The 114938-nt window shown below is 56.8% G+C and carries 104 protein-coding genes, 3 tRNA genes and 1 pseudogene (2 of these 108 running past the window's edge); 57 read left to right on the forward strand and 51 right to left on the reverse strand.

Annotated elements, in window-relative coordinates:
• From RVM24_RS05605 to glgP, 5 genes are all read left to right on the forward strand, one after another.
• A protein-coding gene (locus RVM24_RS05605; protein ID WP_431475080.1) for a glycoside hydrolase crosses the window boundary here: on the forward strand, nt 1-829 show its 3' portion. 899 nt of this gene lie to the left of the window's left edge; 829 of the gene's 1728 nt are visible here — the last part of the coding sequence; its start codon lies beyond the left edge, outside the window; the stop codon is at nt 827-829.
• Nucleotides 826-2301: a 4-alpha-glucanotransferase gene (gene malQ / locus RVM24_RS05610; RefSeq protein ID WP_342632480.1), complete on the forward strand. Its 1476-nt coding sequence runs from the start codon at nt 826-828 to the stop codon at nt 2299-2301. The genes RVM24_RS05605 and malQ overlap by 4 nt, the downstream gene beginning before the upstream one ends.
• A 122-nt stretch (nt 2302-2423) precedes the next feature.
• Nucleotides 2424-2765, forward strand: a complete 342-nt coding sequence (locus RVM24_RS05615; RefSeq protein ID WP_061332924.1) for a PilZ domain-containing protein — start codon at nt 2424-2426, stop codon at nt 2763-2765.
• A gap of 49 nt (nt 2766-2814) precedes the next feature.
• A complete protein-coding gene (locus RVM24_RS05620) occupies nt 2815-3585 on the forward strand; it encodes an SDR family NAD(P)-dependent oxidoreductase (RefSeq protein ID WP_431475081.1) in 771 nt (256 codons plus the stop codon).
• Nucleotides 3586-3600: 15 nt separating this feature from the next.
• The gene (gene glgP, locus RVM24_RS05625; RefSeq protein WP_431475082.1) at nt 3601-6105 is read left to right on the forward strand and encodes an alpha-glucan family phosphorylase; all 2505 of its coding nucleotides are present in this window, start codon (nt 3601-3603) and stop codon (nt 6103-6105) included.
• Between the two features lie 6 nt (nt 6106-6111).
• Here glgP and RVM24_RS05630 read toward each other — a convergent pair whose 3' ends face one another.
• A complete protein-coding gene (locus RVM24_RS05630; protein WP_431475083.1) occupies nt 6112-7530 on the reverse strand; it encodes a TrkH family potassium uptake protein in 1419 nt (472 codons plus the stop codon).
• Nucleotides 7531-7790: 260 nt separating this feature from the next.
• Between RVM24_RS05630 and RVM24_RS05635 the strand changes: the two genes are divergently transcribed.
• The 6 genes from RVM24_RS05635 to RVM24_RS05660 all read left to right on the forward strand — a co-directional run bounded on the left by RVM24_RS05635 (nt 7791) and on the right by RVM24_RS05660 (nt 14013).
• Entirely contained in the window at nt 7791-8330 is a 540-nt protein-coding gene (locus tag RVM24_RS05635; protein ID WP_431475084.1) for a porin family protein, read from the forward strand.
• 152 nt (nt 8331-8482) lie between these two features.
• Nucleotides 8483-9307 (forward strand): MipA/OmpV family protein, encoded by an 825-nt coding sequence (locus tag RVM24_RS05640; RefSeq protein WP_286921508.1) that lies wholly within the window; start codon nt 8483-8485, stop codon nt 9305-9307.
• A gap of 406 nt (nt 9308-9713) precedes the next feature.
• A complete protein-coding gene (gene istA, locus RVM24_RS05645; protein ID WP_431474019.1) occupies nt 9714-11258 on the forward strand; it encodes an IS21 family transposase in 1545 nt (514 codons plus the stop codon).
• 14 nt (nt 11259-11272) lie between these two features.
• Nucleotides 11273-12028, forward strand: a complete 756-nt coding sequence (istB, locus tag RVM24_RS05650) for an IS21-like element helper ATPase IstB (protein WP_011783959.1) — start codon at nt 11273-11275, stop codon at nt 12026-12028.
• A 316-nt stretch (nt 12029-12344) separates the two neighbouring features.
• On the forward strand, nt 12345-12962 hold the full coding sequence (locus RVM24_RS05655; RefSeq protein ID WP_273203386.1) for a DUF6088 family protein: 618 nt from the start codon (nt 12345-12347) through the stop codon (nt 12960-12962).
• A 4-nt stretch (nt 12963-12966) separates the two neighbouring features.
• A complete protein-coding gene (locus RVM24_RS05660; RefSeq protein WP_431475085.1) occupies nt 12967-14013 on the forward strand; it encodes a nucleotidyl transferase AbiEii/AbiGii toxin family protein in 1047 nt (348 codons plus the stop codon).
• A gap of 271 nt (nt 14014-14284) precedes the next feature.
• Here the strand turns inward: RVM24_RS05660 and RVM24_RS05665 are convergent, their stop codons facing one another.
• Nucleotides 14285-14512 carry a hypothetical protein gene (locus RVM24_RS05665; protein ID WP_431475086.1) on the reverse strand — a complete coding sequence of 76 codons (228 nt, stop codon included), beginning with the start codon at nt 14510-14512 and terminating at the stop codon, nt 14285-14287.
• 252 nt (nt 14513-14764) lie between these two features.
• Nucleotides 14765-15634 (reverse strand): LysR family transcriptional regulator, encoded by an 870-nt coding sequence (locus RVM24_RS05670; RefSeq protein WP_374786607.1) that lies wholly within the window; start codon nt 15632-15634, stop codon nt 14765-14767.
• A 159-nt stretch (nt 15635-15793) separates the two neighbouring features.
• On the opposite strand from RVM24_RS05670, the gene RVM24_RS05675 reads away from it, so the two are divergent.
• Nucleotides 15794-16912 (forward strand): S-(hydroxymethyl)glutathione dehydrogenase/class III alcohol dehydrogenase, encoded by a 1119-nt coding sequence (locus RVM24_RS05675; protein WP_374786630.1) that lies wholly within the window; start codon nt 15794-15796, stop codon nt 16910-16912.
• Between the two features lie 47 nt (nt 16913-16959).
• The gene (fghA, locus tag RVM24_RS05680; protein ID WP_374786606.1) at nt 16960-17805 is read left to right on the forward strand and encodes an S-formylglutathione hydrolase; all 846 of its coding nucleotides are present in this window, start codon (nt 16960-16962) and stop codon (nt 17803-17805) included.
• Nucleotides 17806-17907: 102 nt separating this feature from the next.
• Here fghA and RVM24_RS05685 read toward each other — a convergent pair whose 3' ends face one another.
• Nucleotides 17908-18948 (reverse strand): zinc-binding alcohol dehydrogenase family protein, encoded by a 1041-nt coding sequence (locus RVM24_RS05685; protein ID WP_374786605.1) that lies wholly within the window; start codon nt 18946-18948, stop codon nt 17908-17910.
• Nucleotides 18949-19225: 277 nt separating this feature from the next.
• Between RVM24_RS05685 and RVM24_RS05690 the strand changes: the two genes are divergently transcribed.
• A complete protein-coding gene (locus tag RVM24_RS05690) occupies nt 19226-20302 on the forward strand; it encodes an alkene reductase (protein WP_374786604.1) in 1077 nt (358 codons plus the stop codon).
• 201 nt (nt 20303-20503) lie between these two features.
• Here the strand turns inward: RVM24_RS05690 and RVM24_RS05695 are convergent, their stop codons facing one another.
• The 3 genes from RVM24_RS05695 to RVM24_RS05705 form a co-directional block, all read right to left on the reverse strand.
• Entirely contained in the window at nt 20504-21451 is a 948-nt protein-coding gene (locus tag RVM24_RS05695) for a LysR family transcriptional regulator (protein WP_303760310.1), read from the reverse strand.
• A gap of 120 nt (nt 21452-21571) precedes the next feature.
• Nucleotides 21572-21895 (reverse strand): thioredoxin, encoded by a 324-nt coding sequence (trxA, locus tag RVM24_RS05700; protein ID WP_224848255.1) that lies wholly within the window; start codon nt 21893-21895, stop codon nt 21572-21574.
• Nucleotides 21896-22007: 112 nt separating this feature from the next.
• On the reverse strand, nt 22008-23042 hold the full coding sequence (locus RVM24_RS05705) for a lipid A deacylase LpxR family protein (RefSeq protein WP_374786603.1): 1035 nt from the start codon (nt 23040-23042) through the stop codon (nt 22008-22010).
• A 416-nt stretch (nt 23043-23458) separates the two neighbouring features.
• On the opposite strand from RVM24_RS05705, the gene RVM24_RS05710 reads away from it, so the two are divergent.
• The gene (locus RVM24_RS05710) at nt 23459-23635 is read left to right on the forward strand and encodes a hypothetical protein (RefSeq protein WP_374786602.1); all 177 of its coding nucleotides are present in this window, start codon (nt 23459-23461) and stop codon (nt 23633-23635) included.
• A gap of 530 nt (nt 23636-24165) precedes the next feature.
• On the opposite strand, the gene RVM24_RS05715 is transcribed toward RVM24_RS05710, so the two are convergent.
• Both RVM24_RS05715 and RVM24_RS05720 read right to left on the reverse strand, forming a co-directional pair.
• Complete coding sequence (locus RVM24_RS05715) at nt 24166-24924, reverse strand: hypothetical protein (protein ID WP_374786601.1); 759 nt, start codon at nt 24922-24924, stop codon at nt 24166-24168.
• A gap of 191 nt (nt 24925-25115) precedes the next feature.
• Nucleotides 25116-25283, reverse strand: a pseudogene (locus RVM24_RS05720) (LysR family transcriptional regulator); the annotation flags it as partial.
• 386 nt (nt 25284-25669) lie between these two features.
• Here RVM24_RS05720 and RVM24_RS05725 point away from each other — a divergent pair.
• Nucleotides 25670-26584 carry a pirin family protein gene (locus tag RVM24_RS05725; RefSeq protein WP_374786600.1) on the forward strand — a complete coding sequence of 305 codons (915 nt, stop codon included), beginning with the start codon at nt 25670-25672 and terminating at the stop codon, nt 26582-26584.
• Here the strand turns inward: RVM24_RS05725 and RVM24_RS05730 are convergent.
• The 3 genes from RVM24_RS05730 to RVM24_RS05740 all read right to left on the reverse strand — a co-directional run bounded on the left by RVM24_RS05730 (nt 26581) and on the right by RVM24_RS05740 (nt 29896).
• Complete coding sequence (locus tag RVM24_RS05730; RefSeq protein WP_374786599.1) at nt 26581-27042, reverse strand: methyltransferase family protein; 462 nt, start codon at nt 27040-27042, stop codon at nt 26581-26583. The two genes, RVM24_RS05725 and RVM24_RS05730, sit on opposite strands and share 4 nt — an antisense overlap.
• A 29-nt stretch (nt 27043-27071) precedes the next feature.
• Nucleotides 27072-28535: a malate:quinone oxidoreductase gene (locus tag RVM24_RS05735; RefSeq protein ID WP_374786598.1), complete on the reverse strand. Its 1464-nt coding sequence runs from the start codon at nt 28533-28535 to the stop codon at nt 27072-27074.
• Nucleotides 28536-28666: 131 nt separating this feature from the next.
• Complete coding sequence (locus RVM24_RS05740) at nt 28667-29896, reverse strand: ISL3 family transposase (RefSeq protein WP_036220386.1); 1230 nt, start codon at nt 29894-29896, stop codon at nt 28667-28669.
• A 136-nt stretch (nt 29897-30032) separates the two neighbouring features.
• Here RVM24_RS05740 and RVM24_RS05745 point away from each other — a divergent pair, with 136 nt between their 5' ends.
• From RVM24_RS05745 to RVM24_RS05775, 7 genes are all read left to right on the forward strand, one after another.
• Entirely contained in the window at nt 30033-30314 is a 282-nt protein-coding gene (locus tag RVM24_RS05745; protein WP_374786597.1) for a YebG family protein, read from the forward strand.
• 136 nt (nt 30315-30450) lie between these two features.
• A complete protein-coding gene (locus RVM24_RS05750; RefSeq protein ID WP_431475087.1) occupies nt 30451-31506 on the forward strand; it encodes an NAD(P)-dependent alcohol dehydrogenase in 1056 nt (351 codons plus the stop codon).
• A 131-nt stretch (nt 31507-31637) separates the two neighbouring features.
• Nucleotides 31638-32606: a beta-ketoacyl-ACP synthase III gene (locus RVM24_RS05755; RefSeq protein ID WP_431475088.1), complete on the forward strand. Its 969-nt coding sequence runs from the start codon at nt 31638-31640 to the stop codon at nt 32604-32606.
• 121 nt (nt 32607-32727) lie between these two features.
• Complete coding sequence (gene cysP, locus RVM24_RS05760) at nt 32728-33732, forward strand: thiosulfate ABC transporter substrate-binding protein CysP (RefSeq protein WP_431475089.1); 1005 nt, start codon at nt 32728-32730, stop codon at nt 33730-33732.
• Nucleotides 33733-33741: 9 nt separating this feature from the next.
• Nucleotides 33742-34614: a sulfate/thiosulfate ABC transporter permease CysT gene (cysT, locus tag RVM24_RS05765; RefSeq protein WP_431475090.1), complete on the forward strand. Its 873-nt coding sequence runs from the start codon at nt 33742-33744 to the stop codon at nt 34612-34614.
• Complete coding sequence (gene cysW / locus RVM24_RS05770) at nt 34615-35472, forward strand: sulfate ABC transporter permease subunit CysW (RefSeq protein ID WP_431475091.1); 858 nt, start codon at nt 34615-34617, stop codon at nt 35470-35472.
• Between the two features lies 1 nt (nt 35473).
• Nucleotides 35474-36595: a sulfate/molybdate ABC transporter ATP-binding protein gene (locus tag RVM24_RS05775; RefSeq protein ID WP_058091042.1), complete on the forward strand. Its 1122-nt coding sequence runs from the start codon at nt 35474-35476 to the stop codon at nt 36593-36595.
• Nucleotides 36596-36598: 3 nt separating this feature from the next.
• Here RVM24_RS05775 and RVM24_RS05780 read toward each other — a convergent pair whose 3' ends face one another.
• Together RVM24_RS05780 and RVM24_RS05785 are read right to left on the reverse strand one after the other, a co-directional pair.
• Nucleotides 36599-38992: a YbcC family protein gene (locus tag RVM24_RS05780; RefSeq protein ID WP_431475092.1), complete on the reverse strand. Its 2394-nt coding sequence runs from the start codon at nt 38990-38992 to the stop codon at nt 36599-36601.
• Nucleotides 38989-40599: an NADH-quinone oxidoreductase subunit L gene (locus RVM24_RS05785; RefSeq protein WP_431475093.1), complete on the reverse strand. Its 1611-nt coding sequence runs from the start codon at nt 40597-40599 to the stop codon at nt 38989-38991. Before RVM24_RS05785 ends, RVM24_RS05780 begins: the two co-directional genes overlap by 4 nt.
• A 116-nt stretch (nt 40600-40715) precedes the next feature.
• Between RVM24_RS05785 and RVM24_RS05790 the strand changes: the two genes are divergently transcribed.
• The 3 genes from RVM24_RS05790 (at nt 40716) to RVM24_RS05800 (ending at nt 43284) form a co-directional block, all read left to right on the forward strand.
• Entirely contained in the window at nt 40716-41624 is a 909-nt protein-coding gene (locus RVM24_RS05790; protein WP_431475094.1) for a LysR family transcriptional regulator, read from the forward strand.
• 74 nt (nt 41625-41698) lie between these two features.
• Complete coding sequence (locus tag RVM24_RS05795; protein ID WP_431475095.1) at nt 41699-42289, forward strand: flavin-containing monooxygenase; 591 nt, start codon at nt 41699-41701, stop codon at nt 42287-42289.
• Entirely contained in the window at nt 42286-43284 is a 999-nt protein-coding gene (locus RVM24_RS05800) for a bile acid:sodium symporter family protein (RefSeq protein ID WP_431475096.1), read from the forward strand. The genes RVM24_RS05795 and RVM24_RS05800 overlap by 4 nt, the downstream gene beginning before the upstream one ends.
• Here RVM24_RS05800 and RVM24_RS05805 read toward each other — a convergent pair.
• Nucleotides 43261-43935, reverse strand: coding sequence for a J domain-containing protein (locus RVM24_RS05805; protein ID WP_431475097.1), 675 nt, complete (start codon nt 43933-43935; stop codon nt 43261-43263). The two genes, RVM24_RS05800 and RVM24_RS05805, sit on opposite strands and share 24 nt — an antisense overlap.
• Before the next feature lie 123 nt (nt 43936-44058).
• Between RVM24_RS05805 and RVM24_RS05810 the strand changes: the two genes are divergently transcribed.
• The 3 genes from RVM24_RS05810 (at nt 44059) to RVM24_RS05820 (ending at nt 49237) form a co-directional block, all read left to right on the forward strand.
• Nucleotides 44059-46278: a TonB-dependent receptor plug domain-containing protein gene (locus RVM24_RS05810; RefSeq protein ID WP_431475098.1), complete on the forward strand. Its 2220-nt coding sequence runs from the start codon at nt 44059-44061 to the stop codon at nt 46276-46278.
• Between the two features lie 131 nt (nt 46279-46409).
• Nucleotides 46410-47309, forward strand: a complete 900-nt coding sequence (locus RVM24_RS05815) for an ABC transporter substrate-binding protein (protein ID WP_431475099.1) — start codon at nt 46410-46412, stop codon at nt 47307-47309.
• Nucleotides 47306-49237, forward strand: coding sequence for a HAMP domain-containing hybrid sensor histidine kinase/response regulator (locus tag RVM24_RS05820; protein WP_106695824.1), 1932 nt, complete (start codon nt 47306-47308; stop codon nt 49235-49237). The genes RVM24_RS05815 and RVM24_RS05820 overlap by 4 nt, the downstream gene beginning before the upstream one ends.
• A gap of 13 nt (nt 49238-49250) precedes the next feature.
• On the opposite strand, the gene gorA is transcribed toward RVM24_RS05820, so the two are convergent.
• From gorA to gspE, 11 genes are read right to left on the reverse strand one after another with little or no spacing between them, the layout of a single operon-like run.
• Nucleotides 49251-50612 carry a glutathione-disulfide reductase gene (gene gorA, locus RVM24_RS05825; RefSeq protein WP_431475100.1) on the reverse strand — a complete coding sequence of 454 codons (1362 nt, stop codon included), beginning with the start codon at nt 50610-50612 and terminating at the stop codon, nt 49251-49253.
• A gap of 26 nt (nt 50613-50638) precedes the next feature.
• Nucleotides 50639-51316 (reverse strand): GNAT family N-acetyltransferase, encoded by a 678-nt coding sequence (locus RVM24_RS05830; protein WP_061333398.1) that lies wholly within the window; start codon nt 51314-51316, stop codon nt 50639-50641.
• Nucleotides 51317-51364: 48 nt separating this feature from the next.
• Entirely contained in the window at nt 51365-51898 is a 534-nt protein-coding gene (gene gspM, locus RVM24_RS05835) for a type II secretion system protein GspM (protein ID WP_058091055.1), read from the reverse strand.
• A gap of 4 nt (nt 51899-51902) precedes the next feature.
• On the reverse strand, nt 51903-53210 hold the full coding sequence (gene gspL, locus RVM24_RS05840) for a type II secretion system protein GspL (RefSeq protein ID WP_061333399.1): 1308 nt from the start codon (nt 53208-53210) through the stop codon (nt 51903-51905).
• Nucleotides 53211-53212: 2 nt separating this feature from the next.
• Nucleotides 53213-54223, reverse strand: coding sequence for a type II secretion system minor pseudopilin GspK (gspK, locus tag RVM24_RS05845; protein WP_431475101.1), 1011 nt, complete (start codon nt 54221-54223; stop codon nt 53213-53215).
• Nucleotides 54220-54981 (reverse strand): type II secretion system minor pseudopilin GspJ, encoded by a 762-nt coding sequence (gene gspJ / locus RVM24_RS05850; RefSeq protein WP_106695828.1) that lies wholly within the window; start codon nt 54979-54981, stop codon nt 54220-54222. The genes gspK and gspJ overlap by 4 nt, the downstream gene beginning before the upstream one ends.
• The gene (gene gspI / locus RVM24_RS05855; RefSeq protein ID WP_431475102.1) at nt 54981-55358 is read right to left on the reverse strand and encodes a type II secretion system minor pseudopilin GspI; all 378 of its coding nucleotides are present in this window, start codon (nt 55356-55358) and stop codon (nt 54981-54983) included. Before gspI ends, gspJ begins: the two co-directional genes overlap by 1 nt.
• On the reverse strand, nt 55352-55882 hold the full coding sequence (gene gspH / locus RVM24_RS05860) for a type II secretion system minor pseudopilin GspH (RefSeq protein WP_431475103.1): 531 nt from the start codon (nt 55880-55882) through the stop codon (nt 55352-55354). Before gspH ends, gspI begins: the two co-directional genes overlap by 7 nt.
• 6 nt (nt 55883-55888) lie before the next feature.
• On the reverse strand, nt 55889-56341 hold the full coding sequence (gene gspG / locus RVM24_RS05865) for a type II secretion system major pseudopilin GspG (RefSeq protein ID WP_061333402.1): 453 nt from the start codon (nt 56339-56341) through the stop codon (nt 55889-55891).
• A 54-nt stretch (nt 56342-56395) separates the two neighbouring features.
• Entirely contained in the window at nt 56396-57610 is a 1215-nt protein-coding gene (gene gspF / locus RVM24_RS05870) for a type II secretion system inner membrane protein GspF (protein WP_058091060.1), read from the reverse strand.
• 3 nt (nt 57611-57613) lie between these two features.
• Nucleotides 57614-59104, reverse strand: a complete 1491-nt coding sequence (gene gspE / locus RVM24_RS05875; protein WP_230714764.1) for a type II secretion system ATPase GspE — start codon at nt 59102-59104, stop codon at nt 57614-57616.
• 237 nt (nt 59105-59341) lie between these two features.
• Here gspE and RVM24_RS05880 point away from each other — a divergent pair, with 237 nt between their 5' ends.
• The 7 genes from RVM24_RS05880 (at nt 59342) to RVM24_RS05910 (ending at nt 66782) form a co-directional block, all read left to right on the forward strand.
• A complete protein-coding gene (locus RVM24_RS05880) occupies nt 59342-60007 on the forward strand; it encodes a type II secretion system protein N (protein WP_061333403.1) in 666 nt (221 codons plus the stop codon).
• 8 nt (nt 60008-60015) lie between these two features.
• The gene (locus RVM24_RS05885; protein WP_106695831.1) at nt 60016-60675 is read left to right on the forward strand and encodes a transglutaminase-like cysteine peptidase; all 660 of its coding nucleotides are present in this window, start codon (nt 60016-60018) and stop codon (nt 60673-60675) included.
• Between the two features lie 109 nt (nt 60676-60784).
• Nucleotides 60785-62389, forward strand: a complete 1605-nt coding sequence (locus RVM24_RS05890) for an FAD-binding oxidoreductase (RefSeq protein WP_431475104.1) — start codon at nt 60785-60787, stop codon at nt 62387-62389.
• A 7-nt stretch (nt 62390-62396) separates the two neighbouring features.
• Complete coding sequence (locus tag RVM24_RS05895) at nt 62397-63983, forward strand: glycerol-3-phosphate dehydrogenase/oxidase (protein ID WP_431475105.1); 1587 nt, start codon at nt 62397-62399, stop codon at nt 63981-63983.
• A 5-nt stretch (nt 63984-63988) separates the two neighbouring features.
• Complete coding sequence (locus tag RVM24_RS05900; RefSeq protein WP_431475106.1) at nt 63989-65548, forward strand: FGGY-family carbohydrate kinase; 1560 nt, start codon at nt 63989-63991, stop codon at nt 65546-65548.
• A 77-nt stretch (nt 65549-65625) separates the two neighbouring features.
• Nucleotides 65626-65991 (forward strand): MbcA/ParS/Xre antitoxin family protein, encoded by a 366-nt coding sequence (locus RVM24_RS05905; protein ID WP_072677259.1) that lies wholly within the window; start codon nt 65626-65628, stop codon nt 65989-65991.
• Complete coding sequence (locus tag RVM24_RS05910) at nt 65988-66782, forward strand: RES family NAD+ phosphorylase (protein WP_431475107.1); 795 nt, start codon at nt 65988-65990, stop codon at nt 66780-66782. The genes RVM24_RS05905 and RVM24_RS05910 overlap by 4 nt, the downstream gene beginning before the upstream one ends.
• Here RVM24_RS05910 and RVM24_RS05915 read toward each other — a convergent pair.
• The 4 genes from RVM24_RS05915 to RVM24_RS05930 all read right to left on the reverse strand — a co-directional run bounded on the left by RVM24_RS05915 (nt 66760) and on the right by RVM24_RS05930 (nt 73742).
• On the reverse strand, nt 66760-68172 hold the full coding sequence (locus RVM24_RS05915; RefSeq protein ID WP_431475108.1) for an efflux transporter outer membrane subunit: 1413 nt from the start codon (nt 68170-68172) through the stop codon (nt 66760-66762). The two genes, RVM24_RS05910 and RVM24_RS05915, sit on opposite strands and share 23 nt — an antisense overlap.
• Before the next feature lie 4 nt (nt 68173-68176).
• Complete coding sequence (locus RVM24_RS05920) at nt 68177-70117, reverse strand: MacB family efflux pump subunit (RefSeq protein ID WP_431475109.1); 1941 nt, start codon at nt 70115-70117, stop codon at nt 68177-68179.
• Entirely contained in the window at nt 70114-71265 is a 1152-nt protein-coding gene (locus tag RVM24_RS05925; RefSeq protein WP_431475110.1) for an efflux RND transporter periplasmic adaptor subunit, read from the reverse strand. Before RVM24_RS05925 ends, RVM24_RS05920 begins: the two co-directional genes overlap by 4 nt.
• A 104-nt stretch (nt 71266-71369) precedes the next feature.
• Entirely contained in the window at nt 71370-73742 is a 2373-nt protein-coding gene (locus RVM24_RS05930; protein ID WP_431475111.1) for a sensor domain-containing phosphodiesterase, read from the reverse strand.
• Nucleotides 73743-74187: 445 nt separating this feature from the next.
• Between RVM24_RS05930 and RVM24_RS05935 the strand changes: the two genes are divergently transcribed.
• The 6 genes from RVM24_RS05935 to RVM24_RS05960 all read left to right on the forward strand — a co-directional run bounded on the left by RVM24_RS05935 (nt 74188) and on the right by RVM24_RS05960 (nt 81190).
• Nucleotides 74188-74394 carry a cold-shock protein gene (locus tag RVM24_RS05935; protein ID WP_058091071.1) on the forward strand — a complete coding sequence of 69 codons (207 nt, stop codon included), beginning with the start codon at nt 74188-74190 and terminating at the stop codon, nt 74392-74394.
• A 780-nt stretch (nt 74395-75174) separates the two neighbouring features.
• Complete coding sequence (gene ltrA / locus RVM24_RS05940; RefSeq protein ID WP_431475112.1) at nt 75175-76452, forward strand: group II intron reverse transcriptase/maturase; 1278 nt, start codon at nt 75175-75177, stop codon at nt 76450-76452.
• Nucleotides 76453-76790: 338 nt separating this feature from the next.
• Nucleotides 76791-78395 carry a putative bifunctional diguanylate cyclase/phosphodiesterase gene (locus tag RVM24_RS05945; protein WP_431475113.1) on the forward strand — a complete coding sequence of 535 codons (1605 nt, stop codon included), beginning with the start codon at nt 76791-76793 and terminating at the stop codon, nt 78393-78395.
• A gap of 164 nt (nt 78396-78559) precedes the next feature.
• Nucleotides 78560-80104 (forward strand): IS21 family transposase, encoded by a 1545-nt coding sequence (istA, locus tag RVM24_RS05950; protein ID WP_431475114.1) that lies wholly within the window; start codon nt 78560-78562, stop codon nt 80102-80104.
• Between the two features lie 14 nt (nt 80105-80118).
• Nucleotides 80119-80874 (forward strand): IS21-like element helper ATPase IstB, encoded by a 756-nt coding sequence (gene istB, locus RVM24_RS05955; RefSeq protein WP_431475115.1) that lies wholly within the window; start codon nt 80119-80121, stop codon nt 80872-80874.
• The gene (locus RVM24_RS05960; protein WP_431475116.1) at nt 80861-81190 is read left to right on the forward strand and encodes an EAL domain-containing protein; all 330 of its coding nucleotides are present in this window, start codon (nt 80861-80863) and stop codon (nt 81188-81190) included. The genes istB (RVM24_RS05955) and RVM24_RS05960 overlap by 14 nt, the downstream gene beginning before the upstream one ends.
• A gap of 19 nt (nt 81191-81209) precedes the next feature.
• On the opposite strand, the gene RVM24_RS05965 is transcribed toward RVM24_RS05960, so the two are convergent.
• Entirely contained in the window at nt 81210-82010 is an 801-nt protein-coding gene (locus RVM24_RS05965; RefSeq protein ID WP_431475117.1) for an SDR family NAD(P)-dependent oxidoreductase, read from the reverse strand.
• Nucleotides 82011-82111: 101 nt separating this feature from the next.
• On the opposite strand from RVM24_RS05965, the gene RVM24_RS05970 reads away from it, so the two are divergent.
• Entirely contained in the window at nt 82112-83359 is a 1248-nt protein-coding gene (locus tag RVM24_RS05970) for an NAD(P)/FAD-dependent oxidoreductase (RefSeq protein WP_431475118.1), read from the forward strand.
• 303 nt (nt 83360-83662) lie between these two features.
• On the opposite strand, the gene RVM24_RS05975 is transcribed toward RVM24_RS05970, so the two are convergent.
• Together RVM24_RS05975 and RVM24_RS05980 are read right to left on the reverse strand one after the other, a co-directional pair.
• A tRNA-Cys gene (locus RVM24_RS05975) sits at nt 83663-83736 on the reverse strand.
• Nucleotides 83737-83790: 54 nt separating this feature from the next.
• Nucleotides 83791-83866: transfer RNA gene (locus tag RVM24_RS05980), tRNA-Gly, on the reverse strand.
• A 239-nt stretch (nt 83867-84105) separates the two neighbouring features.
• Between RVM24_RS05980 and RVM24_RS05985 the strand changes: the two genes are divergently transcribed.
• Nucleotides 84106-84810 carry an START domain-containing protein gene (locus RVM24_RS05985; protein WP_431475119.1) on the forward strand — a complete coding sequence of 235 codons (705 nt, stop codon included), beginning with the start codon at nt 84106-84108 and terminating at the stop codon, nt 84808-84810.
• 6 nt (nt 84811-84816) lie between these two features.
• Here RVM24_RS05985 and RVM24_RS05990 read toward each other — a convergent pair whose 3' ends face one another.
• Nucleotides 84817-85548 (reverse strand): murein L,D-transpeptidase catalytic domain family protein, encoded by a 732-nt coding sequence (locus RVM24_RS05990; protein WP_431475120.1) that lies wholly within the window; start codon nt 85546-85548, stop codon nt 84817-84819.
• Nucleotides 85549-85829: 281 nt separating this feature from the next.
• On the opposite strand from RVM24_RS05990, the gene RVM24_RS05995 reads away from it, so the two are divergent.
• The 4 genes from RVM24_RS05995 to RVM24_RS06010 are packed head-to-tail and all read left to right on the forward strand — an operon-like array spanning nt 85830 to nt 89367.
• Nucleotides 85830-86981, forward strand: coding sequence for an MlaE family lipid ABC transporter permease subunit (locus tag RVM24_RS05995; RefSeq protein ID WP_431475121.1), 1152 nt, complete (start codon nt 85830-85832; stop codon nt 86979-86981).
• A gap of 12 nt (nt 86982-86993) precedes the next feature.
• Nucleotides 86994-87809, forward strand: coding sequence for an ABC transporter ATP-binding protein (locus RVM24_RS06000; protein WP_431475122.1), 816 nt, complete (start codon nt 86994-86996; stop codon nt 87807-87809).
• The gene (locus tag RVM24_RS06005; RefSeq protein WP_431475123.1) at nt 87809-88747 is read left to right on the forward strand and encodes an MlaD family protein; all 939 of its coding nucleotides are present in this window, start codon (nt 87809-87811) and stop codon (nt 88745-88747) included. Before RVM24_RS06000 ends, RVM24_RS06005 begins: the two co-directional genes overlap by 1 nt.
• The gene (locus RVM24_RS06010; RefSeq protein ID WP_431475124.1) at nt 88744-89367 is read left to right on the forward strand and encodes an ABC-type transport auxiliary lipoprotein family protein; all 624 of its coding nucleotides are present in this window, start codon (nt 88744-88746) and stop codon (nt 89365-89367) included. The genes RVM24_RS06005 and RVM24_RS06010 overlap by 4 nt, the downstream gene beginning before the upstream one ends.
• 11 nt (nt 89368-89378) lie before the next feature.
• Here RVM24_RS06010 and pgsA read toward each other — a convergent pair whose 3' ends face one another.
• The 5 genes from pgsA to RVM24_RS06035 form a co-directional block, all read right to left on the reverse strand.
• The gene (gene pgsA, locus RVM24_RS06015; protein WP_152438251.1) at nt 89379-89933 is read right to left on the reverse strand and encodes a CDP-diacylglycerol--glycerol-3-phosphate 3-phosphatidyltransferase; all 555 of its coding nucleotides are present in this window, start codon (nt 89931-89933) and stop codon (nt 89379-89381) included.
• 7 nt (nt 89934-89940) lie between these two features.
• Nucleotides 89941-91800, reverse strand: coding sequence for an excinuclease ABC subunit UvrC (gene uvrC, locus RVM24_RS06020; protein WP_138437503.1), 1860 nt, complete (start codon nt 91798-91800; stop codon nt 89941-89943).
• Nucleotides 91784-92443 carry a UvrY/SirA/GacA family response regulator transcription factor gene (gene uvrY / locus RVM24_RS06025; protein ID WP_058091151.1) on the reverse strand — a complete coding sequence of 220 codons (660 nt, stop codon included), beginning with the start codon at nt 92441-92443 and terminating at the stop codon, nt 91784-91786. The genes uvrC and uvrY overlap by 17 nt, the downstream gene beginning before the upstream one ends.
• 108 nt (nt 92444-92551) lie before the next feature.
• Entirely contained in the window at nt 92552-92812 is a 261-nt protein-coding gene (locus tag RVM24_RS06030; protein WP_319634996.1) for a hypothetical protein, read from the reverse strand.
• A 76-nt stretch (nt 92813-92888) separates the two neighbouring features.
• Nucleotides 92889-94505 (reverse strand): methyl-accepting chemotaxis protein, encoded by a 1617-nt coding sequence (locus tag RVM24_RS06035; protein ID WP_431475125.1) that lies wholly within the window; start codon nt 94503-94505, stop codon nt 92889-92891.
• Between the two features lie 157 nt (nt 94506-94662).
• On the opposite strand from RVM24_RS06035, the gene RVM24_RS06040 reads away from it, so the two are divergent.
• A complete protein-coding gene (locus tag RVM24_RS06040) occupies nt 94663-95367 on the forward strand; it encodes an AzlC family ABC transporter permease (RefSeq protein WP_431475126.1) in 705 nt (234 codons plus the stop codon).
• The gene (locus RVM24_RS06045) at nt 95360-95695 is read left to right on the forward strand and encodes a branched-chain amino acid transporter permease (RefSeq protein WP_058091155.1); all 336 of its coding nucleotides are present in this window, start codon (nt 95360-95362) and stop codon (nt 95693-95695) included. Before RVM24_RS06040 ends, RVM24_RS06045 begins: the two co-directional genes overlap by 8 nt.
• A 41-nt stretch (nt 95696-95736) precedes the next feature.
• Here RVM24_RS06045 and RVM24_RS06050 read toward each other — a convergent pair whose 3' ends face one another.
• Both RVM24_RS06050 and RVM24_RS06055 read right to left on the reverse strand, forming a co-directional pair.
• Nucleotides 95737-96141, reverse strand: a complete 405-nt coding sequence (locus tag RVM24_RS06050; RefSeq protein ID WP_058091156.1) for a DUF1330 domain-containing protein — start codon at nt 96139-96141, stop codon at nt 95737-95739.
• 163 nt (nt 96142-96304) lie between these two features.
• Nucleotides 96305-96395: transfer RNA gene (locus RVM24_RS06055), tRNA-Ser, on the reverse strand.
• Nucleotides 96396-96563: 168 nt separating this feature from the next.
• Here RVM24_RS06055 and RVM24_RS06060 point away from each other — a divergent pair.
• Entirely contained in the window at nt 96564-97094 is a 531-nt protein-coding gene (locus RVM24_RS06060) for an isochorismatase family protein (RefSeq protein WP_058091157.1), read from the forward strand.
• A gap of 94 nt (nt 97095-97188) precedes the next feature.
• On the opposite strand, the gene RVM24_RS06065 is transcribed toward RVM24_RS06060, so the two are convergent.
• The 5 genes from RVM24_RS06065 to RVM24_RS06085 all read right to left on the reverse strand — a co-directional run bounded on the left by RVM24_RS06065 (nt 97189) and on the right by RVM24_RS06085 (nt 100529).
• Nucleotides 97189-97554, reverse strand: a complete 366-nt coding sequence (locus RVM24_RS06065) for a DUF7352 domain-containing protein (RefSeq protein WP_431475127.1) — start codon at nt 97552-97554, stop codon at nt 97189-97191.
• 94 nt (nt 97555-97648) lie between these two features.
• Nucleotides 97649-98545: a LysR family transcriptional regulator gene (locus RVM24_RS06070; RefSeq protein WP_152438259.1), complete on the reverse strand. Its 897-nt coding sequence runs from the start codon at nt 98543-98545 to the stop codon at nt 97649-97651.
• 9 nt (nt 98546-98554) lie between these two features.
• Nucleotides 98555-98731 carry a hypothetical protein gene (locus tag RVM24_RS06075; RefSeq protein ID WP_431475128.1) on the reverse strand — a complete coding sequence of 59 codons (177 nt, stop codon included), beginning with the start codon at nt 98729-98731 and terminating at the stop codon, nt 98555-98557.
• Nucleotides 98732-98734: 3 nt separating this feature from the next.
• Nucleotides 98735-99562 (reverse strand): CheR family methyltransferase, encoded by an 828-nt coding sequence (locus tag RVM24_RS06080; RefSeq protein ID WP_152438261.1) that lies wholly within the window; start codon nt 99560-99562, stop codon nt 98735-98737.
• A gap of 37 nt (nt 99563-99599) precedes the next feature.
• Nucleotides 99600-100529 carry a chemotaxis protein CheV gene (locus tag RVM24_RS06085; protein WP_431475129.1) on the reverse strand — a complete coding sequence of 310 codons (930 nt, stop codon included), beginning with the start codon at nt 100527-100529 and terminating at the stop codon, nt 99600-99602.
• A 191-nt stretch (nt 100530-100720) separates the two neighbouring features.
• On the opposite strand from RVM24_RS06085, the gene flgA reads away from it, so the two are divergent.
• The 3 genes from flgA to RVM24_RS06100 all read left to right on the forward strand — a co-directional run bounded on the left by flgA (nt 100721) and on the right by RVM24_RS06100 (nt 102355).
• Complete coding sequence (flgA, locus tag RVM24_RS06090) at nt 100721-101422, forward strand: flagellar basal body P-ring formation chaperone FlgA (RefSeq protein WP_431475130.1); 702 nt, start codon at nt 100721-100723, stop codon at nt 101420-101422.
• Nucleotides 101423-101550: 128 nt separating this feature from the next.
• The gene (gene flgM / locus RVM24_RS06095; protein ID WP_058091164.1) at nt 101551-101877 is read left to right on the forward strand and encodes a flagellar biosynthesis anti-sigma factor FlgM; all 327 of its coding nucleotides are present in this window, start codon (nt 101551-101553) and stop codon (nt 101875-101877) included.
• 7 nt (nt 101878-101884) lie between these two features.
• Complete coding sequence (locus RVM24_RS06100; protein ID WP_061332195.1) at nt 101885-102355, forward strand: flagella synthesis protein FlgN; 471 nt, start codon at nt 101885-101887, stop codon at nt 102353-102355.
• A gap of 71 nt (nt 102356-102426) precedes the next feature.
• Here RVM24_RS06100 and RVM24_RS06105 read toward each other — a convergent pair whose 3' ends face one another.
• Nucleotides 102427-103173, reverse strand: coding sequence for a pilus assembly protein PilB (locus RVM24_RS06105; RefSeq protein ID WP_431475131.1), 747 nt, complete (start codon nt 103171-103173; stop codon nt 102427-102429).
• A gap of 202 nt (nt 103174-103375) precedes the next feature.
• Here RVM24_RS06105 and RVM24_RS06110 point away from each other — a divergent pair, with 202 nt between their 5' ends.
• The 3 genes from RVM24_RS06110 (at nt 103376) to RVM24_RS06120 (ending at nt 106596) form a co-directional block, all read left to right on the forward strand.
• On the forward strand, nt 103376-103972 hold the full coding sequence (locus RVM24_RS06110; RefSeq protein ID WP_431475132.1) for a peptidylprolyl isomerase: 597 nt from the start codon (nt 103376-103378) through the stop codon (nt 103970-103972).
• Nucleotides 103973-103977: 5 nt separating this feature from the next.
• A complete protein-coding gene (gene mnmC / locus RVM24_RS06115) occupies nt 103978-105849 on the forward strand; it encodes a bifunctional tRNA (5-methylaminomethyl-2-thiouridine)(34)-methyltransferase MnmD/FAD-dependent 5-carboxymethylaminomethyl-2-thiouridine(34) oxidoreductase MnmC (RefSeq protein ID WP_431475133.1) in 1872 nt (623 codons plus the stop codon).
• 114 nt (nt 105850-105963) lie between these two features.
• On the forward strand, nt 105964-106596 hold the full coding sequence (locus tag RVM24_RS06120; RefSeq protein WP_061332191.1) for a CBS domain-containing protein: 633 nt from the start codon (nt 105964-105966) through the stop codon (nt 106594-106596).
• A gap of 26 nt (nt 106597-106622) precedes the next feature.
• Here the strand turns inward: RVM24_RS06120 and RVM24_RS06125 are convergent, their stop codons facing one another.
• The 4 genes from RVM24_RS06125 to smc all read right to left on the reverse strand — a co-directional run.
• The gene (locus tag RVM24_RS06125) at nt 106623-109310 is read right to left on the reverse strand and encodes a hypothetical protein (RefSeq protein ID WP_431475134.1); all 2688 of its coding nucleotides are present in this window, start codon (nt 109308-109310) and stop codon (nt 106623-106625) included.
• Between the two features lie 151 nt (nt 109311-109461).
• Nucleotides 109462-111498, reverse strand: coding sequence for an NAD-dependent DNA ligase LigA (gene ligA / locus RVM24_RS06130; protein ID WP_431475135.1), 2037 nt, complete (start codon nt 111496-111498; stop codon nt 109462-109464).
• Nucleotides 111499-111522: 24 nt separating this feature from the next.
• Nucleotides 111523-112590, reverse strand: a complete 1068-nt coding sequence (zipA, locus tag RVM24_RS06135) for a cell division protein ZipA (protein WP_431475136.1) — start codon at nt 112588-112590, stop codon at nt 111523-111525.
• A 121-nt stretch (nt 112591-112711) separates the two neighbouring features.
• Nucleotides 112712-114938, reverse strand: the 3' portion of a protein-coding gene (gene smc / locus RVM24_RS06140; RefSeq protein WP_431475137.1) for a chromosome segregation protein SMC. It continues 1265 nt past the right edge of the window; 2227 of the gene's 3492 nt are visible here — the last part of the coding sequence; the start codon falls outside the window, past its right edge; the stop codon is at nt 112712-112714.

Below are 114938 nucleotides of genomic sequence, written 5' to 3' on the forward strand. Positions count from 1 at the left end.
ACACGGCTTTCAGTGGACCGCGAGCGGCGATTCCGTGGGTCACAACAGCTTTCGCCTGGCTAGAGAACAGGGGGCGCTGAGCAAGGAGCCTCCCATTCACCGTCCTTTCCTGTTCGGGGAACAGCCGGTAACCGTGTTTTTCCGCGATGACGGTTTGTCGGATCTGATTGGCTTCAATTACGCAGATTGGCACGCGGAAGACGCCGTTGGCGACCTGGTCCATCACATGGAGAATATTGCCAGTAATAGCAAGGCAGGGGATTGCCCGGTTATTTCTGTGATTCTCGATGGTGAGAACGCCTGGGAGTACTACCCGGAGAACGGCTACTACTTTCTGGATGAGCTATATCGTGTATTGGAAAACCATAAGACCCTGCGGCTGACTACCTATCGGAACCTGCTGAGCGAGCCGGTGTGCGATCCCGTGAAACTGCCGCACCTTGTGGCCGGAAGCTGGATTTACGGCACTTTCTCAACCTGGATTGGTGACCCGGACAAGAACAGAGCGTGGGACCTACTTTGCGAAGCCAAACAACACTATGACCGTGTTATGGACAATGACAGCCTGACCACCGAACAGAAAGAAAAGGCCAGCTACCAACTCGGCCTTTGTGAGGGGTCGGATTGGTTCTGGTGGTTTGGTGACTACAACCCGGCTCCGGTGGTTCGGGATTTTGAACATCTTTATCGCCGGCATTTGGCCAACCTCTACGACAACATTGGCTACCCGGCGCCTGCCCGCCTGTTCCAGCCCATCAGCCAGGGTGGGGGAGAGCCTGCGCGGGGCGGGGCCATGCGCCCGGGGCATGAGGCCGGGGGGCTGGAATGAGTGGAGCACTGACTCCCGCACCGGTATTTTCCCGTCGTCGTGCAGGTGTGTTGCTACATCCAACTGCCTTGCCAGGAAATGACGGCAAGCTTGGGCAACAGGCCCGGCGATTTGTCGACTATCTGGCAGACGCAGGCATAACGGTTTGGCAAACCCTGCCAACAGGACCTACCCATTCCGATTTATCCCCTTATCAGTCGTTATCCGCCCACGCCGGCAACCCTGAGTTTATTGACCTGTCGGAGCTTGTTTATCTGGACTTGCTCAGTACCGATGAGCTAGCGCGGGAGACCAGAGGCCGCGCCCTTGAAATCGCAGCAGGGCGTTTTTTAGCGACCACCGGCCAACAACCCGTAACCACCAACCAGGATACCTGGCGACAGTTCCTGTCCGACCACAAGGCGTGGCTGGATGACTTTGCTTTGTTCATCGCCATCCGGGATGCCCATGGCGGCATTCCCTGGTATGAATGGCCAATGCCTCTGCGGCGCAGGGAACCACTGGCTCTTGAAGCATTCCGAGCCCGGCACGGTAACGCCATTGAACAGGTCTGTTTCGAACAGTTTGTTTTTCATCTGCAATGGCAGGCAATGCGCCGATATGCCCGGGAGCGGGGCGTGCTGATGTTCGGGGATATCCCCATTTTTGTTGCCCACGACAGCGCCGATGTCTGGGCCCACCCCGACATGTTCAAGCTGGATGCTCAGGGCCAGCCCCTGGTCGTCGCCGGCGTGCCTCCGGACTATTTTTCTCCTGATGGTCAGCACTGGGGTAATCCACTCTATGACTGGCAAGCTATGGCCGCCGATGGTTATCGATGGTGGATAGATCGGCTGGCCAGCCAGCAGGAAAAATTCGACCTGCTCAGGATTGATCACTTTCGGGGCCTGCAGGCGTTCTGGGAAATTCCTGCGGCAGATGCCCGCCCGGTGAACGGACACTGGGTGGCGGGCCCCGCCGATGCCTTCCTGTCAGCGTGTTTTGAGCAACTCCCGGAACTGCCGCTGGTTGCGGAGAATCTGGGCATCATCGGGGCCGATGTCGAGGCACTTCGGCAGCGGTTTAACTTGCCCGGCATGACGGTCATGCAGTTTGGTTTTGATGGCAGCGCAACCAACCCTCACTTACTTCATAACCATAAAGAGCATGACCTGGTGTACACCGGTACCCACGACAATGACACCACCCTGGGCTGGTACCAGAGCCTGGATGAACGTACCCGGGATCACGTAAACCAGTACCTTCGGCTCACCGACGACAGCATTCCAAGGCAGATTATCCAGGCGGCGCTGGGGTCTGTCTCGGGGCTGGTGATGATTCCCATGCAGGACCTTCTTGGTCTGGACTCCAGTGCCCGCTTCAACACACCCGGCACAACCTCCAATAACTGGATCTGGCAGTTGCCAGAGAACTATGAATCGCTGGCGCGGTCTGATTCCCTGCGGTCTATGGTCAACCTCTACGGACGTTAAAACTGACGATTGGTTATTAATTGACCAGCGTCAAGATGGTTAAACCTTGACCAGTTTTAAATACAAGGAGCGGGTGTGTTTATCGAAGGGTATTTTACGTTGAGTAAATGCAGGGGGATATCATGGAGCATCGGCTTAGCCAGCGCATTGAGGGCGAATTACCTATACTGGTGTACAAACGGGGAATGCCCGTAGCCACCGGGCAAATCCAGGACGCCTCCCGGCGAGGATTGTTTGTGGCGACTGATTACGCCGACATCCGGTTGAACCAGCCCATTCAGCTGGCCTTCAAGCTTCCGGATCAGGGACAGGATTGCCACCGGGTGCTGAATGCGCACGTTATTCGCCGCTCTTCCGGCGGGCTTGGTTTGGGGTTTGATGGAACGGATAACGAGGTGGACGTGATTGCAGAGTTGGTCCAGTGGCTTCAAAGCCAATCTTTGCTCACTGGATTCAGGGTTTAGGGCGGCACAGACCGCACCAACAGAATAGCCGCAAGAAGGAATGGATAACATGGCACGATTGGCAGGCAAGGTTGCAGCAGTGACTGGCGGAGCCGTTGGAATTGGCAAGGCCGCCGTTCAACGTATGGTGGAAGAGGGCGCAGCGGTTGGCATACTGGATGTTCTTGACCAGGCCGGTAAAGCGCTCGCCACGGAACTGGCCGCCAAGGGTTACAAAGTGGCCTATTGGCATTGTGATGTGGCAGACGAGGCCCAGGTAAAAGAGGCTATCGATAGCGTTGCGGAAAAATTCGGCAAGCTCGACGTATTGGTTAACAATGCCGGCATATCCGGCACCAACAAACCGACCCATGAACTGACGGAGGAGGAGTGGGACAGGGTCCAGGCGGTTAATGTAAAAGGTGTTTTCTTCTGCACGAAGCACGCGATACCGCACATGAAAAAAGCGGGCAGCGGCAGCCTGATCAATCTTTCATCCATCTACGGCCTGGTAAGCGCTCCAGATGTTCCGCCTTACCACGCGTCGAAAGGCGCGGTGAGATTGATGACCAAGACCGACGCGATGATATACGCACCAGACCGCATTCGCGCCAATTCGATTCACCCGGGATTCATCTGGACGCCTATGGTTGAGAATCACCTGAAAACCACTGGCATGGACCCGGAAGAAGCCAAACAGGCGACTGCGGCCTTGCATCCGTTGGGCCACATGGGGGAGCCCGATGACATTGCCTGGGGCATCGTTTACCTGGCGTCTGATGAGTCCAAGTTTATCACTGGCAGCGAACTGGTTATCGACGGCGGCTATACAGCGCACTAACACCGAGCCACGGCCATGACGCTTGCCGCTTACACCATGCGGGCCCTGCCAGCTCAGCTGTCGGGGCTTATGCCACTGGCGCTGGATTTGCGCTGGAGCTGGCATCATGGCAGTGATCAGCTATGGCGATTGCTGGATGAAGATGTCTGGGAGTCGACACAAAACGCTTGGCTGGTACTCAATAGTGTGTCCTCTGAACATCTGCTGGCGCTGGCAGAGAGCCCGGAATTTCTCAACGTATACCAGGCCCAGACCAGTCACCTCCAGGCATTGAACGAGGCGGATACCTGGTATTCCGATACCTGCGATGGCCAACTTGGTGAGGGCGTTGCCTGGTTCTGTATGGAATACGGTGTGTCTGAGTCTTTGCCGTTGTACAGCGGTGGCCTTGGCGTATTGGCGGGCGATTACCTCAAAGCCGCCAGTGATCTCGGCGTGCCGGTGATGGCGGTCGGCCTGCTGTTCCAGCAGGGTTATTTTCGCCAGGCCCTGAGTGCGGACGGCGAACAACTGGAGTTTTACCCCTACAACGACCCAACCATGCTGCCGGTGGCACCTGTGAGAGACCCAAGCGGAGAGTGGGCAAGGGTAACGGTTCCGTTCCCGGGACGGGATGTTCGGTTGAGGGCCTGGAAAGGCCAGGTTGGCCGATGCGAATTACTGCTGCTGGATGCAAACGACCCCCGTAATGAACCCGGTGACCGGGGCATCACCAGTGAACTTTATAGTGGTGACCCCGAAAAACGCATTCAGCAGGAAATGGTACTGGGTATTGGTGGTTGGCGATTGCTGGAGCTGCTGCAGCGCAAGCCTGCCGTATGCCATATCAACGAGGGGCACAGTGCACTGGCGCTGATCGAACGCGCCCATTGCTGGCAGAAGGCCAATCAATCGGATTTCGCAACGGCCCGACTAGCAACCCGTGCCACCAATTTGTTTACCACCCATACCTCGGTGGCCGCCGGCTTTGATCGATTTGCGCCGGAATTGGCAGAACTCTACCTCTCACCCTGGCTTTCCGAAAACAACAACTGCCTGCACAACCTCATTGAAATCGCCAACGGTGGCAGCCGCGATCTGAACATGGCCGGCGTTGCGCTTGGGATGAGCGGCCGCTTTAACGGTGTAAGCCAGATCCACCGCAAGGTTACCCAGGCAATTTTCCAGCCCTGGTTTGGGCGCTGGCCTGCTGACGACATCCCGGCCGAGTTCGTGACCAACGGCGTGCACACTCCCAGCTGGGACTCACCGGAATCCGATGCTTTGTGGACCAGGGCTTGCGGCCAGGAGCGGTGGCGCCGGCCGCTAACCCAATCCTGCCCGCTGCAGTCCATCACTGACGACGAGCTATGGCAAATGCGCAGGAGCCAGCGCAAACGGCTGATCAGCTATCTCCGCAAGCGCCTGCGAAGCCAACACTGCGAGCACAAGGTTGGCTCCAGTGTCGAGGCCGCGTGCGGATTGTTGTTAGACCCGGAAACCCTCACGCTTGGATTTGCCCGACGTTTTACCAGCTATAAACGCCCGGATCTCCTGCTAAATGACCCGGAAAGGCTGCTGGCGTTACTATGCTGTCGCGACCGACCACTTCAGATCGTCTTAGCGGGTAAAGCTCACCCCCACGATGCCGCAGGCAAGGCGTTGATCAAGCGCTGGAAGGATTTTTCCAGGCGCCCCGAGGCCGAGGGCCGGGTAGTGTTCATTGAGGACTATGACCTTGCTGTGGCCAACCAGCTTATTCAGGGGGTTGATGTGTGGCTCAATTGCCCGAGGCACCCGTGGGAAGCTTGTGGCACCAGCGGCATGAAAGTGCTGGTAAATGGTGGCCTGAACCTGTCCCAATACGATGGTTGGTGGGCAGAAGCTTGGAACGAGAACGTGGGCTGGGCCATTCGGCCTGGTGCCACTTTTGAAGAACTCAGCCATTCCGACCAGCACGATGACGCCGACGCAAACGAACTCTTCGAATTGCTGGAGGAACAAGTGGTTCCCGAGTTCTACCAGCTCAACAGCGAGGGCCTGCCGGCCAGCTGGTTACAACGGGTGCGAGCCAGCATGGACCAGTTAACCGCCAGTTATTCCGCCAATCGCATGGTTCGGGAATACGTTGATGCTTTCTACCTACCGATGATTGCCAAGGGCAACCAGAGGAACCCCGAAACCGCCAGACAATTGCTCCAATGGCAGCAACAAATTGCCCAGCATTGGCCAAGATTGCGCTTTGGAAGACTCACTAGCCAGCAGGAAGATTGCACGCGGGTGTTCACCCTGGATGTGTACCTCGACGGACTAAGCCCAGATCAGGTGATGTTCGAGCTGGTGGCTGAGGCTTCGGAATACGGTGGGCGCATTGTTCAGCCCATGACGCTTGAACGAAGCCTGCCCGGTGCGGAAGACAGCTACCTGTTTTCGGTATCGGTACCATACCGACCGGAGGATCATTACACCCCAAGGATTCGCCCACACCACCTGCTGCTTCATATCCCGTTAGAGGATCAGCACGTGCTCTGGTATCGCTAATCGGTGTTAGCCGCGCCAGAACCCGGGTGACAGCACGATCACCACACTGAGAATTTCCAGCCGGCCCATCAGCATACCCACCGACAGGATCCACTTGGCGGCATCTGGCAGGGGAGAGAAGTTACCCGACGGACCAATAATGTCACCCAGCCCCGGGCCAACGTTGGTCAAAGAGGTGAGGGCGCCAGACAGGGCTGTCACGAAATCGAGCTGAAGTGACGCCAGCAGCACCGTGATAATCAGCAGGCACAGCAGGAAGATGAACGTGTAGGCAATCATCGATGAAATAATCTCGTCGCTGACCGCCCGCCCGTTGTAGTTTCTGGTAAAGACCGCCCGCGGGTGCAGCAGCCGCATCAGCTGCTCCCGAAGAATGATCAACGACAGTTGGAAACGGAAAATCTTCATGCCGCCAGAGGTCGAGCCGGAACAGCCGCCTACAAACATCAGAAAGAAGAACACCACAAAGGCCAGCGGCCCCCAGGCGGCGTAGTCTTCTGAGGCATAGCCGGTAGTGGTCACCACAGACGTTACGTTGAACAACGTCGCCACGTAATTGTGTAAGGGATCAAATGGAATCGGCGAAACCCACCAGCGGTAGAGTGTCAGCAGCGCGGGCACCGTGAAAAGAATGGTCAGGAACAGTCGGACCTGCTGGTCTTTAAACAGAACACCGTGCTGCCCGTGCAATTCCCGCACGAACAGAAAAAACGGCAAACTGCCGATGATCATAAACAACGTGGCTTCCATCAGGATCAGATCGCTGAACTTGCCCATCGACAGATCAGAGGTGGAGAAACCACCCGTAGCAATACTGGTCAGGCCATGGTTGAAGGCATCGAACAGACTCATGCCTGACAGCCAGTAGGTGACCACCGCAATCACCGAGAAGATCAGATAAACGAACAGAAGGCCACGACTGAGTGTTTTCATTCGAGGCAAGGCTTTGTCTGTCCATTCTGAAGATTCTGTTGCGAACAGCCGCATACCACCAACACGCAGGAACGGAAGCACCGCAACGAACATACCGATGATACCGATGCCGCCAATCCACTGCAGGATGGACCGCCACAGCAGCAGATCCCGATCCATATCATCAAGACCACTCAGCACCGTGGCACCCGTTGTGGTTATGCCGGAGGTACCCTCAAAAAAAGCATCTGCCGCGGAAATGCCGTTATCACTGAGATAGAAGGGTATTGAGGAGAGCAGGGCGATGATAAACCAGCTGGAAACGGTAAGAACGAACATGTAGCGGGGCTTGAGATCCCTGGGTTGCCGGTACATCGACAACACGCCTACAGCACCAAGCGCAAATACGATACCGGCCGATTCGGCGAAGGCCACCGCGTTTGGTACGTCTTCCCCCGCAAGAGCGAGAAGTACAACCGGTAAGGTCATGAAAACACTAAGAAGTATAAACATGACGCTGATAATAAATATGACAGGGTAAAGGTTTCTCAAGGTGCGCCCGCGCCAGCTGACAAAGAGACGGCGTCAGGATACCCGCGGTACCGGGCTTCCGCAAGGAAACAGGCGGACGCACGGGCCATTAACACCAAATTAAATCCCTGTAAAAGCAACGTAAATTCGGAACCTGGCTATGGCAAACATCGTCTGTGTGGTGCAAGTTGTAAAAAAGGAGCGTTACTCAGCTCCCCAATAAGGAACAAGGAGAACCGGTTATGAACGTAAAAAAGAATCTGTTACTCGCATCGGTTGCGTCTGCAGGCATCGCTTTGGCTGGGACGGCATCTGCACAGGATATGTATAAGAGCGGTGTGGGTGGCCTTTATGCCGGGTTGAACTATACGTTTATGGATCTGGATTATGACGGCGTTTCAAGCGCTGACGTTGGAACGCTGTCCGGCAAAGTTGGTGTAATGGCCAACCAATTCCTGGGCATTGAAGCCCGCGCCGGTTTCGGTGTGGATGATGATCGGGTGTTTGGCCAAAAGGTTAAACTTGATAACTTCTTTGGCGGGTATGCCACCATTAACATGGCGAACCAGAGCCCGGTAACGCCTTACGCAGTTGTTGGTTTCACTCGAATCGAGGCAGAGTTTGGCACTGCATCTGACGATGAATCGGACTTCTCATACGGCGCCGGCGTTAACTTCAAGTTCGCCCCGAATCTGTCGGGGAACCTCGAGTACATGCGCTACTACGATGACAGCGACCTGACGGTCGACGGCATTGGTCTTGGTGTTCAGATGAACTTCTGATTCCAGAACAAAGACCTGAAACGGACCCCGCTGGCGCTAGAAGCGCGGGTGGGGGCCGTGGCTTTGATAGAGTGGTAAATTGGACCAAAACCAGTAATCCAGAATAATGTTTAAGTCGTAATATCACCATCTCCTTGAGAGGTGAGAAAACGATGAAAAAATCCCCCCTGCAAATCGCCACATTGGTTGGCGCTCTTTCCTGTTTTGGATCAGTAAATGCGGCTGAGTCGAGAACCGCTCTCGTTCCACTTCCTTCCATCGACGATTTTACAAATGGCGATGGTTGGGGAATTGGGCTTGGGTTGGGCGTTGAGTATGAGACTGCCTACGAGGGGTCCGACGAATTTGAATTTGAGGTCGACCCAGCGGGCGGTGTTCAGTACCGGACCGGCGATCACCTGTTTTTCTGGGCAGGTGAAGCAATTGGCTGGAGGACACTGGTAAATGATACCTGGTTGTTTCAATCATCCATCGGCTACGAAGAAGGCCGTGAAGAAAGTGACTCAGACGATGGCAGACTGGACGGTTTAGGCGATTCACGTTCCGGAGTCACAGTGCTGTTGGAAGTGCGCCATGCGCTCACGGAAGACTGGCGTTACTTTCTGGATGGCCGGGTATTAACAGGTGAGGTCGGTACACTGGGAATTTTCGGGGCAGGAACCTGCCTGGCCTGCAAGCCCGACGGTACTGGCTGGGAAGTGGGTGCGGTGGTTACGTTCCACGATGGCAAGCTTGCCAATCGTGACTTTGGTGTGACCACACAACAGTCCATAGATTCAGGCCTTCCGGCAACCGATGTTGATAGCGGGTACAGATCAACAGGGTTCAATGTTAGCTACCGTAATTACTTGCACAAGAACTGGCAGATCTTCGGTGAGGCTCTTTACGAAGCTTTTGGGAGTGAGGTTTCAGATAGCCCAATCACTCGAAACAATTACGAGGCGGAGATTGGTGTTGGCTTCATTTATGTTTTCTAGTTTTGGATGAGGGTGACGTAAACGATTGTGTGTCTCCAATAAAAGCGTGATGGGGGTTCATACTGTATTTAACTTATGCGCGGTGTTGTTGTTCATCGAACAAGCCAGCCTCCAATAAATGCAGCTGACACAATGGCCTACCCGGTCGGCGCCTTTATCTGGTACGCAAGTTACTGCATATTCCGGCCCATCGTGACCGCCCATTCCGTTTGAACGTGACCGCCTGTTCCGGGTGATCGTGACCGCTCATTCCGTTTTATCGTGACCGATTTCGGGTGTTTTTCCGGAATCGCCGGTCACGATGCCGGAATCACCGGTCACGTTCCTCCGGAATCACTGCCAACACGCTGGAATTCTTCAACTTTATCCGGCATACCCGTTTCTTTTTCATCACGAGGAAGGGCGGATGCCGGCAGCGAGGATTTCCATGCGACAGATCATCGAGGTCTTGCGCCTCAAGTACGAAGCGGGCCTGAGCCATGAGCGCATTGCCCGTGCCTGCGGACTCTCCAAAGGCGTGGTCGGCAAGTACGTCAGCCTGGCCACCGCGCAGGGCATCACCTGGCCGTTGCCGGAGGGCACGGATGAAGTACGGTTAGAGGCCCAGCTGTTCCCGGCCAAGACACCCCCATCTCGATTTGCTGAACCCGACTACTTCCAGGTCCACCAGGAACTCAAGACCAAGGGCGTGACCCTGCAACTGCTGTGGGCCGAGTACGTGGAACGTCATGGCGACAAAGCCCGCCGGTACAGCCAATTCTGCCATCATTACCGGCTCTGGCGAGGCCGGCAGCGGCGCAGCATGCGCCAGGTCCACCGGGCCGGTGAGAAGATCTTTATCGACTACTGCGGTCCCACCGTGCCGGTGGTGGACCGCAGCACCGGCGAGATGCGCAAGGCCCAAGTCTTTGTGGCCGTGCTGGGCGCGTCCAGTTATACCTTCGCCGAGGCCACCTGGAGCCAGAGCCTGCCGGACTGGATCGCCTCTCACCAGCGGATGCTGGCGTTCTACGGCGGGGTAGCTGAGCTGTTGGTGCCCGACAATCTGAAGGCAGCGGTCACCAAAGCGGACCGATACACCCCGAAGATCAACGAGACCTACGCAGAACTGGCGACCCATTACCAGACGACGGTATTACCGGCACGCCCCTACAAGCCTAAGGACAAGGCAAAGGCCGAAGCCGCTGTGCTGCTAGTTGAACGCTGGATCCTGGCCCGGTTGCGGCACCGAACGTTCTTCTCACTGGCCGAACTGAACTCGGCGATTGCAGACCTGCTACCGGCACTGAACCAGCGCCCGTTCCAAGGGCGCTCCGAGAGCCGCCAGAGCCTGTTCGAAACACTGGATCGACCCGCGCTGAAGCCACTGCCGGCAACGCCCTACGTCTACGCCGAGTGGCGCAAGGCGCGGCCAGGCATCGACTACCACATCGAGATCGACAAACGGCTGTACAGCGTGCCTCACGCTCTGGTGGGTGTGAAGCTGGATGTTCGGGTTACCGATACGTCCGTAGAGGTCATGCACAAAGGCCAGCGGGTGGCTCTGCACCCTCGGCATGGCAAGGGCCGCTTCGTCACCTTGACCGAGCACATGCCCAAGTCCCATCAGGCCCATCAGAACTGGTCGCCGGGGCGGTTCCTTAACTGGGCCACTGACATCGGTCCCGCCACGCTGGACGTGGTGCAGCGACAGCTCAAGGATCGCCCTCATCCAGAGCATGGTTACCGGTCATGCCTGGGTCTACTGAACCTGAGTCGACGTTACAGCCGTGACCGGTTGGAGCAGGCCTGTAGTCGAGCACTGGCTATCAACTCGGCCAGCTACCAGAGCATCAGCTCGATCCTGAAACAGGGGCTGGATCAGCTCCCGTTACCCCTGGCCGAGGAAGAACCGGAACTGGCCGATCTGCCTGTTCACACCAACGTTCGCGGTCCCCACTACTACCACTGATCCCGGAGAAACTGATGCTGACTCAAAACACCCTCGATACCTTGCGACAGCTCAAGCTGACCGGCATGTGCGATGCCCTGGAACAGCAGCGGGCACAGCCCGACACCCACGACCTGGCGTTCGAGGAACGCCTGGCCTTGCTGATCGACCGGGAGGTGCTACATCGTGAAAATCGCCGTCTGGATCGGCTGCTGAAGGCGGCCCGGTTGCGGGTCCCTGCCTGCGTGGAAGACGTCGATTACCGCCATCCACGGGGGCTGGAGCGCTCCCGTATGGCGGGGCTGGCCAGCTGTGACTGGATCCGCCAATCCCTGAACCTGTGCATCACCGGCCCGACCGGTTGCGGCAAGACCTGGCTGGCCTGCGCCCTGGGCAACCAGGCCTGCCGGCAGGGGCTCTCGGTTCGCTACTTGCGCGTGCCGCGGCTGTTCGAGCAGGTGCGCATCGCCCACGGCGATGGCAGCTACGCACGGCTGATGAACCAGTTGCTGAAAACCGACCTGCTGATCCTGGACGACTGGGGGATGCAGAAGGTCACGGCGCAACAGCGTCAGGATCTGATGGAGGTGATCGAAGACCGGCACGGGCGAGGCTCAACGCTCATCGCCAGCCAGTTACCAACCGAACACTGGCATGACTACATCGGCTCCGCCACGCTGGCTGACGCCATCCTGGACCGGCTCCTGCACGGTGCTCACCGACTCAATCTGAAGGGGGAATCACTGCGAAAAGCCAAAGCACAAAATACGGAATCAGTTGACCCATCGTGACCGCTCAGAGTACAAAACTGACTCCAGCGTGAGGGCCGTGTGCAAATCGGTCACGATCCCCGGAATGACCGGTCACGTTCGCCGGAATACGCAAGTTACTTCATACAACGTGAAATTCGTGCTTTTCATGAACTTATTCGCCCGCCTGAGCGCTGTTTGCTGTTGTCTGCTTTCAAACAAGAAACGAACATTCGTAGTTCCTCAAATCCGTAGCTTTTCTGCACTCGCTGATGGTTGGTGAAAAATTCGTCAGCATGGTATACAATCTGTTTAGTGATTTGGCTCGTTATTCGAGTATTTTTAGAGAGTTAAGTTGATGACCATTAGCGAAAAAATTGCGGAGTATGTAAAGAGACAGCCTTACGGGGGCGTTTTTACGCATAAGCAGCTAGTGAAGCGCTTCGGAGGCCATGGTCCCCTCATTTCTCAGAGCTTGAAGAAATTGAAGGAGGCGGAGCTTATTGCACCCCTCGAACGAGGCCTGTGGCAACGGCCCAAGCCGACCCGATTCGGGCCTGCCTTTGCTACTCCGGAGAAGATTGTTTCTGTTCTCGCAAAGGAACGGAAAGCTTTTGTCGTGCCTTCAGGCGCCAAGGCCCTAAATGAATTCGGGGCATCGACCCAAATGCCAATGAAGCCTGTATTTATCTCGACGAAACGTATCCAGCCGATCAAGCTGGGAAAGGCCCAGATAGAGTTCAAATACAGCCAGGCCTTTGAACACGCGGTGAAACATCTGAGTGGACTGTCAAAGGATGAAAAGGAAACGGCCGCACGCTTGTGGGTAGCACTTGAGTATGCCGGCAAGGAGCATGCAGAGCGGGAGGGAAATGTGTTCAAGAAGGTTTATCTCTCGCTGTCAGAGAAGGGTCAAAAAAAACTGATCTCAGCGCTCGAGGGCAAGCTGAAGTGGGCGCAACCGATTCTGGAGTAAGCCAATGGATAAACCGTACCTGTTTACACTGGCCGAGGCCGAGAAGAAGGACCTGTTCGCGGCGGGTGCATCGAGAACGGGATTGCCCAGCTATGTATTGGAGAAAGACTATTATGTGACCCTGGTCTTGAAGCTTTTGTTCGAGAAACTTAAGCCAAAACATACCGGCAAGAGTTCCACCCCGTTCATGTTCAAAGGTGGTACTACGCTCAGCAAGGTCTTTCACTGCATCGATCGCATGTCTGAAGACATCGACCTTTCGCTTGATATGAAATTCCTTGGGCACCCCGAGCCTGAGGGTGGGGAAAAGAACACTCCTCGAAAAAAGAGAGTCGAGAAGCTGAATTCGGCCGCTGCCGATACCGTATCCAACGTTTTGGCTCCCTTCCTAGTTGATGAACTGAGGCAAATCCACTCTGAGTTCACTGTTAAAGTGGCGCCGAACGGTCTGGACATCGAGATTTTCTACCCTCAGCTTTGCCAGGCGCCAGTTGGCGGATACATAAGGCCGAGGGTGCTGCTTGAATGTGGTGGGAAAGCCGGGCTGGAGCCGTCAGATACCCACACGGTAATTCCAATGGTGCTGGAAGGTCTGAGAGTTCAGCACGATGACAGTTGCATCGTCGATGTGTTGGGATGTGATCGCACGTTCTTTGAAAAACTCACCGCCCTTCATGAAATCAATCACCGGGGAGTGGCAGGTCTGGGTGAACGTCAGTCGCGGCATATCTATGACGTTATCGCGATTCACGAGCAAAACCCCGGCTTCATTGATAACCAGGAATTGCTAGCCAAGGTCGTGGACCACAAACAGAAATACTTCAAACGAGCGGCGGCAAAATGGAATGAAGCGGTGCCGGGCTCCATCAAGATTGTACCCGAAGGAGAGATCGCCGAAGCGCTGGAAGCGGATTGGGAGAAAATGGGTGTTATGTTTCCCGGTGATCTCCCATGGTCATTTGCTGACATGATGCAGAAGCTCAAGGAAATTAGCGATCAAATAAATGGGCCGAAGACTCTGGGAGAAGATATCGAATCGAAATCGACCTAGGGCGCTGACTGCAGTAGTATGATGAATTCGGGCACCTCTGGGTTGGTAAGATCGCCTTTTTAAACGAAGTGTCTTGCTGCCTTTTATTTTGGCCTTCTGAAGCGGCTCGTCCGCTTGCGGGCGCCGGTGACGTTTATTCTCATCGTGATCAGTTGTTCGCTGGCCGAGTAGAGCTTACTCGCATCGCTCATGGACATCTTGTTACGTACAATCTGAATAGCTCTCCCTCTGTCAGCCTGGTTGTCCTGTAGGCGGTTTCGCCTGAATTTAATCAATCAGGGGCGGCATGGGAGCATTCATGCCACGCTATTCCGATTGCAGCGCCATGGCTTTCCTCCTGAGACTGATTCGAGTCGGGCAGGGCAGCCGCAAAGCGGTCTGCCAGGGTTTCCGGGCGAGATACGTTATGGAGCAATCCCGACGGGAATACCTGCAAGACGAGGTTCTTGTCGCGGGCTTCCCGGGCATGCTCGACGGTAACTCTCATTTGGTTCGTCATCCCACGACTTTCCTGAAGTGCCTCTTCGTAAGCGGGGTCGTTTGCTTGGTGCCGTTCAAGCAGCTCCAGATGCGCTGCCATGTTCGTGTAGTTGCGCTTCAGCCCCTCCAGTTCGCCCGGGCGGCCCGTTATCAGGAGATTGCCACAACCGCCGCCCTGAATGAACACCGCACCTGGTTTAACATAATATACATTATGCGCAGTTGTGCATGAGTTGGAATCGCATAAAGAATACCCCGCTGCTGTCCGGCGCTATGCGAGCGATTCTGCAAAAAAATCCAACAGCATGCGCACCTTCGGCGACAGATGACGGTTATGAGGATACACCGCCCAGATACCGTCATCGTCTTCCTGATAATGGGTCAGCACCGGAACCAACAGCCTGGAATCCAGAGCGTTCTGAACGTAGTAATCCGGTAGTTGAACAATACCAATGCCCTTGAGGGCGGCATCAAGCAGTGCCCTGCCACTGTCGCAGCGGATGTTTCCCGTTACCCGCACGTTGCGCGGCTGGCCCGCTTCCTGGAAGCGCCAGTAATCCAGGTTTCCCAGCAAGCAGTTGTGGTTCGCCAGTTCGGACAACGAGTGGGGCGTGCCTTGCGTGGCGAGATAATCCGGCGAGGCACACACGTATAGGGTTCGCGATGCCAGGCGTCGGGCCATCAGGGTCGAATCCTCCAGCTTACCCATGCGAACAGCCAGATCGTATCCTTCAGCCACCAGGTCCAGCGTCTGGTTGGTAAGCTTCATGTCCACGTCGAGTTCGGGGTATCGCAAAACAAAGTCGTTAACCAACGGAGCAATGGATTTCTCTCCATAGGTCACCGGCGCAGTCAGCCTCAGCCTGCCTCGCGGGACCAGCTGCATGTTGGTAATAGAGCGCTCGGCCTGCTCCAGGGCGTCGAGTACCTGCCGGCAGTGCTGGTAAAAGATCTGTCCGGCCTCGGTTACCGACACCCGGCGTGTGGTGCGGTAGAACAACCGGGTCGATAGGCGGGCCTCCAGGGCACTGACCTGGCGGCTGACCTGTGCCGTCGACACATCCAGTCGCTTCGCGGCACGCGTGAAACTCTCGGTTTCGGCAACCGCCACAAACTCGTTTATCCCTTCCCAGCGATACATGGTTTTCCCCGTTTGCTTTGCACCACTCGATTATTGCACACACGTAAAGGTAATTTTATAAAAACAGCGATTATCAATCAAATAGCCATAAATACAATATAGACTTCGTTTGGGCGTCCCGCCCTTCCTGAATAATCAATGGAGAACGTTATGGCTGAGATAATCAAATCAAAAGCAGCAATTGCCTGGGGCCCGGGTCAGCCACTGTCGGTTGAAGAGGTGGACGTGATGCCCCCGAAAGCAGGGGAAGTACGGGTAAAGGTGATCGCAACCGGTGTATGCCACACCGATGCGTTTACCCTCTCGGGTGAGGATCCCGAGGGCAACTTTCCAGCAATCCTTGGCCATGAGGGGGGCGGCATTGTAGAGGCGATTGGTGAAGGCGTTACCAGTGTTGCCGTCGGCGATCATGTGATTCCGTTGTATACCCCCGAATGTGGCGAGTGCAAATTCTGCCTGTCCGGCAAAACCAACCTGTGCGGGAAAATCCGCGAAACCCAGGGCAAGGGGCTGATGCCCGACGGCACCAGCCGCTTCTACAAGGACGGACAGCCAATCTATCACTACATGGGTTGCTCGACCTTCTCCGAGTACACCGTTCTGCCGGAGATTTCGCTGGCGAAGGTCAACAAAGAAGCCCCCCTGGAAGAGGTGTGCCTGCTCGGCTGCGGCGTAACCACCGGCATGGGCGCGGTCATGAATACCGCCAAGGTGGAAGAAGGCGCTACGGTGGCCATTTTCGGTCTCGGCGGTATCGGCCTGTCTGCGATTATTGGTGCGACCATGGCCAAGGCGAGTCGAATCATCGCCATCGATATCAATGACAGCAAGTTCGACCTGGCACGACAGCTTGGTGCAACCGACTGCATCAATCCCAAAGACTATGACAAGCCGATTCAGGAAGTGATCGTTGAACTGACTGACGGTGGCGTGGACTATTCCTTCGAATGCATCGGGAACGTCGATGTCATGCGGTCCGCACTGGAGTGCTGCCACAAGGGCTGGGGCGAGTCGGTCATTATTGGCGTTGCCGGGGCAGGCCAGGAGATTTCCACCCGCCCGTTCCAGCTCGTTACCGGTCGCGTCTGGAAAGGCTCTGCCTTCGGTGGCGTCAAAGGCCGTTCCGAGCTGCCCGGTATTGTCGAGCGTTACCTGCAGGGTGAATTTAAGCTCAATGATTTCATCACCCACACCATGGGGCTTGATGACATCAACGAGGCCTTCGAGCTGATGCATGAGGGCAAGAGCATCCGCAGCGTTATTCATTTCGACAAGTAATTGCGACGGCCACCTGCCCCGCAGGTGGCCGACCGATGGAGGTCCCGATGACAATCGAAAACCTGAGCAGCAACAAGAGCTTCGGCGGCTGGCACAAGCAGTACAGTCACCGTTCTGAAACTCTGGGTTGCACAATGCGTTTTGCGATTTATCTTCCGCCAGGAGTAGCCAACGGGGAAAAAGTACCGGTGCTCTATTGGCTGTCTGGCCTGACCTGTACCGATGAAAACTTCATGCAGAAAGCCGGAGCCCATCGTGTGGCCGCGGAATTGGGCATGGCCATCGTGGCACCGGACACCAGCCCCCGCGGCGATGACGTTGCCGACGATGAAAGCTACGATCTTGGCCAGGGCGCTGGCTTCTACGTGAACGCTACCGAAAGCCCATGGCATCCCAACTACCGCATGTACGACTATGTGCTGAATGAGCTGCCTGCACTGATCGAATCTGTTTTCCCGGTAACGGATCAACGCTCGATTGCAGGTCATTCAATGGGTGGTCATGGTGCCCTCGTTCTGGCTCTGCGCAACCCTGAAAGATACCGGTCCGTATCGGCCTTCAGCCCGATCAGCAATCCGGTAAATTGCCCATGGGGCAGGAAAGCCTTCACAGCCTACCTGGGCAAAGACACCTCACGCTGGGCCGAATACGACGCTAGCCTACTGATGCGCGAGGCAAGGCAGTTCGTACCAGCCCTGGTCGACCAGGGCGATGCGGATAATTTCCTGACTGAGCAGCTTCAGCCAGAGGCGCTTGAGGCCGCGGCCAGCATCAGCAATTACCCACTGGAACTGAATGTACGGGAGGGCTACGACCACAGCTACTTCTTTATTGCGAGTTTTATCGAGGAGCATTTGCGATTTCATGGCGGGCATCTTGGGTGTCATGTCTGATCTGGCCCCGGATTGCAGGGGCCGTCAAGCAACTTGATCGTTTGCCGGGTTCTTTAAGAGTGACTCTTCTTAGGAATGCCCGCAGTAACGGGGTAGAACCCGTCAGGCAAAACCCTCCAGCACAATCTTGCCAACGGCGGTTCCTGATTCCAGTTCGGCGTGTGCGGCACGTAGATTCTCAGCGTTGATCGCTCCGAGGTGCTTCCCTGCAGTTGTGCGGATGAAGCCTTGATCTACAAGCCGTGAGACCTCATTCAACAAGTCGTGCTGAACCTGCATATCATCCGCCTGGTGCATTGAGCGGGCGAACATGAATTCAATGTGCAATGACAGACTCTTCGGCTTGATCTTCATTACGTCCAGACTTGCAGGATCGTCGATCATGGCAATCTTTCCAAACGGCTTAAGCACCGCCACATAATCGTCGAAGTATTGATCTGTGGCGTTAAGACTGGCCACATGGGTTACAGAACCAATTTTGCCGGCAGACACCAGTGTTTCGATCTGGGGCTGCAACGGTTCACGGTGATTCAGAACAAAATCCGCACCCAATGATTCAACCCAGGCCTTCGATTCCGGGCGAGATGCCGTAGCGAGTACTTTTGCGCCTGTCAGCTGTTTGATCAATTGAACGAGAATTGAACCCACGCCTCCTGCGGCGCCAATCACAAGTACCACATCGTCGCTTGGAGTGATGGACCCAGCCAACTGTCGCTCAAGTTGCAGGTGGTCAAACAGCATTTCCCATGCTGTTATCGTGGTCAGGGGCAACGCCGCAGCATCGGCGTCGGACAGGCTGGCAGGCTTCCGACCAACCAGACGCTCATCGACAACCTGGTATTCAGCGTTGCAGCCCTGACGGGTAACGTCACCGGCATAAAATACGGTGTCGCCTTCTTTGAAGAGTGAAGCGCCCTCGCCTACTGCCACTACCTCTCCAACGGCATCCCATCCAAGTACTTTGATCTGGCCTGGTTCGGGCTCTGCCTGCTGGCGTACCTTGAAGTCAACGGGGTTCACGGCGATGGCTTTGACTCTGACCAACAGGTCCCGGCCTTTTGCGACGGGACGTTCCATCTCAACATTTTGCAGCGCATCAGGGCTTTCGATAGGAAGAGATTCCCGATATCCAACAGCTTTCATTATCTGTCTCCGCAATGATTTTCGAGTAGCGCACAGTATGGTCGCCGTTTACATTCGGGTAAACGGGAAAAACACAGCGGGAACGCCGAGGAAGAAGCCGCCGGGCTTACCGGTGTGGTTCCGTATCTTCTACAGGACGAACTCGTGAAAGCGGAACCGATGAACAGCCTGTCGCATCAGTCAGGATGATGATTGATATATCTCGTCCGAATTAGTCCGCCCGGCCAACGGGCGGATATGCTACCAGCTCTTGTACACAAAATTTCCCGAGGATGCTATGAACACACTTTTTACTCCCCTGAAAATGGGCGCCAGTGAGTTGGCCAATCGGGTCTTCATGGCCCCCCTCACCCGCGTCCGTGCCGACGCTGATCACGTTCCCACGGATATGATGGTTGAGTATTACGCCCAGCGTGCCTCTGCCGGCCTGATCATCACTGAAGCGACCATGGCTATTGAAGGCAATTCGGCCTTCTGGCGCGAGCCCGGTATCTATTCCGAGGCGCAAGTTGAAGGCTGGAAGAAAGTCACTGATGCGGTACACGCCAAAGGTGGCAAGATTTTTCTGCAAATCTTTCACGGTGGCCGCGCCTGCCACCCGGTGTTAAACAACGGCAAGGATCCGGTAGCGCCCAGCGCCATTGCCATCACCAGCGATGAAGTGCACACACCGGAAGGTAAGAAGTCCTACACGGTTCCCCGCGCACTGGCCGACAGCGATATCCCAGCCATCATCGACGGTTTCCGCACCGCCGCCGAGAATGCCAAGCGCGCCGGCTTTGACGGTGTTGAGGTTCATGGCGCCAACGGCTATCTGCTGGACCAGTTCCTGCGTGATAGCTCCAACCATCGAGAAGGCCCCTACGGTGGCCCGATCGAAAATCGCGCCCGACTTCTGCTGGAGGTGATTGAAGCCGTATCCGGAGTGTTCGGTTCCGAGAACGTCGGTGTTCGACTGAGCCCCCTCAACAGCTTCCAGAGCATGAAGGACAGTGATCCGGTCGGTCTGGTTACCTGGCTCGCCAAGCGCCTGAACGACTACGGCCTGGCCTTTGTTCATTTGATGCGCAGCGACTTTTTCGGGGAACAGCAAGCGGACGTCATTACTCCGGTCCGCGAACACTTCAAGGGCAAGTTGATCCTCAACATGGGCTACACCGGTGAAGAAGCAGAACAAGCCATCGAATCCGGACTGGCCGACGCTGTCGCCTTTGGCGTGCCCTTCATTGCCAACCCGGACCTCCCGGAGCGCCTGAAGCTTGGCGCCGAGCTCAACGAAGCAGATCCGGCGACTTTTTACTCCCAGGGTGCGGAAGGATATATTGACTACCCTTACCTTGAAAGAGTTAGCTGAAGCATAATGTTGAGAGGGGGCTGTTAGCCCCCTTTTTCGTTGCGCAGAACACATGACCTTTGAAAGCGCGATCTCCTTTCTTGTTTCTTCCAGTCTGAGGCCGTAGTGAAGAAGCTGAACCGAAGTGCGGGATCCATCATGGTTGCGGCCGGCGCTTACCTGGCCAGCCCCACAATCTGTGGCGGCGACTTCTCTGGCCGGTTAGACCGCTTTCAGGTGCCGCCCGCAGGGCGAGGTGGTCATGATTTCGTGCCAGCGATCCCGCAGCAGGCGCTCGAGGTGGTCCCGAATCCAGATAATGCCGGGATCCCGGTCATGGCGGGCGTGCCAGACCAGGTACATGCTGGTGGGGTCAACCTCAAAGGGCAGCTCTCCCATCCAGAGCCCGTTCACAAAACCGCAGTCCTGACTGATGAGTTCCGGCACCGCCGCAATCAGGTTTGTCTCCCGAAGCACCTGCGGCACGATGGAGAAATGATTGACGGTGGCGGCAATCCGGCGGCTTTGTCCCTTCTGGTCCAGGTAGCTGTCCACGAAACCATGGGCGTCGCCCGACATGGACACAAGCAAATGCCGGGCCTCCAGGAATTCCTCCATGGTGATCGGCTTGCCCGCCAGCGGATGTCCCTCGCGCATCGCCAGCACGTAGCCACCCTCAAACAACCAGGTGCTCCGCAGGCTGTGGTCGTGCTGGTTCAGAACGCCAACCGCCAGGTCCACGTGGGCTTCGCGCAGATCGTCGTAGGTGCCATCGGGCGTGTACGGGACCGCGTGCAGGTCGACACCGGGCGCCTCCCGCTCCAGCAATTCGATTAACTGGCGCCAGACCATCTCAACGATCACGTCGTTAGCGGCGATGCGAAATTTCCGTTTGGAATTGGCGGGGTCGAACTGAGTGGCTGAAACCGCGTTGGTTAGCGCGTACATGGGCCCGCCTACCTGGTCCCAGAGGCTCAAGGCATAAGACGTTGGCTCGATGTTACGACCTTTGCGGACAAACAGCGGGTCGCTCCAGATCTGGCGCATCCGGGAAATTGCGTTGGATACCGCCGGCTGGGTCATGGCCAGACGCTCGGCGGCTCGGGTCACCGAGCGCTCGGTCATGATGGCGTCGAAAATATAGAGGAGTTGCAGCTCCTGGGTTTTCATCGTGGGGTACCTGAATGATGGCAATGGACCCGGACAAGTCTGACCAGCATTGGCGGGCAGTGCAACCGGCACACAAAAACACCCTCCCATAGCAGGAGGGTGTTGATTCGGGCCGGTGAGTTACAGGTTGCCTTTGACGAAGGCCCGCAACTGGCCCAGGGTGCCGGCACCGGTCTGCCGGGCCACCACGCCGCCCTCGCGGAACAGCGCCAGGGTCGGAATGCTGCGGATTCCCATGCGAGCCGCCGTTTCCGGGCTGTCATCCACGTTGACCTTGGCCACTACCAGGTCATCGCCCAGTTCGTCGGCGATTTCTTCAAGCATGGGGCCAACGGTCTTGCAGGGGCCGCACCAGGGTGCCCAGAAATCGACCAGGACCGGCTTGTCGTTACGACCAACGGCCGCATCAAAGTTGCTGTCGTTTACTTCAACGATGTTGCTCATATCGTTTCTCCGTTTCCAGTAATGCCTGAGTCTAACCATGCGCCCTGCTCTTGCTGAAAACCAATTGTTCAGCGGTATACATGGTATTTCCCAGGGTGATGTACACCGGTTGTCAGTGACTACCAAAGCGCTTGCTCAGCACCAGTCCGCCCCAGGCCAGGGTGCGATCACCGGTACCGTTCTTGATTTCGGAGCTCTGCACACGCAACACGTAGCTCAGCTCCATGTTGTCCCAGAGCGTGTAGGTGTAACCGGCCCAGACTTCCGCTAGCAGCACATTCAGATCATTGGCACTGAGTTCGTGATCGGAATCCCGGAACTGACCCTGCAGGAAAGCGTTGTAGGCTCTGGCCTTCACCGACAGGCCACCCCAGAAGTAGTTCTCCCGACCGCCGACCGCGGAGACGCTGGGCGCCCGCTCACCGTAGGCCATCAATTCCGGGTTGAAGCGGTTATCCGGCGACGAAATCAGCCCTCCCCGGAACACCAGGGCGGCGCCAAATTCAGTGAGGTACCCGACGCTCCCAAAGTAGGTCACCTTGAACTTGCTGCCCGGCTCACTGCCATCCAGGTACTGGTGGTAGGCCGCGGAGTATCGCAAGGTAGGCTCGCCCCCTTCGGAGATCTGGTGATCCCAGCCTTCGGGCTTGTCACTGCCGGTGGCCTTGTGAATCGCATTCTGACTGTGCTCAAACAGGTCTAAGCCCAGGGCACCAACGGTCAGCGAGGTGGTCCATCCCGAGGTGCCACCGGCTGACTGATAACTGCGGCTCGTGGACAGATACACCAGGCTGCTGTACGGCCGGTCGCTCCTGTCGATACCTTGCTCCGTAATCTCCTCGGGGGTAAAGCCGTAGGCACCGAACTCCACCGAGGTGTTCTCAGGCTGGTCCGGCAGCCGGCCAAAGCTGCCAACCAGGCCCTGGTCGATCGCTCCCACCGCGCGGGAAACCAGGCTGTTGTTCAGCGCCTCGGAGTTGGAGGAATAGGTTATGGCGACCCCGGCTGTGTAGTCCCGGTCGGTCCGGGTCGGGGCGAACAGATCGTTATCAATAGACAGTGCAATGGCGGAAGCGGACTCACCAGCCAGGCTGACAGACGACGCCACAGCAAAACCGAGTGCAAGAGCGAGTGAAAGGGAACGCATGGCCAACTCCAGTGCTTCAATTGTGTGGATCAAGTTGGCGGCTATTTTTCGGATGACGGGCGCGGCAGACTAATCAAGAGATGGTATCCTCAACATCACAGATAGTGATGCATAGGTACTTATACCGCCTTTTTCAGGCTCATTCCCTGAGTCTCCCTTCTAAGAAGAATTATAGAAATCATGACTTAACTAATGATATATAGATATTTTTGATTTTTAATCGCAGAATCCTAAAACGTTTTGGTGAACGTTTCGGCAGCAAAAAACGGTTTATTATAATTTGAGATGATGTGTTCCATATTGTTTCGGAATTATTCAGGTCGCCTCCCCAGCCCCATACTTCTCCCCATCAGCTGCCGACCACCCAGGCAGTTCCGATGAAAGCGTTGACTCATTCAAACTCAGGAGAAGATGTTATGCGTAAAGTTGCACTGGTAACCCTCGCCTCACTCATCGCGGTAGCGGCTCTTCCTGCCCACGCGACTCTGGCAGATCGCAAATCCGATGAACCGGGCGTCGAAGCCCCTCAGCCGGCCCCCTATAGCGGACAGGTTGTTATCCGCGGCGAAGTGAAGTCCGAAAGCCACGGTTAAGCGTTAGAAGTTTCATTTGCGTCTTGGCACCAGGGACGGTGCGTTTTTCATATCCATCGTTGTCCGACAATACCCCACACGGCGATGAGTAGCCCTCTACTTTTGCCTTCCGCCTCTCACAACCTTTACGGTCAAACGCCATGCGGGAGGACGCACGGAGAACCGAGGATGAAACACCGTCCTGGACTCCACCGAGGGACAATCGCTGATCACAAAAACAGAATTGTCAACGCGCATCAGCGCTCACTCGCTTCCTGGTTCCGGCGTCGCTGCCGGTAGCCGTAAGTGGCGTTTCTGACGGTTTCCTCATCTTCCAGTCCGGCCCCCAGGGCACCAGCGATAGTGGCAACCGAAGTCACGAGCCAGGCAAGAGTGGTATAATAGGTTCAGGAGCCGCGAGTGCAGCTAAGCAGTTTTGGCTGCGTATACTGCCGGTTCGGGTAGAGCGCGTATAAGGTGAGGTCCGGGCGGTTCACCTTCGGCAGAACTTCCATCAACCTACCCTGCTCTATACCTTCTCTTGCCACCCTTCAGGTGAATGAAACCAACACCAGCAGACTGAAAAACACACTGATCACAATCGTTAATCCGGAAAGACCCTCCGTGTCAGCACCACCCGATAACCGCCGCCTTAACGCTTTCAGAAAACGCTTTGGCGTGTAGATGTTTTTGCGATAATTGCTCTCGTAATAGTGTTGAAGAAACAGGGGCATGGACCCCCTGTCGAACCGATGCCAGAGCTTAAGAACGCCAACGATATCCTTGCGACAGGCCCAGGCTCGAACAGGCGATGGAAGCCAGTTCAAAGGTATAGCGGAACCAAAATCAATGATCGCGGGGTTGCCGTGCTCCGAAACCAGAATATTTCCGGAATTGCCGAGGTCCATGTGCGCCACACCGTGTTGATGAAGGATTTTCACATCATTGAAAAGTCGCGAGAAAACGCCACTAGGGACACCGCCGCCCTCCGCAACGCTCTTTATAGCCCGCCCCTCTATCATGCGATAATGGACGGTAGGCGAGACGTCTGATGGCCGAGAGACTTGGTCAGGCGTGAAATCGAGGTGCTCTACTCTTCTCAACATCCTGAATTCATGAGATACGAGAAACCTGAAGTAATTCCCGAGAAGGCCCCGGGAGAATCTAAACGCCTTATAAATGTGCCTGTTGCCGCTGTTATCGACGTTTACAGAGACGATTGGCTTGTACCATTTCTGGTTACCGGAATCATCGAGTGCTGCCGAATTCCAGCGTGAGTCCACAGATGGGCAGTTTGTCTGGCCGCTCATTCCCCCTCCAAATTGCAGGATATGCAGATTGTTGGGCAAGCCGACCGCATTAACTGCGGTTTAACCAACCCTTTGCCAATGCCGCGACTTGCGACACCTGCAAAGGATTATTGGAGGTTTTCTGGAGGCTGAATAATTCTATTGCAGTATCTTTGTCATCACGAAAAGTGATGACTCAGCTTCTACACGTTTCAGGCGATCGCTTTTACGGTCGAATGGCCACATGGCGAGCTGGTCATAATGTCATGCCAGCGTTCGCGAAGGAGCCGTTCAACATGGTTCCGCAGCCAGACAATTCCGGGATCGCGGTCGTGGCGGGTGTGCCAAATGAGGTAAAGTGATGTGGCCGGATCGAATTGTGTCGCACTCACCGCATTGGTTAGCGCATACATGTGATCGTCAACCTGGTGCCACAGACTGAGCGCATAGGATGTAAGCCTCACGGGGCAAACAGATCAGCGTTATCCAGCACAGTGGTAATGAGCTCAAGGGTGGTCTTGAAATCGCGGTACATAGACTCTCTGGGTGCGTCATGCCAACAAGTGGCACAAGCTTCCGACGGTGCCAGTTTCTGGCGTAGCCTGGGCACGCCGGAGCGGGCGCCAATTATAGCGATGCCAGCTGTTGGCACAAGTATTGAGCCAAGCCAAACTCTGGCATAGCCATCGTTCCCATTTGACACTTTCCCATGCTGGCACCAAGCTCCAAGAGCACCACTTAATTGAACTCAAGTCCGGAGCTGACCATGAGCAATCTCGCGCCCAACACTGAACTGGATTGCCCCATTACCGATGAATGTGGCGCTATAGTCCAGCTTCTTCAGCCCAGAAACCGTGACCTCGGGGGCTTTTCGGTAAGGCGGGTTCTGCCGGTAATTGGCCGGAAAATGATCGGGCCATGGATCTTTTTTGATCATATGGGGCCTGCCCATTTTGCGGCCGGGGATGGCATTAACGTGCGCCCTCACCCCCATATTGGCATTGCGACCGTTACCTACCTGTTTGAAGGTGAAATCCTGCACCGTGATTCGCTGGGCAGTCAGCAACCGATCCGCCCCGGGGATATCAACCTGATGGTGGCCGGGCGCGGGATTGTTCATTCGGAGCGGGAGCGCCAGGAAATCACAGCCTCCGACCACACGCTCCACGGATTGCAATTGTGGCTGGCGCTGCCGGAGGCAGACGAAGAAACAGAGCCGGCGTTCTATCACTATCCCGGCGACACAGTGCCATCAGTTTCCGTGGATGGCGTTCAGGTACGGGTAATGATGGGAACCGCTTTCGCTGCCGCGTCGCCGGTCAAGACCTTTGCCGACACCCTGTACATTGAGGCATGGTTGAAACCGGGGCAAAAGCTTACTCTGCCTGATGCCGAGGAACGAGGGTTGTACGTTGCCAAAGGGAAGCTGCGGGCAGGCGGAACGGAGGTGCCTGAATATTCCATGGCCGTTTTGGCGGCTCACGAGGGCGTTACGGTTGAAGCGATCGAAGACACCCGGCTCGCCCTTGTTGGCGGCGAACCACTGGGTCGACGGTTTATTGAATGGAATTTTGTGTCCAGCCGTAAGGAGCGTATCGAACAGGCCAAGGATGACTGGCAGAACCGGCGTTTTCCCATCGTGCCTGGCGATAAAGAAGACTATATCCCGTTACCTGGCTAGAACCATCGCCCAACACGTGAGGTGTACTGGGTGTAATCGTCCCCGAATAATGCCCGCATATGACGTTCCTCGGGTTTAATCTGGAAGCGATTCGTGTACAGCATAAACAGCGGGAGTAACAGCGCGGCAAATACGCTGCCCAGATACAGGCTCCACGCAATAAGCATCAGCAGAAATCCGAGGTACATGGGATTGCGGGTGTAACGGTAAATTCCGTCAACCACCAGGCTGTCAGACTGATGGGGCGTACGAGGATCAACGGTGGTGCCTGCTGCACGAAATGCCAGAACGCCGGCCAGGGCAATACCTGCGCCAGCCAGGACCATGAAGGTGCACAGAATCAGCCTGCCCGGAACAGTAAAGTAGCCAGCCGGCAACAGCCTCGAAACAGCCCACATGGCCGCCCCAAAAAGGATAACCAGAACAACGGGTGGAACCTTGAGTTCAAGTGCTTTCACTATTTGTGTTCGTCCCTGAGAACGTTTGGCTACACTGGTATCTCTGACTGGATGCCCAAGGCTGAGTTTACGGCGTCCCGAATCTCGCGATACCGCTCCGGATTGCTGATCAGTGTATCCAGATTGTCCTCAGGGAACATCTCTTTCAGCTTGGATCTGGCCGATTCTCCGGCAAATACCGCCGGGAACAATTGCTCCAGGGCGCGCAGCATCGCCTCCGGAGATACCGAAGCACCCGGAGATGCACCCAGTATGGTGCCGTATGTTTTATCGGAAGACACGATAATCTCTGTGCCCATCTGCAAGTCACCGTCCTTGATGATCTGCACCCGCTGCCCCGCCTCTATGGGCTTCCAATCAAACTTCTGGCTCAGGCCGGGGGCAAACTTGTCGAGGGCCGCCAACATACTTTTATCGCCTTTGAAAGTTTCGGAGATCAGATACTTGACCAGCGGGAAATGCTCAAGGGCCACATTCAGCAGTCCCGGAATATCGTGCAGCCGCATGGCCCGGAGGTAATCGAATAAGCCTCTGCCCTTTTCCAATACGGGCTTGAACGAAGCGAACGGGCCAAACAGGAGGTAGTGCTGGCCATCAGCCACCCGTAAATCCAGATGCGGTACCGACATGGGCGGGGCCCCGACCTCCGCTTTGCCATAGGTTTTGGCCCGATACTGGTCTGCCTGTTCCGGGGTAATCCTGGCCTGCAGAAAACGCCCGCCCACGGGAAAGCCGGTAAACCGGCGAGCGAAAGGTAGATGGCTCTTCTTCAGAATCGGAAAGGCTCCCCCGCCGGCACCCACAAACAGAACGTCCGCGCGGTGTTGCACCGGCTCGCCCCGGGTTTGGGTTTCCACCAACCAACTCCCTGCCGGGCTGCGATGCACTCGCTTAACATGCACACCGTATTCGACCTTTACACCCAGCTGGTTCACGGCGTATTCCGCCATCAGCTCAGTCAAGGCGCCAAAGTTGACGTCGGTGCCCGTTTCGATAACGGTAGCGGCCATTTTCTCATCGCGTGCGCGGCCTTCCATGGTGAAGGGGATCCAGCTTTTGATTTCATCAAAGTCTTCGGAGTAACGCATATGTTCAAAGAAATGATGGGCCGACATTTCTTTGAATCGCAGTTTCAACTCCTCGATGGAGGATTCAGATACGATGGTGCAATGCTTGGTCTGGTTGATAAAGCTGGTTGGCTCTTTAATAGCGCCTTTATCAACCAGGTAGGCCCAGAACTGTTTGGCAACGTTAAACTGGGCGTGAATTTTCAGGGCTTTCTCAACGGAAATAACCTCTTCATCCACCGGCGTGTAGTTGAGCTCGCAGTTGGCTTCGTGACCGGTGCCGGCATTGTTAAATGCCCAGGAGTTACCCGCCCCTGCGCGGTCCAGGCGTTCCAGAATGGTTACGTCCAACTCCGGGGCCAGTTCCTTTGCCAGGATGGCAAACGTCGTCCCCATAATGCCTGCGCCGATGATGGTTACTTTCATAGAGATAGCCGCCAGTGTCTGTTTGAGTGTCTTTAACTGAAATACCTTCCCAGAACCTAACATAAATCCAGAGGGCTCGATAACGAGATCAGAATAGGCTACCATGGACCTGTATATTTATGGCTCTTCACTTATCCGTGTGGGTTGGGTGCCATAGGCAGCCCGCCATAATGGAACAAGATTGCCCGTTTGAATCTCTCCTTGCTCCGGAATCCCCGGGACCGGACCTTTAAAGCTCGAACCTGTCCGTTGATTGCCTCCGCTAGACCATTGGAAGCCCGGAAACGCATGGCATTGAGGATGCCAAACAGCTTGGTTTCGATTTGATTGGCCGTTGAGGTCAAGGCTCGAACCTCCGTGAGTCGAGCCATATGAATCCATTCCTGCCAGGCCGCGCGAGCGCCTTTGACGCGATAGCCCTGCCAGATGTCCCGTGCCTTCTCCTTGAGGTACCACACCAGGCCGGTGTCTTTGAGAGCATCCGACAAGGCCCGGATTTGCTGAATCTGCTGCCCCTCAAGGCTCTTGCGATGGCGTAACCAGGTGTATCGGCTTCGGTGGATCTCCTGACGCATCGAGTGATCCGCCCGCGCCATGTCAGCCTTGCGAGTGGCATCCAGCGTCCGGGTCAGCATCTGTGCAACATGGAAGTGATCGAAGGCGATCTTCCGATGGGCTTTGTCGATATGGGCAAACGTCGCTTTCTGATACGCCGGGCTCATATCCATGGATATCGAAATGATCGATTGCTTGCGCGGCTTCTCCAGGCTGTCGTAAAAGCGACCGAGGCTGTCTGAGGACCTGCCGTCTTCCACCGCCAGAACCTGACCCTGGGCATTGGAAACGATCGTCACGTAATCGTGCCCCTTACGAAATGCGGTCTCGTCGACAGCCAGCCGTGTTGTATCGCGGTCGGGCGCATTGGCCAAGCCCCGACGTACAGCCCGTTCCATGATGTTGTCGATAGCAGTCCAACTCAGGCGCAGCTGTTTGCTGACCGCAGAGATCGAGGCTGCCCTGAGCCAGCTAATAACAAAGGCTTCAAATAGCAGCGTGTACCGGCTGTTCTGCTCAGCCCAAGGTACGCTGACCGTCAGGCAGCCATGTTCCGGACATTGCACACGGGGGACTTGGGCAACCACCTGGGTTCGGAACTGACAGGTGTCGAGGTGACGCCAACGACGTTCCCGGGAGTCGTAACCCGGGCAGGCACGGCCACACCGGGGGCAGACAAGCGCTGTGCCTTTATCTATGTTGACCTGGACTACGACTTCGCTCTGACTTTTATCAAGCTCAACGTCTGAGACAAACCAAGGTGCTGAGAGCCCAAGAATCTGTTCGTAGAGGGTGCATTGATCCAATGTCGGCCACCATCCATCGGGTTAATCGGATGGGCTAACATTGACCAAAAACGGCAGGGAAATAAAGGGTTACCCACTAAAAGAAGTGAAGACCCATATTTATACAGTCATCCATAAACAGCGAGGAATCTTCTTAATGGCTGTTCAATCTTTGTTCTACTCAGACCGCGACGGACTCGAAATGGCACTCAAGAATCCCGACTCGATGCTTTTCACTTCCAAAGCCGAAGCTGATGCCCGCGATAAAATGCTGGAGCTCTCGGAGAACATCCAGCTCTGGTTTGAGAAGAAGATCCCTGACATGCCTGAGCAACTGGCGGAGCAATGCGCCCTGCTGATTGCTGAGAACAAGGACCTGTTTCACAAAGCACTGAAGAAGCCAGAGATCCTGGCTGAAGCTGAGATTCCGGCTGACTAGAGGCGAACGCCTGGGCCGCCCCCTATCGGAATCCCCTATTTTTCCTTGGGTTGTATCGATTCGTACACTGGTCTGAAAATCGATGGTAACGTAACAACACCCGTAACCCGGAATACCATTTAGCAAGGAGTCTTTAATGGCCAATACCCGCGCATACGCAGCATCAGGTCCAACGTCGGGCCTGGCGCCCTACTCCTTTGACCGGCGTGAGCTGAGACCAGACGACGTCGCCATTGAAATTGATTACTGCGGCGTTTGCCACAGTGACCTGCATACCGTCGAGAACGACTGGGGCGGCTCTCAGTATCCCGTTGTTCCTGGTCACGAGATCATTGGTCGTGTCACTGCCGTAGGCCGGGATGTTACCCGTTACCAACCCGGTGATCTGGTGGGCGTAGGCTGTATGGTTGATAGCTGTCGTACATGTTCCGCCTGCGATTCCGGGCTGGAACAATACTGTATAGAAGGCTCCACCATGACGTATGGAAGCCTGGATCGCCACGATGGCACCGTCACCCATGGCGGTTATTCCGACAACATCGTGGTAAGCGATCGTTTCGTGGTACGCGTGCCGGAAAACCTGGACCCGGCCAGCGCTGCACCGCTCCTGTGTGCCGGTATCACCACTTACTCCCCGCTTAAGCACTTCAAAGTTGGCAAGGGCCATAAAGTGGGCGTTCTTGGTATGGGTGGCCTGGGCCACATGGGTGTGAAGCTGGCCAAGGCCATGGGGGCGGAAGTCACCATCTTCACCCGTTCAGAAAGCAAAGTGGCGGAGGCGAAGAAGCAGGGTGCTGATCACGTCATCATTTCCACAGATAAGGCCCAGATGAAGGCCGCTGCGGATTCCTTCGACTTCCTGCTCGACACCATTCCCGTGGCCCACGATCTCAACCCTTACCTGAAGTGCCTGAAATACGATGGCACCCATATTCTGGTAGGGCTGCTGACGCCTGTGGAGCCCGCACTCCAGGCGGGACTGTTGGTAACCAAGCGGCGGGTGGTTGCCGGTTCGCTGATCGGCGGTATGCCGGAAACCCAGGAAATGCTGGATTTCTGCGCGAAACACAACATTACCTGTGACGTTGAAATGCTGGACATCCGCAACATCAATGACGCCTACGAACGACTGAAAAAGAGCGACGTGAAGTACCGCTTCGTGATCGATATGGACACGCTCAAGCAAAGCTGATTACCACCCATTAACGCCCCGGGTTGGCATTGTGTCGCCCGGGTGGTCTTTGACAATCCGCTAATAACCATTCCGGTTGCAAAGGGTTAGCATGGGTCTATTGTTATCGTAATCGATCCTGGACACAGCGCATGACCTTTGCACGCATTGCCGGAACCGGCTCCTACCTGCCGGACAACATCGTTACCAATCGCGACCTGGAGCAGAAGGTGGACACCTCTGACCAATGGATTCGCGAGCGCACCGGCATTGAACAACGTCACATCGCCCTGCCCGGCCAGTCCACTGTGGATCTGGCAGAGCAAGCCGCACTGCGGGCCATCGAAGCCGCCGGCATTGAGGTAACGGATATTGACCTTATTGTTTTTGCCACCACCACCCCGGATAAGGTTTTTCCGAGCTGTGCCTGTATTCTCCAGGCCAGGCTGGGTATTCAGGGTTGCCCGGCCTTTGATATCCAGGCGGTATGCAGCGGTTTTGTCTATGCCCTGGCAACCGCTGAGAAATTCATAAAAACCGGCACCAGTAAGAAGGCACTGGTCATTGGCGCTGAGGTGTTCTCCAGAATCATCAATTGGGAAGACCGGGGCACCTGCATCCTGTTCGGCGATGGTGCCGGTGCGGTAATTCTTGAGGCCAACGAAGAAACCGGAGTTTTGTCCACTCACCTCCACGCCGATGGCCGCTACGAGGACCTGCTACACGTTCCTTGCGGCGTATCTAACCACTTCGATGCCATCAAGGCAGGCAATGCGTTTGTAGAAATGAAAGGCAACGAGGTGTTCAAGGTTGCCGTAAACACCCTTGGGCAGATTGTGGATGAAACCCTGCAGGCCAACCAGATGCGCAAATCCGATATCGACTGGCTGGTACCGCATCAGGCAAACCTGCGTATTATTGCCGCCACGGCCCGAAAACTGGATATGTCCATGGACCAGGTTGTGGTGACCGTTAATCGTCATGGCAACACCTCCGCAGCGTCCATTCCTCTGGCACTGGATGAGGCCGTTCGGGATGGACGTATCAAACGGGGTGAAACCGTTCTGCTGGAGGCCTTCGGCGGAGGGTTCACCTGGGGCTCCGCATTGCTGAAATACTGATCAGGCGCGGCACCTCATTCCCGAAAGCGCTATCATTATTTTCTTTTAGTATTTTTGGTTCTTAAAAAACTTTGTTAGATTGCTTCTCAGATTCACTATTTCCGGTTCTGAGGAGCGTCTGATGAAACAACTGCTTAAAGGATTTGCTCTGGGCGCCGCCCTGCTTTCCGCCCAGCCTGCACTGGCCGCTGACAGAGAGCTTCTCAACACCTCCTACGATATCGCCCGGGAACTGTTCGCGGCCTACAACGTGGAGTTCCAGAAGCACTGGCAGGAAAAAACTGGTGAAACGGTCAATATTCGCCAATCCCACGCTGGCTCATCCCGCCAGGCGCAAGCCATCATTCAGGGCCTCAAGGCAGACGTAGCCACCTTTAACCAGGTTACCGATATCGACATCCTGCACGAACGCGGTCAACTGATCCCGGAAAACTGGGCAGAGCGTTTGCCAAACAACAGCTCCCCCTACTACTCCACCATGGCGTTCTTGGTGCGCAAGGACAACCCGAAGAACATCCAGAACTGGGATGACCTGGTTCGTGATGATGTTGCCCTGGTCATGCCGAATCCGAAAACCTCCGGCAATGGCCGTTACACCTATCTGGCCGCACTGGGATACGCCCAGGATGCCTTCGGTGACGACGAAGCAAAGATTGACCAGTTCCTGGCAGACTTCCTGGGCCGTGTCCGGGTGTTTGACAGCGGCGGCCGTGGCGCCACCACCACCTTTGTTGAGCGCGGCATTGGCGACGTACTGCTGACCTTTGAATCGGAGGTTCTGAACATCGCCGATCGTTTCGAGAACGGCGAATACGAAGTAGTCACCCCCAAGGTCAGTTTCCTTGCCGAGTTTCCTGTGACCTGGATTGATGATTACACCCGCCAGAACGGGACTGAAGAACTGGCAAAAGAGTACCTGAGCCATCTGTATTCTGAAGATTCCCAGCGCTTGCTGGCCGGGTTCAACTACCGGGTCCATAACCAAAAGGTTATCGAGGAAAACGCAGACCGTTTCCGTGAGCTGAAGTTGAAATCCATCGATGAGATTACTGGCGGCTGGGAAAACGCCATGACCAAGCATTTCAGCAGCGGTGGCAAACTCGACCAGTTGCAACGGCGTCGGTAAGAGGCTGAGATGTCTGCTCCCGCTCAAGTGAGCGCCGCCCCAGTCCGGCGCTTTTCAGGTCGTAGCAAACGGGTATTGCCGGGGTTCGGTTTGAGCCTCGGCATTTCGCTGTTTTTCGTCAGCCTGGTTTTGTTGCTCCCGTTATCTGGCCTGGTGGTGGAAACATCCGGCATGACTTGGGACCAGTTCTGGTTCACAATCACCGATCCCCGGGTGGTTGAATCCTACAAGGTGACGTTATGGACGGCCCTGGCCGCATCGCTGTTTAACGGTGTCTTTGGCTTGTTATTGGCTTGGGTTCTGGTACGTTATGACTTCCCGGGCAAGCGTATCCTGGATGCCTTTGTAGACCTTCCGTTCGCATTACCCACCGCCGTTGCCGGCATCACCCTGGCCACCCTGTTTGCCCAGAACGGCTGGTACGGCCAGTGGCTGGCCAAGCTGGGCATTGAAGTGGCGTTCACCCCTTTGGGTATTGTGGTTGCCATGGCTTTCACCAGCATTCCCTTTGTGGTGCGCACTGTCCAGCCTGTGCTGGAGGAATTGTCACCGGCGGATGAGGAAGCCGCGGTCAGCCTCGGTGCTTCCGACGGCCGGGTGTTCCGCAAGGTCATCTTTCCGTCGTTGTGGCCTGCGCTGGTCACTGGCATTGCGCTTTCCTTCACCCGCAGCCTGGGTGAATTCGGCGCCATCATATTCATTGCCGGCAATACCCCCTACGTCAGCGAAGTCACCAGTCTGATGGTATTTATCCGGTTGCAGGAATACGACTACGCTGCGGCCAGCGCCATTGCCTCGGTTGTTCTGCTGGCTTCACTGGTACTGCTATTTGCCATCAACCTCTGGCAGGGCCGATACCTGCGCCGCCTGGAGGGCCGATAGATGGCAGCTGAACATCATCGCGTCGGCGATCAACCCTGGGTGCGCCGCCTGCTCATTGGTACTGCGGTTCTGGTGTCGCTTGTTCTGCTGGTGATTCCGGTGGTAGTCATTTTCTTCCAGGCCCTGAGTGCCGGCTGGAGCACCTTTACCGGTAACGTGCTGGATCAGTTCACCCTGCACGCCATCGGCCTGACCCTGCTGGTTGCAGCACTGACGGTACCACTCAATCTCATCTTTGGTACTGCCCTCGCCTGGGCCGTTACCCGGTTCCGGTTTCCGGGCCGGAAACTGCTGGTGACCCTGATCGATATTCCCTTTGCCGTATCACCGGTAATCGCCGGCTTGCTGTATCTGTTGCTTTACGGCCGGAACGGTTGGCTCGGCGGCTGGCTGGCCACCCACGATGTCCAGTTGATGTTTGCCTGGCCGGGCATTGTCATGGTCACCGTGTTTGTGACCTGCCCGTTCGTTGCCCGCGAGTTGATCCCGCTGATGCAACAGCAAGGCAGTGAGGAAGAAGAAGCCGGCGTGGTTCTGGGTGCGTCTGGCTGGCGTATTTTCCGGAAGATTACCCTGCCTAACATCAAGTGGGCGCTGATCTACGGCGTAGTACTGACCAATGCCCGCGCCGTGGGTGAATTCGGTGCCGTGTCGGTTGTTTCAGGTAACATTCGCGGTGAAACCAATACCTTACCGCTGCATGTTGAACTGCTTTATCAAGATTATAACGTGGTAGGCGCCTTCGCCAGTGCCGCCCTGCTGGCAACCATAGCCATCCTGACCCTAATTGTTAAGGCTTTTGTAGAGTGGCGCCAATCCCGCCCAACGATCCTGACGCCCGAGAAAGGAGGTGTCTGATATGAGCATCACTATCGACCAGATTTCCAAAACCTTCGGCCGTTTCCAGGCGCTGAAAGACGTTTCCCTGGAGATTCCTGAAGGTAAACTGACCGCGCTTCTGGGGCCGTCCGGCTCGGGCAAAACCACGCTGCTGCGGATTATCGCCGGGCTTGAATCTTCGGACTCTGGCCGAATCCTGTTTGGCGGCGATGACGTCAGCAACCTGCACGTTCGGGATCGTAATATTGGCTTCGTGTTTCAGCACTACGCCCTGTTCCGTCATCTTACCGTGGCCGAGAACATCGCATTTGGCCTTGAATCGCTGCCCCGCAAACAGCGGCCGACAAAATCCGAGATACGCCAGCGGGTGGCCAAACTGCTGGAGATGATCCAGTTACCGCAACTGGCCGACCGATATCCGGCGCAATTGTCCGGTGGCCAGAAGCAACGGGTGGCCCTGGCCAGGGCCCTGGCAACTCAGCCCCGTATACTGCTGCTGGATGAGCCCTTTGGCGCCCTGGATGCGAAAGTGCGCAAAGACCTGCGTCGCTGGTTACGGGCGCTGCATGACGAGTTTCATTTCACCAGCATCTTTGTCACCCACGACCAGGAAGAAGCCCTGGAGCTGTCCGATCAGGTGGTGGTCATGAGCCAGGGACAGGTGGAACAGGTCAACGAACCTACCGATCTGTACGCACGGCCCGAAAGCCGGTTTGTGTTCGACTTCCTGGGCCATGTCAATGTGATCTCCGGCGTCGTGAAAAATCATAAGCTGGTTCAGGGGGATGCCTGGGTGTCTCTGCCCGGGCAGAAGTCTGACCAGGAAGCCCAGCTGTACTTGCGCCCCCATGAGGTCCACCTTGCCCGAGCGCCAGCGATTCACGCCCGTTTACCGCTGCGTATCGAAGCCATCAGTCTGATTGGCTCGGAAGTGCGGATAGAGCTTGTGCCGGTGGGCTGGAACAGTGACGAGATCTGGGAAGTTGGCATGAGCCACAACGAATTCGCCCGCCACAACCCAAGCCGGGGTGAACTGTGGTACGCGGTGCCAGACATCGGCCACCTGTTCGTTGCCGATAGTGCCCAGCCACGATCCGTCGACTGGGCTTATACCACAGCGGCTAACGCCAGTAATATGTAATCCTCAGGCCGCCACCCAGCGGCCTTCGGAATACTGCTGCAGGCCGCTGTCATCCATCCGCCATAGCCAGAGCCACCGGTTTTCAACCAGGGCTCTTACGTCGTCCTGAGCCTGCAGTACTTGCTCAATTCGCTCTGCTGGCGCGTCGATCACCACGGTCAACCGTATGGGTTCATGGCGCAAACGTTCACCATCGTGAACGGATTGCCAGGGTAATCCGATGCGAAGATCGGTGCCGTTGCCCTCAACAACACCAATGTTGCCTCCCACGACCGAATGCAGCAGTTTGTTGCCCGCGCCGTAGAGCGACGGCTGGGTAACCGATCCGAAATACTGCAGGTTGATCCAGTTTGCCACCACCATCGGAGCCGACATCAGCGCAGACAACACCGAACCTGTGTCGTCCAGCTCTGGCCTGTACTCGTGAAGGAAACACCGGCCGGCAAGATTGATTGAACGGCTGCGGTGCCGGGGCGCAATAATCATGGCTGCGTTGTTTGCCAGCCCCCATTCAGGCCTGACCTCCGCCCAGTTATGGGTGCGCTTGTTGAGTTCTTTCAGGAGGCCCTCATCGGAGTGACCATTCAAACCGAGCGTTCCTGCCCGCTCACGGCGTGTGGCCACCGAAGCGCTTTCAAAGCACTGCAATAGTTCACTGGCAATCCTTTGATGGCTGGCGGGTATGGCCGTTCCCCCCAGAAGGCGTACCTGATCCGTCACCGTGCAGTGCTCCGCAGCCACAACCAGAGTGCTTTCCGGCAAGACAATGCCCCGCTCCGCCAGCCCGGCGCGCACACTGCGGTCATTAAGCAACTGTGCGGCAATGCTGGCATTAACGTCGCCGTTTTTACCGCCGCAGGCTCCGCAGGCAAGCCCGGCCTGGTTCGGATTGTTATCGGTATGAGCTCCATGGCCAACCAGCACCAGCAATGGTGCAAAATTGCCGGTCAACGACATGGATCTCAGCAGCCCCTCAGCCAGGTTAACCCGCTCTGGATCCGATAAGGGATCTCCGCCATAGCGGTGAAACAGACGGCCTTCGGGCGTCGCCTCCCTGGTTTTTCGGTTCTTATGCAAGCCGTCCCGAACCAACTTCCATGCCCACGCCAGTCCGGTGGTTTCCACCAACGTAAAGGTTGAGAGGCTACCGTATTTCGCATGTCGAACCGTTTCCCGTACCTGTTCCCGCCCGTCCAGCCGCCTGTTGCGTTCCAGGTCTGCCGAAAGACTGCCAAGGGTATCAACATAACGATAAGCCGGCGCCAGCAAACCCGGCAACCGGGCTTCATCGTCTGACGGGCCAAGTTTTTGATGCATCACGGGCAGCCCAAAGAACCCGGCAACACCAAGAGTGTCTATTTTTGCCGAAGCGCTTTCCAGGTGCCGTCTCAACACCTCTGAACGGACATCAATGCAGAACGCCGCCTGGACTTCAGGGATTCTGCTTGCCGTTTCTTCAGGTTGTTCCGCCGGGCGCCGTAACCAGTCCCTGAACTGGCGCTGCCATGCCATTTCATAGGCGCGATGCCAAACCCACATCAGTGCATCATCACCGTGAGTGTGCCTCGCCAGCTGCCCACCAGAGACCGCCTGCTGCCATTTAGCCCGCTCATCGGCCGGTAGCGCAGACGCAGCCATCCACTCGCAAGCCAGTAACACCGTAGCTAACTGGTGGCAGAGGTGGGATGGCTGGCCGTCGAGGGACGCTCGCCAATCTTCGCCGCGGCACCATGACGCCCAGCCCGGCAAATGCAGCAACAATGAATGTACCGCCGCCGTTAACTGATCTGGGGTATAGGGCAAAGCTTGAGCAAGAAAATTTGCAGCACTCTGCCAATCATCCGGAAGTTGTGCCGCCAGCGCTTTAGAAACCAGGCCCCGGGGACCGGCCATGGATAACCAGTAGCGATACAGGTCGGTACCCTTGGTATTCGTCAGCCATTGTCCCTGCCGATGATCAAAATACCGACCACAGAGCAGCCCGAGAAACTGCGTAGTCTGTGATAGCGCATCACCGTCACCCGATGGCTGAATGTGTGACAGCGCCAACCCCGGTTTCACATCACGTGGCCGTAACCGGGACAGCTGCTCAAGCAACAATTGCGTCGGCCTGTCTACCCCCTGCGCCTCGGCTGCAGCTATCAGGTCGCTCTCACGGATACGGCCGCCGTGCCAGGCCTCCAGATAGAATTCCGGCGCCATCAACATGCCCTGCCCCCTGCGGGAAACCAGTTCGATGGCGGCTTCCTCGATACCTTGATGCCTGTGGCCCCACCAGGGATTCACCGCTATCCACCGATCCAGAGGCCAGCTGGGAGCAATCCGCTCACAGGCGATGGAAACCTGATCAACAGCCTGGTTCTGATCGACATCCGGCACGCGTAAAGTGGCACTCATGATGGTTCTCCTGAAGACAGAACGTAACGGGCTTTCTTCGTTTCTTCGGTGCCATCCTGAAGCCATTGCCTGGCCCACCGTCGGGTAACCCGTTCGAACGGTTGATCAAGATACAGGCCCTGGCTGAGCGGCAGGTTCAACCGCTGCAACCAGGCCCAATCCGGCCGGAAAAGCACAAGTAGTGACATCCCGGCCAGAAGACCCAGCATTACCCAGGCCACCGCAGTGGCCGCCGGCCAGAGCACAAAATTATCTGCGCCCGCAACCGAAGGCCCCAGTACCAGGTGGAGAAGACCATATAGCGGTACCAGACTGATCGCCATGACGACAACCAATACCCGGGCACGGGCCGTGCTACCCGATGGAAGTCCGAGAACCGACGCGGCAACTGCCAGCACCAGTAACGCCGCCAGTATCGCTTTGCCCTCCACAAGCTCGGGAAGCATCCACAGCATGGCTGCCGCCAAACCTGATGCCACGCCGGCGAGGACCAGCTGCGATGCCCCCGGGCGACCGGAGAAGTAGACCGCCGTGGCCTTTACCGCCCGGCCAGACGCCAGCAATGAGTGCGCCTTGTACAGTGAGTGGGCAAGCAAATGCAGTAATGCCAGGGTGTAAGCGCCCAGCGCAATCTCAAAGAGCATAAAACCCATCTGAGCGTTGGTGGACCAGACCAGCGCGTGTTTTACCGAGCTCTGAGTCATCATGGCAAACACTGCCACGATGGCGGTCACGCCGCCAGCGACAAGCAACAGGAAGTGGCCCGCTGTAAACCCCTCAAACACCGGGAACAGCCGCAGCCAGAGGAACCCGCCGAGGTTGATTACTCCAGCATGAAGCAGTGCCGATACCGGCGTAGGCGCTTCCATCACCCGGATCAGCCACCCGTGAAATGGAATCTGTGCGCATTTGAGCACGGCGGCAACGGCAAGCAGTACTGACGCGGTCGTCAGCTCGGGGGACGAGCCACCTATTTCCCCGGCCAATGCGTAGATTTCGGGAATATGAAAACTGCCGTAGTGGTGCCAGATAGACACCACAGCACCAATAATCGCCAGATCGCCCAGGCGACTGGTAATGAACTTCTGTGCAGCGGCCAACCGGGCTTCCGACCGTTCCGGGTAGAGCGTCAGCAACTGGTGCAAGGCCAGGCTGACACCAATCCAGGCGAATGCCAGAACCAGCAGATGATTGGTGAATACCAACACCAGCACACTGGCCACTGTGGTGAGGAACCAGGGCAAGAACACCGGGAAGGCGGCATCGCCGCGCAGATAATCCCGGGAATAACGTAGAATCACCCAGGAGACAAAACTGACCATCAGCGCCATCCATACCGACAGGCCATCGGGATACAGCCCGAGCGGTGCCCCCAGTTCCGGCAACCGCGTATCCAGCCCGGCCGCCTTCAGCAACAAAAGAAAGCCCACCACACCGGTGACCACAATCAGCGTTTGCAGCAAAAACTCCGCCAGGCGCCAGCAATGGTCAATCTTGGTTTTTGATCGAGTCCAGTTGGCGAAGCCGGCCAGCGCCAGGAGCAGGATCGGCAAGGCCAGCCAGGTAGCCAGGGCGGAGGTGGAAAATACGCTGGTGATTGTCGGCATAACGAACTCCTTTTGCGAACAGAGCTACTTTGCCGATTATGAATTCATAGATAAAATGGTTTATAAAGATTAAATTGTTCGCCAAAAGAGAACAAAGGCAAATCCGGGGAATATCCATGCGCCTGAACTATCATCATTTATACTATTTCTGGAAAGTAGCCAGCACAGGCCATTTGACCCGCGCAGCGGATGCGTTGCATATCTCCCAGTCTGCGCTGTCCGGTCAGATCCGGAAACTCGAGGACAGTCTTGGCCATGAACTGTTCATCCGGGAGGGGCGACGGCTAAAACTATCCGAAGCCGGCCGCGTTGCCTTTACCTATGCGGAAGATATTTTTCGCCAGGGCGCGGAACTGGAAGCCCTTTTCCGAACCGGGCGCCAGACCAATCGGGAGGTGCTCAAGGTTGGCGCGGTAGCAACTCTGTCAAGGAACTTCCAGGAAGGCTTCCTTCGGCCATTGCTCGGCCGCCAGGATCTGGGGCTCAAGCTCCAGAGCGGTAGCCTGGAAGATCTGCTAAGAAGACTATCGGCCCACCGTTTGGATCTTATTCTGTCCAATCAACCCGTTCACGGTGACGACGAAACCCCTTGGCTATCCCGGCGTATTGCCAGGCAAACTGTCAGCATTATCGGGCCGGCGGCCGCCGAATCCCGGGTCGGCTTTCCTGACATGCTGCATGACCAACCATTGATCGTGCCGGGCCAGGACAACAATATCCGGCAGGCTTTCGATCAGCTGTGTGAGTACCACCAGATCCACCCGATTATTCTGGCTGAGGTGGACGATATGGCGATGATGCGCCTGCTGACTCGAGACAGCGGGCATTTCGCCATCCTGCCCCCGGTGGTTGTGCGTGACGAATTGCGCAAAGGCGAACTCAGAGATTACGGTGCGTTGCCGGGCGTGTTCGAAGAGTTCTATGCCATTCGTATTCGCAGGCAATTTGAGTCTCCGGCCCTTCAGGAGTTAATGGCTCAACCTCCGGAACGACTATTGACCTTTCCGGACAATGATTCTGGATGAACTGGTCTTTTGATGCGGCGCCGGGGCCGTTATAGTCATGGGGCGTAAAAATACAACAAGATCAGGAAGTAGCCATGACATCGCGCGCCCCTCGAAAACCTTCTGTCATCATAATCGGCACCGGATTTGGCGGGCTCGGCATGGCCATCCAGCTAAAAAAGGCCGGCTATGAGCAAATCACATTGCTGGAAAAAGAAGGTGCCGTTGGCGGAACCTGGCGAGACAACACCTACCCCGGCGCGGCCTGCGACGTTCAATCGCACCTTTATTCCTACTCCTTTAAGCCCAAACACGACTGGAGCCGGAAGTTTGGCCTCCAGGCCGAAATACTCGGGTACATGGAGCATTGTGTTCAGAAGTACGACCTGGCGCGCCATATCGAGTTCGACCGTGCCGTCGCCACGGCTAGCTTTGACAGCCAATCGAATGAGTGGGTAGTTGGTACGGAATCGGGGGATGAATATCGAGCTGACGTGCTGATCACGGCCACCGGGCAGCTGAACCGCCCTGCCATACCCGCCATCCCCGGCATTGACCGTTTTAAGGGTACCTGCTTCCACTCTGCGCGCTGGAACCACGATAAGGATCCAGCCAAGGCAGAAATGCTTTCGCGCGCCCTGCTCTCCCCCAGTCTTGACGTGATTAACCGGCAGAATCAGCCATGAAATTTCGTCTCGATACGTTCACCCTTCTATTGCTCGGCGCCATCGTCCTGGCGTCGTTCCTGCCGGTTACCGGGCAGGCGGCGGACCTGCTTGCCACCACCGGTACCATTGCCGTAGCCCTGCTATTCTTTTTCCATGGTGCAGCCCTATCCCGGCAACAGATTATCGACGGCGCCACCCATTGGCGCCTGCACATCCTGATTACCGCCCTGACCTTCGTGTTCTTTCCCCTGGCAGTACTGCCCATTAATGGTCTCAGCAACCTGGTGCCGGAATGGATGCCGAGGGATCTGGGGCTCGGATTTCTCTATCTGGGTGTACTTCCGTCAGCGGTGTCGTCGTCCATTGCCTATACCGCCATGGCCAGAGGCAATGTGCCTGCCGCCATATGCAGCGCTGCGGCGTCTAATGTGTTTGGAATGATGCTCACTCCGTTCTTGCTGCTTTTGCTGGTTTCTACTTCCGGAACCGGGGAGTTTGCCGTGGCTGAGGCGTTGAAAGACATCGTTCTGCAACTGTTGCTGCCTTTTGCGGTGGGGCATGCCTTCAGGCCAATGCTGGGTGGTTTCCTTTCACGCAATGAATCATTGATGGCCCGTTACGACCAGTGTGTCATCTGGATTATCGTTTATTCGGCATTCTCACACTCGGTAGTGAGTGGGCTTTGGCAGAACCTTCCACTTCAGGCCGTGGTACTGACGATCCTGCTATGCTTTGGTCTGCTTGGCTTGTTCATGCTGGTGGCGATGATGATGGTCAGAAAGCTCGGCTTCAGCCTGGAAGACGAAACCGCCGTGGTGTTCTGTGGTTCGAAGAAAAGCCTGGCATCCGGTTTGCCAATGGCCAAAGTGCTGTTCTCTGGCCATCCGGGCTTCGGCATGATTGTGCTGCCGATCATGTGCTACAACCAGATTCAGGTCATCGTCGGGGCCATCCTGGCCCAGAAGTATCGAGCGAAAATCGATCGGGCGTCAGCCGCCCATGCCTCCGAATAGGGTTGCCAGGATAACCAGACCGACGATCCACCCAATAACGGCAGGCCAGAAATTCACCATCTGCGGTGGCTGATCTGCCTGATCGGCACTGGCCTGCTCCCTGGACACCTCTTCATCCGGGTAATTTCGTGGGTCTGGCTCATGGCTTGCTTCCCGAACGCTGAACCAGTCAAACCAGTCACCCAGAAACTGCGCCACCGGACGGGGAAAACTGCCGTTCTCTGCCATCGGGCGGATCTGGGGCTCAAGGCTTTTGGCGATTTCCCTGCGTAGCGGTAACTGGTCTGCAGGCGGTTCACACAAGATGGCCTTCCAGATACCAGCATCCTGCTGGCGCTGGTTGTCGTTCATCAGGGCTTTAATCTGAATCACCACTTCGCGGACAACCTGGGCTTCGTGGGCGTCCAGCGCTCGCTCTGCGTTGCCCTCAACCCCGGATTCCTCCGTCTGCTCTCGGCGGACTTCTCCGGCGAATGGCTCGGGTTGGGCGGCGATGCTGGCCGCCGGCATGCCACCGGTTGCCTCCCTGAACGCCTGCTCCAGCGCCTGGGCCTCGTTGTCCGAGGCAAATTTCATCTGGCGCTCGTAGGCCTGCCGAATGCGTTCGCGATCTCCGGTCGGCTCGATGCCAAGGATGTCCCAGCAATTCATAAAACAGTCACTCCGGATCTGTAAAATCTGTAATCTTTATAGAGACAAATCAATCGTTCTCCCCTAGGATTCAGGGAGAACCACAACAAATCAGTCCGCTCGGCAGATTATAGAACGACACCCATGCGCATTACGAATTACCTGTCAGAAAATCGCGCTAACCGGCTCCGCACGCGCAGAACCTTCGGCCATTCCCTGCTTGCCTCAGCCATTTTCGCCCTGTCGACCAGCACTGCCGGTGCAGACACCAGTGTTCCTGAGTTCAGCAATGGACTGGTGGCGTTTGGCGAAGACATTCCAGAGGTCCTGACCACCACCCGGCTGCGCCAGCCCAAAACCCGGGTTCCCGGAAGTACCACCGTGATCACCGGTGATATGATTCGGGACCTTGGCATCCAGAACCTGTACGAGGTGTTCCGCCTGGTTCCTGGCATGGTGGTCAATTTCGTTGGTAGCCACCAACCGGTTACCACCTACCATGGCACTGTGCATTATGAACAGCGTCGTATGCAGGTCCTGGTAGACGGTCGAACTGCGCATAAGGCAACCCTGTCTGATATGGACTGGGAAACCATGCCGGTGCCTCTTGAGATGATTGAACGCATAGAAGTAGCCCGGGGGCCCAACTCGGCTGCCTACGGCATTAATGCCTTCCTGGGCACCATCAATATTATTACGCGGGACCCAGCCGATACCGCAGGCGTCGAGGCGCGAGTGGTTCGAGGCTCCCGGGGCCACCTTCGAACCTTTGGTTCAGTCGGTAACGCCGACCCGGATATGGATTGGCGATTAACCTATGAAAAGCGCAAGTTCGATGGCTTCGACTACCAGGTAGATGGCGGCGAACGCTTTCCATTCCATGATGGCCACGACATCAACTCCTTTACCTATGATTCCCGCGTCAAGATCAACGACCGCACGGATGTTGAGCTGCGGGGCGGCGTTGTGGATGGCATGAATTACCAGGACAAGGACAAAAGCGGCGAGCTGAACCCGTTCGAGAATCCGGATATTGATGTGCGGGACTACTACCTGCAATCCAAACTGAACGTTATTGCTTCCGAGCGCCATTTTTTCCATGTTATGGCCAGTGTTCAAAATTTTGACCGTCGGCAACAGTACACCGTTGGCTTTCCGGATAGCACTGTGCAGTGCCTCAGAGACAACACACCGCTGTATCAGTACACCTATTCCTTGGATGGGAGTCGAGAACGGCTCTGCTTTGTTGACGGGGGTGGCGCGCCCGCCATTGCCCAGGTAGACGCGGATTCAGAGGATACGCGCCTGGAACTGGAGTTTCAGGACACCATTCTGCTCAGCGACGACCTGAGAATCGTCTCCGGCGCTGGATTCCGGAAAGATACTTACCGCTCTGAGACTTACTTCAACGGCCGAGGTAACAATTACCAATCCCGCTTCTTCGGCAACGTGGAATATACGCCGATAAATTGGCTCACCCTTAACGCAGGCGGTAACTGGGAGCGCACAAGCACAACAGACGATCACTACTTCTCGCCCCGGTTGGCTGCGAACTTCACACTTAATAGCCGGCACGCCCTCCGCTTTGTCTATTCCCAGGCGGTCAGAACCCCGGACGGTTTCGAGCAGAATCCGGACTGGGGATACACCCTTCGCAATGTCCGCCCTGCGATTTATTCCGATCTTGAGGGCCGCAGGGTAACAACTGCGGATGCGTACGAAGACCTGGGGTGGCTTACGCTCGGCAAAGACCTGAGGGAAGAACGAATCATTTCCCGGGAAGTCAGCTACTTCGGCCAGTTCCCGCTAGAGCGGGCCATGCTGTCTCTGGAAGTGCGGGGCTTCAAGGATGAAATGCGGGACATGATCAGCGGTGTTATTCAGCTCAAGGACTGGAGCATCGACAACAACGTTGCCGTGGATCAGCAAGGCTTTGAAGTGGAAGCAATGATTGAATACCCCGGCACAACCTTCCGTGCCAGCTACGGCTACCTGGATCAGGATACCTGGTACACCGGTCAGCCAATCATCAACCAGGACGGTGATCTGGATACTGGAAAACAGGACCAGGCGGTCAGTCTGCTGACCCGGCTTTCTGTGCGACATTCCGGCAGTCTGGCACTGATTCAGGACCTGCCGTGGGGGCTCAAGGCCTCATCCGCCTTCTACTGGGCAGACGAATTTGGGCGTAGTCAATTCGAGCGCATTGATGCGAGAGTTGCCAAGCGCTTCTATCAGCCGCGGTATACCGCTGAAGTGGCCTTTACCATGCAACACTATCTGAACCGGGAAGCAGAACTGAGCTCCGATAACAACATCGAAGACCACAACCAGTTCTTTGTGGAGGCAGGAGTCCGGTTCTGACACTATGCTGAAAGGATTGACCAACGGGATAGCACACCAATCGGGACGGTATGATCTCATCCAGATTTTCTGACACTAAACTGCCACGAGTCCTGCAAGGGATCAGCCGAGCCGCGATGGTGGTGGCGCTGATGCTTCTGCTGCCATGGTCCCCTTTTGTCTCCGGTCAGAACGGTGAGCCAACACTGCCGACTATCTACATTGCAGGCTCAGGCAACACATCTTTGGACCAACATGTTACCCGCCTACTACGTGAACAGATCGGAGATACGGCAGAACTGGTGTTCATCCATGATGATCAAAGCCTGCGTACATCAGGCAGCCCCGTCATCACCATTGGCCCAGCCGCATTTAACCGTATTCGTCAGATCAACAGGAACACACCGATACTGGCGTTGCTGGTAGAGCGCAAGTTTATCCAAGGGTACGTTAACCGCACTCCGGGACAGGTGTCTGCCGTCTTCTATGACGTTCCGTTATTGCGGCAGGCACTGGCCGGTAAGGCGATACTGCCTCAGTCCAATCGCATTGCATTGCTGGCTTCCACGGAGTCTGTCGAGATCTATGAAGATTTGATTGACCAGCTGGCGGAGTACAGTCTCGAAGCACGCGCATTCGTCACGGATAGCGACGACCAGTTGATTCCTACCCTTATCAGGGCCCTGAACTACGGTGATTTTCTGCTCGCCGGCTCTGACGACGCCATCTACAACCCCAGAAATATCAAGCACATCCTGCTGACAGCCTATCGGCGTAACCGGATTGTCATTGGTCCCAGCCAGGCTTATGTCAAGGCGGGCGTACTGGCCTCCGGCTATGCCCCATTTCCTGCGATGGCTGCCAAGGCTGGCGAATTGCTCCAGGCATACTTTGAAACCGGGATTCTTCCTGAACCCGCGTATCCGAACGAGTTTCGTGTTGAGGTCAACGAGCAAGTGGCCCGATCACTCAACATTCCGCTCCCGAGCCGTGAATGGATATCGCAGTATCTGGACGACCTGATGCTATCCAGCCAGGAGGATTTGGAATGAACAGGCAGAATGCATCCCTGTCCAGAAAACTTCTGTTGCTTGGGGCCTTGCCAGCCGTTGTCATGTTTGTTGCGTTAATGGCATTTTTTACCTCGGCCCGGCTGGAGGACGCGCGTACCGACCTGGCTGAAAGCAGCCAGATGCTGGCGGACAGCCTGGCCCCGGCACTCGAGTACGCTGTGGTTTCCGGCAATATTGCCGCCCTTGAGCAGACACTGAATCAGTCACTACGGCGAAGCAAAGCCGAGTGGATACGCGTAACCGATGTGGTCGGAAAAGAACTCGGCTTTGTCAGCAATAGTCTTGACAGCTCGTCACAGCGACACCATAACTTCGACATTTATTCTGCGGAAATCCTGCAGGAACCCCTGGACCTTGGAGCAGGCACTGGCTGGTTCAACCCCGGCTATGGGTTCAGTTCTGGTTCGTTACGGGTTGGTGCAGTTGAAGTGGGCGTCGAACCGCGCGTGCTGGCCGATCGTCAGCAGAGTATTCTGTGGTCTTCTATCGCAGTTGGTGTCGCCATGCTGCTGTTCACCATCGTTCTGGTTAACCATTTCCTCAATAATATCCTGCAGCCCATTCGCAAGGTGGCAAGCCGGGTTGATCAACTGATTACCGGCGACTATGACTCCCAGCCCGTGACCACCAAGGGAAACTCCAAAGAGATTGTCGCCATACAGAAACAACTGAACGAGCTGGCGGACCATCTGGAGAAGCTCAGAACCACTCGCGACCAGACCCTCGCGGTGTCGGAAGAGGCCCGGGAAAAGGCCGAACTGGCAAGCCATGCCAAATCTGAATTCCTTGCAACCATGAGCCACGAGCTCAGAACCCCGCTCAATGGGGTACTGGGAATGGTTGAGTTAATCCAGGAGGAACCGTTAACCAAGCGACAGCGGGATTACCTGGGCACTGCCCGGCAGGCGACAGAGGACCTGCTTACCGTCATTTCCGATATTCTCGATTATGCCCGTATGGACAGCGGCACTCTGGAACTGGAACACCAGGAGTTTGATCTAAGGTCCATTCTGGCCAACTGTGCGGCTTCCTATCGCCATGCAGCAGAGCAGCAAGGCCTGGCACTGGATATCAATTTTCTGGGAGACTGGCCAGACAAACCGGTGGTGGTTGGCGACGCACCTCGAGTCCGACAGATTCTGGCAGGGCTGCTGGATAATTCGATTAAATATACCGCGAACGGTTTTGTCAGTGTTCGCGCAAGTTGGTTATCGCTTGAGAGCGGCTGTGTGCTTTTCGGCTGTTCAGTCAGTGATTCCGGAGCGGGTATTCCCAGTGACCGCCTCCACAATATTTTCCACACATTCGAGCAAGTTGACTCCGGTAACACCCGTGCCCATGACGGCGCCGGACTGGGGCTCTCTCTGGTTCAGCGGTTGGTGGAACTGATGGGTGGCCATATTCAGGTGGAATCAGATTTCGGAGAGGGCTCCTCGTTCCGTTTTGAGCTGCCATTCGAGCTGGCGGATGCCCCGGCTACGGTTCAACCGGAGTTCACGGATATCCCGAGGGAGCAGTTGGGAAAAAAATCCTGGGCCCTGGTGGTCGAGGACAATGAGGTGAACCAGAAGGTCTCCACCACGCTGCTGAACAAGCTCGGTTTTGAAACCGATACCGCGAATAACGGCCAGGAAGCGGTCGACAAGGTAAAAAACAAACACGAAGGCTACGATGTCATCCTGATGGATTGCCAGATGCCGGTGATGGACGGCTACCAGGCAACCCGAATGATTCGCGAATGGGAACAGGGGAACGGCCAATGCGGTACGCCGATCATCGCCCTGACGGCTGATGTCTCAACAGAAACCGAGGCCAGCTGCCGGGCCAGCGGCATGAATGATTACATACCCAAGCCGGTACGCCGCGAGACGCTCAGGGAAGTACTAAGCCGCTGGATTCGATTGTAAAGAACCGGCGAGCTTACGCTACCGGTTCACGCATGGTGACAAATTCTTCCGCTGAGGTCGGGTGAATGCCCATGGTTGAGTCAAACTGCGCCTTGGTGGCACCGGCCTTGATAGCAACGGCCAGCCCCTGAATGATCTCGCCGGCGTCTGGCCCCACCATATGAGCGCCGAGCACCTTGTCGGTCTCATCGTCCACCACCAGTTTCATCAGGCATCTCTCGTCCCGTCCGCTCAATGCGTATTTCATCGGTCGGAACTCTGAACGGTAAATGCGCAGCCTGTACCCGGCTTCCCTGGCCTCTTCCTCAGTCAGACCAACGGTACCGATATTCGGCTGGCAAAACACAGCGGTCGGAATAGCACTGTAATCCATATCGCCCTGACCGTCACCAAACAGCCGACGAGACAGCACCATGGCCTGGGCCAGTGCCACTGGAGTGAGCTGCGGTGTGCCTATGACATCGCCAAGCGCTGTGATTGATGGTACGGATGTCTGGAAATGGTCATCCACAACGATGTGCCCCGAAGCGTTGAGTTCAATACCCAGTTCTGTCAGCCCCAGACCATCAACCAGGGCTCTCCGGCCCGTTGCCGCCATCACAAGGCCCGTTTCAAGGCGTTCTCCATCAGACAACATAACCTGATAGTGGGCGCCCTGGGTCTCAATGGATTCGATGGTTGCGTTGAAACGCAAGTCGACGCCCTTTTTCCGCATTTCCTGCTCGGTGAACCGGCGCACATCGTTATCAAAGCCCCGCAGGAACAGATCCCCCCTGTACAACAGGGTGGTTTCCACCCCTAGCCCGGCCAGTATACCGGCGAACTCCACCGCAATATAACCACCACCCCAAACCACGGCATGACGGGGTAATTGCGGAAGGTAGAACATTTCGTTGGAGGTAAGGATGCAGTCTTTACCGGGAACATCCGGCACTACCGGCCAGCTTCCAGTCGCAACAGTGATGTGTTTTGTACGATAGCTCCGCTCGCCTACCGTGACGGTATTGGCATCACTGATGGTTGCCGTGCCATTGATGATCTCAACTCCGGCATTCTCGAGCAGGCGGCCATAGATGCCATTCAGGCGCTCAATCTCAGCGTTTTTGTTTGCCACCAGTGTGGGCCAGTCGAAGCTGACCTGATCCAGCGGAACTCGCCAGCCATAGCCTGCGGCATCTTCCAGTTCGTCATGAACTTGGGCGCCGTACACAAACAGTTTTTTCGGAACACAGCCAACGTTAACACAGGTACCCCCAAGGTAGCGGGACTCAACCACGGCAACCTTCGCGCCCCGCTGTGCCGACATTCTAGCCAAGCGGACCCCACCGGAACCGGCACCAATTACGATCAAATCAAAATCATGGCTGTCTGACACATTCACTCCTGATGACAAATACTGTGTTAATGCGGCGTTGCCTCGTTCCGGGCGTCACTAGCTTCAGATCCAATTTCCCGGAACAGGACATGATCTTCAAAATCACCCAGGCGTATCTTACCCAGGCTGCGGAAGCCCTCGGATTCGTAAAACGGCAGATATCGGCTGTTACCGGTATCCAGTACCAGCCCCTTGCCCCGGGGATTTTCCTCACAAAGCTTCTCGACCGCTTTGAGCAAAACCCGACCATACCCCTGATTCTGGTATTTTGGGTTGACCCCCATCAAAGGCAACTGATGAGCCTGCGGGTGCGGCAACAGGTCGCGGATTTTCTGATGGTAATCCAGGTATCGGCGAGTCGAGGCAAACCCCGCCGTCAGCACCATGCGAATTCGCCAGCTAAGCTGCTCGGCGAGGTTCATCCGGAGTTCCGGGTCGCCGATGAAGGCCACGGCAATCAGGGTATCCCCTTTCATCACACCAACGGCATCCTGATTGAGCTCAAGGTACAGGTCGATCAGCTCTCTCACCGTGGCTCTTACCCGCTGGTCATAACCGGCCCGGCGATGATCAAACAGGTACTGGAACGTTGGATCTTCCCGGTACGCATGGCAAAGAATCGACTGGGCCTCGTTGCGGGCAGTCTCATCAAGACGAACCACGACAGCATCAGAATTATTATTGTTTTCCTGCTTATCACGCATTTACTCGCGCTCCTCCGGAATGACCGGTCAGCTTGGGGCATGCCCCTTTCAGATCGTCAGTGTCAGCCGCACGGATACCCGCCCCGGCTCATTTCCCCTGTCCATGGCAGCTTGATCTACGATCACCCCATGCCGGGCGTCAAGCTGTTCCAGCCAGGCCGCTACCTCTGCGAACGGTGCGGCTTCAAGCCAGACCCGGATGGCAGACTCGCCGCTTGGCTCAAATCGCTGCAGCGAAAGCCCCGCTTCACCTGCGGAGCGGGTAACCAGGGCCATCAGAGCCCGGCCGTCCTCGGGCTTTTCAACGCCGGCCCCCGCCGATGAACCGGAACCTGCGCCACCAAGGCGACGAATGGTTGCCTGGTTTGCCTGCATCCAGGCCAGAAGTTGCTCGGCATTTTCACGACTGGCTTCCGCCTGGTTGCTGAAATCAGCCACAGGCCGCCAGATGCCAAAATAGAGAATGGCCAACAGCAAAGCAATGCCCAGCATCACCAGCGCCTGCCTGTCCCGCACCGGCAGTTGATCGTATCTCGCGATAAGCTTACCGACCGCCGGCTGGTCTTTAATTCGTGCCCACATGGCGTTAGCCTCCCGAAACCGTCAACCGGCCACGGGAGCCGGAGCTTTCATTAACCACAGAACCAATCTGCGCACGCAATCCCTGATTGGCCAGGCCGTTTCTCAGATTACTCATCCGTTCATAACTGTCGGCCCGGACGTCTACCACTAGCTCTCCCCGGTTCCGGCTGTAGTTGATGGAATTAAAGGTAACCGCCTGAGCATTCGCAACCCGGCTGTACTGATCTCCGGTGTATTTCATCAGGGTGATGAAATCCACTTCTTCCCGGCCAGCGCCGGCCACCCTCAACTGGCCCTCAATCACCCGGCGCACATTGCCCGCGTGGGTACGGCGGTCAGCGGGAAAAGCGTCACGGTAGATGGCCATGGCCTGGCTTTGCAGCTCCTCGGCCTCCTGGTTGTGATACACACCCATACCAATCTCAAGCCCCAGCTGAATCACAAACCAGACGGACGCAACCGCAATCAGTGGCTTCCAGGGCTTCAACGGGCTGCTGCCGTTCGTTTTAACGGAGAAGGCGCCCTGGCATAGATTGACCGGGTGACACATATGATGATGGTGGGACCACGCCAGCAGCTCCAGCGCCGTAAATTCCAGAGGCTTCTGCGCCAGATGTACCCGGCCATCGGCACCGCTCAGTTCCAACAATGCCGGCTGCCAGAGTTCCAGCTCGGGCTCGGTTCCATAAACAGTGACCGGTATCTCCGCGACCACTTCTTCAGTGGCTGGCGCCGCCAGGGTAACACCCAGCATGCCTAGATTGGCGGTCTGCAGTCGCAGCCACTCACCTCTATGACTTACCAGCATGGCCCACTCGCCGTCGAGGCAGGCGGTCCAGCCGTTATCAGTTGTCGGCAACAGGGAGGCATCCGGGTAAATGGCATCCAGGCGCACATGCTCCCAACCTGTAAACAGCTCTAACCACTGCCCCATTTGGGATTGATCTATTGCCGCGACATGGTATCCATCCGAAGTATGACGGCCAAGCGCCAGGTGAACGCTCTCGATGTCCTGGGCAATCTGTTCTTCCACCGCGTATGGCAGCGCCTGGTGTACGAACCGGCTTTGCTTGGCCGGAATATCAGCCAGGCAAAACAGGGCTTCGTCACCCGGAATAAGGCCGATCAGCAGCACTTTTTCCAATGCATTCTGGCCGAGGGTCTGCTCAATCGCATCCCGGGTATCTGCCGCACCACTGGCCTGGGTATCGCCACTGGCATCCTGTAACAGCCAGCTGAACAGCTGTGATTCCGGGTTCTGGTCCAGGTCTGCGAAGGGCGGGACCGGCCGAACAAAAAGGCGGTAAGACATGGCTATCCTTCTGAGAATGTATATGGCTCTTTGGTGATGCGATTCTTTTGCCCGGAATCCCTGTGCACCGTCCGGACTTCACCCTCCGGACTCCTGAATACCGTGCTGACCATATTAACGACACGATTATCGTAGGTAATCCGTGAAACAACTTCAAAAAAACGGGTTTTCAAGGTCAGCCCGGTGGTTTTCAGGCCCATACCGGAAAACTCTGGCAAGGCGAGGAAATCCTGCAAATTCTCAAACCGCTCTTCTTCTCTCTTGGCCAGAACTGACTCTGCCTGAGCTTCCGTCATGTCATCGTGCAACGACATCAACACCGCGCCAGTGGCGGTATTCACGTTGATCCCGATACCACTGACCGGCAGCGTACTGACATGGGGCCTGAGCGCCACATAGATCTCCTCAGTCATCCCATCGATCAGGCGTAATTCGGTGATTGACACAAACGGCTGATTGGCCGCCCGATACGCCGGCTCCGCTATCAGGTACTGGCCATCTTCGGCGCCATAGGCACTGATCGTCTGGTCATCTGCATCAATCCAGTCAATCAGTGCGTCGACTGAAACAGCGGTAATGCCGAGAGCCCGGAACAGCCGCACCAGTCTGTCGCGGGTCAAAGGGTCTACCTGGCCGTTTGGGGTAACCAGATCATTGAGATTGATGCGCCCTGCCAGGTCATCTATCTGAACCTCCGCCACACCGTTGTCGTCCAGTGGCAGGATGGCAGCATATTGAGCCCAGAATTCATCGGGGCTGTCCACCATCACGCCGTCCTCCCGGTCCTGCTCAAAATCGCGTACCAGAATCCGGCGGGCGAACTCTTCGGCGCCCAGTGCAATGCTGTGCCCCTGCTGCTGCGCCAGGTAATGCCCGGCCTTGAACACCTGAACACTTTGTTGCCTGCTCATGCCGGTGGCCAGCATCACCACCAGCGCCATGGCCAGCAGCACCATGATCAGCGCTACGCCCTGCTGTCCGGACGGCTTACTCCTGACCGGTTGCCGCTTCATGTGCCGGCCCCTTGCTGGGTATCCTGAACTTCCTGAGATTCTTCTTCATCGGTATCCGAGTTGCCAGTTGCCTCCTGCTGCTGGTTAACCACGGCCTGTGCCTGGGCAAGGTCAAAGTCAGCCAGGGCAAAGGTTCTGACCAGTTCTCCGAACAGTTCATGCTCCAGAGTAATTTCAATGCCCCTCGGCATGGGCAGCACCGGCCTGGCACCGGGCGACAGGCTGGCGAGGTCCTGATCTGACGGCCAGTCATCCTGCCAGTTCAGTTGACTGTTCAGAAAGCGAATTTCAAGAGACACCACGTTGTCCAGTAACAGCAGATCCTGGCTATTGTCTTCCTGTCCCTGGTCAACCGTCGGCCAATAGCGGCGCCGGAGCTCGGTCCCGGTGTATTCCCAGGCAACCCGTTGCAGCCCACTACGCCTCAGGCCGAGGGGGTTTCGCCAGCCCTGGCGGGTTAATACCAGTTCAAAGGCGTCCTCACGACTGCTGAGTGCAGGCCGGAAGTCGCCGTAGACGTCCCGAATCGGCCGGTTAACCAATTGGTTCAGGTCCCGCTCCAGCAATAACATGGTTTTTTGGAGGTTTTCGAACTCACCAGACACGTCGTTCACCCGGTCACGCGCAGTCACCACGCCATTGATCACCTGCCAGACTCCGAGGCCGATAACAGCGGTGATGGTCACCGCAATCAACACTTCCATCAGGGTAAAACCGGAACTGGTATGAAGACCTGAATAGCCTGAACGGGAGCGCATCACTGCTCCCCAAGAAATGCTGACAGGGTATGCACAGGAACCGGATCGCCCCCACTGTCAGTGTAGCGGGCAACGGTTACTTCCACCCGGCGCATGCTCGGCTCGGCGGTACCTTGAACAACCGTGGTGACCCGCCACCGGTACTGGCCGAAATCCTGATCATCGGAGTTTTCGGAAATGCCCGGCAACGCCTCTTGCAAACGGAGTTCGTTGATCCGGTTATCTGCCACCCAGCCGGCCAGGGTTTTATCGCGAACCCGTTCGTAGCTTGAAATGTATTGACTGCCTACCTCCGCCGCTGCAGTGGCTATCAAACCGAACACCAGCAAGGCAATCAGCACTTCAAGCAGAGTGAAACCTCCGGCGCGGTTTACCATGCCTCATCCTCACTGCCCGGTTTGCGCCACTGGAGCGGGGATACACCGTCGGACTCAATCACGTGCATGTCGTCGGTGTTGCTGCCGATGGTGAACTCAAGAATAAAGGGTGTGGTTTCGCCACTGGAGAAAAACACCACGTCCGGGCGCAGACGATCTTCTGCCGAGGTCAGGCGGGGCGCGTCGTTTTCAATGTAATCAGTGAGGGCTAGCCATTCAGGCAAGGGCCTGGCACGGAACAGCCGCTCCCCGGACATCTTCCATTCACCGGTATCATCCTGATACGACACGAATCGATAGTTGTCGTCCTCGATTAACAGCCCAAGCTCCAGATTGTTCAGGATTGCCTGTTCCGATGCGGTTTGCATCAGCAGGAACAGATCCTGAACGGTATTCTCCAACTCACGCTTCTGGGAACTTCCGGCCATGTTGAACACCGCCAACGCGGCCAGAAGCCCGACAATAATCAGGACAACCAGAATTTCAATCAGCGTAAAACCGATTTGGTTCGCCCTGCGTTTCACAATCGATCAGTTCCCGGTTTTCCAGACGCTGATATCGGCAGCATCGCCTTCACCACCTTCCTGACCGTCAGAGCCGAAGGAGTAAAGATCGTAGGGCCCCTCCGTTCCGGGGCTCACGTACTGATACTCGTTACCCCAGGGATCTTCCGGGACGCTTTTCAGGTAGCCGTCTGCGTTCCAGTTACGGGGTTCCGGTGATCCGCTGGGCCGGCGCACCAACGCTTCCAGACCTTGCTGGGTAGACGGGTAATGGCTGTTATCCAGGCGATAGAGGTCCAGGGCGTTAGCGATATTGCTGAGCTGGGTTTCGGCTACCGTCACCTTCGCCTGGTCGCTACGGCCCATAATGTTGGGCGCCACAATCGCTACCAACAAGCCAAGAATGACCATCACCACCATGATTTCAATCAGCGTGAAGCCTTTGTTACGGGCCGGGTTCGGGTTCTGTTTCATACTCATTGTTCCACTCATCATTGACCTGGGTCTTGGGTTAATCCGTTTTCATGGCAGGCGTTAGCCCACCAGATTGCTCATGTTCAAAATGGGCAGCATGATCGCCAGTACGATGATCAGCACCACAACGCCCATCACCAGCAGCATCAACGGCTCAAACAGGCCGACAATGGCTGCAATCTTCGACTGCAGGGTGTTTTCCTGCATCCGGGCAGTGCGCTCCAACATGCCGTCCAGCTCACCACTGGCCTCGCCACTGGCAATCATGTGCAACATCATTGGCGGAAAGTAGCCAGTCTGATCCAGTGACCGATGCAACGAGCCGCCCTCGCTGACTTTACGTGCCGCATCTTTCAGTTCTTTACGAAGGTAGTCGTTAGACAGTACCTCACCGGCGATTTTCATGGCCTCTACCAGTGGCACACCACTGGTGGTCAGGATGCTCAGGGTGCTTGCATAGCGCGCCGTGTTCACACCCCGAACCATGCCCGAGAACAACGGAAGATGTAATAACTGCTTGTGGAATTTCATCCGGAACCCGGGTTTGTTCAGGGCAACCCGAAAACCAACCAGTGCCAACATCAACAGGATAAAGAGATAGACACCATAAGTGCCGAGAAATTCCGACACCGATAACATGGCCATGGTCAGCCCCGGCAAGTCCTGTCCTTGCCGGACAAACACCTCGATGATATCCGGCACCACGTAGGTCAGCAGGAAGACCACGATGGCGATAGCAACCACACTGAGAATGATCGGGTAGATCGCGGCCAGCTGGATTTTTTGCCGGGCTTCCTGGCGGTTTTCGGTGTAGTCCGCCAGCCGGTTCAGTACCAGGTCCAGGTGGCCGGCGTGTTCACCTGCAGCAACGGTGGAGCGATAAAGCCGGGGAAATGCTCTTGGAAACTCACCAAAACTGTCCGCCAGCGTGTAGCCTTCCATCACTTTGGCCCGAATCGCAATTAACATGCTACGGATGCGGGGCTTGGTGGATTGCTGGGCGGCTGCGCTGAGTGCCTGTTCGATGGGGATGCCTGACTGAATCAGGGTGGCCAGTTGGCGGGTTACCAGGGCAAGGTCCGCGGCACTCAGGGAGCCTCGATTACTGAACGGGTTGGTTCGGGCCTGTTGTTTGTCAACGGCCGGTTCAACGGTCAGCGGGGTTAACCCTCTCTCCCGCAACTGCTGGCGCACGGCACGAGCAGCGTCTGCCTCCAGTACACCCTGCTTTTGCTTTCCCCGTTGGTCCAGCGCTTTGTAAACGTAGGCTGGCATGGATTACTGGCTCCGGTGGGTAACGCGCAGAACTTCTTCCACGGTGGTCGTGCCTTCCAGGATTTTTTTGACCCCGTCCGCATGAATGCTCGGGCTACGAAGGCGAGCGGCTTTCTCCAGGTCCATCTCCCCTGCCCGTTTGTGAATCAGCGTGCTGATTTCTTCGGTAATTTCCACCACCTCATAGATACCAATACGCCCACGGTATCCCAGCTGGTTACAGTGTTCACAGCCCTTAGCCCGATAGATGGTGGGCGGATTAGCCGGGTCCTGCTGCAGGAATTCGCAATGTTCTTCAGTCGGCGTGTAGGGTTCGCGACAATGGGTACACAACACCCGTACCAGACGCTGGGCAACAATACCCACCAGGCTTGAGGAGATCAGGAAGGGCTCAATGCCCATATCCATCAAGCGGGTAATGGCACCCACCGCAGTATTGGTATGCAGGGTTGAGAGCACAAGGTGACCGGTCAAACTGGCCTGAACGGCAATCTCCGCCGTTTCCAGATCCCGGATCTCACCAATCATGACCACATCCGGGTCCTGGCGCAGGATAGCCCGAAGCCCCCGGGCGAAGGTCATATCCACCTTGGTGTTGACCTGGGTCTGGCCGATACCGGGCAGGTTGTATTCGATGGGGTCTTCGACGGTCAGAATATTGCGGCTGCGATCGTTGATCTCCTGCAATGACGCGTACAGGGTGGTCGACTTACCGGAACCGGTCGGGCCGGTTACCAGCAAAATACCATAAGGCCGGTAGATGAGTTTGCGCAAAATCTTAAGGTCATTTCCCGCCATGCCCAGGGATTCCAGCCGAATGGTACCCGCCTGTTTATCCAGCAAGCGCAGCACAACCCGCTCACCACTGGACGACGGCATGGTGGACACCCGGATATCCACTTCCCGGCCAGCAACCCGGAGCGCAATACGGCCATCCTGGGGCACCCGCTTTTCAGCGATATCCAGTTTTGCCATGACCTTGATGCGGGAAACCAGCAAAGGCGCCAGGGCCCTTTTGGGCTGAACCACCTCACGCAGCACGCCATCAACGCGGAAGCGCACCACCAGGTGCTTTTCATAGGTTTCGATATGAACGTCCGAAGCGTTGGTTTTCACTGCCTCGGTAAGAATGGCATTGATCAGGCGAATGATCGGGGCGTCGTCTTCCTGCTCCAGAAGATCTTCGGTCTCCGGCACAGAATCCGCCAGCGACGCCAGGTCCATGTCATCGCCAATACCCTCCACCATCTGCATGGCTTCGGCTGAATCATTCTGATAAGCAGCGTTCAGAGCCTGGTCAAAACGGTTTGCTTCAATTGTGGTAAAGCGGGCCCGACCACCACTGATCCGGTTTGCTTCAGCAAGTGCAGAGTGGGACGCACCCGGTCGCACCAGGATAATCGCTTCACCGTCTTCATTGCGGGTAAGAATGACACCGTTGCGCTTGGCAAAGGTGAACGGAAGACGGCCCAGCGGCGCATCCTGCGGCTGCATTTCAGTTTCGGTGGTCAAGGTCTTCCTCGTTGTTTCCGTCAGATCATTCATTATTCTTCTGGGACTTTCCGGCGCCGGAAAAATCCTTTAATTCTTTAGCCATACAAAGGCACTAAAAAAGGCTACCACAGGAATGGGAACCACTGAACAACTCTATACACTATACTGCCACTAATTCATTTCAGTCTGATAACCTGTGAGCTTTTTACGCCTACGATCATTCATTCAGGAAACCCGATGCTCGCTCTTGATCAAAGGATACCATTGTTACTTGCGGTGACTGCGGTTGTGGCCATGCTAGGGCTGACCACTTGGCAGGCATACCAGTTCTGGCAAAACGAGTCGCAGCGTACCCTGCCCCAGGCGCAGGTAGCAGGCAATGGAACGGACACAACAAGACAGAACGTGCCAGAGGTACAGCTGGCAAACCTGACCCTGTTCGGTGCAGCCACGGACACCGGTGGCGCTGTGGAGGTGGATACCGAAAATCTGCCAGAAACCAACCTCAGGCTTTCGCTGCGCGGTGTGTTGGCTGCTGACGGCGAGTTCCCGGGCAGCGCGCTGATTGAAGATGACAAGGGCAAGACCGAAGCTTACCTGGTGGGCAACGAGCTTCCCGGCAACGCCAAGCTACGCACCGTGTTCCCTAACCGGGTCATTATCGAGCGCGCCGGCAAACTCGAAAACCTCTATTTTCCGGAGCTTGATGATCGCTCAGGCGTTTCTCTGGCCAGCAGCAATGCAGAAGCACTCGACCAGGAGATACAGCAACGGCAAACACCGCAGCCTGCACAACGTGCATCATCCAGCGGCACGGCCACGCCAGCGGGCGAACAACAACGCAGAGAGGAGATCAGACAGCGACTGGAGCAGTTACGCCAACGGCTACAGAACAGTAATTGAGGCCTGATATGGCAACGGCAACCTGGTCTGCACGTCGCCATTCCATCCTCATCCCCCTGGTATTTGCTTTTTCCCTGGCGGGCGCCATTGAACTCAGTGACCGGCTGATGACCTACGTGCTGAGTGAATTCGGCCAGGAAGCCCATCAAAGGCTGCAAGACTGGCAGCGGCTGCATCAATTGGCCCGTAATGCCCCGATCGACCGACAGCTTCGCCTGGTCAATTCGTTCTTCAATCGGATCCCTTTCGTCAGTGACATCCAGCATTGGGGTGAAGAAGACTACTGGGCCACGCCCGTAGAATTGCTGACCACAAATGGTGGAGATTGCGAAGACTTCTCCATTGCCAAGTACCTGACACTCAGAGCCATGGGCGTTCCCGACGAAGAGCTGCGTATTGTCTATGTCAAAGCCCTGGAGCTGAACCAGGCCCACATGGTTCTGGCCTGGTACAAGACCCCGGACGCCGATCCGTTGATCCTCGACAACCTGATAAACGACATTAAACCTGCCTCTCAAAGAACTGATCTAGAACCCGTTTATAGCTTTAACGGTGAAGGCCTCTGGCTCAACCGTTCCACCGGGGAGCGGTCGAGGATTGGCGATGCTCAGAGGCTTGAGCACTGGCAGGACCTGAACAGACGGTTGACCGAGTCTCTGCGACATTGATGTTGCACCTGGCGCCAAATGACAAAGCCAATGTCGCACTCTGCCACTGGGTTTTGGCGCCAACGCTATAGAATGCCGACACTTTTCATGAAATCGGGAGTTGTGGTCGATGCGACGCTGGAATGGATGGGGTGATGATCAGTTCAACCTGGAGCTGCCTGCGCAGGGCCAGGCATTTCTTGAACAGCGAGTTGGTTCTGCCAGTCCGTTACAGGATGCCACCCTGGAGAAGGTCTGCCTGAAGGTACCGGCCACACGCCTGCCAGCCGACGCCAAGGTTGATGATTTGATCGATACCAGCGCGGAGGTACGAGTGCGCCACGCCCGGGGCCAAAGCCTGGTGGACTGGCTCGCCCTTCGCAGTGGTGAGATCGGGACCTTTCCCGACGGGGTTGCATTTCCAGACTCCAATTCGGATGTTCGGGCCTTGCTGCGCTACGCCAACGACCACGACCTGCATCTGATTCCCTACGGTGGCGGCACCAGTGTGGCGGGGCACATCAACCCCATCGACCAGGGCAAACCGGTTCTGACCGTCAGCCTGGCCAAAATGAACCGCCTTCTGGACCTGGACCGGGAAAGTCAGCTGGCCACGTTTGGCGCCGGCACGCCGGGCCCCCTGGTCGAGGCGCAGTTACGTGCTCACGGCTATACCCTGGGCCACTTTCCCCAGTCCTTTGAACTCTCCACCATTGGCGGCTGGGTGGCCTCCCGTTCCAGTGGACAACAGTCCCTTCGCTACGGCCGAATTGAGCAGTTGTTTGCCGGAGGCCGAATCGAAACCCTGCAGGGCACGCTGGACCTGCCCACTCTGCCTGCTTCCAGTGCGGGGCCGGATATCCGGGAGATGATTCTGGGCTCCGAAGGTCGGCTGGGCCTGATCACTGAGGTCAAAGCCCGTGTCAGCCGCCTGGCTGATCAGGAAGACTTCTATGTGGTGTTCTTCCCGAGTTGGGAACAGGCAAAAACCGCTTCGCAAAAGCTGGTGCAGAACCGTGTAACCCTATCCATGCTGCGATTAAGCAACGCGATCGAGACCGAAACCCAACTGGCGTTAGCGGGCCACCCACAACTGATCGGTATGTTGGAGAAATTCCTGTCCTTCAGAGGGGTGCGCGAAGGCAAGTGCATGATGACCTTCGGCATTACCGGCAGCAAAGCCCAGTGCCGTTCCACCCTGGCTCAAGCCAGGAAAGTGTGCAGCGCCCATGGTGGTGTTTATACAGGCACAAAACTTGGCGCCAAGTGGGCCGAAAAGCGCTTCACCATGCCCTACTTTCGGGAGGCCCTCTGGCAAATGGGCTATGCGGTAGACACCCTGGAAACGGCTACAGACTGGGATAACGTCGATAACCTGCTCAACCTCATTGAGAGCAATCTGCGAGAAGGTCTCAGTAAGGACGGAGAAAGAACCCACGTGTTCACCCACCTGTCCCATTTCTACGGACAGGGTTGTTCCATCTACACAACCTATGTGTTCCGCGTAGCCGATACCTACCCGGAAACTGTGGCCCGATGGCAGCATCTGAAAAACACTACCTCGGAACTGATCGTCCGCAACCGGGGAACCATCAGTCACCAGCACGGGGTTGGCAAGGACCACGCCCCCTTCCTGCCGGTAGAAAAAGGCGAACTGGGCATGCGCGCCATCCGTGCGCTGACGGATAGCTTTGACCCAGACGCCCGCCTCAATCCCAAAACCCTTCTGGACTGAGGTCGGTATGACACGACAACCGATTCTCGCAGAACTGAAAAGCGCTAATGCCCGATTCGATGTGGTGATTGTCGGTGGCGGCATCACCGGCGCAGGTGCTGCCAGAGAAGCCGCGGGGAGCGGCCTGAGAACCCTTCTGGTGGAACAGAAAGACTTTGCCTGGGGCACGTCCAGTCGGTCCTCAAAAATGGTTCATGGTGGCTTGCGCTACCTGGGCAGCGGCCACATTGGCCTGGCCCGGGATGCCGTCAGGGAGCGCCAGCGCATGATGGCGGAGGCCCCAGGGCTGGTTGACCCGCTCCGGTTTGTCATGCCCCATTACCGGGGCCAGTTCCCCGGCCCCCGACTGTTCCAGGCTTTGTTATCGGTATACGACCGGCTTGCCGGTGTGCGTAGCCGGCAACGCCTTACTCCCTCACAAACCCAGCAGTGGGCGCCCGGCTTGAGGCAATCCAGGCTCCTGGGGGCCAGCCTGTTTACCGATGCCCTCACAGACGACTCCCGGTTGGTGCAAAGGCTGATCGCCGAGGCGAGTCAGGACGGCGCCTTCTTCCTCAACTATGTATCCGCCAACCGGATCACCCGGAATGAGGCCGGCAGGGTTAATGGTGTTGTTCTGGTTCCGGAGGGGGAACCACTGGAAGCTGGCATTTCTGTATCAGCCAACATGGTTATCAATGCCACCGGTGCCTGGGCAGACAAACTGCAACAGCAGGGCCCCTCGGAGCAACCGCTGAGTATTCGTCCACTCAGAGGCAGCCACCTTGTCGTGCCCTGGCAACGGCTACCGGTAACCTGCGCTGTGTCTTTGTTCCATCCCGAGGACAAGCGCCCGGTGTTTGCCTTTCCGTGGGCCGGCACAACGGTACTCGGCACCACCGACCTGGACCATCCGGGAAACCTGGACCAGGAACCGGTTATTAACGACCAGGAGGTTCGCTACCTGTTGAAAGTGGCTGAACACCTGTTCCCTAGCGCCAGCCTGACCGCCCAGGATGTGATCTCCACCTGGGCTGGCGTCCGGCCCGTGGTGACGGATGGTCAGGGCAAAGCCCCCTCCCGTGAGAACCGTGAACACGCCCTGCGCCGGGATAAAGGCCTGATCAGTGTCGCCGGCGGCAAACTCACGACCTTCCGCCAGATTGCCCGGGAGGCTCTGGAAGCCGCACTCGGGCCAGATGGCAGCCACAGGCTCCGGGCCGATGGCCAGCCAGTGTTCACTCCACCGGCCGAACTTCCGCGGCCCACTCAGGTTCGCCACCTGAGCTGGCACCGTCTCAAGGGCTACTACGGACCAGCCCTGGGCGAACTGTGTCGCGATGCGGATTTCACTGAAATCGCCGATACCGGCGTGCTCTGGGCCGAGCTGGAATGGGCCTGCCGGAATGAGCAGGTACACCACCTGGATGACCTTTTACTTCGCCGAACCCGCCTGGGGCTTGTCTGCCCCGCCGGCGCCAGAACCCTGCTGCCGGACATCCAGAGACGATGCCAACACCTCCTGGACTGGACTGACGACCACTGGCAGCAGGAAGTGGAGCGTTATCTGTCGCTGTATCAGCAGGCTTATGCCCTGCCATCTGAGGGCAGGTAAACAGTATGGCCAACACACCGCTGATTCTGGCGATCGACAATGGCACTCAGAGCGTCCGGGCGCTGCTGTTTGACCAACAGGGCAATTTGCACGGCAAGGGCAAGCAGGAAATCGAACCCTACTTCTCAGAACACCCGGGCTGGGCCGAGCAGCATCCTGACTACTTCTGGCGCAATCTCGGGTTGGCCTGCCAGGCGCTCTGGCAAAGTACCGATGCGACACCGGACCAGGTCGCCGGCGTAACCGTGACGACCCAGAGGGGCACGGTAATCAACCTGGACAAACACGGGCAACCGTTGCGCCCGGCCATTATCTGGCTTGACCAACGCCATGCCCGGGTGGACGGCCCGTTAAAGGGCCCCTGGGGCCTTTTATTTAAACTGGCGAGGCTGGAAGACACCATTGAGCGGTTCCGGGAGAAAACCCAGGCCAACTGGATTGCCCAGAACCAACCGGATCTCTGGGCTCAAACCCACAAGTTTCTGCTGCTCTCCGGCTACCTGAATTACCGCCTGACTGGCCAGTACAAAGACTCCACCGGCAGCCAGGTGGGCTACCTGCCTTTTGACTACAAAAAACAGCAGTGGGCCGGTAACCGGGATTTCAAATGGCAGGCCATGCCCATCACCCGCGACATGCTGCCGGAACTGGTGCAACCCGGTGAAACCATCGGCCAACTGATTCCCGACGCAGCCCATCACCTGGGCCTGCCAGCGGGCCTGCCGGTAATAGCGGCAGCGTCAGACAAGGCCTGCGAAATACTCGGCTCCGGCGGGCTCAGCCCGGACATCGGCTGCATGAGCTACGGCACCACCGCGACGATCAATACCACCAATCATCGGTACGTTGAGCCCACCCGGTTCATGCCACCTTATCCATCGGCCCTGCCCGGTCACTACTCAACGGAAGTGATGATTTACCGGGGCTTCTGGATGGTCAGCTGGTTCAAGAAAGAGTTTGGCCTGCGGGAGCAAAAGCTGGCCGAACAACGGGGAATTGAACCGGAGGCCCTGTTCGACGAACTGGTCAATTCGGTACCGCCTGGCTCCATGGGCCTGATGCTCCAACCCTACTGGAGCCCGGGCGTGCGCCAGCCAGGCCCCGAAGCCAAGGGTTCGATCATCGGGTTCGGCGACGTCCATACTCGGGCACACCTGTATCGCGCCATTCTGGAAGGCCTTGCCTACGCACTCCGCGAAGGCAAGGAGCGGATCGAGAAACGCAGCGGTCAGAAAATTCGCCGGCTCAGGGTGGCCGGTGGCGGCTCACAAAGCGATGCTGCCATGCAGTTGACCGCCGATATTTTCGGACTGCCTGCCGAGCGACCGCACACCTATGAAACCTCCGGCCTGGGCGCGGCGATAGACGCCGCCGTGGGATTGGGGCTGCACCCGGATTTTGACACCGCAGTGCGGGAAATGACTCGTGTCGGCCAGGTATTCACCCCGTCTGAGCAAGCGACTGAACTCTACCAGCGCCTCTATTCCGAGGTGTATCTGGACATGTACCCAAGGTTACAACCGTTGTATCGGAAAATCAGGAGTATCACCGGCTACCCCAAGTAATGATTGACGAGCACAGAATGATGCATTTTCGCCATTTAGGTATATACTGGTGAAAAATGCACAAAGGAGCCCTAGCCATGAACGAGCCGGCTACCCTGGCCCCTCAGACCAGCGACAAAGCCCTGCTGGCCAAGGCCTTGCTGAATTCCGCCAAGGCGTTTGGTATTTCCCAGGCCGAAGCCGCCGCCATTGTTGGCCGCAATCGCAGCGGTTTGACCCGCGATGGCATTGACCCAGACAGCAAAGCGGGAGAACTGGCGCTGCTGTTCGTTCGTCTGTATCGGAGCGTTTACGCCCTGACCGGTGGCGACAACCAGGCCATGGCCCACTGGCTCAATACGCCAAACCACTACTTTGAAGGCACCCCCAGAGATATGATTCAGTCAACGGAAGGGCTGGTTCGGGTGATTCACTATCTGGATGCCATGCGGGGACGGATTTGAACTACAGGGAACGTATCAAGGACACTCTGGGCAGCCTACAGGGGCAACTCTTCCGGGTGGTTGAGAGTCAGGAAGACATCGCCACCACCCGAATTGTTGACAACATGCAGGAACAGGCTCGCCTGGAGCAACTGCTGGATGCCAGCAAACCACCCATTCCCGAGCAAGCCGGTAAACTGCATTACCTGCTGGCGACGCCCTTTCGATACCCGCCACTCAAATACGGCTCGCGGTTCGGCCGTAGCTTCGAACCCAGCCTGTTCTATGGCGCCATGAGCATTCCGACAGCCCTGGCAGAGACCGCTTTCTATCGGTTTGTGTTCACCAGCCACGTGTCAGCCCCATTCAAACGGCCGCTGACCACGCTGCACACGGTCTTCACCGCCCGTTTTCGTTCAAGCCACGGAGTGCGGCTTCAGGCCCCTGAGTGGCAGGACCTTCAAGAAACCCTGACCAACCCGGTCAGCTACCGGGAGTCCCAGGCGCTGGGCAGCGACCTGCGCCAGTGCGGGGCGGAAGCGTTTCAGTTTCTCTCGGCCCGGGCTCTTCAGGCCGGTTTGTACCAGCTACCCTGGCAAACCGGAAGCGGAATGGATGGACTCAACGTGGCGCTGTTCAGCCCCCGCGCTCTGCGGGACACGGCGCCAAGGTCGTACCACAAACTCATCGTCGCCACCTCAGACCAGCAAGTATCCATGAGTCTGACGCTGGCTGATGGAAGTAAGCAGGTTCACAACTTTGGTCGGGAAGCCTTTCTGGTAGAGGGTGTTATTCCTCAACCGGCCCTGTAGCCACCACCCCGTCATCGCGCTGCCAACCTCCGCCCAAAGCTTTGTAGAGGTCGACGGCGACAATCAGTCGGTTCAGGCGCATCTGGCTGAGTTGCTGGCGAGCGTCGAACACATTGCGCTGGCTCTCCAGCAGGGTCAGTAGGTCATCTGCGCCCTCCCGATAACGGACTTCCGTAAGTCTGAGCGTTTCTTCAGCACGTGCCAGGATCTCTTGCAGGCGCTGCTCCTGAAGCTCAAACAGAGAATCCCGGTCCAGGGCATCGCCCACTTCCTGGAATGCCGTCAACAGACTGCCCCGATAGCCTTCGAGCAGGGCCACCCGCCGGGATTCCGAAATCGCCAGGGCGTTTCGCCTCTGGCCGCCATCAAACAACGACTGACTCAAACCCAACAGACCACTCACGCTTCGAGTCGGATCAGCAAGGCTGAGAAAACTGTCGGTGGATAACCGAACCGCTGCACTCAGGGAAACCGACGGCAACAGGGCTGCCCTGGCCTGTTCAATATCGGCGCTGGCAGCCACCAATCTTGCCTCCTGGGCGGCCAGGTCGGGTCGACGTGTGACCAGACTGGCCGGCGCCAGGGGACTGATCACCGGTATGCTTACCTCTGAGATATCGGCATCTGGCTTGTCGCCCTCAAACGGTAATTCTCCAGTCAGCACCCGTAATGCTACCAGCCGTTGCCGGGCCTGGTATTCCAGTGGCGGCACCGCGTTACGCAGGCTCAATACCGACGTTTGCTGGCGCGCCAGCTCAGCCCGACTGGCAGCACCATTGCGGAAGCGGGCCTCCACCAATGCCAGAGTACGCTCGCCAATCGCCAGGTTATTCCGTGCCACCTCTACCCTCTGCTGTAACTCCAGCCATTCAAACCAGGTGCTGGCGACCGATGCAATCAGGGTGATACGAGCTGCGTCGTAGTCAAACCGGGTGGCCTGGAAAGATGCCAGAGCTGCGCCTTCGACGGCAGACAACCGCCCCCAAAGATCCAGTTCATAGTCCACGGATAAGCCGGCACTGGTTGAACCCCCGGTGTTGGTATCACCACCGGAGGCCCGGGAAGCCTGCCGCCCGGTACTGGCCGTTGCCCCCACCGAGGGCAAGAGGCCAGCACCGGCGGACTGCAGCTGCAAATCGGCCTGAATGACGGACTGGGCAGTGGCCGCCAAGTCGGGGTTGGCCGCCAGGGCCTTGTCAATCAGCCGGTTCAAATTGTCATCATTGAAAGCCTGCCACCAGCTGGCATCGATGTCCTGCCCCTCATCGATTTGAGCGGACCATTGCTCCGGTGGAGTAACTGGCAAAGGCACCGGCTCCGGCGTGAACGTGGCGCACCCGCCAACCAGGAGAGCCGGCAGTAAAACCAATATTCGAGCGGTCATAGTCATAGTCTTATTCCGACGCCAGGGCATGGACCGGGTCCAGGTGAGCGGCTTTGCGGGCTGGCAGAAAACCGAAGATCAGCCCGGTGGCAAAGGCACAGGAGAACGCTAACACCATCGGCAACACGGTCATGTGGACCGGCGTGCCAAACGAGCCGATCAATTGGGTGGCGGTGATGCCCAGCGCGACACCGATCAGTCCACCAATGGCCGAGACCAGCCAGGCCTCGGTAAGAAACTGTTGCAGAATGTTCCAGGCCCGCGCTCCGGTGGCCATGCGAATGCCGATTTCCCGCGTGCGTTCGGTCACGCTCACCAGCATGATGTTCATTACACCGATGCCGCCGACCAGCAGCGAAATGGCCGCAATGGAGCCAAGCAGCCAGGTCAGGGTATTCTGGGTTTCAGAGATGGTGTCGATCAGCGACGCCATATTGCGGATGGTGAAATCCTCAATGCCACCATGCCTGGCCAGCAGGGTTTCGTGAATAATCGCCTCTATTTCGCTCATCCGGTCCAGATCAGCCACCGCCACGGTGATATTGCGCAGGTGGGTTTGGCCAAAAATACGCAAACTACCCGTTGTGTAAGGTACTAACACAACATCATCCTGATCCTGGCCCATGGGCGATGCGCCCTTCTCCCCCATCACGCCAATTACCTGGAACAGCACATTGTTCACCATCAGATGTTTGCCGAGCGGGCTTTCGCCGGGGAACAGTGTGTCGGCCGTCGTTTTGCCCAACACGGCTACTGCCGCATAGTTGAGCTCATCCTGTTCCGAAAAGAAGGTGCCTTCAATCACCGGCCACTGCCTGGCCACCGGAAACTGGTATGAGGTGGCGTTAATTTCTGCACGGTGGTCAAGGTTAAAGTACCGAAGCGTTTGCGAACCGGTGAGTTCAGGTATCGCTGCAAGAACCCCTTCTACTTCATTGATTGCGCGATAATCTTCGGGAGTTAACGTGGTCACCGACCAGCGGCCTCCACGCTGATCCGGGCCGCCGGGGCGAATCAGCAACAAGTCACTGCCCATGGTACTGATTCGATCAACCACGTCTTTCCTGGCCCCCTCCCCGATAGCCAGCATGGTAATCACAGACGCCACGCCAATCACGATGCCCAGCAACGTCAGTGCGGTTCTGAACAGATTGCTGCGCAACGAACGCACAGCACTTTTCAGGGCCTCCTGCCAGTCACTCAGCACCACGCCATGGCGACTGGCCTCTATTGCCGACGATGAGTCTGTAGCGCTGTCATCGTGGCCGGTATCTCGAACCACTTCGCCATCGGCGATATGAATTTGCCGGCGGGCAACATCGGCCACATCCTGATCATGGGTGATCAGAATAACGGTATGCCCCTTGCCAGACAGCTCAGTCAGCAGCCGGATAACCTCTTTGCTGCTTTTGCTATCAAGGGCGCCGGTAGGCTCATCGGCGAAGATCACCTGGCCGCCATTCATTAATGCCCGGGCAATTGAGACGCGCTGCTGCTGACCACCAGACAACTGGCCGGGGCGATGGGTAAGCCGCTCTCCCAGCCCCAGTTCGGTTAACAGCTTCTCCGCCCGCTCCCGGCGCTGGACAGGCGCCCTGCCTGCATAGATGGCCGGAATCTCAACATTCTCCCGAGCGGTCATCCCCGGCAGCAGATTGTAGCTCTGGAAGACAAAGCCGAAAGCCTCCCGGCGCAATAACGCCAGGTCATCCCGACTGAGCGCGGAAACGTCACGGCCGTCATACCAGTATTCCCCCGAGGTTGGCTGGTCCAGGCAACCGAGGATATTCATCAAGGTGGATTTACCGGACCCGGAGGGGCCCATAATGGCAACGAACTCACCCGGATAAATTTTCAGGTCAATGCCCTTGAGTACCGGTACGGCCAACTCCCCTTCACCAAAGGACCGGGTAATACCCCGCAACTCGATCAGAGGCCGGCTTGCGGTCATCGCAGCATACCCCGGAAGTTGTTGGTGTTACTGGAACCAGAGCGCGGATCCCGGGAAACCAGCACGACCTTTTCGCCTTCCTTTACGCCGGAGACCACTTCCGTATGTACCCGGTTACTGACGCCGGCCACAATGTCCCGCCATTCAACCTGGCCTGCCTGGGTCAGCACCTGCACCCGGCCCCGTTGAACCGAGGACACTGGCACCCGCAGCACATCCAGGGCTTCGCTCTGAATAAAGAACACCTGGGCCGTCATGTTCGGTAGCAGTTTGCCGTCATCGTTATTGGCATCGAACAGGGCGTTGTACAATACAACATTGTTGGTCACTTCCGGTGTCGGCTCTATGTACAGCAACTCGCCGTACACCTTCCGTTCCGCATCACCCAGCGTGGTGAAGTAAACGCGCATCCCAGGCTCGAGTTTGCCCACATCAGCTTCCGATACCTGTGCCCGCACCCGCATGGTGGCCAGATCAGCAATACGCATCAGAACCGGGGCTTGCTGGGTTGCATTCAGGGTCTGGCCCTGGCGGGCTTCAATGGACACGACAGTGCCCTCCATGGGTGCATAGATTCGTGCATACCCAAGGTTGGCTTCTTCCGCGCGCAAGGTGGATGAGGTTTGTTCGATCTGGGCTTCCAGCATCGCCAGTTGCGCTTTGGCGGATGCCAGTGACGCCTCGGCAGTCTGCAGCGATTCCCGCGTAGTAGCTTCTTCTTGGAACAGGTTGGTCTGGCGCTGGAACTGGATTTCCGCCAGCCGCAACTGGGCCTTTCGGTCATCCAGTTGCGCCCGTTGATTCTTGAGCTGGGCCCGGGTGGCGTCGACCTTGGCTACGTATACGGTCGGATCAATCTCCGCCAGCAAGTCACCCTGGGAAACCATTTGCCCAACCCTTACATGGATGGTTTCGAGCTGGCCTGATACCTGGGCACCAACGTCCACGTAGTTGCTGGGCTCCAGCACGCCGGTAGCGCTGACCAGCTGCTGGATGTCGCCGCGGGTGACTTCGATGGTATTCAGTGGCGGCTGTTTGTTTCCGCCGTTCTGGAAATACCACCAGCCTCCGGCTGCAAGAATCACCAGACCTGTGAAAACACCAACCCAGGTTGGCCAACGCCGGCGGTTGCGGGGAGCAAGTGCCATTCAGAAGTTCTCCATACGCTCTGATCAGCGGCAACCATAGAGAACGCCAGCGAGAAAAAAAAGAGTTTGCTCAAGGTTTTGCCAAACCTTTACATAGCTCCAGTTCAGCTATGAACTGCGGTAACTTCAACCGTTTGCCAGTGGAAATTCGCGGCCCATTCATAAGCCTGTTGGTAAGGCATCGGCTTCGCATAATAGAACCCCTGCCCAAGATCGCACCCAAGTTCAATCAGACGAGCGTGAGTCTCAGCATTTTCAATGCCCTCAGCCACCACCCGACGACCAAAGCTGCGGGCCAGGCCCAGTATTGCGGTGACCACCATTTCACTCTCCGGATCGTCCAGCATGTCATTGACAAAAGAACGATCAATCTTGATCTCGTGGGCAGGAAGCTTACGGAAGTAGTCCAGAGAGGAATAGCCGGTACCAAAATCGTCCAGCGACACCTCCACCCCCAAGTCCCGACACCGCCGAAGCGTGTCAATTACCAGGCTGGCATCATCCATGGCGGTGGTTTCAAGCAGCTCCAGAATCAGCCGGTGGCGGAGCCCGCGGGGCAAACGCTCCACTGCCTGGGCCAGATCTGCCGGGAAGGTTTTGCCCAGAAAGTGGGATGGGCTGAGATTCACGCTCAGGGAATAGACCAAACCCTGACTATTGAACAGCAACAGTTTGTCGATGGCTTCGTTGATCACCAGGTTGCCAACGGTGCGAGCGTATTCGGTGTATTCAAGATGTTCCAGAAAGTGCCCCGGGCCCAGCAAGCCATCGTCGGGATGATTCCAGCGAATGAGCGCCTCAAAGCCTTCGATGGTCTGGTGCTTATAATCAATCTTGGGCTGGTAATACAGCTCCAATTCGTCACGACTGATGGCCTGGCCAATCTGCTCCAGAACCCTTACTCGCTCTTTCCGGGTAAAATGGGACTGCAGGTCAAAGATTTTATAGGCGTTCTTGCCGGATTCCTTGGCTGCATACATCGCCTGGTCCGCGTGGCGAAGCAGTAAATCGGTATCTGCGTCGTCATCCGGATACACTGTCACGCCCATGCTGCCAGACAGGTGTAAAACAAAGTGCCGGTAACTGATGGGCTGGCGGATGGCTTCCAGAATGCGGGAATACACACGTTCATCGTCTACATCCCGAAGTATCGCCACAAATTCATCACCGCCAAGGCGGGCGATCACATCGTGGCCCCGCACGGTATTCTTCAGCCGCTCCGCGATCGACCTGAGAACTGCATCACCAACGGAGTGTCCATGCTCATCATTGATCTCCTTGAAACCATCGAGGTCAATAAAACAAACCGCCACGGTGCCGTTGCGCTGCTTGGCTTCAAACAGCTCCTGTTCAAACAGTTCCGTTAACCGTCGCCGGTTGGGCAGCCCGGTCAGGGCATCAAAATTAGCGGCCTGTTCCAGGCTGAGTTGATGCTCACGTTTTTCCTGGTAAAGACGCTTCCGTTCAATCAGGGTGCCAACGGTCTGCAGCAGCGGAGCAAGGTCGTCGGCAAGGCTTTCTTTATAGCCGCCCACCCGGTTGGCCAGGCCAACCAATCCGATCAGATTCCCGCCACTGTATACCGGCAACCCGATATAACTGGAGATCGGAGGATGGCCAGGTGGCAGGCCACCGCGGCGCACATCGTTTGCATAGTTGTTGGTAAGCACCACACCGCCCGACACCAACCCTGCCCCCAAGAGGTTATCCAGCCTCTCAAACAGCATGCCCCTGCGTTCTACCTGCTGGAACAGGGCCTGGGTTTCAGGGCTCCAGGCGATGTTGGTGATAGCGCCTACCTTGAGGTACGGCTTGCCATCGTCGTGATACAACACCTCACCAATAAACCCGAACTGGCTACCCGTAAGGGCCAACAAGTCTGCCAGCATCAACTCAAACGCCGCCCGCTCGTTGTCATTGGTCAGAAAGACATTCTGAGCCCTCTGGATGGCCCGGCTGAGATGCGACACCGCGACATCACCCGCGTCTCCTCCAGTGAGATAGGCGCATTCCAGCTCGTCTTCGATGAGACTCGCCAAAGTACGAAGTACATCCAGGTCCACTTCCTGAATCTGACGGGGCTTGTCATCAATAATGCACAACGAACCAAGCTTGAAACCACTGGGCTCCCGGACAGGAATGCCAGCGTAAAAACGGATGTGTGGATCACCGGTGACCAGTGGATTCGATTTGAAGCGGGGGTCCTGGGTGGCATCTTCAACAATAAACGCTTTGTCCTGGCGGATAGCGTGATCGCAGAATGCCACCGAGCGCGGTGTTTCACGAGCATCAATGCCGTCCTTGGATTTAAACCACTGGCGTTTATCATCCAGAATGGTAAACAAGGCCGTTTTGACTCCATAAAACTGGCGGGCGATTCGAACCAGCCGGTCAAACCGTTCCTCTGGTGGCGTGTCCATAATCCCTAACTTCTCAAGCGCAGCGAGGCGCCTTTTCTCCATAGGGTCCAGGGGCATACAGGTTTTGCTCCGCGTAAGGAAACAAGAGACCAAGCCTTTTCGGCATTTGAGTTGTTAGAAGGGCCTTCGACCAATCCTTCTATCCACTGCTCTTACAACAAGAAGTGTAGATCAAGGCTGCCGCGAGAGTTATTGATTTTAGTAACCGGGCATTGCAGCTTGACGCGCCATGGAGGACCGTTTCAACAGGACAATTTGCCGCCCTTGGGTAAATGCCTATAAGAAATAGCTTTCTATTCGGACCGGGCAGGAGTACAGTGACTCTCGTTGGAAAGATTTAGCACAGCACTCATCAATAAGACGCATCTCTGTTGTAAGTTGTAACAAGTAGCTTTCGTCCTGTTTTTGATCACGCCAGTTTTTTGTTTCCCGCACTCCGCTGACCAAGCCTCACAATGATGCCTGGCGGCAATTAAAATGATTGAATTCAGGATTTATAACTATGTCTACTGTTACCGGTACTGTTAAGTTTTTCAACGAATCAAAAGGTTTTGGCTTTATCACTCGTGAAGGCGGCCCGGACGTTTTCGTTCACTACAGCTCCATTCAGGGCGGCGGCTTCAAGACTCTGGCAGAAGGCCAGCAGGTTGAATTTACCGTTTCTCAGGGCCAGAAAGGTCCTCAGGCGGATAACGTAGTAGGTCTGTAATTTTACGGCCCTGATACGATAGAAAAGGCAGCTTCGGCTGCCTTTTTTTGTTTGCCCGGCGAAGCCGGCAAACCCGGCCATCTGAAAGAAGATGGCGTCACCCCGACTGAGGGGAAGACAATCCGACTGGCAAGGGCGTCACTGGCCAACGGTGGGGTCTGAAGGAAGCCATAGGAAGTTAACGGTACACAACGCAAGTGAACCTGCTTCGGCAGTCCAGGTGGGTTAGCGTGCAAAATAGCGCGACGCCCGATACTCAGTCAGACCTGTGCTGTGTTTGAGGGTGGCATCGTTAACAGGGAGCCGGTGCAGTAACCGGGGAAGCCTGACACCGAATCCGGCGATGCCGGAGGCTGTGGCGCAAGGTGAAAGCCGAGGCCGCAGTCGGTGCGAGGTGGCAGATGAAGCCGTAGTAGTGAGGAAGTTCCGGCCTGAGAAGCCTGGTAACAGCGTGGAGGACAAAACCGGAATGACCGCTGGCGGAGGTTCAGCGGACCGGTCAGGGTCAAAAGCTCTGGTCGGATGCGAAGGGCGGAAGTCATTAACGAGAGTGACGGACGACGAGCGAACAGGTGGACGCTGCGTTCACAAGCTGCCCGACGGGGCAGGGAAGTGCATCGGGGTGCTGCGGGAACGCAGTGGCTCTGGTGTTCTCCGAACAAGGGAGTAGAGCGATACTGTGGCGGCAGATTGCCAGAGCGCTAGTACCCGGACGGATCGCCTGAAACAGACCGGCAGCCAGACCGATCCTCGAGGCCGTCACGACAGAGATGAGCAGGCATGAGGAAATACTACAGTCTGTACGGGCAATTGCTGTCAAAACAGCGCCTGTATGAAGCCTTCAGACACATCAAACGCAACAAGGGCGCGGCCGGAATCGATGGGCAGAGCCTGGGTGCGTTTGAGGCGAATCTGGAGGTGGAGCTGTCGTGCCTGTTGCTCGAGCTGAAGGAAAAGCGCTATCGGGCGCAGCCAGTCAGGCGCGTAGCCATCGCCAAGGATGACGGCGGTGAGCGTCTGCTGGGCATTCCGACGGTTCGGGACCGGGTTGTGCAACAGGCGCTGCGCCGTATTATCGAACCGATCTTCGAGCCGGATTTCCACCCGTCGAGTTACGGGTATCGTCCGGGACGCAGTGGTCACCACGCCATCGGCAAGGCGGAGTTGTTTATCCGCCGATACCGGCGTGACTGGGTTGTGGACATGGACCTGTCGAAATGCTTCGACACGCTCAACCATGACCTGATCATCCGCCAGTTCCGCCAACGGATCACGGACGGCAGTGTCCTGTCACTGCTGCGCCAGTTCCTGGAAAGCGGCGTGATGGTGGGGTACCACCTTGAAGAAACGGAGCTGGGAAGCCCGCAGGGCGGCGTGATCAGCCCGCTGATCGCGAACGCCTACCTGGACGCCTTCGACCAGTTCATGAAAGCGCGGGGTCACCGGATCGTCCGCTACGCGGACGACATCCTGATCCTGTGCGGCTCACGAGCGGGCGCGGAGAATGCGTTACGGGTGGCCCAACGCTATCTGGAAGAAGAGCTGAAGCTGACGGTGAACGTCACCAAGACCCACATCGCCCACAGCGATGAGGGGGTAAAGTTCCTGGGCGTGGTGATCTACACGAACTACACCCGCATCCAGGATAAGAAGGTGGTGAAACTCAAGCAGAAGCTGAAAGCGCTGACAAAGCGTAACCGGGGCATCGGGCTTGCGGCGATTATCCGCGAGCTGAATCCGGTGCTACGGGGCTTTGCCAACTACTTCCGGGTGGCGAACTGCGCGAGGGTGCTGAAGCAGGTGATGAGTTGGCTAAGGCGGCGCCTGCGCTGCCTCCAGCTCAAGCAGTGGAAGAAGCCGGGCCGGTTGCATCGGAGGCTGAAACAGCTGGGCTATCGCCCGCCGTTTAAGTTCATCAAGATGCAAAGCTGGCGTAATGCGGCTTCACCGCTGGCAAGCCTGGCCTTACCCAACGCCTACCTGCACAATGAGCTGAGGTTGATGGATCTGACCAAAGTACGAACCGGCATCCCTGTCCCCGAGTTCAGGGCAAGTTAATGGCATGAGCCGTATACGTGGTCCGTATGTACGGTTCTGTGAGAGGGATGAGGCGGTGACGCCTCACCCTACTCGTTATTTTAGGCGTGAAAAGTTTGCAACACCGCAAACAACATCCTCCCTCCCCGATCATCACCTGTAGCATTCCCCCATGGTCTGGCTTTACCGCTAGGCTTCTCGCGGTTCGAAGAAATCTCTCTCCCTCCGTCGATCAACTCTGCCACGTGCCCCGTACAAGCATTGGGCGATCCGAAACATAGCACCTATACTGCCCTAAGCAGCTGAAAGATATAGCGGGTATTTTTGATTTCTGTGGACGCGCATATGGGAGGCATAGAATGTCGGCTCGTAATGGACCGAAAGGACACCGTTCATCCGCTGACGACAATGGGCGTTTGCGGGCTTCCACCAAGCAGAGCGAGCAAGATTTCTATGAGCTGATCGAAAGCCTTCCAATGGTCGCAGTTCAAGGCTATGACAGGAAACGCCGGGTAATCTATTGGAACGATGCCAGCCGACACCTCTACGGCTATACCCGGGAAGAAGCCGAGGGTCAGCTGCTGGAAGATCTGATCATTCCGGACCATATGCGCGAGGGCGTAATAGACGCCCACCAGGATTGGTTGGAGCGCAACATCAGCATTCCACCAGAAGAAATTGAGTTAAAGCACAAGGATGGGCACCTCGTGCCGGTTTACTCCAGTCACGTCATGATCAAGCAGGACACTGGCGACTGCGAAATGTTCTGCATCGATGTCAGCTTGCAGGAGCAGAAGAAAGCCAACGACAAACTCCAGTGGATGGCTAAGTTCGACGACCTGACTCAACTGCCCAACAGGCGGATGATGGAAGTTGAACTGTCGGCTCGCCTGATGGAGGCAGAACGGCGCCAAAGCGGCGAGATCGCCGTCGTGTTTATTGATCTCGACAATTTCAAACTGATCAATGACACCCTGGGGCATCACTATGGAGACGAACTGCTGCTCGCTGTTGCGAATGGCCTAAAGGGGGAAATTCGTTGCTGCGACCAGCTTAGTCGCTTCGGTGGCGATGAGTTCGTACTCTTGATGTTCGATTGTGACGGTCCCGAAAGCATTCATGAAGTATTGCGCCGCTTGAGCAGTATGCTCGAGCGTGGCTTTGTTCTGAATGGCGCTTGCTATCAAGTCACCGCGAGTTTCGGCGTCAGTCTTTACCCCAATGATGGCACGACGGTCCCAGAATTGATGGGAAACGCCGATGCCGCGATGTATCAGGCAAAGGAAAGCGGCAAAAACAGCATCTGTTTTTATACCTCAGACATCAATGATCGCCTGCTTCATTATCAGAAAATAACGGCGCTCCTCCGTAACGCTCTGGTTGCAGGCACCCTGCAACTGTATTTCCAGCCCCAAATTGATCTGAAAAACGGACGCATGCGGTCATGTGAGGCCCTGCTGCGATGCTTTGATGAAAATTCACGGACCGTACCCCCGGATATCTTTATACCGGTGGCAGAAAAATCAGGACTGATTAACCGCATTGGAGACTGGGTTATTGATGCAGCCTGCAAGCAGCTTACGGCCTGGAAGGACACGGCGCTTGGAGACCTGCGAATTGACATCAATTTGTCGGGCAAACAACTGACAAACCAACATTTGGCCAGCCATATCCTGCAGAAGTTGCACCATCATGACCTGCGTCCTTCCCAGTTAGGCGTAGAGCTAACAGAAAACGAAGTGATCGAAGGTGATGAAGTACAGATTGGTCAACTGGAAAGACTGAAAAACGCCGGGGTGCACATTTCCATTGACGATTTCGGCACCGGTTATTCTTCGTTGCTCTATTTGCGTAAACTGCCCGTTTGCAGCCTGAAGATTGACCGGAGCTTTCTGCTGCATATTCCGGCCCATCGTGACCGCCCATTCCGTTTGAACGTGACCGCCTGTTCCGGGCGATCGTGACCGCTCATTCCGTTTTATCGTGACCGATTTCGGGTCGTTTTCCGGAATCGCCGGTCACGATGCCGGAGCCACCGGTCACGTTCCTCCGGAATCACTGCCAAAGCGCTGGAATTCTTCAACTTTATCCGGCATACCCGCTTCTTTTTCATTACGAGGAAGAGCGGATGCCGGCTGCGAGGATTTCCATGCGACAGATCATCGAGGTCTTGCGCCTCAAGTACGAAGCGGGCCTGAGCCACGAGCGCATTGCCCGTGCCTGCAGCCTGTCCAAGGGCGTGGTGGGCAAGTACGTCAGCCTGGCCCAGGTTCAGGGTATTACCTGGCCGCTGCCAGAGGGGGTGGATGAAGTCCGGCTGGAATCGCTACTGTTCCCGGCCAGGACGCCACCCGCACGCTTTGCTGAACCCGACTACTTCCAGGTCCACCAGGAGCTAAAGACCAAGGGCGTCACCCTGCAACTGCTATGGGCCGAGTACGTGGAGCGCCACGGTGACAAGGCCTACCGCTACAGCCAGTTCTGCCACCACTACCGGCTCTGGCGGGGGCAACAACGGCGCAGCATGCGCCAGATCCACCGGGCCGGTGAGAAGGTCTTTATCGACTACTGCGGGCCCACTGTGCCGGTGGTGGACCGCAGCACCGGTGAGATGCGTAAGGCCCAGGTCTTTGTGGCCGTGCTGGGCGCGTCCAGCTACACCTTCGCCGAGGCCACCTGGAGCCAGTCTCTGCCGGACTGGATCGCCTCCCACCAGCGGATGCTGGTGTTCTACGGTGGCGTGCCGGAACTGCTGGTTCCGGACAACCTCAAGGCGGCGGTCACCAAGGCGGATCGGTACACGCCCCAGATCAATGAGACCTACGCGGAACTGGCGGCCCATTACCAGACGGCGGTACTGCCAGCACGGCCCTATAAACCCAAGGACAAGGCAAAGGCTGAGGCCGCGGTGTTGCTGGTCGAGCGCTGGATCCTGGCCCGGTTGCGACACCGGACGTTCTTCTCCCTGGCCGAGCTGAATGCTGCCATCGCGGAGCTGCTGCCGGCGCTCAACCAGCGTCCGTTCCAGGGACGATCCGAGAGCCGCCAGAGCCTGTTCGAGGCACTGGACCGACCCGCACTCAGGCCGCTCCCCGCAACGCCCTACGTCTACGCCGAGTGGCGCAAGGCACGACCGGGCATCGACTACCACATCGAGATCGACAAACGCCTGTACAGCGTGCCTCACGCTCTGGTGGGCATGAAGCTGGATGTGCGGGTCACCGACACCGCCGTGGAAGTCATGCACAAGGGCCAGCGGGTGGCGCTGCATCCCCGTCACGGCAAGAGCCGCTTCGTCACCCTGACCGAGCACATGCCCAAATCCCACCAGGCCCATCAGAACTGGTCTCCCGGGCGGTTCCTGAACTGGGCCACGGACATCGGTCCCGCCACGCTCGATGTGGTTCAGCGCCAGCTCAAGGATCGCCCACACCCCGAACATGGCTACCGAGCCTGCCTGGGGCTGTTGAACCTGAGCCGACGTTACAGCCGTGACCGCCTGGAACAGGCCTGTGCACGGGCGCTGTCCATCAACTCGGCCAGCTACCAGAGCATCACCTCGATCCTGAAGCAGGGTCTGGACCAACTGCCTCTGCCACTGGCTGAGGAGGAAACGGAACTGACCGATCTGCCTGTTCACACCAATGTTCGTGGCCCCCGCTACTACCACTGATCCCGGAGAAACCTATGCTGACTCAAAACACTCTCGACACCCTGCGCCAACTCAAGCTGACCGGCATGTGCGATGCCCTGGAGCAACAACGGGCACAACCCGACACCCATGACCTGGCGTTCGAGGAACGCCTGGCCTTGCTGATCGACCGGGAGGTGCTACACCGGGAAAACCGCCGGCTGGACCGCCTGCTCAAGGCGGCCCGGTTGCGGGTTCCGGCCTGCGTGGAAGACATCGATTACCGCCATCCACGGGGGCTGGAACGCTCCCGCATGGCGGACCTTGCCAGCTGTGACTGGATCCGCCAGTCCCTGAACCTGTGCATCACCGGACCAACCGGTTGCGGCAAGACCTGGCTGGCGTGCGCCCTGGGCAACCAGGCCTGCCGACAGGGGCTGTCGGTGCGTTACCTGCGGGTGCCGCGCCTGTTCGAGCAGGTGCGCATCGCCCACGGCGATGGCAGCTACGCACGACTGATGAACCAGCTGCTGAAGACCGACCTGCTAATCCTGGACGACTGGGGCATGCAGAAGGTGACCGCGCAACAACGGCAAGACCTGATGGAAGTAATCGAAGACCGGCACGGGCGAGGCTCAACGCTCATCGCCAGCCAGCTACCCACGGAGCACTGGCACGACTACATCGGCTCCGCCACGCTCGCCGACGCCATCCTGGATCGGCTCCTGCACGGCGCTCACCGACTCAATCTGAAGGGGGAATCACTGCGCAAAGCCAAAGCACAAAATACGGAATCAGTTGACCCATCGTGACCGCTCAGAGTACAAAACCGACTCCAGCGCGATGGCCGTGTGCAAATCGGTCACGATCCCCGGAATGACCGGTCACGTTCGCCGGAATACGCATCTGCACCATGCCATGGAAAACAACAGTGATATGGCGATCATGCAAGCCATCATCACCGTTGGGCACAGTCTCGGCTTGAGCGTAGTCGTGGAAGGCGTGGAAACCAGTGAACAAGACAATCTCGTCAAGACCCTGAGCTGTGATCTGGCTCAGGGATATCTTTACGCCAGGCCCATGCCAGCCGATTCAATGCCAGCGTATCTGGTGAGTATGGGGCAATAAAACGCCCCTTCAGTAACCGTTATGGGCGAATCTTCTCCCCAAGCTTTTTATCCATCAGCCTGAACAACGGCTGGGTATAACGTGTAACCGGACCAGGTAACGCCGCAAGCGCAATGCTGCCGGCAGTCCCCATCAGGCTACCAACCCTTGCCGGCCCTTCATCTACGGCCTTGACGATCCATCCCGCGGCCTTATCCGGAGTCATCATCGGCATGTGCTTGTAAATGCTGGTTTGCGACGACATGGGTGTGCGAACCATCGGGTAGTACACCACGGTAACGTCGATCCCCTGATCACCCATTTCCGCCAACAAAGAGCGTGAGAAAGACTCCAGCGCGGTCTTGCTGGCCAGGTAAGCGGAGAACAAGGGAATCGGAACCTGGGAGGACAAGGTGGAAATGTTCACCACCTGCCCCCGGCCCTGCGCCAACATCCTTGGAAGTAACTTCAGCGTTAACCCGACCGCAGCAACGTAGTTGATATTCATGGTTCGCTGATAGTCGTGCAACCGGTCCAGCGCCTCGGCGATGGGGCGCCGGATGGAGCGGGCAGCATTATTGACCAGTACATCCACCCGTTCGTGTTCTGCCAGTATCCGATCCGCAACCGACCGCAAGCCGGCTTCATCGGTCAAGTCTGCCGGGTATACCCAGGCTTTGCCGCCCTCCGCGATAATAGCCTGCTGCACTCTTTTTAATTCGTCCTCCCGACGAGCCACAAGGCAAAGGCGCGCCCCTTTTCGGGCCAATTGATAGGCCGCCTGCTCACCAATACCACTGGACGAGCCCGTCAGAACAATGGTCTTGCCGCTCACACTCATGAATACACTCCGGTTTCTTGTCTTGTTTTTATAACGCCACCTTGATACACCTTGGCGCACCTCTGCCGAAAGGCTTCAAATATAACAACGTGATAAACGCCATGGGCATAGACTACAGCAAACTTGGCTCACCAGAGATCCGATCTTTCTGGCTCAATCAATTTGGCCCCTACTCCCCTAACCTGCCGCTGATTGAAGACCACCGGACCGATATTGTGATTATTGGCGGTGGATTCACCGGTTTGTCCTGTGCAGCGCACCTGAAAGAACTGGAGCCATCGTTGGACGTCACTGTTCTGGAAGGCAGTGCCGTTGGTTTTGGGGCCTCGGGGCGCAACGGCGGGTTTTCCATGACCCTGTTCGGCTTTGAGCCCGAAATAACCTGCCTGCTTCACGGCAAGGAGAAAGCCCGGGCCGCCCACCAGTACATGCAAGATGCCGTCGACTACGTGCGTGAATGTGTTACCCGGTACAGCTTCGACAGCGATTACGAACACAATGGCTTTCTGCGGATTGCACTGACCAGCAAACATCTTGAGCGCCTGCAAAAACAGCAGGATCTCTACCGTGAACTGGGGTTTTCGAGCTCCTTTGATTGGTGGGGCGAAGACCAGCTCTCGCAACGGCTTCACAGCCCACTGGCTAAAGCCGGCCTGTTTGAGCAACGATGCGGCATCCTGAATCCTGCGAAGCACGTCCGGCACTGGAAAGCCATCTGCGAACAACTGGGTGTCCATATCTATGAGAACACCCAATGTCAGGGCATCACCTATCCCTGGGGCGGGGTTACTGTGCAGACCTCCGGCGGCACCGTCACCGCCAGCAAGGTTGTACTGGCAACCAACGCGTACAGCCATCTACTACCGGAAATGGGGGCGTTTCGCCGCAATCAGACCCCCGTCTGGACACATCAGATCGTCACCCAACCCCTTACTCCAGAACAGTGGCAAGCCATCGGCTGGGCCGGACGCTACGGTATAGAGACCAACCGGCACCTGGTTCACTACCTGAGGCCAACGGCAGACGGGCGCATTACCTTTGGCGGCGCCAACGTTGTGACAACCGCAGGCCAGAACATGAGCCTCGACCATCACAAACCAACATGGCGGACGCTGGAAAAACATCTGAAAACCCTGTTCCCGCCACTTGCGGAGATTGGCATTGATTACCAATGGGGTGGCCCTGTTTCGTTCACCCTCGACATGGTTCCCAACCTTGGCTTCTACAAAGATGATCGCACCCTGTACCTGTGCGGATGCACTGGCCATGGCGTATCGCTGACGCAATACAGCGGGAAAACCCTGGCGGAGCTGGCTATTGGCCGGGAGAGTAAACGAACCCAGGCCTGATTTGTTAATCGAACACCGGTGCGCTGGCCTTTAGAGCCATTTAGACAACTGGGTATAGCGGCGGTTAAGGGAGCTCTTAAAGCTGAGGATTATTGGTGGGAGCGGAAGCTTTGGTAGAGCCCTCACGCATTCGATGGAGTCATCTCCTCCGTTACTGAGGAACACCTATTATGGGCCAGCACGAACCGACGCTAAATTCGCTGACAGACACGAACAAACACGAAAAATATGTTCGCAGAACCTTCCCAGCACATACGCCGGTTAATGCTCTGGATCCTAAGGTACAAAAAGATATGGTAAAAATGGAGGCGCGGGTCGGAATCGAACCGGCGTACACGGAGTTGCAGTCCGCTGCATAACCACTCTGCCACCGCGCCGGGTAAGCCTGGATTCTGGCTTTTGCTCTCAGGAGGCGTGAGAGACTTGGAAATTGGAGCGGGAAACGAGATTCGAACTCGCGACCCCAACCTTGGCAAGGTTGTGCTCTACCAACTGAGCTATTCCCGCTCTTCGTCTAGAGGCTTTGCCTCGTCAACGGCTGCGTATTCTACGGATTCCGCCGGGGGCGTCAACACCTTTTTTTCAAGTTTTTGTTTTTACGGCAATTGTGAACAAACTTTAGCCAATAGCCCCGCTATTGTCATTTCCGGCCAACCCATCAGAACCGTTATCTGCGCAATGGTTTATCGCCCCCTCATCTTTCATAATCCATGACACCCAATCACATTAACAGGAAGACCAATACCATGCGCGTTCCCGCAACCGTCTTCGCCACCCTCGTTAGCCTGTCAACCATGGTGGCGAGCCACGCATCTGGCGAAGGATGGACGCCCAAGCAGCAAGGCAAGGAACGGTCTGACATCAACACCTATGTCAGGACAGTTTCGGATACACCAATCAAGCAGTTCCGCGGTGTGGTTGAAATTCAGCACTCCATGGTGGCTGCACTATCGGTGATTGATGACATCTCCCTGTGCCAACAGTGGATCTACAACTGCCAGGAAGCCAACTACCACATCACAGACGATGGTGAGCGGCTACTGTGGATGAAATTTGATGGCGTTTGGCCAGCCTCAGACCGGGATGTGGTGATGAAGTCCGTATTCCTTCAGGACGAACCGGGTGGCGCTGTCACGGTGCAATCCACGGGCCGCCCGGATGATGCCCCGCAGCAATCCGGTTACGTGCGCATCCCAATGCTGGATAACAGCTTTTTGGTAGAACCGCTTGAGGATGGCTGGATACGGGTAACATTCACCACCCATATGGATCCGGGAGGTCTGGTGCCCGCCTGGGTGGCCAATATTGTGGCTACCGATGCACCAATTCGAACACTGGAAGGGTTAAAACGGATGATGGAAACATCACCCTATCGTGACTATTCAACGAGCGCGCCGCCGAAAGAATTGGTCGAGAAGCACAACCTGCGCTTCCCGACCGGCGATTCCTGAGCTACCTCAGCTATTGCCACCACGGGCCGCACGATTGCCTGCCACCTGGGTAGCACTGTCGCAGTTGAGGAAGCTGGAGGTCTGCAGCCAGTTCTGGTCCGGGTAGTATTTGAAGACCAACTGGCCACCTTTGAGGTTGTCCACCACGGTTTGCACCACTTTCTGGTCTACCGCCGGGCAGCCATGACTGCGGCCGATGCGCCCGTATTGATCCACCCAGTTGCTGTTCACATAATCTGCGCCATGAATCACGATGGCCCGCTGCCTCGCAAGATCGTTAATGCCTGGCTCCAGGCCGTCCAGTCGCAAGGAGTACCCGTGCATACCACGATAGGATTCACTGGCCTTGAACAGCCCGATGCTAGACTGGTAACTGCCCTCAATGTTCGAGAAGGCAGTTGCCTCTTCATTGCCTGAGTTTCTGCCGTGAGCAACCAGATCCCGCAGCAGTAAATCGCCCTGCTCCAGATCAAAAATCCACATCCGCTCCTGGCTGGAATGGAGTGAAAAATCAATCACTGCAAGCCGTTCGGGCATGGCAACGCCGTTGGCGATGGCGCAGTGAGTGGCTTTAAAGGCTGCCTCAAGCACTTCCGGGTTCAGCTTGGGAGCAACACTGGCAAGGCGGGCAAGCAACTGGTCATCCAATGACTGGGCCTGGGCCGGTAGGGTAATAGCTAAAGAGATAGCCAGGCCGGAAAACAATGAAAAAACGCGTCGATTGTGATGCTTGGGCATGCACGTTACCTCAGGATTCAGGAAGATAAGCTACCTGCTTGAAAAGATGCCTTATTCTAACAGAGAATTTTGAGACGCCGTTCATTCCGTACAATTTTTAACCGTTCCCATACAAATGGTGGACACGCGAGCCTCCATTTCCGCTGCATAAAAAGACCGAAAAGTCACCGACGCGATCTCCGGCAAGGTTACGAAAAACCAAAGATACTGGCAGACCAGTTCCGGAATCTTTAAGCTTGAGAATATCTTTTCTGCCTACCGGACAAGGATTAACGGCACCCGTGGCGACTGATTCCGGCTATTCGACGACAGCACACCGCGACACCCCCGGTAACCTTGCCTGCAACGGTGACACCCTGACCCTATCCGGCAGTTGGACCCTCTCCCATTATTCGGTACTCAACCAGCGAATAGCCGAGGTTCAGGCCAGCGGAACCACGATCACCAACATTGAGTTCCAGAAGCTAAGCCGGGTTGATACGGCAGGGGCCGCGCTGATCGCCCGGTTGACAGGCCCGGAACAACTTCTGAGTTTTCTAGAAATGGCCTACCTCCCTGATGAACAGCGGCAACTTCTCATCACCGTTGCCGAAGCGATGGCAGGAGCCACCTGGCAGCCCGCCCGGAAAAACGCTCTGCTGGATTTTCTGGCCGACGTCGGAGAGAAAGTGACCGCCATTGCCCGCCTGCTCTGGATGCTTGCAGGCTTTATCGGGCAAACCCTCGCCACCCTGTTTTATATCCTGCCCCGGCCAAAGCGGTGGCGCATCACGCCATTTGTGGCTGCAGTGCATGACACCGGGCTGAATGCCCTGCCCATTGTTGCACTGCTGACCTTTCTGGTGGGCGCCGTTGTCGCCTTTCTGGGAGCTACAGTGCTGGAAGATTTTGGCGCAACGATTTACACCGTGAATCTTGTGGCTTTTTCGTTCCTGCGGGAGTTTGGCGTTCTGCTGGCAGCCATTTTGCTCGCCGGGCGCACCGCCAGCTCGTTCACCGCTCACATCGGCGCGATGAAGGTCAATGAAGAGCTCGACGCCATTCGTACCCTGGGTTTGAATCCGGTGGAACTGCTTGTAGTCCCGCGAGTTCTGGCCATGATGGTCAGCCTGCCAGTGCTCACCTTCATTGGCATGATCTCCGGAATGGTGGGCGGTGCCGCCGTCTGCGCACTGGTACTGGATATTCCACCAAGTCAGTTTATAGCCATCGTGGAGCGGGATATTGCCCTGAAGCACTTTCTGGTAGGTATCGGAAAGGCCCCTGTATTTGCCTTCCTGATTGCGGTCATTGGTTGTCTCGAAGGCTTCAAGGTGGCGGGCAGTGCCCAGTCGGTGGGCGAACACACCACCTCCAGCGTTGTTCAGTCGATCTTTATGGTGATCCTGCTGGACTCCATAGCGGCGTTGTTTTTCATGGAAATGGGCTGGTAAGTCATGCCGGAGATGAAACCACAGAAAGGCCACAGCCCTTCAACACCGGTGATCCAGGTGCGGGGGCTGTGTAACCGTTTCGGTGATCACGTGGTCCACGAGGACCTGGAGCTGGACCTCTTTCCCGGGGAGATCCTTGGGGTTGTCGGCGGTTCCGGCACGGGCAAATCGGTTTTGCTGCGCAGCATCGTGGGCCTCAACACACCTTCAGACGGTCACATTCAGCTTTTTGATGTTGATCTCACAGAACTTTCTGGCACAGAGCGGTCTCTGTATGAGCAGCGATTCGGCGTGCTTTTTCAGGGTGGCGCCCTGTTTACCTCGCTGAATCTGATGCAAAACGTTTCACTGCCACTGGTCGAGCACGCGGGTCTTACCCGAACGGAGGCCGAGGAACTTGCCCGGATGAAGCTGGCACTGACCGGGCTGCCAGCAGATGCCGCCCTGAAATACCCGGCCGAGCTTTCCGGTGGTATGGTGAAGCGAGCCGCCCTGGCCCGCGCCCTGGCGCTGGACCCGGAGGTGCTGTTTCTGGACGAACCCACAGCGGGGCTGGACCCGATCGGCGCGGCAGCGTTCGACGAACTGATCGTGACCCTGAGGAACGCCCTTGGGCTGACAGTATTTCTTGTTACCCACGATCTGGATACGCTGTACACAACCTGTGACCGGGTAGCCGTATTGTCCCGTAAAAAAGTGCTGGTGGCAGACACACTTAAAAACGTCGCCAAGACCGACGACGAATGGATACAGGAATACTTTCATGGCCCCAGGGGGCGGGCCGCGATTGATGCACATAACCGGCTGACCAGACAGGAGCCCGTTTAATGGAGCCAAAGGCCCATCACGTTATTATCGGACTGTTCACGCTGGTTGCAGTAACAGCTGCCCTGCTGTTTGCACTATGGCTGGGCAAATCGACTGCAGACCGCGAGTGGGCTTACTACCAGATAGGCTTTGATCACCCGGTGGGCGGGCTGTCAAAAGGCAATCCAGTGTTATACAGCGGCGTTCCGGTTGGCGATGTTCTCGAGCTGTCCCTGGCACCAGACAATCCCGCCCATGTTCGGGTGCTGGTGCGTGTGGATCGCGACATCCCGGTACGGGAGAACACCCGGGCGGAGCTGGTTCTTGCCAATATTACCGGCAGCATGAGTGTCCAGTTCACCGGCGGCACAACCGACAGCCCGGTACTTCAGGGTAACCGTGATAACCCACCGCTCATCAACGCACAGCCATCGGCGTTTTCCAACCTGCTGAATAACGGTGAGGCCATGATCTCAAGTGCAGAACAACTGTTAACCAGCATGAACCGCTTGCTTGCGTCGGAGAACCTGGAGAACGTATCGGCCATTCTGGACAACACCCGCCTGGCAACGGAATCATTGCTCGCCAATCGGGAAGAGTTGCTTGCCCTGATGGCTCAGTTCGACACCGCCGCTATCCGCGCCGAGGAAGCCGCGATCAAGGTTTCTGACACATCGGACCGGGCGCGCCAAACCCTGGAGCGGGAAATCGCGCCGGTGCTGGAATCCATGACCCTGGCCCTGTCTACCTTGCAGCCTACCCTGAGCCGGTTGGACCGACTGACCGAAGACAATGAACAGGTGCTGGATGCAGGGATTCAGGGCCTGGGTGACATCACACCGGTACTTCGCGAAATGCGCAACACTCTTCGCAACCTGAATTCCTTTACCCGCAGACTCGACGCAGACCCAATAGGCACCCTTCGTGGCGGCCCCAACCTCCAGGAATTTGAGCAATGACAATCGGCCTCCGCCGGCTGGCGGTTTGTATCTCCGCAGCCACGCTAACGACTGCCTGCACCGTGTTCCCAACGCCAGAGCCGCCACGGGCTATGGATCTTGCCCCGTATGCTTCCGAGCCAATGCGGGAAACTCCCCGGCCGGTTTCGCTAAGAATAGATACCCCGCTGGCTTCAGACCCACTGGACAGCGCAAGGGTCTTGCTTAAACCTTCGCTTTATGAGTTCCAGGCGTTACCTGCAGTTCGCTGGCGTGACAGCATTCCGGTGGTGGTCCGAGACTATCTGATACAGAGTTTTCGTTTCAACGGCGGGTTTGACAATGTTGTCACTGACACCAGTCCGGCGTTCGCCAGCCATACCCTGATTTCCGAACTATCGGCCTTTCATGCTGAGAACAGGCAGGATCAGGGTATTACGGTGGTGATGGAATTACATGCAGAGATCATGGGCAATCGCACCCGGAGAAGCCTTTGCAGCAAAAGCCAACGGGTGGAGCAGCGAGCTGAGAGCGCCTCAGTGGATGCCTTGATGGAGGCTTTCAGTGAGAGTTCCCGGGCGCTGGCCGAAGCCACGAATCGCTGGGCGTACGCCTGTCTGGCCGAGGCCAGACAACGCTAGTACCGGAGACGTCAGTGATCGTTATCCGGGAACAGGTCGGGCCAGGCCGCCTGCAGGTACAGCACCATTGACCATAGCGTAAGAACCGCCGCCAGATACAACAGCCCGATCGAAACATACGCCAGTAGCTGCCCCGGTGGAAACGCCAGCAGGCCAACAATCGCCACCATCTGGGCGGTGGTTTTAATCTTGCCGATATAGGAAACCGCAACACTGGCCCGGCTACCCATTTCCGCCATCCATTCCCGCAAGGCTGAGATAACAATCTCCCGGCCGATGATGATGGTCGCCGGAATAGTCATCAGCACCGCGGCATGTTCTTCAATCAATACTGCCAGTGCCACCGCCACCATCAGCTTGTCTGCTACCGGGTCCAGAAAAGCGCCAAATGGCGTGCTCTGGTCGAGCTTGCGGGCAAGGTAGCCATCGAGCCAGTCGGTGATACCCGCCAGGGCGAAGATAACGGCACTGGCCATGTAACTCCATTGCATGGGCAGATAGAAAACAACCACGAACACCGGAATCATCACGATGCGAGACATGGTCAGTACGTTGGGTAAATTCATGGACTTCCTATTCATCATGCAATGCCGCGTAGATGGATTCAGCCAGTGACTTGCTGATGCCTTGCACTTTCGTCATTTCATCCACACTGGCTTTGCGAATTTCCTGTATGCCGCCAAAGTAACGGATAAGTTCCCTGCGGCGCTTGGGCCCAACCCCTTCGATACCTTCAAGGGTGGACTGCCGACGCTTTTTGTCCCGGCGAGCGCGATGGCCGGTAATGGCAAACCGGTGGGATTCATCGCGAATATGCTGAATCAGATGCAGGGCCGGTGAATCTGCCGGTACCCGAAAGACGTCGCCGGTCATGGCATCAATCAGCTGCTCCATTCCCGCCCGGCGGGTCACACCTTTGGCGACGCCAATCAGCGGAATGTCAGAGATCCCAAGTTCTTCAAACACTTCCCGGGCAATGTTCAACTGCCCTTTACCGCCATCGATAAACACCAGGCTCGGGCGCTTGCCCTCACCGCTAACCAGCCGGCGATACCGGCGTGTCAGTACCTGCCGCATTGCCGCGTAGTCATCACCAGCGGTCACGCCTTCGATGTTATACAGCCGGTAATCACTCTTCAGGGGCCCATTCTCGTCGAAAACCACACAAGATGCGACGGTATTTTCCCCGTGGCTGTGGCTGACGTCGAAACACTCCATGCGCGCCGGGGTTTCTGCCAGTTCCAGCAGGTCCCGAAGGGCAAGCAATCGCCGGTACACGGTTTCTTTGCTGGCCAGGTGGGTCAGCAGAGTCTGGCGGGCATTGGTCATGGCCAGTTCCAGCCAGCGGCGGCGCTCACCACGTACATTGCCACGGATACGGGTTTCCCGATTGGCGGCCTCACTCAGGGCTTCTGCCAGCAGCGCCTCACCTTCAACCGCCACGGGCACCAGAATATCTCTTGGAATCTCCCGGCGGGTATCGCCGCCAAAATAGTACTGGCCCAGAAACGCCGCCAGCAACTCACCTTCGGACTGCTCCAGTGAAAAGCGGGGAAAATAGTCCTTGGTACCCAGAACCCGGCCACCGCGCACGATGATCACCACCACACACACCACACCGGCATCCTGGGCAATCGCAATAACATCGGCATCACCACCCTCACCGTCGACCGACTGCTGCTCCTGTACATGGCGCAGATGGTTGATCTGATCCCGGTAAGCGGCAGCTTTCTCGAATTCCAGGTTCTTCGATGCCGCTTCCATGGCATTCATCAGGTCATGGATGATGGCCGGGTTCTTACCCTCCAGAAACATGGTGGCGTGGCGAATATCCTGCTGGTAGTCCTCGGGGCTGATGTACTCCACGCAAGGTGCGGTACAGCGGTTGATCTGGTATTGCAGGCAGGGACGATTCCTGTTCCTGAAATAGCTTTCACTACAGGATCTTATACGAAAAACCTTCTGTAGAACATTAAGACTTTCCTTGACCGCCCCAGAGCTAGGGAACGGGCCAAACCAGGTGCCACCACCCTTCTTGGTACGCCCCCGCCGGAACGTCAGCGACGGGTAGTCACTGTGGGACGACAGATAGATATAGGGGTAGGACTTATCATCCCGAAGCAGGATGTTGTAGGGCGGCCTCAGGGATTTGATCAGGTTTTGTTCAAGCAACAGTGCTTCGGTTTCGCTGCCGGTAATAGTGACTTCGATGGAGGCAATCTTGCCCACCAGGGCCTCGGTTTTCGGGGCCAGGCCGGTTTTGCGGAAATAACTGCTGACGCGTTTCTTGAGGTTGCGGGCTTTGCCCACGTAGAGCACGCCGCCGGTGTCATCGTACATACGATAAACGCCGGGGCGCTCGGTCAGTTGCTTCAGGAAGTCTTTGCTGTCAAACATCCCGACGGTATCTTCGGGTTCAGACCTTGTCGGCATCCAGCAATCCAAGCCGTACCGCCATCAGTGCCAACTCGACATCGCTGGAGATCTCGAGCTTCTCGAAAATACGATAGCGGTAACTGTTGACGGTTTTCGGGCTCAGGCAGAGCTTGTCGGAAATGTCCTGCACTTTCTGGCAATCCACCACCATCATGGCGATCTGCATCTCCCGCTCAGACAACCGCTCGAACCGGGACAGCTCCCCGTCTTCCTCACGGTCACCACCCAGCGTTTTGAGTGCCATTTTCTGGGCAATTTCCGGGCTAATGTATCGCTGTCCGGAGTGAGCTTTGCGAATAGCCCGCACCATCTCCTGAATATCAGCACCCTTGGTGATATAGGCGGTGGCACCACTCTGCATGACCCGGGCGGGGTATGGGTCGTCGGCACAGGCCGTCACAACAATCACCCGGATGGAATCATCAATACGCAATATTCGCCGGGTTGCTTCGAGGCCACCGATGCCGGGCATCCGAATGTCCATCAGGACAATATCCGGGCGGTCCTTGCGCACAAACTCAATCGCATCCTCACCGGATGAGGCCTGGCCAATCGCTTCAATATCGGGATTGTCAGCCAACATGCGGGTTATACCGGAGCGCACCAGCTCGTGATCATCAACAACCAGTACCCTGATCAAATGTCACCTCGCCATCAGGTATGAAAAAAACAGACTGATTGTAACGTTTAGAAAAGCCTACGGGTAGGCACCGCAGGTAAAAGCCTGCAGACAAACCCATAAAAGCTTTCAGACTTCGGCGGAAGGGCTACCAAGGCCAGCCGTGTTCTCGACCGGATCAAACCAGACCACTAAATCACCCCGGCGTACGGCAGACAGCACCCGCTCCCGCTCTGCCAGTGGATTCTCGGTGTCGTTCAACCCGTGGTAACGCGTGCAGTACTCCTCAGCCAGCCCTTGCAGCTGGTCTTCGGTCAGCAACTCGGCGTCCACCACAAATCTCTCTTCCCGGGGGTCCGCTTCCGGCTGCCGCGCTGCTTCGTCACTCATAAAACCTCCAATCAGTCGCTGTATGTTACGGTTTTATGGCGACAATCAGAACCCCCGTTGTTGGAGACACATCTTATTAATCGGCGTGCCGGGTCCGAAAGGCGGACGCCAGTTGTCGCATCGACAAAGATTCCTGCCTGAGCGACTCACTCACCCGACGCGCATTGTCCACGTTCTCCGTCAGGGTGTCAGCGCTGGCAGACAGTGAGACAGCCCGACGACCTACCCTTCCGATTTCCTCGTGCTGAAGGGCAATGGAGCTACGGATGTGATCACTGTGCTTCTCCAGCTCATCGAACTGGTTTTTCAGGCGCTCCAGGTGGGTTTTAAGTGCCACGAGGTTGGTCTGGTTCAACTCCCCCGCTTCTCGCATTTCCGCCAGAAGCCCATCGACACTACCAACGCCTGTTACAAGGTCCTGCACCCACTGGCGGATATTGCTGGTGGACTCCGCCGTCCTTCGGGACAATGTGCGCACCTCGTCTGCCACCACCGCAAATCCCCGACCGTGCTCACCGGCCCGCGCGGCTTCTATGGCGGCGTTAAGCGCCAGCAAATTGGTTTGTTCCGCAATATCGGCAATCACACCGATTACCTGTTCGATCTTGCCCGTCGAGTCATTGAGGGCGTGAATAGACTCGGAAACCCGCGCTATCACCTCAACCGTATGCTCTGCGGCCTGCTCGCTGTTCCGCAAACCGCCCTGCACTTCCACATTGGCAACCACGGCCTGCCTGACGGTGACTGCCGAAAGCTCTGTGGCTTGCTCAATCTGTGATGCCTGATCAGCAATTGAAGTCATCGACGCACTGACATCACTGATCTGTTGCCCCGTTTCCTCTGAGGCACGCTGCAAGGCTTCGGCTCCTTCATCGAGCGCCGCAGAACGCTCATCCAGGCCGGCTGCTGCACGACGGATATCGCCAATGAAACCCTCAAATCGGCGTACCAGGCTTTCCAGCGCGCCAGCAACGCCCGCAACTTCATCGCGACTGCCCACCTCCGGCGTTCGCGACAGGTCGGACTGGGCCTCCATTGCCATCAATTCCCGCTCCATGTATTGCAGCCGCAGAATGACCGAATGCCTGAGCCACAGGGTCATGGCCACGACCACCACAAGGAACGCCAGGGAGCCCCCAAGCAGAACAACTCTCTGGCCCGAGAGGAACGCCAGCAAATCGTCCGCGCCAGCTGCCACATCGTCCCGACTTGCAGCCTGTTGCTGGTTGATGGCATCGAGCATTGGCTCCAGCGCTGGAAACAGCTGAAAATCGACTACCTGGCCTACCCGGTAGTAACTTTTCTCTTCAATACCCTTGTCCATGTCGCCCATCAGGGCCAACACCCGATCAAACTCGCCTTGATGATCGACAGCCCAGTTGCGCAAACGCTCAGCCCCCTGCACGCGCTTCCAATGGTCTCGCAAAGCGGTGTCCAGATAGTCAAACTCCGTCTTGATCTCATCCCATAGCAGTAACTGCGCCTTGATCTTGAAAGCCAGGTCCTGAAGCCGGCGATGATCCTGCTCAAGGTCCATAAGCACCCAGGTATCCTGAAGATTGTTGCGCATGAGGTTCTCGGAGGCATCCTCGGCCTTGAGAATGATCATCCAGGAAAGAACCGCCAGGCCTGTGACGGCAATAAGAGAAAGGACAGCGAAGAACAGGATGCGGGCTCGAACGGTGGACAGCATGACAACTCCAGACGGGAAGGTACCCGTGGAGGGTATGCCTGTTTTATGACACTCTTATTTCGGATTTCGCGTCAAATACTTGATTGCGCCTTTTTGCGCACTTCAAAACCCTGTTCCAATTCACTATCATCGCCGCTTTCATAACGTTTGGATGCTAATGAACCAGAACGTCTTCCGACTGACGCTGCCAATCCTGTTTGGTTATCTGCCATTGGGCATGGCCTTCGGCGTGCTGTTCACCACGCAGCTGGACTATGCCTGGTGGGTTGCGCCCCTGATGGGCCTGGTTATTTATGCAGGGTCTGGCCAGATACTCGCTGTCAGCCTGCTGGCCGCAAGTGCCGGACTGCTGGAAGTGGCTGTGGCCATGTTCGTGCTTAACGCCAGGCACCTGTTTTATGGGCTTTCGCTTTTGGGGCAGTTCCGCGGTGCCGGTTGGCGCAAGGGCTATCTGATATTCGGTCTCACCGATGAAACCTACTCGCTGCTTACCAGCAGGCCAAGGACTCCTGATCGCCAACACGAGCAAGCCATTGATTTCAGAATTACGCTGTTCAACCAGCTTTATTGGATAACGGGCTGCGCCATTGGTGCCCTGCTTGGTGAGCTGGTCGCTTTCGACAGCACGGGTATTGAGTTTGCACTGGTAGCACTGTTCATCGTTCTGACCATTGAGCAATACAAGGCCTTGGGCAACACTTTTCCGATCTGGGCGGGCGCACTGGCGGCGGGCCTGGCCATGTTGCTGGTACCGCCAGCCCATCAGTTGATTGCAGCGATTACCCTGGTCACAACCACCCTGCTGCTCCATTACTGGAAGCTACACAAGCGCACAAACGGCGGTGAGGTAAGCCATGGCTGAGCAGTATTATCTGGCGGCCTTCATTGCGGTGTCGGCCGGTGCAACCTTTGCAACCCGTGTGGTGCCGTTCCTGTTTTTCGAGCGCCACACCGAGCACCCCCTGGTAAAGCATATCGGGCGCTTTCTACCGGCAGCTGTAATGGCGTTGCTTGCGGTGATTTTTCTTCAGAGGTCGGCAAACTGGAGCGCCAGCGCGCCAGGGTTGGACGCCTTAGTTCCAGGGTTGTTGGTGGTCATCATTCACTTGTGGCGGCGTAACGCGCTTCTCTCCATAGCCGCGGGTACTGCCGCATACATGACCATTCAGCAAGCAGGCTGGCTTACGTAGTGTCCCGTCTGGCTAGTTCCTTAACCAGACGGGATACCAGATCAGGGCGTACCTTCAACATTGGCAACCAGCCTGGAATCTTCCAGCGCCGCCGTGCGGTGCTTGACCACACCTTTATATTCCGGGCTCTCAATCATGGCCAGAAAGGCATTGATCGACGGGTAGCGCACCAGCAAGACCTGATCCCAGGACTCATCGGGCGGAGCAATCAGCGAACCTACAGAGCGGCCCGACCAGATCACTTCAGCACCAACGGTGCGAACACATTCCGCAGCTTCTTCCATATATCGCTTGTAGGCATCACGGCCTGAACAATCGTGAGCGTCATCCTGGTAAGCAGCCCGGTCGCGAAACCTTAAAAGATTCAGCATCACGACGGGCTGATCTTTGGGGGTTTCCTGCAAAACTTTGCGGAGCTCTTCCTGAGATGGATTGATGGTCGCCATGTTTGTCCCTGTTCATGAGTGTGAAAACGTTACGGTACATCGAATCCGTGTAACGAACAGTAAACCAATTTACTGAAATATGCACTCGTTCTGGATTAACACAGAGCTCAGGATAAACGACAGAAAAATAAAAAACCCCAGCATTTCTGCTAGGGTTTCATATTGGCGGAGAGGGAGGGATTCGAACCCTCGATACGCTATTAACGTATACACACTTTCCAGGCGTGCGCCTTCAGCCACTCGGCCACCTCTCCAATAAACTGTTTCAAATCAGCGATGTCGTCGCTCATTTGACGGGCGCAAACTTTAATGGTTTTGGGGGCGTTTGGCAACTGTCTGCTATGAGATTCCTGAAAAATTTGTTTGAACCGAGATAATTGCGCATTCTTGTAGCCAGATCCATTCAACCGGAGTGATGAATCATGCTGATGAAGGCGGAACAATCCACGCTGCTGCTCGTTGATGTCCAGGAACGCCTGATGCCCGCCATAAGCCAGGGCGCTGAAGTGGCTGATCGTTGTACCTTGCTGGCCACCATTGCGGGGTTGCTGGAGGTACCGGTGGTGGGCACGGAGCAGCTACCCGAGAAGCTGGGACCGAATGTTGAGTCAGTGCGGGAACTGTGCAACGTCACCGTGGGCAAACATCACTTTGATGCCTGTCCGGACGGTTTGATTGATCAGCTACCGGAGGGGCGCCAGCAAATTGTCATCGGCGGCTGTGAAACCCACGTATGTATGCTGCAAACGGCACTGAGTCTGCTTGATGCTGGCTATAAAGTATGGGTGGTAGCGGATGCCACCGGCTCCCGTAACGACTTCGACCGGGATGTCGCACTTGACCGCCTGCACCAGAGTGGCGCCCGGATTGTCACTACCGAGATGGTGGCCTTCGAGTGGATGGTACATTGCAAGCACCCCCGTTTCCGGGATATTCAGGCGCTGATCAAATAATCTCCCCCATGGTTGGATTTAACCAAAAGCGGCCCCTCCAGAGGGGCCGAAAAAGAGTGTTATCCCGACGACAACATGATCAGATGTTACCTGGCTAGGAGGCGAGATTGTTACGCCAACCAGACTGGCCAAACTCATCACTGCCGAATCGTTCGTGGCCATTACCAATAGCCATCCCTTCACCAGCCGGCACTTCGAATACGTGGTAGGCTTCTGGTCCGAACGGATCGAGTGCGGTATCCAGGTACTCATAGGCATCTGGCACCGGCTCGCCGGACATTGCAACCCTGAACTGCCGCTCCACCATCGGGACCGTAACACTCAGAGGCTGCTGCACCCAGAGAAAAACAGCCTTCTGGGCGACCAGATACTCGCACCGAACCACTTTGCATCCCTCACGTAGGGACAACGTGGTCGGCTCTTTTCCAGGCTCAAGACGGAACTTGTGAATGGTTTTCATGGCGATACTCCTTCAGAGGTTGCCAGACACAATTCCATCATGCACCGCCAAAGACTTCGAGAAAATAAGATTTATTGAGCAAAAATCATCGATATTATCGAGGTAAATCAAAGCCGCTACAGATTGCCCGCACACCTTCATGGGCAACCTTCCGGCTTCGGGTGATGGCGTACAGTTGATCGGTTACCGCTTTGACAGGCGCAATTTCCTCCACCTGATATTGGCGGCACACCTCCTCCTTGATTGCCGTTGGCGCCGCAAACACGCCCAACCCTTCCCGCCCGAACACTTTGATAAGCGCACTGTCGTCTACCCGGGCCACCAGGTCCATCCTGACATTGCTGATGGTCAGCCAGTTCATCAGCTTCTGGAAATACGGCGCGTCCGTGGCGTTGGCCAGCAAGGGCTGATGATTGAGAGAGGCCGGAAAGTCGTCCCGAAGCCGCCCAGCCATCTCCGGGGCGGCAAACAAACTGATGGTAGACGATGTCAGGGGATGAACCGCGAAGCGATCTGTGACCGCTTCGGTCTGAGGCATACGGTCTGTCAGCACGACATCCAGTTCTTTGCGTTTGAGACTGAGAAGCAAATCTTCGGCGCGGCCTGTTCGGCAATCCAGGTTGACTCGCCTGTTCAGCTTCAGGGCCGGCTGCAATAACTGAAAAGCAATCAGCTTATGAATAGACGCCGAAACGCCGGCCGCCAATCTCAGCGGGCGATCAGCGGGGGCCAAACGCAAGGTTTCAGACAGCTCCCCAGTCAGTGCAAAAATGTCGTTGGCGTAGGACTGAACCAATTGCCCCAGTTCGGTCAGGACCAGACGCCGCCTTTCCCGGCTGAACAACTGCCCTCCGACTGATTCCTCGAAAGTGGCAAGCTGGCCACTCAGGGTTTGCGGCGCAAGATCGAGCAGCTCGCTGGCTTTGGCAATCGAGCCCTCACGGCTGATGACCCAGAAATAATAGAGGTGCCTGAGATTAAGCTGATCCATGACGTAAACCTACAGATAATGGTGAAAGCTGATACCGCTGGCCGCTAGCAATCCGACCGGCAAGGTGGCCAGCTCTGGCGCAGGTGCCAGCAAACGCCCCTGGATGGAGCCGATGAATACGATAAAAGGCGCGGTGCACATGGCCAGCGCCTGGGCAGCCACCAGCACCCAGACATTCAATGGCATGAGTTATTTCTTCCTGTAGATAATGCCGGGGTGGCACTGAACCATCTCGTACAGATCAGGAAGGCCGTTCAACGATTCAGAGGCGCCCAGAATGAGATAGCCACCGGGGTTGAGAGCCCCGTGCAATCGAGTAAGGATGTCTTTCTTGAGGTCCGCGGAAAAATAGATCAGTACGTTTCGGCACATGATGATGTCGAACTTGCCAAGCATGTACCGCTCAAGCAGATTGAGTTCCTTGAACTCCACCATGGCCTTGATTTGCGGCTTTATCTGCCAGCCACCGTTGGCAGAGGGCGTAAAAAACTGCTTCTGCCGCTCTGGTGACAGCCCACGACCGATGGCGATCATTTCATATTCGCCCCGCCGGGCCACTTCCAGGACGCTTTTGGAAATATCCGTTGCGGTAATTTTTACGTCCCGCAACTTCCCGGGCCGGTTGCGCCGGAACTCATCCACAACCATACCTACCGAGTAGGGTTCCTGTCCTGTTGAGCACGCAGCAGACCAGATGCGAAGCGGTTGAAGCGAATTGCGCTCGGCGAACTCCGGCAATAGCTTGTCCTGAAGGATACGAAATGGGTGGTTGTCCCGAAACCAGAGGGTCTCGTTGGTGGTCATGGCATCGATAACCAGCTCACGCAGGCCGCTGCGCCCCACCCGCTTCAAGCGATCGAGAAGCTCACCCAGTGAATTCAGGTTGTTTTCCTCAAGAATCCTGCGTAGACGGCTCTTCACCAGGTACTGCTTGTTGTCACCCAAAAGAATGCCACAAGCGTCCTGCAGGAATGTCTTGAAGGCTTCGTATTCCTGAGGCGTAATTTCCGCTTTCATTGGATCTCTATCGTGGGTAAGTCCATGAGCCGAGGCATCAGTTCTGGTCAATAATTTCCATTACCCGCTCGGCAAGCTCGTCCGGGCTGAATTTCGCCATGAAGTCATCGGCACCGACCTTCTGAACCATCGCCCGGTTAAAGACACCACTCAGGGATGTATGGAGCATCACATACATGCCGCTGAGCGCCGGATTCTCTTTGATTCTGGTAACGAGGGTATAACCGTCCATCTCCGGCATTTCCACATCGGAAATGATCAACGATAAGTGGTCTCGGGCACTGGAACCATCCCCCGTGATCTCCTTGAGATAGTTCAACGCCTGTTTGCCGTCATTCTTTGTGACCACTTCCATTCCAATCGCGGTCAGGCAGCGCTCGATCTGGCGCCTCGCCACAGACGAATCATCAACAACCAGTACCGGCAAATGTCCGGGCACACGCTCGGCGCTGCGAGTTTTCAGCTCTTCGGTGACATCTTCCCTGAGCGGAGAAACTTCTGCAAGAATCTTTTCTACATCTATGATTTCTACAAGTTTGTCATCAATCTTGGTGACCGCCGTCAAGTACACATCCTTGCCAGCCCCCTTGGGTGGCGGGAGGATATCTTCCCAGTTCATATTCATGATCCGGTCGACACCAGTCACCAGAAAGCCCTGAGTTTTGCGGTTGTACTCAGTAATGATCACAAAGCTTGTTGTCAGCTCTTCCTGTGGAATGCCTGCCATGCCTATGGCCATGCTCAGGTCGATGATGGGAATGGTCTCGCCACGGATATGGGACACGCCCCGAACCACCTGGCGGCTATTAGGAATCGATGACAATTTCGGGCATTGAAGGACCTCCTTCACCTTGAAAACGTTAATCCCGTATAGCTGCCGCCCCCGCAAACGGAACAACAACAGCTCAAGCCGGTTCTGACCAACCAGCTGCGTACGCTGGTTAACGCTGTCCAACACCCCTGCCATAATTTTATACTCCCGGCATGCCGAAGACCGGCACAGAATTTGCTCAAACAATACTAACTGCTTGTTTACGCGAATCTGGGCCAAAACATTGACGCCCAGCATCCAATTAGGGTTAACGGCTCCGATGGCGTTTTCCTTAACGGAATTCTTGTAAATGCGCCTAACTGACAGCATAGGACAAAGCCGTGCAGATGCGAACCATCTTTTTGGCGACCTTTTGCCTATATAACCTGGGCCTGAATGCGGTCGCTGCGGCCACCACCGCAAGCGAGATACGCGATGCCGCCGGTCAATTTATCGAAGCCTGGGCCGACCAGCAGCGCCAACAACAATACGAGGTGAACTTCACTGTCGGCAGCATCGATAGCCGGCTTAGCCTGGCTGCTTGCGAACGGGCACTCGAAACCGCATTTACCAATGACCCCCTCAGGACGACATCGCCATCGGTAATGGTGTCCTGTGCCGGGGAGCGGCCATGGCGGATGTTCGTCACAGCCAGTGTCGAAGTACACGGCCCTGCCCTTGTTGCGGCTCGGCCTTTGGCCCGCGGTGAGCGCATCAGCGGTGAACTGTTGCAGGAAAAGCAGGTGCAGATCAACGCCAGCCGCAGGGGCATTCTCACGGATATTGAACAGGTATCCGGCATGCTGGTGAGGCGACCAGTTAATGCAGGGTCGGTGCTGACGCCGGACCTGCTCGAAGCTCCCAATGCCGTTGAGCGGGGCGATCATGTTATCATCACCGCCAAATCCGCGGTGTTCTCGGTCAGTTCCCGAGGCAAGGCCCTGGCCAGTGCCAGTGTCGGCGAGCAAGTGATGGTTGAGAATCTGCAATCAGCACGCACGGTTCGGGCAACGGTCACGGCTCCTGGCCGGGTGGAAATTGCCATGTAACGGCAAATCCGTGCCCAGCGGCAAATTTTTTCCGTTTTATTCTAAAGGTCGGCTAAACGCTGCCGATAAGCAGACATAAACTCGATTCCGCCACCTCTGAAGGTGGCCACAGGCAAGCAGGTACCCTTATGTCAGTTGACTTAAATGGAATTGGCCCCGGCCAGGTCAACACCACCAGAACCACGGCCGACAAAGCAACAGGCAGCCAGAGTGCGCCCTCCACGGCTGGAGAGCAGGCAAAGGCTCAAAGCACGGCTGCACGCGGCGACAACGTCAGTCTCAGTAATCAGGCCAAAAACCTGAAGCAGCTGGAACAGAAACTGGGCGATTACCCGGAAATGGACGACGACCGCATTGCGCAGATTCGCGCAGCACTGGAAGATGGCACCTACAAAATTGATGCAGAGAAACTGGCCCAGAAAATGCTTGAGATGGATAAAAGCATTTTCGGGTGAGTAAAACATGGCTGCAATCATTGAATTGAAGACCCTTCTCTCAGAAGACATCCGCCAGCTTGAAACCCTGGCGGATCTTCTCAACCAGGAAAAACAACTCCTGGCGTCCTCCGACATCGCTCCGCTCCAGGAAATCACCACTCAGAAAAACAACATCCTGACGGATATCCGTGAGCGTGCGAAACAAAAGATCCGCCTGTTGGTGAACATGGGGTACCGACCGGATGCCGGCGAGCCCTCCAGATTTATCCGTGCCGGTGGCATGGAAGACCTGTACCAACTCTGGAAAACCGCCGATGGGCGCCTTCGTGCTTGCCAGGAACTGAACCAGAACAACGGTCGTGTTGTCGGACACCTTCAAAAACGCCTGACGAGGCTCACGGACATCTTCCGTGGCGCCTCTGCCCAACAGAAGCTTTATGGTGCCAAGGGCGAACAAACCAGTGTATCCAGCGGCAACATTCTAGCCAGCGCCTGACCGACCCGGCAAACAAAAACGCCCGGATGGGCTATCCGGGCGTTTTTCGTTAGACTCACCTTACCCGTGCATTAACGGGTGTAGATCGTCATCTGGGAATCCGGATGAAACCGTATGTTGTGAATGCTGACGTTCCCCATGGATGGACTGTGATTGCCACTCACGCGGATGTTGTCCATCCGGATCTCCTCAATCCGCTCGGGAAACGCCAGCCTCAGGGCGCCATCCTCTCGAATGGAATAGCGGGGCTCACCCTCCCTGTAGTGAACACCAGAGATGGTCAGATCGGAATCGAGGAAACTGAGCACTGGCACAAAAATGTTGGCGGCCAGCTTGATTCCCTCTACTGAGTCGAGTCCGGCGAGTTCCGGATCATCAACCGCACCGCCAGCATTTCCCGGCATTGCGGCAACCGTTTCAATACGCTCCAGCAAGCCCACACTGCTTTGAGCCGTTACGCCGGCCATATCGCTGTCAGACAGAGGCGCAAAGTCCCCCTTTTCATATAACTGACCGGCCTGCGCAGGCAGGGATGCCGCGCTGGTATTGCCGGCCGCCAGCGACACCAACGGCTGAAACGGCAACGTCACCATGGTAACCAGCGCTGCCGCATTACGATAACGGGCCTGGTGTTTGAGAACACGATGCAGTTCTTTTTCAGTCACCCAGCCAGCGGCGATCAACACTTCGCCCAGGCGCTGCCCGGTTTCCCGCTGCAACAACAACGCCTCGTCCAGCTGACCTTCCGACAAATAGCCGCGATTGATCAACAACCGGCCAAGCCGGGACTTTTCTTCAAACCCCTTACGGATTCTCACTAGGCTCCTCCTGCATTCAGAGTGATCACCGTACAACCAGGCCCGGTATTGATAATGATTAAAGCGTAGCCCAATCCCCTGGCCTACGCTGTTCTGATTTGCACTTATTCAGGTAAGGATCTGTTAAGATCTTCGCTAATTTTGTTCTATCCGGATTGTCTCAGGATTCCTGATAACAACTGAAACTGTGAGAGCCTCTGAAATGACAAATATCGTAAAACCCGTATCAACTGTGATGTCCGTCCTGTTTGCCGCCATCGCAGCCCTGATGCTGGCCACTCCGATTCAGGCCGAAGAGCTGCCGAAGGTTCGCTTTGTTACCTCTGAAGGGGCCTTTGAGCTTGAGTTGCGCCCTGACGTAGCCCCCAAAACCGTGGAGAATTTCCTCTCCTATGTCGAAGACGGATTCTACGACGGCACGATCTTTCACCGGGTGATTCCCGGCTTTATGATTCAGGGCGGCGGATTTACCGAAACCATGGCCCGCAAACAGACCAAAAACCCCATCGTTAACGAAGCCTCAGCAACCCTGCCTAATCTTCGGGGCACCGTGGCCATGGCCCGAACCAGCTCCCCAAACTCAGCAACCTCTCAGTTCTTTGTTAACGTCGCCAAAAACGATTTCCTGAATGCTGGTGTGCGTGGTGCGGGCTACGCGGTCTTTGGCAAGGTCACCGAGGGTATGGGCGTGATCGACAAGATTGCCGGCGTACAAACCGGACATCGCCAGGGCATGGCGGATGTTCCGGTTCAGGCTGTCGTCATCGAGAAAGTGACTCTGGTTAACACTGAAGACTGAGCACCATGCATTCCCCCTGCCTGCCGCCGGCCATGGAGCCGGCAGAACTTGTCTGGCGCGACGGCGTGCCCGAATCCACCCGGTTTGGAGACGTATATTTCAGCAGGGACGACGGCCTGGCAGAAACCCGGCATGTTTTTATCGGGCATAACCAGTTGCCGGAGCGGTTCCAGCAGGTACCAGACGCCAGCCACTTTGTGATTGCTGAAACCGGTTTTGGCACGGGCCTGAATTTTCTCGCCGCCTGGGCGGAATGGTTAAAGTGGCGCTCGGCCGATGACAGCGCCATTCTGCACTTTGTGTCGGTAGAGCGATTTCCCCTGCGCCGTCAGGACCTCGAAAAGGCCCTGTCGTACTGGCCCGAGCTAACCCCCCTGGCAGCGGAGCTTATCGAACAGTACCCTCCACTGATCAAGGGCACTCATCGGCTGGTGCTGGCCGGAGGTCGGGTTCGGCTTACCCTGTATTTTGGAGATGTCCTGGACGCCTGGAAGGATCTCACTTTTACAGCCGATGCCTGGTTCCTTGACGGCTTCGCCCCGTCGTTAAACCCGGACATGTGGCTGGACGACGCCATCGGGCTGATCACAAGCCACAGCAAACCCGGAACGACCCTGGCCACGTTTACCGCCGTTGGCCGTGTGCGCCGCAGCCTTGCAGAGACTGGCTTCGAGATCGCCAAAGTCCCTGGCTTTGGCCGCAAGCGGGAAATGCTTGCAGGTATTTACGCGCCGGGGAATGCGACTAAACAAGAGGCGAAAACTGGCACGGTTGCCATTATCGGTGCAGGAATTGCCGGCACCCTGCTCGCCCGCAACCTGGCGGAACGGGGTGTTCAGGTGCTGCTGCTGGACAAGGCGCCCCACGCCGGTTCTGCGGCATCTGGCAATCCCCAGGGCGCGCTCTATGTAAAACTTGGCGTGGAGTACAACGCACAGACTGAGCTTTCTGCAACGGCCCTCAGTTTCAGCCAACGTTTCTATCGGCCCTGGCAAAACCGCTTCTGGCACCCAACGGGACTACTGCAACTGGCAACCGATGATCAGGAAATCGATCGCCAGCGGCGGTTCTGCGATCGCAATGATTACCCGGCTGACCTGCTGGAACCGGTGGATGCAATCCGGGCAAGCGAGCTGGCAGGAATTGCGGTTAACACTGGCGGTCTCTGGTTTCCCGGTTCCGGCTGGCTTGAGCCTGCAAAGGCCTGTCAGCAGCTGGCCGAGCACCCTCTGATTGAAACACGATTCAGTTACCAGGTCGCTAACCTTCTGCCATGTAACAATCAATGGTGTATCCGAAATCACTCTGGCGAGGACAGCCGCGCAGACGCTGTGGTCATTGCCGGAGGTCACGAAAGCCCCGCCTTGGTGCCCGTAGCCGGGCAGCTCCGTTTGAAAGCGATCCGCGGTCAGGTTACTGAACTACCGGAGGCAGACTTCAACCTACCCCAAACGGTGATCTGCGGGACAAAGTATCTCAACCCTGTTCAAGGCGGCAGTGCAGTCACCGGGGCGACATTTGACCTTAAGGACGAGACCCCCTACCCAACCCCCGCAGGCCACCAGGAAAACCTTGACGAGCTAAAACGGATTCTGCCGTCTGTAACCAAAGAATCGGTGCCAGATCCCGATCAGCTGCAAGGGCGAGTGGCCTTTCGCTGTACCACGCACGATTACCAGCCTGTGGCCGGCCACATGCGGGACACCGAAGGGAACCACCTTAACGACCTGTATCTGCTGACCGGCCTGGGCAGCAAAGGGTTGGTCTGGGCACCCTTGCTGGCAGAATATCTGGCAGATGTTATCAGCGGCCAGCCCCACTGCTTGCCTGCGCCGCTCTCAAAGCGACTGGAAACGGGGCGGCTATACCGAACCTGACACTTACCCAGGCGTAATGAAGCCGGCCTACAGTTTTGTGACATTCAGCCGTTACCATTAGAGGAGCTGCTCTGCATTGGGATGTTGCAGCAGTCACATGGGAGAGTTAGTGGAATGTCTATTCACGTAAGTGAGCCGGGGCGACCAATCGGCACCCGATTGCCGGAAGCCTTGCGAAGCCGTCGCGTTGGCGACGTCACCGAGCTGACGGAATCCGGCGCGATTTCACCGGGCCACAGCGAGGCAACCGACGCGGAGTTTCAGCAGGCCGCTAACAGCGGCCGCCACCGTGCACTCCAGGAGTATGGCGCCGCAGCCGCCGGAGAACGGCGCGAGGAGCGTGTGTACCTGCCTGTTTCCGCCATTTGCTCACCGGCGCTGTACTCTGTACCCGCTACGGCTTCCATGGGTGAGGCCATGTCCAGCATGGAAGACAACAATGTGCACCATCTGGTCATCCTGGCCGACCACAACGTTGCAGGCCTGATTGACCTGCGCTGGCTACTCGCCTGGCTCCACGAAAACCCGTCACAAGCAGTAAGTCAGAGCCTGTCTCAGGTTGAACTGCCAGCTTTCCTGACCGCCTCTCCGGAAACCGACGCACACCAGCTCGCGCGGCTTATGCTTGCACACCAATTGAACGCGGCACTGATCGTTGACGCAAAAGGCCAGCCATCAGGCATTGTGACCAGTACCGACTACCTGAAGCTGTATGCCAGCGCCAGCCGGCAGGAGGGGACCGTCTAAGGCCTCGCCCCCCCCCTTTAAAGCCATTAAGGGTTCTCGGAGGTCAGTGCATCGCCCTCCGGGCCGAACAGCCTAATTGCCAGCTCACCACCCAGGTCTACCAACGCAGTAATTTCATCATCCCGATAGTTTTTCAGCCTTAACACATTCAACCCCTCAACCTCAGGCTGAACGCGCCAGCTCCGATAGGCCGCTTCGTCATCACCACGATTCAGCCTTGCCAGGATTGCATGGCGGGTGGAGGGATTTCCAGCGCCTTCAGCGAAGACCCCATCGGTGGAACCGGCAATGACCATATCGCCGTTAAACAGCAGGCCCTGGCTCAGCTCTACAATGGCAGTGTCATTCTGATCATTGGCCGACAATGCACTGCCTATGGCACCCGAGGTACTGTAACCGAGAGCAAACCCGGCCCGGCTGTTCACACGTGTGCGAATAAGTTCGTCAGCGTCATCTTCGTTAACTTCCACTCGATACTCAAAGGGGCCGTCACCAATCAGCCACGCGCTACCATCGCCATAAAACCCGTGCCGCAGAACCTCGGCGGATTCTTCTCCAACCTGGTAAACCGACACTGTCCCCGAGGCGCTGCCACCGAAGAAAAAGGGGCCGGTAACCGCCGTGCCGTCGATCGATGATGGCGCAAAACCAAACAGCAGGGGGCTGAGAGCGGCCACACTGCCGCCCACCACATGATCATCACCCTCAGAACCCACCTGGACCGTCCAGGCGATCGTTGGCACCAGTGCATCGCCATCGGGTATGGTATCGATTCGGGTCAGGAAGGCGTCGATACCGCCGGCCGACGACTCTCCACCCCATACGCCGTCGGTTTCACCCGCGATCGCAACATAGCCACTGCCAGGGTTGAGCCCTATCCATCGAACACGGTCATGCCCGGAGGTGCCCATCCGGAACAGGTCATCCCAACGCAGCTGATACTCTCCTTCACTTAGTCGATAAACGCCTACAATCACATTATCTCCGGCCCCGGCATCGCCTGAGCCAACCGGCTCGTCAGTAGTGAATGCCACGGCCATTTCATATCGGGTGACCCGGACCGTGTCTTCGGTGACCCGCCGCTCCGCCACATCCACGAACACATCGGGGCGGGCTGAGGCATCTGCGAGATCGGCAACAACTACGGGGTCGCCCAGCAGGGCGCCAGTCTGATCATGAATGCGCACCTGAACCTGGCCGTTGTTGCTCCCGGCGACAAAGTAGCGACCGCCATGACCAACGGTAAAGTCCGTCGCAACAAATCCGTCATTCCAGACAATAGACTCTTTCAGACGATTGAAGCTGAGCCTCAACAGGTTATCGCTGGCACCTCTGGCAAAACCTTCCCGGCCCGCCTGGAACCGGCTGTCTACCGCCAGGTTCGCAAATCGGTCGTGCAGGTCCTCCGGCGTTGAATAGCTCTCACTGGCACGGACCTCGAAAAGCAATTCATTCTGGCCAACGGGAAAGCTTAAGGTATCGTTCTCCACGCCTTCCTGCTCAATGACAAACTCGGTTCCCAGCCGTGCCGTGGAGCCTTGGGCGTGCGTCAAACGGACTTTGATGACGTCCTCCCTATCACCGGACAGCGTGGCCCGATATTGCCCGGTTGTACCGGTGTTCAACGTATCTCGCGGGCCGCCCTTCAGGGTTCCGATGGCAACCGTCGGTTCATTGTCACGAATGGTCAGGTTGGTTCGCACACCGGTGTCCGATGCGCCCAGGGAGGCAATGCCCGTGCGCACCTCTGTTAAATGAAGCTGCGCCAGTTCGGAAGGTTCGGGGATGGTGTCGTCAATGACTTCCAATGGAATGTAGCACTCGGTGATACCTGGCTCGAGGGTAATCAGCCCCCGATCCTTGATGCCAGCGTCGTTCTCGTAGTACTCGATGTAGGTCAGCTCCTCGCCCTGTTCATCCACCGGGAACGCGGTGTTGCTGCCCTGCGCGACAATGTCGTTACCGATAATGGCACGGCCGAGGTTGTCACTGCTGTATTCGCACCGCTGGTGCGGTGGGCTTTCCTCGTCGTCACACTTATTCTCATCGAATTCCGAGCGCAGCTCGAACGCGATGGAAACCCTTGTCACGGAGGGTTGGTCCAAAAGAACCTTTGCAAACACGCGATTGGTTGGCGAAGTAACTGCCTTGGACTCCTTAAACGAGCCATCCTCGTTGTACAGGTCAATCTCATAGTCATGCTCGCCGACCACATCCAGTGCAGGCAGTTCACAACGGGTTCGGGAGCTGTCAGGAATGTCCGGGCTCTCGCCCTCGGTGAACGACGGCGCCTCCAGCGTCACTACATTCCGTTTGACTTCAATATCAAAAGGCTGGAACCCGGCCATGCGGCCATCGGTGGTGACAATGTCGATGTTGTCGTTTCTGCCCAGGTCCGCCTCACCTCTCGCGCCCCCGGACAGTCCAGGAACGCCGCGCATGATGATGCCCTGGCGGGCTTTATTGCTGGTGTCTTCCAGCGCGAGCCAGGAGGGGGCGTTCGTCAGCGAGTAATCCAGAATGCTCTCGCCGCCATAGGCTCCCCAGTTGTAGTAATACTCAACCCCCAGGTAGGCCGTGGTCGGCGGCGCGCCAAGCAGCGTGGGCTGGTCGGGGTCTTTTTCGGTTTTACAGCCGGCAGACATCAGTGCGATCAGGGCCAGGCCAAGAAGACGGCCAGAGGAGGAGGTGCGGGGGAGCAGATCGGCGCGCATGCAAAAATCCGTTTCATGACGTTGTTGTTATGGCGGTGCCAGCGGGGCATAACGCTCCCGGTTTACACACCGTTACAGATCAACGCCATGTTAGCCAATTTGCGCCCTGCCGGATCTGCGCGAGTTCTCAGATTCACCGGCCGGGCCCGCATCAGCCTGCTACGCCATGCTCCTCTAAGAGGGCGAGAAGCCCCTCTTCATCCAGGACAGGCACTCCCAGCTGTTCTGCCTTGGTCAGTTTGGAGCCAGCAGACTCACCCGCCACCACGCACGCGGTTTTCTTCGAAACGCTGCCCGCGACCTTGGCTCCCAGTTTCTCCAGTTTTTCCTTCGCCTGGTCCCGGGTCATCTGTGACAGGGTGCCGGTCAGCACCCAGGTTTCGCCGGCCAGGGGTTTGGCCTCGGCAGGGACAACCTGTTCTTCCTGCCAGCTTACCCCGGTGTCTTTCAAAGCCTGCAGGGTTTCCTGGTTGTGGGGCTGGTCGAAGAAACTGCGAATATGGCCGGCCACGATGGGACCAACGTCCGGTACCGCCTGCAGCGCCTCGTCATCGGCGGCTGAAATTGCCTCAAGGGTACCGAAATGCGATGCCAGGGACTTCGCGGTCGCCTCACCCACCTCGCGAATACCCAGGGCGTAGAGGAACCGCCACAGCACCGGCTTACGGGCCCTGTCAATGGCCGCCACAAGGTTGCCTGCTGATTTATCCCCCATACGGTCAAGGCTGGATAACTGGAATTTGGTTAGTCGGTACAGGTCCGCGACGGTGTTCACCATGCCTTCATCCACCAGCACTTCAATCAGCCGGTCACCCAGACCTTCGATATCCATGGCCTTGCGGGAGGCGTAATGGCGAATGGCTTCCTTGCGCTGGGCGGGGCAGTACAGCCCCCCGGAACAACGGGCGACAGCCTCCCCTTCTATCTGGACGATGTCCGAGTCACAGACTGGGCATTGGCTCGGCAGGACCACTTCCGCTGCGCCCTTCGGGCGTTTCTCCGGAACCACCTTCACCACTTGCGGAATGACATCTCCAGCACGGCGTATGAACACCGTATCACCGATGTGCACATCCAGCCGGCGAATCTCGTCCATGTTGTGGAGTGTTGCGTTGGAAACGGTCACGCCACCCACAAACACTGGTTTGAGCCGGGCAACAGGCGTGACAGCCCCGGTCCTGCCCACCTGGAACTCCACATCTTCAATAACGGTCAGTTCTTCCTGGGCGGGGAATTTGTGGGCAATGGCCCACCGGGGCGCCCTGGACACAAAGCCCAGCTGCTGCTGCAAATCCAGGCGATTCACCTTGAACACGATACCGTCTATTTCGTATGGCAGCGTGTCGCGCTTGGCCATCAGCTCCTGGTACGCCTCGAGGCACGCTTCAACCCCCTTGGCTTTGCGCATTTCCGGGTTAATACGAAACCCCCAGCCCCGAACCCGCTGCAAGCTTTCCCAGTGGGTTTCAGGCAGCAGGCTTTCGTCGGTGACCGCCATGCTGTAGGCACACAGCTCCAGGGGGCGCTTGGCGGTGACTGTTGATTTCTTCTGGCGCAGGCTACCGGCAGCGGCATTTCTGGGGTTTACAAAGGGCTTTTCGCCTTGCTCAGCGAGGCGCCGGTTCAGTTGCTCAAACCCCGCCTTGGGCATATAGACTTCACCCCGAACTTCCACCAGATCCGGATAGTCGTCGCCCCGCAAGGTCAAGGGGACTGACGGAATGGTGCGTATATTGGCCGTGATATCCTCACCGGTATAACCGTCGCCTCGGGTGGCGGCCCGAGTTAATACACCCTGCTCATAGTGCAGGCTGACCGCAAGGCCATCCAGCTTGGGCTCACAGACATATTCCACCGGATCCTCGGTTGCCAGGCGATCACGCACTCGGCGGTCGAAATCACGGAGCTCGTCGTCACTGAACGCATTGTCCAATGACAGCATGGGCAATCGATGGGTGATTTCTTCAAAGCTGGTTTCCGCGGCACTGCCGACCCGCCGGGTAGGCGAGTTATCTGTGGCAAGTTCCGGGTAGTCCGCTTCCAGTGTCTGGAGTTCACGGAACAGCCGATCGTATTCAGCATCGGGTATCCTGGGGTCATCCAGAACGTAATAGTAGTAATTGTGATCGTCCAGGGCGGCGCGCAACTGTTCCACGCGCTGCTGGATATCGGCAGAAACCTGGCTCATCGGATCGAATGTCCTGATTAAGTGTTATACCCGATGGGAACGCTGTTTACGTTCGAATTCACGGATGCGCTGCCGGCAGTGCTCGATCGTCTGCGGAGTCATTACGCTGCGGCGCTCGTCTTTCAGTTCACCGCCCATATTGCGCACAACGCACTGAGCGGTTTCGAGCATGAATTCGAAGGCCTGCATGGCATTGGATGGCCCGGGCAGGCTCATGAAGAAACTGATTCCGGGAGTGTTCAACGTTGGCATATCCTGGGGCCGGAAGGTTCCCGGCTCCACCGCGTTGGCAACGCTGAACTGCACTGGCGTGGTGGTGTCAGCACCTTCATGCCGGTGGTAGATGTCCATGTCGCCATGTTCAAGACCGCAGGCCTCAAACAGCTTTTTCAGGGTCGTGCCGGGGAAGTGTTCTCCGTTACGGGCCAATACGTTAATCACCAGCACTTCCCTGGCTTCCGGGCGATTGGCTCCCGCCAACGGCTGATTTTTGCGTGGGCCCGGTGCCGCTTCCCGGCGAGCGGTATCTTCCTCAACCTCTGTGGTCAACACAGGAGGTTCTTTCGCTCGGGTTTTTGCTGCGGGACGAGATTTCGGTTCTGGTTCTGGTGCTGACTCCGGTGCCGGCTCCGGTTCTGGCGGCAGTTCGGGCTCTGATACCGGCCGGGCGGAGACTTCGTCGTCGTAGACCTCCTCAGCCTCACCCGCCGGTGGTTCTACTGAACGCTCGGAACGGCTATTCACGACTCTTGGCTCACCCAGGACACCATCGTCGATGTTGTCGTCGGTCGCGCCCCACCCCGATTCCAGCATAACGTCGTCATCGTCCGAACTGCCGAAATCCTCTGACGTGTCCCGCTTGAGGTAGCCCCGCTCTTCGAGGGTTCCCCTGGATACGGTTCGGGCTCCACCATTGGGAAGTTCTGGATTGTAATCATCATCGAGCGGGGAATCCTTCAGATCATCCGCGCCCATTCCGGAGGAAATCGCCATGGACTCCTTACGGGCCCGGCGCATCCGCCGAACACCATCAATGACGATTCCAAGAATAACCAGGGTACCTATGGCAATTAACCATTCCCTAAGTGACATAGTGCTGCTGTCCTGTTTGCAGTTCGGAACGTTGCTACTCTAAGAAAAGCCCGTAATGAATACAACGCACTCCGGGCCGAGATGGCGTTATTGTCATGGTTGACGGCTTTTTCGCCAACCCTCAGGCCTCCGCCAAGGCTGCCGCCTCGTCGACATCCACCGAAACCAGCCGGGAGCAACCCGGTTCGTGCATGGTGACGCCCATCAACTGGTCCGCCATTTCCATGGCGATCTTGTTGTGGGTAATGTAGATGAACTGTACCTGTTTGGACATCTCTTTCACCATATTGGCGTAACGGCCAACGTTGGCATCGTCCAGCGGGGCATCTACCTCATCCAGCATACAGAAAGGCGCCGGATTGAGCTGGAAGATAGAGAATACCAGGGCAATCGCAGTCAAGGCTTTCTCGCCACCGGACAGCAGGTGGATGGTACTGTTCTTCTTGCCCGGTGGCCGCGCCATGATCGCCACGCCGGTTTCCAGAAGGTCTTCGCCGGTCAGCTCCAGATAGGCATTGCCGCCACCAAACACCTTCGGGAACAACGCCTGCAGGCCACCGTTAACCTGATCGAAGGTTTCCTTGAAGCGCTGGCGGGTTTCCCGATCTATCTTGCGAATGGCGGTATCCAGGGTTTCCAGGGCTTCCATCAGATCATTGTGCTGCTCGTCCAGGTAGGTCTTGCGCTCACTCTGTACCTGGTATTCCTCGATGGCCGCCAGATTAATGGCCCCCAACCGCTGGATACGGTTGCCAATTTTTTCCAGTTCTTCGGCCCAGCTTTTCTCATCGGCATCCTCCGGCAACTGGCCCAGCACTTCCTGGAGCTTTACATCCAGCTCCCTGAGCTGCTCGATGTGGTTACCCGACCGGATTTCCAACGCCTGGGATTCCATCTTGAGCTTTTCCAGCCGGGCGCGCACCTCACCCACCACATGCTCAGTGCGGCTTCTGCCCTGCTCCCGCTCCCGTACTTCGCGGTCAATGTCTTCCAGGGCGTCCCTGGCGGCCGAAAGCTTCTCCTCTTCCGCCAATCGGCGCTCCAGAAGCCCCTCGAGTTGAAGCTGAAGGTCTTCCAGTGGTTCTTCCGCGCTCTCTCGGGTTTCCCGGAGCATATCAAGGCGCTCTTCCAGCCGTTCTTTCTGCATTTGCATGCGTTCAATGGTCTGTTTCAATCCATCGCGCTGACTCTGCAATGATTGCAATTGCAACTGCAACTGGTGGGCGTGATCCCGGTCGTGACGGGCTTCCTGGCGCAGCCTGTCGAGATTCTCCCGCAAGGTATCACGCTGTTCCAGCAGCCGTTCTTTCTCCTCATCGCTGTCCTCGGTGGACGCCAGCGCCATGTTCCATTCTTCCCTGGCAGATTCGAGATCTTCCTTCTGCTGTTCCAGGCCTCCGACCACATCCTCGATGTCATCCCGGATACGGGCAAGGCGGGCATCAATCTGTTCAGCCCGGGCTTTAAGACCACTGACTTTTGAGGACAGGGCACCGAGTTCCCGCTCAGCGTCATTCAGACGGCTCTGGGCCTCCTCCCTCGCAGCTTCGGCGCGCTCTCCCTGTTCCTGAAGTAACTCAAGCGCTTCAACCGCCTGTTCAAGTTGCTCTTCGGCTTCTTGCAGCCGTACCTCAAGCTCGCTGACCTTTTTCTGGCGTTCAATGACGCCGATCTGACCTGCCTCGGAATCCGGCATCAATACCCAGTCACGGGCAACCCAGACCCCCTCAGGGGTAATCACGCTGTCACCGGCGGAAAGTTGGGCCCGCTGCGCCAATGCATCTCGGGTCGAGTCTGCCGTCCCAATACCGGCAAGCAGGTGGCTGATCGCCTCCACCCCATCCACCTTCGCCGCCAACCCTCCAGCAGGCCTTGGTTCAGTGCCCGAAGACACCAGCGCAAGGCCTTTTGGCGCGATGTCCAGGGCGTCAACAAGGTGGTCAAAGCCCGGCAATGCAAGCCCCTGGCTGAACCGGCCAATCACCTGCTCTACCGCAAACTCCCAGCCATCTTCAATACGCAACGCGGCGGCGACCCTGGGCGCATCCGACAAACCGTTATCCCGCAACCAGCCCTGCAAGGTATCGTCATGGCCGCCCATCTGTTCATCCAGCAAGGCCATCTGGGAATCCAGGGCCGCTTTCAGGCTATGCACCTGTTGCCGGCGTTCGGCCACAGCCTGCTCTGCTTCCCGCAGCTTCTGCCGGCTCTGGTATACGTCATCCTGCAGTGTCTGAATGCGCTCCGCTGCCTCTTCACGCTGTAGCTCGAGGGTTTCCTGCTGTTCGAGCAGCTCATCAAGTTCCGCCCGGTCCAGCTGCTCTTCCAACAACACCTGTTCGTCCAGC

The sequence above is a fragment of the Marinobacter sp. KM021 genome (assembly GCF_050707965.1).
Lineage (GTDB): Bacteria > Pseudomonadota > Gammaproteobacteria > Pseudomonadales > Oleiphilaceae > Marinobacter > Marinobacter shengliensis.

What these genes read in the sequence shown, in the direction of transcription:
- malQ (WP_342632480.1), top strand. Translation starts at nt 826, where the DNA reads ATGAGTGGAGCACTGACTCCCGCACCGGTATTTTCCCGTCGTCGTGCA.
- RVM24_RS05615 (WP_061332924.1), top strand. Translation starts at nt 2,424, where the DNA reads ATGGAGCATCGGCTTAGCCAGCGCATTGAGGGCGAATTACCTATACTG.
- RVM24_RS05620 (WP_431475081.1), top strand. Translation starts at nt 2,815, where the DNA reads ATGGCACGATTGGCAGGCAAGGTTGCAGCAGTGACTGGCGGAGCCGTT.
- glgP (WP_431475082.1), top strand. Translation starts at nt 3,601, where the DNA reads ATGACGCTTGCCGCTTACACCATGCGGGCCCTGCCAGCTCAGCTGTCG.
- RVM24_RS05630 (WP_431475083.1), bottom strand. Translation starts at nt 7,530, where the DNA reads ATGTTTATACTTCTTAGTGTTTTCATGACCTTACCGGTTGTACTTCTC.
- RVM24_RS05635 (WP_431475084.1), top strand. Translation starts at nt 7,791, where the DNA reads ATGAACGTAAAAAAGAATCTGTTACTCGCATCGGTTGCGTCTGCAGGC.
- RVM24_RS05640 (WP_286921508.1), top strand. Translation starts at nt 8,483, where the DNA reads ATGAAAAAATCCCCCCTGCAAATCGCCACATTGGTTGGCGCTCTTTCC.
- istA (WP_431474019.1), top strand. Translation starts at nt 9,714, where the DNA reads ATGCCGGCAGCGAGGATTTCCATGCGACAGATCATCGAGGTCTTGCGC.
- istB (WP_011783959.1), top strand. Translation starts at nt 11,273, where the DNA reads ATGCTGACTCAAAACACCCTCGATACCTTGCGACAGCTCAAGCTGACC.
- RVM24_RS05655 (WP_273203386.1), top strand. Translation starts at nt 12,345, where the DNA reads ATGACCATTAGCGAAAAAATTGCGGAGTATGTAAAGAGACAGCCTTAC.
- RVM24_RS05660 (WP_431475085.1), top strand. Translation starts at nt 12,967, where the DNA reads ATGGATAAACCGTACCTGTTTACACTGGCCGAGGCCGAGAAGAAGGAC.
- RVM24_RS05665 (WP_431475086.1), bottom strand. Translation starts at nt 14,512, where the DNA reads ATGACGAACCAAATGAGAGTTACCGTCGAGCATGCCCGGGAAGCCCGC.
- RVM24_RS05670 (WP_374786607.1), bottom strand. Translation starts at nt 15,634, where the DNA reads ATGTATCGCTGGGAAGGGATAAACGAGTTTGTGGCGGTTGCCGAAACC.
- fghA (WP_374786606.1), top strand. Translation starts at nt 16,960, where the DNA reads ATGACAATCGAAAACCTGAGCAGCAACAAGAGCTTCGGCGGCTGGCAC.
- RVM24_RS05685 (WP_374786605.1), bottom strand. Translation starts at nt 18,948, where the DNA reads ATGAAAGCTGTTGGATATCGGGAATCTCTTCCTATCGAAAGCCCTGAT.
- RVM24_RS05690 (WP_374786604.1), top strand. Translation starts at nt 19,226, where the DNA reads ATGAACACACTTTTTACTCCCCTGAAAATGGGCGCCAGTGAGTTGGCC.
- RVM24_RS05695 (WP_303760310.1), bottom strand. Translation starts at nt 21,451, where the DNA reads ATGAAAACCCAGGAGCTGCAACTCCTCTATATTTTCGACGCCATCATG.
- trxA (WP_224848255.1), bottom strand. Translation starts at nt 21,895, where the DNA reads ATGAGCAACATCGTTGAAGTAAACGACAGCAACTTTGATGCGGCCGTT.
- RVM24_RS05705 (WP_374786603.1), bottom strand. Translation starts at nt 23,042, where the DNA reads ATGCGTTCCCTTTCACTCGCTCTTGCACTCGGTTTTGCTGTGGCGTCG.
- RVM24_RS05710 (WP_374786602.1), top strand. Translation starts at nt 23,459, where the DNA reads ATGCGTAAAGTTGCACTGGTAACCCTCGCCTCACTCATCGCGGTAGCG.
- RVM24_RS05715 (WP_374786601.1), bottom strand. Translation starts at nt 24,924, where the DNA reads ATGAGCGGCCAGACAAACTGCCCATCTGTGGACTCACGCTGGAATTCG.
- RVM24_RS05725 (WP_374786600.1), top strand. Translation starts at nt 25,670, where the DNA reads ATGAGCAATCTCGCGCCCAACACTGAACTGGATTGCCCCATTACCGAT.
- RVM24_RS05735 (WP_374786598.1), bottom strand. Translation starts at nt 28,535, where the DNA reads ATGAAAGTAACCATCATCGGCGCAGGCATTATGGGGACGACGTTTGCC.
- RVM24_RS05745 (WP_374786597.1), top strand. Translation starts at nt 30,033, where the DNA reads ATGGCTGTTCAATCTTTGTTCTACTCAGACCGCGACGGACTCGAAATG.
- RVM24_RS05750 (WP_431475087.1), top strand. Translation starts at nt 30,451, where the DNA reads ATGGCCAATACCCGCGCATACGCAGCATCAGGTCCAACGTCGGGCCTG.
- RVM24_RS05755 (WP_431475088.1), top strand. Translation starts at nt 31,638, where the DNA reads ATGACCTTTGCACGCATTGCCGGAACCGGCTCCTACCTGCCGGACAAC.
- cysP (WP_431475089.1), top strand. Translation starts at nt 32,728, where the DNA reads ATGAAACAACTGCTTAAAGGATTTGCTCTGGGCGCCGCCCTGCTTTCC.
- cysT (WP_431475090.1), top strand. Translation starts at nt 33,742, where the DNA reads ATGTCTGCTCCCGCTCAAGTGAGCGCCGCCCCAGTCCGGCGCTTTTCA.
- cysW (WP_431475091.1), top strand. Translation starts at nt 34,615, where the DNA reads ATGGCAGCTGAACATCATCGCGTCGGCGATCAACCCTGGGTGCGCCGC.
- RVM24_RS05775 (WP_058091042.1), top strand. Translation starts at nt 35,474, where the DNA reads ATGAGCATCACTATCGACCAGATTTCCAAAACCTTCGGCCGTTTCCAG.
- RVM24_RS05780 (WP_431475092.1), bottom strand. Translation starts at nt 38,992, where the DNA reads ATGAGTGCCACTTTACGCGTGCCGGATGTCGATCAGAACCAGGCTGTT.
- RVM24_RS05785 (WP_431475093.1), bottom strand. Translation starts at nt 40,599, where the DNA reads ATGCCGACAATCACCAGCGTATTTTCCACCTCCGCCCTGGCTACCTGG.
- RVM24_RS05790 (WP_431475094.1), top strand. Translation starts at nt 40,716, where the DNA reads ATGCGCCTGAACTATCATCATTTATACTATTTCTGGAAAGTAGCCAGC.
- RVM24_RS05795 (WP_431475095.1), top strand. Translation starts at nt 41,699, where the DNA reads ATGACATCGCGCGCCCCTCGAAAACCTTCTGTCATCATAATCGGCACC.
- RVM24_RS05800 (WP_431475096.1), top strand. Translation starts at nt 42,286, where the DNA reads ATGAAATTTCGTCTCGATACGTTCACCCTTCTATTGCTCGGCGCCATC.
- RVM24_RS05805 (WP_431475097.1), bottom strand. Translation starts at nt 43,935, where the DNA reads ATGAATTGCTGGGACATCCTTGGCATCGAGCCGACCGGAGATCGCGAA.
- RVM24_RS05810 (WP_431475098.1), top strand. Translation starts at nt 44,059, where the DNA reads ATGCGCATTACGAATTACCTGTCAGAAAATCGCGCTAACCGGCTCCGC.
- RVM24_RS05815 (WP_431475099.1), top strand. Translation starts at nt 46,410, where the DNA reads ATGCTTCTGCTGCCATGGTCCCCTTTTGTCTCCGGTCAGAACGGTGAG.
- RVM24_RS05820 (WP_106695824.1), top strand. Translation starts at nt 47,306, where the DNA reads ATGAACAGGCAGAATGCATCCCTGTCCAGAAAACTTCTGTTGCTTGGG.
- RVM24_RS05830 (WP_061333398.1), bottom strand. Translation starts at nt 51,316, where the DNA reads ATGCGTGATAAGCAGGAAAACAATAATAATTCTGATGCTGTCGTGGTT.
- gspM (WP_058091055.1), bottom strand. Translation starts at nt 51,898, where the DNA reads ATGTGGGCACGAATTAAAGACCAGCCGGCGGTCGGTAAGCTTATCGCG.
- gspL (WP_061333399.1), bottom strand. Translation starts at nt 53,210, where the DNA reads ATGTCTTACCGCCTTTTTGTTCGGCCGGTCCCGCCCTTCGCAGACCTG.
- gspK (WP_431475101.1), bottom strand. Translation starts at nt 54,223, where the DNA reads ATGAAGCGGCAACCGGTCAGGAGTAAGCCGTCCGGACAGCAGGGCGTA.
- gspJ (WP_106695828.1), bottom strand. Translation starts at nt 54,981, where the DNA reads ATGCGCTCCCGTTCAGGCTATTCAGGTCTTCATACCAGTTCCGGTTTT.
- gspI (WP_431475102.1), bottom strand. Translation starts at nt 55,358, where the DNA reads ATGGTAAACCGCGCCGGAGGTTTCACTCTGCTTGAAGTGCTGATTGCC.
- gspG (WP_061333402.1), bottom strand. Translation starts at nt 56,341, where the DNA reads ATGAGTATGAAACAGAACCCGAACCCGGCCCGTAACAAAGGCTTCACG.
- gspF (WP_058091060.1), bottom strand. Translation starts at nt 57,610, where the DNA reads ATGCCAGCCTACGTTTACAAAGCGCTGGACCAACGGGGAAAGCAAAAG.
- gspE (WP_230714764.1), bottom strand. Translation starts at nt 59,104, where the DNA reads ATGCAGCCGCAGGATGCGCCGCTGGGCCGTCTTCCGTTCACCTTTGCC.
- RVM24_RS05880 (WP_061333403.1), top strand. Translation starts at nt 59,342, where the DNA reads ATGCTCGCTCTTGATCAAAGGATACCATTGTTACTTGCGGTGACTGCG.
- RVM24_RS05885 (WP_106695831.1), top strand. Translation starts at nt 60,016, where the DNA reads ATGGCAACGGCAACCTGGTCTGCACGTCGCCATTCCATCCTCATCCCC.
- RVM24_RS05890 (WP_431475104.1), top strand. Translation starts at nt 60,785, where the DNA reads ATGCGACGCTGGAATGGATGGGGTGATGATCAGTTCAACCTGGAGCTG.
- RVM24_RS05895 (WP_431475105.1), top strand. Translation starts at nt 62,397, where the DNA reads ATGACACGACAACCGATTCTCGCAGAACTGAAAAGCGCTAATGCCCGA.
- RVM24_RS05900 (WP_431475106.1), top strand. Translation starts at nt 63,989, where the DNA reads ATGGCCAACACACCGCTGATTCTGGCGATCGACAATGGCACTCAGAGC.
- RVM24_RS05905 (WP_072677259.1), top strand. Translation starts at nt 65,626, where the DNA reads ATGAACGAGCCGGCTACCCTGGCCCCTCAGACCAGCGACAAAGCCCTG.
- RVM24_RS05915 (WP_431475108.1), bottom strand. Translation starts at nt 68,172, where the DNA reads ATGACTATGACCGCTCGAATATTGGTTTTACTGCCGGCTCTCCTGGTT.
- RVM24_RS05920 (WP_431475109.1), bottom strand. Translation starts at nt 70,117, where the DNA reads ATGACCGCAAGCCGGCCTCTGATCGAGTTGCGGGGTATTACCCGGTCC.
- RVM24_RS05925 (WP_431475110.1), bottom strand. Translation starts at nt 71,265, where the DNA reads ATGGCACTTGCTCCCCGCAACCGCCGGCGTTGGCCAACCTGGGTTGGT.
- RVM24_RS05930 (WP_431475111.1), bottom strand. Translation starts at nt 73,742, where the DNA reads ATGCCCCTGGACCCTATGGAGAAAAGGCGCCTCGCTGCGCTTGAGAAG.
- RVM24_RS05935 (WP_058091071.1), top strand. Translation starts at nt 74,188, where the DNA reads ATGTCTACTGTTACCGGTACTGTTAAGTTTTTCAACGAATCAAAAGGT.
- ltrA (WP_431475112.1), top strand. Translation starts at nt 75,175, where the DNA reads ATGAGGAAATACTACAGTCTGTACGGGCAATTGCTGTCAAAACAGCGC.
- RVM24_RS05945 (WP_431475113.1), top strand. Translation starts at nt 76,791, where the DNA reads ATGTCGGCTCGTAATGGACCGAAAGGACACCGTTCATCCGCTGACGAC.
- istA (WP_431475114.1), top strand. Translation starts at nt 78,560, where the DNA reads ATGCCGGCTGCGAGGATTTCCATGCGACAGATCATCGAGGTCTTGCGC.
- istB (WP_431475115.1), top strand. Translation starts at nt 80,119, where the DNA reads ATGCTGACTCAAAACACTCTCGACACCCTGCGCCAACTCAAGCTGACC.
- RVM24_RS05965 (WP_431475117.1), bottom strand. Translation starts at nt 82,010, where the DNA reads ATGAGTGTGAGCGGCAAGACCATTGTTCTGACGGGCTCGTCCAGTGGT.
- RVM24_RS05970 (WP_431475118.1), top strand. Translation starts at nt 82,112, where the DNA reads ATGGGCATAGACTACAGCAAACTTGGCTCACCAGAGATCCGATCTTTC.
- RVM24_RS05985 (WP_431475119.1), top strand. Translation starts at nt 84,106, where the DNA reads ATGCGCGTTCCCGCAACCGTCTTCGCCACCCTCGTTAGCCTGTCAACC.
- RVM24_RS05990 (WP_431475120.1), bottom strand. Translation starts at nt 85,548, where the DNA reads ATGCCCAAGCATCACAATCGACGCGTTTTTTCATTGTTTTCCGGCCTG.
- RVM24_RS06000 (WP_431475122.1), top strand. Translation starts at nt 86,994, where the DNA reads ATGAAACCACAGAAAGGCCACAGCCCTTCAACACCGGTGATCCAGGTG.
- RVM24_RS06005 (WP_431475123.1), top strand. Translation starts at nt 87,809, where the DNA reads ATGGAGCCAAAGGCCCATCACGTTATTATCGGACTGTTCACGCTGGTT.
- RVM24_RS06010 (WP_431475124.1), top strand. Translation starts at nt 88,744, where the DNA reads ATGACAATCGGCCTCCGCCGGCTGGCGGTTTGTATCTCCGCAGCCACG.
- pgsA (WP_152438251.1), bottom strand. Translation starts at nt 89,933, where the DNA reads ATGAATTTACCCAACGTACTGACCATGTCTCGCATCGTGATGATTCCG.
- uvrC (WP_138437503.1), bottom strand. Translation starts at nt 91,800, where the DNA reads ATGCCGACAAGGTCTGAACCCGAAGATACCGTCGGGATGTTTGACAGC.
- RVM24_RS06030 (WP_319634996.1), bottom strand. Translation starts at nt 92,812, where the DNA reads ATGAGTGACGAAGCAGCGCGGCAGCCGGAAGCGGACCCCCGGGAAGAG.
- RVM24_RS06035 (WP_431475125.1), bottom strand. Translation starts at nt 94,505, where the DNA reads ATGCTGTCCACCGTTCGAGCCCGCATCCTGTTCTTCGCTGTCCTTTCT.
- RVM24_RS06040 (WP_431475126.1), top strand. Translation starts at nt 94,663, where the DNA reads ATGAACCAGAACGTCTTCCGACTGACGCTGCCAATCCTGTTTGGTTAT.
- RVM24_RS06045 (WP_058091155.1), top strand. Translation starts at nt 95,360, where the DNA reads ATGGCTGAGCAGTATTATCTGGCGGCCTTCATTGCGGTGTCGGCCGGT.
- RVM24_RS06050 (WP_058091156.1), bottom strand. Translation starts at nt 96,141, where the DNA reads ATGGCGACCATCAATCCATCTCAGGAAGAGCTCCGCAAAGTTTTGCAG.
- RVM24_RS06060 (WP_058091157.1), top strand. Translation starts at nt 96,564, where the DNA reads ATGCTGATGAAGGCGGAACAATCCACGCTGCTGCTCGTTGATGTCCAG.
- RVM24_RS06065 (WP_431475127.1), bottom strand. Translation starts at nt 97,554, where the DNA reads ATGAAAACCATTCACAAGTTCCGTCTTGAGCCTGGAAAAGAGCCGACC.
- RVM24_RS06070 (WP_152438259.1), bottom strand. Translation starts at nt 98,545, where the DNA reads ATGGATCAGCTTAATCTCAGGCACCTCTATTATTTCTGGGTCATCAGC.
- RVM24_RS06075 (WP_431475128.1), bottom strand. Translation starts at nt 98,731, where the DNA reads ATGCCATTGAATGTCTGGGTGCTGGTGGCTGCCCAGGCGCTGGCCATG.
- RVM24_RS06080 (WP_152438261.1), bottom strand. Translation starts at nt 99,562, where the DNA reads ATGAAAGCGGAAATTACGCCTCAGGAATACGAAGCCTTCAAGACATTC.
- RVM24_RS06085 (WP_431475129.1), bottom strand. Translation starts at nt 100,529, where the DNA reads ATGGCAGGGGTGTTGGACAGCGTTAACCAGCGTACGCAGCTGGTTGGT.
- flgA (WP_431475130.1), top strand. Translation starts at nt 100,721, where the DNA reads ATGCGAACCATCTTTTTGGCGACCTTTTGCCTATATAACCTGGGCCTG.
- flgM (WP_058091164.1), top strand. Translation starts at nt 101,551, where the DNA reads ATGTCAGTTGACTTAAATGGAATTGGCCCCGGCCAGGTCAACACCACC.
- RVM24_RS06100 (WP_061332195.1), top strand. Translation starts at nt 101,885, where the DNA reads ATGGCTGCAATCATTGAATTGAAGACCCTTCTCTCAGAAGACATCCGC.
- RVM24_RS06110 (WP_431475132.1), top strand. Translation starts at nt 103,376, where the DNA reads ATGACAAATATCGTAAAACCCGTATCAACTGTGATGTCCGTCCTGTTT.
- mnmC (WP_431475133.1), top strand. Translation starts at nt 103,978, where the DNA reads ATGCATTCCCCCTGCCTGCCGCCGGCCATGGAGCCGGCAGAACTTGTC.
- RVM24_RS06120 (WP_061332191.1), top strand. Translation starts at nt 105,964, where the DNA reads ATGTCTATTCACGTAAGTGAGCCGGGGCGACCAATCGGCACCCGATTG.
- RVM24_RS06125 (WP_431475134.1), bottom strand. Translation starts at nt 109,310, where the DNA reads ATGCGCGCCGATCTGCTCCCCCGCACCTCCTCCTCTGGCCGTCTTCTT.
- ligA (WP_431475135.1), bottom strand. Translation starts at nt 111,498, where the DNA reads ATGAGCCAGGTTTCTGCCGATATCCAGCAGCGCGTGGAACAGTTGCGC.
- zipA (WP_431475136.1), bottom strand. Translation starts at nt 112,590, where the DNA reads ATGTCACTTAGGGAATGGTTAATTGCCATAGGTACCCTGGTTATTCTT.